This window comes from Vibrio sp. ABH4_348 (assembly GCF_056159765.1).
In genome coordinates this window covers 804,596-919,938 of the sequence record NZ_JBSWVW010000002.1, presented here as the reverse complement: position 1 = coordinate 919,938, position 115,343 = coordinate 804,596, and the positions used below count along the sequence as shown (strand labels likewise).

Genomic DNA, 115,343 nt, shown 5'->3' with positions numbered 1-115,343 from the left:
TGTTACTCGTCATCCAATTTTGGGGCAATTTTCTTCTTAGGAATAAACACCGCATCGCCCGCTGGCACGTTCTTTAAGAAACTCTTATCAACGCGCTTTGATGATTTCTTTTGTGTGCTACTGCGTTTATTCGCTGGGCGTTTGTTTTTAGGCACTGGTCGCTTGGTGTTTCGCTTGTCTCGGAAACCTTTAAACTTGCCAACCATGCCTTCAATTTTGTCAAAGCTGATGTCTTGTTGTAAGAAACTCTCAACTCGTTTGAAGCTCTGCCAATCTTTTGGTCCTACCAAAGAAACGGCAAAACCGCGATTACCCGCTCGACCAGTTCTGCCGACCCTGTGAACGTATTCTTCCGTATGTTTCGGCATGTCAAAGTTAATCACGTGGGTCACATTGGCGATATCGAGCCCACGTGACGCAACATCAGTGGTCACCAAAATTTTGAATACCGCACGCTCAAACTGACTCATGATGGTATTGCGCTGGTTTTGATTTAAATTGCCGCTCAAGGCAACTGCTTTCAAATTCGACTCATTGAGCTTTTTGGTAAGACGTTCAGTATCGTCACGCGTTGCTGTGAAAATGATAACCTGTTTGTACTCGGCATCTGTCAGTACTCGCGAAAGTAAAGCTTCCTTGTGATCTAGGTGATCGCACAAATAAAAAGTTTGTTCGATATCAGAGTGCTGTGATGCGCCTGAGCCCACTGCAATGCGCTTAGGGGCTTCTAGCATTTCAATCGCAATATCGTTCACTTCCGCGTGCTCAAGCGTTGCCGAAAACATTAAGGTTTGGCGACGTCTGTGTTTTGCTGCGTTGTGAATACGACGTAGTTCAGGTGCAAAACCGAGATCCAACATTCTGTCAGCTTCATCTAACACCAAGGTTTCCAAACCATCTAAGAATAGAGAACGATGTTCTAGGTGATCCGCCAAGCGTCCCGGAGTGGCAACAATAAACCTAGGATAACGACGTAACGCTTTCACCTGATCGTTAAAGTTTTCACCACCCACAATGAGAGTCGCCGTGTAAGACAAACCGCCCAACATGGATTTAAGCTCACCATATACCTGCTTTGCCAACTCTCGAGTTGGTGCCAAGATTACTCCGCGTGGATCTTTTGCTGAAAATGCTTTGTTTTTTAAAGCCTTATGAAGCATAGGTAACACAAACGCAAGTGTCTTACCTGAGCCGGTTTTAGATGACGCCAACAAATCCTTACCAGCAATCGCTACTGGGATCGCTTTTTGTTGAATTTCGGTTGGTTTTTTAAACGCGTAATGATTCACGTTTTTCAATAGGCGATTATCTAAACCTAAGTCTTTAAACTGCAAAGTCTTCTCCACTATTTAGTCAAAGTTCTAGTTGCAAGTTCTGCAACACAAAAAAGGCGCGCTATCATATCGCACTCTTTGGCAATAAGCATAACACTTCTGGTACTACTTACCGTCTATTGTGCTGATCGCACTTATCATCCAGTCAATGCATTACTTAGCTTCGCGATTCAATGAATAAACTTATGCACCTGCCCTTCCCCAAACCCCTCTCCAAAGGTATGAATTTACTCGATTAGACTTGTTCCCATTTGATTTGACCATTAGAGTCTAGCTCTATGAATTATCGTCAAATCATTCAAGTTGACATGAAATGGTGTCACAATAGACAAAATGCTACGTTTGGCAGATTTTTGTCTAATTGAGCAAATAGTTAAGAATGACACTATAGTCTATGAGTGGTCAGAACAAACCTAACAGGAGTTCAACATGAACAAAGCTTTCCTAGCAACCACTATTGTTTCAGCCATTGCGCTAACAGGCTGTGCCAACGATTCAGCGCTATCTGCAAAGATAGATGAGTTATCAGCTCAGGTTGACCAACTGTCGACCCAAGTGAATTCAATGCAAAGCAACTTATCTTCTGATGTAAAGATGGCGGGTGAGTCGGCAATGGACGCCAAAAACGCAGCAATGGCAGCTCAAGAAGAAGCCGAACGCGCGAACGACAGAATCGATAACATCGCACAATCGTATAAAAAGTAATTGTTACTTACTTCTGAAAGCCGCCACAGTTAAACTCTGGCGGCTTTCTTATAGCCTGTTATCGGTCGTCATTTCCCCGATACAGCTCTACTGGCAGTCCATTTTGAGCAGCAATCGCAGCTTTAGCTTTGCTAGGCTCCACACTGAATGCTTCCATCCACCAGCCTAATTCTTGCGGTAAGGTTAATGGCTCTCGTTTGCCATCACTTCTTGTCAAAGGCTCGTGTGCTTCAATGAAAAGCGTTCGGTCAGCTTCAAGTGCAACCTTGATTGGCTGGTTAATCACTTGAACTGGCGTACCAATTGAAACCTGTTGAAACAACCATTCGATATCGCTGGGGTTCATTCGAATACAGCCTGAACTCACTCTAAGCCCAATGCCAAAATCTTTGTTGGTGCCATGAATCAGGTACTCTCCAACGCCATAAGACAATCTAAGCGCATACTCACCCAGCGGATTGTCTGGTCCTGCGGGCACAACTTTAGGTAATTCGATTCCTTTGGCCAAATACTCTTTACGAATCGTCTGAGTTGGTGTCCAAGTCGGCTGTTCTCGTTTTTGGCTAATTTTGGTGTTCATGACTGGTGTATCACGACCAATTCTGCCAATACCCACTGGAAACACATGAACGAGATTACTCTTCGGCGGATAGTAATACAGCCTAAGTTCGGCAAGATTGACAACAATGCCCTCTCTGGGAACTTGAGGTAATACGACTCGAGTCGGCAAGGTCAACACATAATCGGTTGGTGGTAAAAAAGGGTCAACACCGCGATTGGCCGCCATTAATGCAAGCAGGCCAATACCATATTGATCTGCAATGTCGGCCATGCTCTGACCCTTTTCAACCACGTGATAAGTGGTCCTGCCCACAATGTTACTGCCAAGTTCCGGTAGCGCGTAGGAATTTGCATAACTGAATGTGGTGCTGAATAACAGAAGTAGGCTACTCGCTTTCCACCAGCTGGTTTTTCGCTTTTTTGTACCGCTCAAGCGTCTTTTCTCTCGCCAATTTGTGGTCAACTATAGGTGAAGGATACTCCAAAAACTTCGCGTTTGGCGACTTCCATGGTTGGTGAACGAACTTATCAGCAACTTGCTTAAGTTCCGGAATCCATTTTCGAACAAAACGGCCATCCGCATCAAACTTTTCCCCTTGCGAGGTTGGATTAAAAATTCGAAAGTATGGCTGCCCATCGCATCCTGTTGATGCACACCATTGCCAGCCTCCGTTGTTGGCGGCATAGTCTCCGTCAGTCAACTTGCTCATGAAATAGTCTTCGCCTAACCGCCAGTCGAGTTGCAAGTCTTTAACCAAAAAGCTGGCTGTAATCATCCTCAAGCGATTGTGCATCCAACCAGTTTGATTCAGTTGTCGCATTGCCGCATCGACTATCGGGTAACCCGTATTGCCCTGGCACCAACGTTCAAACAATGACGAATTTGTCTCCCATGCTAGGTGACGTCCCCAACTGGCAAAACTCTCTCCGCGACTTAGTTTGGGCTCAAAGTGCAGCAAGTGTTGATAAAAGTCTCGCCACACCAATTCGGATAACCAAACGCTGCGACCACTGGACAGTTCCACATGATCTACGTGTAACCTTGATACGCATTGGCGAACCGACAGTGCACCAATAGCTAAGTAAGAAGACAAACCACTGGTGCCATCAATACTTGGGAAATCACGGTCATCGTCGTAACGGTCGACTCTATCTCGACAAAAAGTTCTCAACGCACCTAAGATATCCGCAGTTTCAACACTCAGTTCCGACTTAACTGAAGTTGGATAACTGAACACTGAATTTTCAGTAAGCAACCAATCTCTAGGAACGTTTTCGTTCAACGCGTTGTCTAGTTTAGGCAGTTTTTGAGCCCAAGTTGGGCTTTGATAAAACTGCTTCAAATAGGCATTTTTGAAAGGAGTGAAAACCTTAAAATACTGCCCTTGTTTGTTTACCACAGAACCCGGAGCCAACAGACATTTGTCATCGTATTCCAAGCATTGAACCCCGCGCTCATGTAAACGATTGACGATTAGGCGGTCACGATTAACTTCGTTAAGTTCATACTCTTTGTTGAAGTGCAACGCCTCAACAGACAAAGTGGACACAAGTGTGTCAATGACGTTTACCGCATCGTTAAAACATTCACATTCGCGATAAAGCAACGGGATATTGTGCTTTTCCAACTCCTGAGCAATCACCCGCAAACGTCGCCATATTAGCTCTGCTTGCGATTCAGACATATGGTGTTGCTTCCACTGTTCAGGTGTTGCAACAAACACCGCGCACAGAGGTTGTCCGGTTCGATTACTCTCTTCCACTGCTTTGATAAGAGCGGTGTTGTCTTCCAGTCTCAAGTCGCGTCTCAACCAAACTAGCTGCATACGTTAGGCTCCCATCCTTGCTTGTAGCACACGTCAGCCCAAAGTTGCTGAGTCTCTTGATCCAATGGTGTCGGTGAATACAGATAAGCGAATGTATAACGACCCGATTCACGTATGGAAAGCCACGATGATAGATCTACTACTTCTTCGACAATTGTGACCCTGTAACCCAACTCTGTTAGCCGTAACGCCTCAAACCAACATAAAATGTCACCACGCTTGCTCTTTGAGGTAAGGAGAATCTGCTCTTTGGAAGCCGATTTCAGCTCAGCATCAATAATCTTGGCTATTCGACTGACTAAAATTGACTCCAGCAAGCTGCGCTGCACAACCGATACGGCGCGTTTTAACTGACTAAGTGTTTCAAGCAATGGTAACAGAAACTGAGTCTTTACAATTTCAGTGGGATACTCTTTAAAGGTAGAGCTAATTACCTGATCCGCCTTCGAACGATTTAAATTAGCTAGGTGATCAAGCACTACAGATACCGACTCTAGTTGTGAAGTACTGTCATCACTCATACTCAGCTCGGTGTTTCCTTGTTCTAATAACGCAGCAACTTTACCAATGGATACGCCTTTAGCCAGCCAGCCTTGGATGTGACGAATCACTTCAATGTGTTCGTCACTGTATAACCGGTGGCCTTTGCTGGTTCGTTCCGGTTCTACTAGTCCATAGCGTCGTTGCCACGCTCTCAGCGTGACCGGCTTAACTCCGGTAAGGTCAGACACTTCTCTAATTGCATACATCTTTCTAGAGTGCATAACGTAAACGTAACTCCCGTGGGTAAGGTTCTAAGTATCTTTGCTGGCTAATGTAATCGTCTGGAAACGTAGACAAGTAGTGATTGATCAGCGTCAGTGGGGCCATCAGAGGAATCAGCCCTACACGATAATCATCAATTACTTGTCGTAATTCCGCTTTTTGCTCCTTGTTCAAGCTGCGCTTAAAGTAGCCTTGTATGTGCATCAAGGTATTGGTGTTGTTTTTACGACTTGCTCGATTGGTGATCGATGTCATTAGGCGATTACGGTAAAGCACAAAGAATTCTTCGATATCGTAGTTAGCAATGTCCGCCACCAGTTTGCCCAGCTCTTTGTAGCCGATAGGATCGTGTGCCATCAGCATCAGTTTGTAACGCGAGTGGAACTTGATAATGTCACCACGAGTCGGCTCTGTACCAACCGATTGGTACAAGTCATTGAGCGTGTACACTCGGGTAACAAAGTTTTCTTTGAGTACCGGATCGTTCAGTCGACCGTCTTCTTCAATTGGAAGCCAAGGCATTTCTCTCATCAACACTTGGGTGTACAAACCCGTTGCTGCCTTTTCGGCACTCTGAGTCTTGTAAACTTTGACTCGTTCCATGCCACAAGTGGGTGATTTTGCACAAACAATGTAGCCGCACAGTTGTTCGGTTTTTAGCTGCGCAACTTTCTGTTCACTGTATGCGACCATCGCATCGGTATAATCTTTGTCAGGGTTCTTCGTCTCAACCAGGCGAATACGTTCTTCGTCTGAAATCAAGCGAATCGTCGGTCTAGGTACTGGCATTCCCATCCCTACTTCTGGACAAACCGGTACAAATTCCATGTGTGGCGAGAGTTCTTTGGTGACAAAAGCGCTGATCTTATGACCTGAATCAAACCGTACTTTTTCACCCAGAACACATGAGCTGATGCCAATTTTTATTGTTTGTTCCATGTTTTGCCTCCACAGACATGCCACATTGCAAATGTTATACAATTTTAATTGTTGTACAACTATTACGGCGATGCCAGTAATCGGATCAATGATTCAAAAAACATTTTTGCGTCGCCTAATCGATTGCGTACCGATTACCAACATAAAAAGTGAACAAGCGGCACTTTGTGTTCTATGTTAAATATTATTGTGATCAACATCTCATGATGTAACAGGAGGCAAGACTATGATTTTTGCCAAGCAACATACAACACTGTTCAACTGGAGCTAGATTATGCCAACACCTCATATTAACGCCCAAATGGGTGATTTTGCTGAAACAGTCCTAATGCCGGGCGATCCGCTTAGAGCCAAGTTCATTGCAGATACCTACCTAGAAGACGTTAAGCAAGTATGCGATGTGCGAAACATGTTCGGATTTACGGGAACTTATAAAGGCACTCGAGTTTCGGTTATGGGACATGGCATGGGTATTCCGTCTGCCTGTATTTATGTTCATGAATTGATCGCTGAGTATGGTGTAAAAAATATCATTCGAATCGGTAGCTGTGGTGCAGTACGCGACGACGTTAACTTGATGGACGTTGTGATTGGTATGGGAGCCTCGACCGATTCTAAGACCAACAGAATCCGTTTCGCTAACCACGACTTTGCGGCAATTGCCGATTACGGACTGTTAGAAACCGCAGTAATAAAAGCACGAGAGCAAAATGTTGATGTCAAGGTCGGCAACGTTTTCTCTGCGGACCTCTTCTACACCCCTGAAGCTGATATCTTCGAGAAAATGAGCAAGCTCGGCATTCTGGGTGTTGATATGGAAGCTGCTGGTATCTACGGTGTGGCTGCTGAACTTGGTGCAAAAGCGCTAACGATTTTGACCGTGTCTGACCACATCATCCGTGGAGAAAAACTAAGCTCTGAAGATCGTCAAAAGTCATTTAACGAAATGATGCAGGTTGCGTTAGAAACGGCCGTCAACGTTTAACAAAATTTTATACCCACGTAATCGTAGGATAGTCGTTTTAACGAGAGTCGCGTGGGTATGCAATTCTGGGGAGAGAGGGTGCCTAGCGAACAGCTACCTCTAGCCGCCGACGGTTTGCAGCTCAACTTCTGTAAAACATTGGCGTGTGACAACTTTGGATTGAGCGATCCGAAGCACTATATAGTGCAAAGTACTAACCCACTGCGGCCTATGATGGTATGTCGAGAGTGCGGTGCCTTTCCTCCCTTGCTTAATAATCATTCCGTTCAAACAGAGTTCCGCAGACTGCAATTCGAACAGTTTGTCGGACTTCCCGCTTGTCATAACACAAACTGTCAAAACCTAGGTATATCTGTCTATCAGCGACACAACCTTTACCAATCGTATGGGTTCAGCGGGGATAAACAGCGTTACCAGTGCAAACAATGTAAAGCGACCTTTGTTGATAAGTGGTCTGGGGTAAACAAGCAACTCAAGATTCAACTCGATATCCTCGAATTGCTATTTCTGAACACACCGATTCGACAAATATGTCGTGAACTCGGACTTTATCCAAAATCTTTTTATGATCAATTGTCTCAAATCGCACAACGTTGTCGTCGTCAATCGAGTATTTATGACGCTCGATGGTTAACTCACCACTCAAAATTTTCGCTAGCGACCTGTTACCAAACCTTGCAAAAACAGGCCAATAACGGAGTATTTTGGTTTGCAACTGGCGAGTGCCAATCTGGTTATATTGCGACCCAACACACCAACTACGCGAGAAATCCGATTAATGCCGGACACGTTACCCATAACCCTTATCTTGACCACGCTGAAATCGTTTCAAAGCACTATCAGCCCTTGGTCATCGACTCAAACTCAGTTTATCAAACAGATTTGCTGCAAAGGATCGAACAAAAATACCAATGGATATTGAGCAGAGGTAACGTGGAAGACCCACTTTCCACCTTACCTGAACTTAACTACCCAAACAGCGGTGCACTAATACGACCACCTTATTCGTCCTATGCGCACTTTCTTTCGTTGTTCAGCCAAATTGAGAATGACAAGCCCGTAACTATTTTTATGCCACAAGATCCGGTGTTAAGGTCTGCGGCAATGAGTGTCGCATTGCCTAAAATTCGCCGTCAAAATATCGACTTATACTATGTTGCAGAAGATAAAGGTTGGAGTGCGACCGCCTTTGATGACAAATTTGACATTAGCTACATGGGGTGGTGGCGGGACAAATGGTTGTTCAACCGACAAGGCAAAGTAGCAAAAGGAATTTGCCACCTAGTCGGAAAGAAAAACAAATACAATCAAATATTTAAAATGGGTAGCACCCAAGAAATCATTAAGTATCAGCAAGGTTTTTCAGAAACTTTTTATCAATATACCGACGACAAGCGTCGTTATCGAAACCCCGCTAGCCTGTTGCCACTGTTAGATATTTATCGTGCTTGGCACAATCTATGCTTAGAAGATGAAACGGGTGAGACGCCAGCTCAGAAGCTCGGTGTGGCGGAATCTTCGTTAACATTTGTCGATTTGTTAACCTAGTGGCACATAATTGTGACAAGTGCCAGTAAAACGTCGCTGTTAACGCACTTTTACTAGAGAGATTTCGTACTCTTTTTATAATGCATATGCACTAAAATATAAATTCAGGTGTAATAAAGGTAGCTTGCATTGGACAAAAACCAGATTTTACTCGATACCGAGCTGGAACAGCTGAAGAACCAGATCGAAGCTGAGCCAGAAAAAGTATTGTCTAGTGCTGAACAATGCGTAACACGTGCACGTCAGATAATGTACCCAGAAGGGGTGATTCGAGCACTCGTTATCGTATCTCGCTGCCATTGGTGCTTAATGGATTACCGCCGTGGACTGGCGACAATAAAGGACGCACACAATCGGTTGGCCACCATGGACACCGATGACTTCTTACCCGAAATTTTACATATCCACGCTCTACAGTACTATGGCCAAGCCAAATACTACTCTGCCCAGCAGTACTGGATTAACGCGCTTGAACAGTCAGCACTCGTTGATGAGCAAGAGGTGCAACTTGAGGCGCTTATCGGTATCGGTAATATTTGGCGTATTACCCAAGAATACCAACTGTCAAAAAGCACTCATGAGCTAGCGGTTACTGTTGCTAATAATTTAAGAATCAATTGGTTGGAAGGTAAAGCCCGTATCCTGTTGGCTTGGGACCTCTATCTCCTCAACAACTATGTCGAAATGCTCACCGTGCTAGATGCAGCTTCTGAAGTATTAGCTGATCACGACGATCAGACCTGGCATGCTGAGATCTGGGATTTTCGAGGTTTAGCACTATTGGGCTTGGAAAGGCTTGAAGATGCAGAAATCGCAACGCAAAAAGCCCACGAACTGGCAGTTCAACACAACCTTACTTGGATGAAGTCGCATTCTTATATCAGTCGCGCAAGACTAGAATTACTGCGTAAGAACCCAAGTAAAGCCGCCGAGTTACTGGTGTTGGCTGAACGATCTGCCGCCTCTTTTGACAACGGTGAACTGCTTTCGCAAATCTGTTTCCAACAATCACGGGTTGCTGAAGAAAGTGGCGACATGTATGCGGCGCTGACTTCATTCAAGAAGTTCCGTAAGTATTCTATCGACATGCTTCGTGAGCAAAATGCGCGTGTTAGCAACGATAAAGCACGGTCTTCTAAGCGCCAACTCGAACAAAGAGCGCGTAAGTTAATAAACCGGATTCGTCGACAACACGAATACGATCCAGACAAGTTGCTCAATCAAGTGGTTTCAGAAACCTACTGGTGGGAACAACTGGTTTTGTATAAAACAGAATTAAAAGAGTCGAACCATGCCATCATCATGGTTCATCATGACAATCCCGACTTCATCGATGCTTGTTTAGAAATTGCACATACTTTGTGCAATCGACAAGATTTACTGTCCAGACTGAGTGCAGAAAGAGTGGGCATTTTGTTAGCCGACAAAGGTGACGTTTCACAGAACATCCATCAAGTGTTGGCGAAGATGATCGAAATTTACCCGTGGCAGCGCAAAGGGCTCAATGGTGAGCTTCCCAAGGTATCTCATCATGATATTTTGACCTTCCCGTTCACCATCGACCAATTAGAAGACGAAGATTGAGGTAGTTGAGCATGGAAGCCTTAATAAACAAAATTAGCGATGCCGGACTGGATGTTACGTCTGTAACGGGTGAAGAAGCGATCATTTTTTGGAACTACGTAAGACAACACATCGCAACCAACGCTCAAGAAAAAGCGCAGTGTTTTATTATTAGCTCTGAATATAGAAGCCAACTGCATCAAACCGATAACAGCATCGAAGAACTGCGCTCAGCACTTGAGTTGCTGTCACTGCCTGGAGACTCTAAGCTCGTCCTTGAAATCAAATTTAGCTTAAGCGAACAACTGTTAGAGAATGGCCAATATTTGGAAGCCTTGGAAGAATACGTGTCTTCCACCTCCATTGCAGTGGATTGCGGTCGAATCGATGCTTATGTGAATTCTGTCTTAGGCTTAGGTAACTTGTGCGATGCTTATGGCGACTACAACCGCGCGCTGCGCTATTACCAAAAGATCGACACACTTGATCACGCAATAACCAGTCGCTCTCTTCGCTTGCGTTATAAGTTGTACATGCTGGCTGCCTATCTGCAACTTGGCAGACTCAGCGCAGCAGAAGACCTGATTCGAGAATGTGAAGAAATCAGCATTTTGGTCAGCGATAAAATGCTAACTGGCCAGATACTGCTCTATCAAGCAAAATTGTTCCGTTTACAGGGCGAGCAAAAAAAAGCCATACAGGCGCTTGGTAATGTGAAATACACGGCCGGAAATATTCAGTCATCTTGGCTGTCCAATATGATTCGCCTAGAGCTCGCCAATTGTTTGAACGATTTGGGTCGTAAGCATTTAGCAAATTGGACACTGGAAACAGCAAGTCGCCGAATAAAGCCCTATGGCGCGCCATTTATGGCTCTTAAGCTTAGTAACACATTAGCCGAAGTGTACGAAAAGCAACAAAATTATGAACGTGCGCTGGTTCACCAGAAACGCGGTTTTCGAATCGAAAGTGATTTGATGAAGAAAATCCCGATCAGTGAACTGGGTGCGAGCCAGCTGCGACGTCTATCGCGCTTTGAATTGCAGCTCAAGCTAATTCTATCTGAATTGGAAAATCAAGAGCTTAAAGAAACGACGGAAAGCCAAAAAAATGCGGTGGCGCAGCTTCAACAAGATGTGTACACCGACCCACTGACATCACTGCACAATCGTCGTTGGTTGGATATGAAGTTAAAAGACCTGCTACAACACGACAACCCTTTTGCACTGGTTGTAGTTGATATTGACCATTTTAAATCAATTAACGACGAGCTAAGCCACTTAGTAGGCGACAAAGCCATTGTTAATGTCTCACGCGAGCTCGCGGCACATTTCCGCTTCCATGGCGCGTCCTGCGTCCGTTTTGGTGGTGAAGAGTTTTTGGTTATCCTCGAAAACGTCAATGTGGACCAAGCTGAAATGCACGCGCAAAACTATCGACAACGCATTTATCAATTTGACTGGGCCCCTATTCTTGGGGAACGTGGATTGACGGTCAGTATTGGGATTACCATGCATCGAGATGGCGAAAATACCCAGCGTACCTTCTATCGCGCAGACAAAGCGCTCTATCGTGCCAAGGCAAATGGACGAAATCAGGTCTGCGTTGAATAAATTCGGATATTTTGTTCATTGGAGTCGTAATATGTGCACTCTACGACTCCATCAACAACCATTTAAGCCCCTAGATTCTCTTTACCGTTAGTGACTTCCGCCAGAGAAGAAGAATAGCGACACGCCCAATACAGCAATGATCGAGGCAATAACACTGCGTTTGGTAAGGGCCACACCTTTAAACCAGTAGATACACAGCATGAAGATTGGGCTAGTCGCGATTAAGGTTTGCGCTACCGCTGGGTTTGCGTGTTTGACCGCGTACTGTTGAAGCCAGAGAGCGAGAAAAGTGCCAATAAAAATCGCAAAAAACAAACTGATTTTGTCCGCTTTGGGCATTTTTCTTCCCGTTGCCCACATTCGCAACCATACCTGCTTTGTTGAAAACTGTAACCATAGGCCGACCACCAAGACTCCAGCAGACAAACGAAGCAAAGCTCCGACAAGAGGTTCTATATCAGCTGCAACCAAGGCGTAATGTGAAATGATGACCCCTGTCGCTTGGCAAATACTAGCTAGCAAACCAAAACCAATACCTGACCAGGTGAAATTTGGCTGTAGCGCATCTTTCTGCATCACAGCCATCGTCACACCCAATGTCGTAACAATAACCGCAAGCCACGCATAAGGTGACAAAGGCAAGTTCAGGACCAAAAGGGCAAGAATACCCGTCAAAGGTGGAGCCAGTGATTCAAGCAACAAAGTTTTATTGGCGCCAATTCGCTTTAAAGAAGCAAAATAAGCTGAGTCACCAATTGCAATACCAATCACGCCAGACACCGCGAGTATCCAAAAGTATTTAGGATCGATATCTAGGTTCGCAGTAGGCAGCAAGGCTAAAGACACCAGCATTAGACCACTGGCAATCAAACCTTTTAATACATTGAGTTGTAGCGCTGAAAACTCGTGGCTAAAACGACCGTACAACCAAGTTGCTACCGCCCATACAATAGCCGCAAACAGTGCAGATAGCTCACCTAACACGATCAACCCACTTTTAGCATACGTGTTTCATTACCTTGCGCTGGCACGCTTGGAATATTGCGAGACAAAGCCAGAGAAATAAATGCCAATCCTGCGCCGATGTAAAACACGGCAGATGGCGATACCAACCAAATCAAACCAAAGCTAACTGGAATAACAACCGCTGCAATGTGATTAATGGTAAACGCAACGCCTGCGGTAGATGCCATATCCGCGGGGTCTGCAATTTTTTGGAAATAGGTTTTTATGGCTAGGGCCAAAGCGAAAAACAAATGATCTATCACATATAATGCAGCGGCCCACTCAGCAGATTCAACCAATGCATAACCCACAAAAACACCAATTAAACCAATGTATTCAACGGTTAAAGCCGTACGTTCACCAACTTCACCGATAAAGCGACCAATTCGCTTGGCAAACAAAAAGTTAAACAGATAGTTAATCAAGAACAGAGCAGTAATGTCAGCCGCAGAATAGCCAAACTTTTCAACCATTAGAAAGCCAGCAAAGACCACAAAAATCTGTCTTCTCGCTCCACTCATGAAGGTTAACGCGTAGTAAAGCCAATAGCGCTTGCGCAGCACCAGCTTTTTGTTTTGCGGAACTTTGGCTTCAAAGTTGGGAAAAGTAAACGTGACCCAGATCGTCAGACAAACTGCCAGCCCACCAGTCACTAAGTAAACTGTTTGATAGTCCAACGTCAAGATTTCCAACATAAACCACAATGCGCCATAGGTGCACAATGACGATAACGCGCCGACTGAAATGAGCTTTCCTAATACCTCCGGGGCTTCATCTTTAGATAACCACTGCAAAGACAAAGACTGCTTTAACGTCTCGTAATAATGAAAACCCGTGGACATTAAAAATGTCGTCATTAACAAACCAAACAACGACGGATAGAAACCTGTTATCGCTACTCCAATGGTTAACATACCAAGCGATAACAATAGGAATTTTTGCTCTCGAATAAAAACCAGAATGAAGATGGCGGTAAACGCTAAAAAGCCAGGTATTTCTCGAATGCTCTGCAACAAACCAATATCAGCGCCATCGAACGCCGCTTTTTCTATTGCAAAGTTGTTTAATAGTGCCATCCAACTTGAAAACGCGATGGGTACAATAACGGAGACAAAAACTAAAAAATTTTGTGGTGTTTTCCAATGATTAGGCATCTGCACCTCTATACTTCAAATGCTGCCACTGCTGGTGCCGTTTAACAAAATGGTCTACGTAACTGCAGGTGGGTATTATCAAAAGCTTGTTATCTTCCATGAAAGTAAGCAGTTCTTTCATCATATAAGAACCATATCCTTTTCCACGAAGTACCTCTGGTATATGCGTGGAATGAACATCCCATACATCGTTTTCTTGCCGATATCGAATAGTCGCATCCAGGCCATCTTCCAAGTGAACCAGGAGCACAGATTGGTCGGGAATATGTGTGATTTTTGAACTCATATTGATTATTTGTTAACTGGTTCTAAAAACTACCCTACTTTATATTTGAACATTTTAATACCTAAACCTAAAATCATTATTCTTTCCAATTACCTATGGAAGTTAGGGATACCTAATGACAAGCCAAGCAGCTGCTCAACGCGCTCCTATTTCGCCTGAGAAAACAGTCGCGACACTGATTTCAGCTGACGCTCTGGCCATGCTTGAGCATGGTTCTGAAATGACCATTGGTATTACAACTCCCGTAGGCACCACCTTTCGGGCTAAAACGACGCTAATCGGAAGTCATACCGACAACCTAGTGTTGGTCGAAATGCCAAAAATCTCAGATGAAGATAAAGAGTTTTTCTTTCAAGAGGGTTTTTGGTTAAACGTGCGGGCAATATCGCAGCGCGGCGAAGGGGCGATTGTTCAGTTTCGCAGTCAAATCATACACGTGCTAACTGTACCGCTTGCAATGATGGCGATAAGCATACCCAAGACTATGCAAGTTGCCCAATTGCGCAAAGAGCCACGGTATGATGTCAACTTAGCCGCAAGAGCAGTATCACCAAATAGCCGCGTAGAATGCGAAATTAGAGACCTTAGCAAAGGTGGATGCCGCTATGTGACGAGCCCATTAGCCAAAAGCTTAGAGATTTGCGATCCAGTTCAACTCGTGCTGATGGTGAATGGTAAACCGGATACCAGTTTCCCGGTATTAACAGGCAGTATTTGTAACGTTCAGCGCTGTTCATATTACGCCCGTTATGGGATTAAATTTGACGAAAAAGGCGTAATGTCAGCGAAGGCCTTGCTGGGACGATTAAAATTCGATGGAACTAAGTTGGCATTGAGATAAACCCACCCTTTCTATCCCCATTACACCCATTTAGAAAAGCTAAGTACTACAAAGAAAAAAGGCCAACCGATAAATAAATCGATTGGCCGTATAAGTGTGAACAATATCATTCACTAACAACGTCAGTTGGCTAGGTGACCCTCGGCTTAATAAGGGTCGAAAATTATCTTGCAGTTACCGTGCCAGTTTTTTAACCCCAATTTCATTGACACTTATCACATAAATATAACTCAACAACCCACAATCGGTGCATTTTGCATTTGCAAAATGCACAAAAAATCAGAGTGCAATTAATTTCATTTCAAAAATGTAAAAGTTGCATATTGTTCGGATTTCAGGACAATCGCCATACATATTAGAGAAAACGAAATTCAATGAAGTACTTATCAACTTTTTTAAAAGGTATGGCAATGGGAGCTGCAGATGTTGTTCCCGGTGTATCAGGTGGAACAATCGCGTTTATCACTGGTATCTACGATACATTGTTGGAAAGTATCCGGCGTATCAACCCTAGTATTATTGCTGTAATACGTTCTGATGGACTTAAAGCTGCCTTCAATCATATCAACGGATGGTTTTTGCTGTCTTTGTTCGCTGGCATTTTGACCAGCATTGCTGTTTTTGCTAAAGCCATCACCTGGCTTCTTGCCAATCAACCTATCCCGATTTGGTCTTTTTTCTTTGGCCTCATTCTCGTCTCGGTTTTGCACATCCTCAGACAGGTCAGTAACCATGGTGTTGCAAGCTATAGCTTCCTTACTTTAGGTATTGCATTTGCGTATTTTATTACCGTTTTACAACCTCTACATTTAGACCCCAACACATTCACTATTATGCTCTCAGGCGCTATCGCGGTATGCGCAATGATCTTGCCGGGAATTTCAGGTAGCTTTATTTTGTTGCTGCTTGGTATGTACGCTCCTGTATTGTTGGCCGTAAAATCGTTAGATGTCGCCGTTCTAGCGTTGTTCGCATCTGGCTGTATTTTAGGGTTATTGACGTTTTCTCATGTACTTAGCTGGCTATTAAAACAATTTAGAGACTTTACTCTTATGTTTTTGGTGGGGTTGATGATAGGTACACTGCCTAAAATTTGGCCATGGAAACAGACCATTAGCTGGCGAACAAACTCAAAGGGAGAGCAAGTACCATTAGTGCAAGAAAACCTTTCTCCATTTGAATTCGAGACAATAACTCAGCAGCCATCTCAAATGCTTATTGCTGTTGCTCTGATGGTTTTTGCAATTTTATTGGTACTTGGATTGGAAAAGTTTGCTTCGAAAGGCGGCGAATAACTAGTTTTGCCCGAGAAGCGGTCTCGGGCAAACATTTAACCGACAAGACCTAATTTTCCAAGATCTTGTAAACACTGCTCAGGAGTCGAAAATTGGCATGATTGCCATCCTGCTGATTGTGCTCCAGCAACATTGTGTGGCATGTCATCAAAGAAAAGACAACTACTTGGCTCTAAGCCGTACTTGTCCGTTAAAGATTGGTAGATTTCTTGTTGTGGTTTCAACAATCCGACATCTGCAGATACGATATCTCCATCAAACAACTCCCAGAAGTCGTACTCTTGCTTGAGATAGTCGACGATTTCAGTGACATTGTCAGTTAGCGCATAGACTCCGTACCCAAGCTCTTTCAAGGTTTTAGCAATCTGTACTGTTCCCTCAATCAAAGCTTGCGATGACTTGATTTCTGTAAACAATGCGTCAGCTTCCGAAGCGCTAAGTTGATACAGTTTCACAAACTCGTCTTTACATTCAGCTTCGGTAAGCTCACCTCGGTTAATCTGACGCCAAAGTTCACCGCCAAAAATATCAGTCGCAAGAGCGCTGTAATCTTGTGTTTGGGGAAACACAGCTTTGATGATTTTTTCTGGATTCCATACGACAAACACATTGCCAATATCAAATACAATGTTCTGAATAGAGGTTTGAGACATAGATTCCTTCTTTTAAGATAAAAACCGAGAGTGTTTTATACTAAATGCCTATCACTATCTCTAATTAGCTTGTCTTGTTTGACCAATATTGCGCAGAAATTGAATGACAGGAATAAGTAACGAACTTTAACTGTAGCCCAGCAGTTTAAGATTACCGCTCGAATAACGAATAAACTTTAACACTCTGTTTAGTATCTAAAAAATTAACGATCGTTAACTCAAGTTCACCATGGTTAGAAACAAAGTTAAGTTTTGAAAAAATCTCTTTCAAGTCATCGGGGATCAACGAGCTATTCTCCATCAACATTTGGTATTCTTTGTCTCCACCAATGTCGAAATCATACTGCCCAACAAGACGCAAACTTGAGTCGGTATCGAATAGATATAAGTAACCCAATTCATTGATGGATTCTAAGCCAGACTCAAAATACCTCGCGCGCAAAACGATAAGCTCTGTTTTTAAACAATCAGACGTATACTTCTCCAGCGAAATCATTCCTTCACTGTCATCTATCATGCCTTGCTCGGTTTCAAAACGTACACCGCGATTGACTAATACTGTTTTCCTCGATGGGCTTTGAGGAACATAGTAAAGATCAGCATAACCGTAGATACCTTCACTCGCGTCTGATGTAAGTGTATTTGGTACCAGCCTATACTGTTCGATTTCTTTGTTGCACAAGGGAACCAAAGTCTCGGTTGAAGTTTTTGCCAGAGTTCCAGGCGAAACTAGAAGGCCCAAACAAGCAAAAGAAACAGAGAAAAGTCTAGTTACTAGTGTAATTGTCTTTTGCATCATCTTGAGCCTTTTTATCCTCTTCGGTTAGTGTTTCTTCATATTTAGGTTCTATCCACATCATTGGATTACACGCCCGTGAAAATGGCGAATAATCTAAATTTCCGATCGCAAAATGCAGATGAGGATTGCTGGTCTGGATATCCGCACCATTTTTCCCGGAGACACCTGTTTTTCCTATAATATCACCAGCTTTGACAGAATCTCCTTCTTCAACATTAAATTCACTCAAATGCATATAAGTAAGATACAACTGGCTTGAAGAGTCAAAACTATCTGCTTCTAATATTTCACCTTTGTCTGAATAGATTGGCTGGTAGTTTGCGTCTCTATCTTCCCAAAGAGCTTTGCTGTCCGTTACTTTTATTCCAACGGTTTTGCCAGCGAGAGTTGTCGATGTACGCACACGAGTGACTTCACCGTCGGTAGCAGCATATACATCTGTACCAGTAGTTGCGAACAAGTCTACACCAGCATGGTTCGATATATTGTCTCTGATTTTTTTCCCAAAACTGCCATGATGAGGTTTATCGTGCCCACCTTGGGAATAAAGGCATAACATCATGTTGTCCAGAGGGTCATGCCAAGAGAAAGGATCTTTTTTATATTCCCACCCTTCTACAAGTGCTTCATCTAGCCCCAATAATGTTCCTTGTCCTACTATCCCATCCACGTCGCCAACTTCGTAGGACAAATGTGTTTGATTTGTTGCTTTATAGTTTGTTTGAAATAGTTCGACTTGACGTTTAGTCGTTGGGCCAAAATCGCCGTCGGCACCAGCTTCACCCAAGTCGAAGCCAAGGGAAAGCAAAGCTTGTTGTATATATTCAACTTCGTCTCCCTCAGAACCGTCCCGATAGGATTTAGATTCTAGGTTTGCAAGTTTATTAAGTGTGGCAGATTCTTTGAGAATAGATGATTGGAGTATTGATTCATTAGTCGAATCTACCTCAGATTCGTTTACAGACGAATTTGATTTACTACTCGGATTTGCACCAGTTGCTGAATTCGATATAAGGCCACTTGCATCGCTACCTGTTGTTTCTGGGTTCCATGATTCAGGAAGGGTCTTGTCCTCTGCTTCAAACTCGCTACTTGTATTTGCTTCCAAACTTTGCTGCGATGCAGAAACCTCGTTAACCTCCAATTCCTCCACTCTATTTTCATTATTCAATGTACTGGGCAACATTGCCTCTTGCCCGCCATAGCCGCTGCCGCTTCCGGCACTGCCACCTGAATTGAGGCCGACTTTCGCACCTTTCAAATGTACGCCAGCAGGATCCACTTTAACTAGACTGCCACCGGCTTTTACAGTGAGTTCGGTACCCGCTTCGATCACAACTTTTTGACCCGCTTTTATGTGTATTTCATTGCCGGATTCATTGGCCCAAATGGTACCCACTTTTACATGAATATCACCGCTGACTTGCAGGGTAGTATCTTTTGTCACCTTAGTTCTTTGCTCACCATCCACAGTAAGATGTTGGTTGTTTTGGATGTGACTGAACTCGTCGTTATCAACCGTTAGATGTTGGTCGTGCTTAATGTGGCTAATCCGGTCGTTTTTAACTTCGGTGTGCCAGTCTTTTTGCGCGTGCAGGTAGATTTGCTCTTCACCGGATTGGTCTTCAAGGGTGAGTTCGTTATACCCTTCACCTTGATGACTTTCACTGCGCCACGTGGTTTTGGTCTTGTGCTCTGGCAAGGCATAAGGCGGTGTGTTGTTAGCATGGAAGGTGCGGCCTGTGATGATGGGTTGGTCTGGGTCACCGTTTAGAAAGCTGACAATGACTTCGTGGCCGATTCTAGGAATCGCCATCATACCGTATTGCGCCCCGGCCCAACCCTGTGACACTCGAACCCAACACGAGCTGTGCTCGTCAGCATTGGAGTAGCGGTCCCAGAAGAAATGGACTTTGACTCGTCCATGTTCATCGCAATAGATTTCTTCCCCTTCAGGGCCAACAACGACTGCCATCATAGGGCCATCGACTTGCGGCTTGGCTTGCGGGTTGGCCTGCCATGTGCGAGTGGAAGAAATAACGGTGAATTGGTTAGCGTAGGTGGTGGCGCCGTGGTTGCCATGCTCTTCCAAAGCTTGCGGCTGGCTGCCTTGGTGGTTAACTTGTACCACTAGCCACTCTTGGTTGGCCGTCGGGTCTAAATGGTCTTGCAAGGTAAAGGCATAACCCGCTTGCAATGCGGGTTGGTTACTTTTGCCAGTCGCGGTGTGGGTGTCACGGGTTAAATAGTTAAGCCGTATTTGGTTGTAGGCTTGCCCGTTGCCATCGTCTTTGAATCGTCCCGGATAGTCAAAGTGCTCGTAGTCACTGCGCTGATGCTCAATGTATGAGGAGGTTTCGCTTTGGCTTAGCGGCGCAGTGGGCTTTTTGAAGCTGTAGTCTTTCAGCTCACTGTGGCTTGGGGCAATTTTTTTGTGCTGAATGAAGGTCGACACATAAGGCACATGGATAGTGCCCCCTGACATGGCATTGTACGGAATGGGTGTGTCGATTCTGGGCAAGCTGTAGGTTTGGTCAGTGATGACTAATGTGTGTTTACCTTGGTCGTGAACAAAGCTGTAAATCAGTCCTTCTTCCGCGGCTAAGCGATGGAAGAAGTCTAAGTCGCTTTCTCGATACTGGACACAAAATTCCCGTTTGGCGCATTCGCGTTGCACCGCAAAGCCGTAATCAGTAATGCCCATCTCTTGCAGCAGGACGGAAAGAATCTCTGGCACGGTTTGGGTTTGGAAAATGCGGCTGTGGTGGCGAAGACCAAGACGCTCAAGAGACGGCACTAAGGTAAGTTGGTAGAAGGTATGGTGATGACCGGTGTCGCCCTGCTCAAAGGCTTTGACAATACCGTGTACTCGCTGCACCACTTCACCATCGAGAAATACAGTAAGCTCGGCGCCTTTATCGACAATGTCATCGGCCAATAAATCCGACTGACGACTGGCCAGGTCAATCTCATAGCGATAACCAAAACAGAGTTGTCCAGATTGAAGACCTTGGGTTATCAGATGATTGGACAGTGACTCGACCCCATCGTAGCCCCTCACCACTAATGTCTCATCTTCCCTGCCCTCTAATGTCAAGTTGTACTGCAGCTGTGCCATGTGCTCTCCCACCCCACTTATCCCATCCTAAGCGGGTAATCCCTACAATCCATCAAGCAGCGGTTTTTTTAAACAAAGATGCTCTCAACCACCAAAACCTTAAGGCTCTATCGCAGTTTTTGAGTCCGAATAAAGAAGTTCGACTGAATAGAGCACTTAAGGTTTTGACTCTGGCTGATGGAAGACCACCAGCCAGACAATCTAGCGATTTACGCTTCGATAGGCTTACGCCAGTCGTCGGCACCGGAAGTACCCGCGTTGACGTGGTCCCACGTCACTTTACGGTAAGTCAGTGCAACGGTTAGGTTTTGAGTAAAGTCAGAGAACGACGGGTCTTGGCAGTGTGGCATTTCACACACAATGTCGACGATTGACGCGTTTTCTAGCTTAGTGGTGAAAAAGTTTTCTTGTTTGCCTTCAATCGACGTGCGGTACCATTTTAGCTCCACGTTTTTCAGCTTCTCACCCGAAGTCAGTGCGTTGTATAGCAGCGGTACCGCTTTGTTTAAGTTCACGGTGAACTTAAACGGCTTATGAACACGCTGACCTGCAGGTTGGCCCGATTGTGGGTCGGTTGGAACGGTCACAACGTGGTCAAACTGCTGAACCAGCATTTCGTCTTCGTGACCTTCTACGTACGCATCACCAATAGAGTCCGCCGTGCACGCGCCTGCGGTAATCAAGCCTTGAGTTTCTCCTTCAATGGAGATGTAACATGGAGTTGGCATCTTAAATGTCCTTGTCTGTAGCACTCGGCGCGATTCGACCGAGTATCGAGTTCAATATGAGTGAATTGCAATTCGGTAAGGACTAGAGCAAGGGCGATGCCAGAAAAAATAGTCAATAAATTTAGATAGATAGAAAATAATGAGCAAGTTTTTGCTTAGCGTTTCGCAAGGATTTGGTGTGGCGGGTAACAAAAACGAATACCATCAGTGCTTCTTTTAGTTATTCCACGACTAAAACTATATTCAGCGACTTATATTAATTCGGCATTAATATCTGAAATATATGACTAATCTTAATGCAACTAATTGTACCACTCGCAGTTTGAAGGGCGTATAATGCGCGGTTCACCATCCCTTTTCTTTTAATAAGTCCATGCCGATTTCACAGGGCTGTGGATATAGGACTTGATATGTTTAAGAAATTTGAGAGCTTTACTAAGCCCTTTCCCGACGAAGAACCCACTCAACCGCCAAGTGGGATTTTGGCTTTTTGTCGTCACTACACTCGCGGTTATGAAATTCCATTAGTGATTATGTCCATCATGGCGACCATTGTCGCGATTGTGGAAGTATCTCTGTTCGGCGCAATGGGTAGCTTGGTTGACTGGCTAGCACAAAGCAACCCCGAAACATTCTGGCAAGACAACAAAGACCAACTCATTTTTTACGGAAGCTTACTTCTGGTTGTCATGCCTGTTTTAGTCGTGATCTATTCGTTACTGATTCACCAAACACTATTGGGTAACTACCCAATGTCAGTGCGATGGCTAGCACACCGCTATCTCCTAAAACAAAGCGTGAATTTTTATCAAGATGACTACGCGGGTCGCGTCGCGACAAAAGTGATGCAAACATCATTAGCGGTTCGTGAAACCGTAATGAAAACCATGGATGTATTCGTCTATGTTGCAGTGTATTTCACGGCAATGATCTATCTACTATTCCAAGCTGACTGGCGACTTATGCTGCCTATGCTAGTTTGGTTGTGCTGCTACGTGGGTATTCAGATCTATTTTGTACCTAAACTGAAAAAGGTCGCTTCAGAGCAGGCAGATGCACGTTCCACTATGACGGGACGAATTGTTGATAGCTACACCAATATTCAAACGGTTAAGTTGTTCTCACACAGCAAGCGTGAAACCGAATATGCCGAAGAAGGCATGCAAGGATTCCTCAACACGGTTTATCGCCAAATGCGACTCGTCACCGGCTTCGACGTTGCAGTAGAAATTACCAACTACATTTTGGTTTTCTCTGTAGCCGCCATTTCCATCCTACTTTGGATGGACAGTGCCATCTCCATTGGTGCCATCGCGATCGCGATCAGTTTGGCGTTGCGTATCAACGGTATGTCAATGTGGATCATGTGGGAAGTCGGCGCACTGTTTGAAAACATGGGTACAGTTGTCGACGGTATGAAAACCTTGTCTAAGCCAGTCGACATTGAAGATGAACCAAGTGCAAAGCCTTTAGATGTCAAAAAAGGTGCGATTGAGTTTGATAACGTCAGTTTCCACTACGGTGAAAACAAAGGTGTCATTGACAAGCTCAGTCTTAACATCAAACCCGGTGAGAAAGTGGGCCTTGTTGGGCGCTCTGGCGCTGGTAAATCGACCCTAGTGAACTTGTTACTCCGCTTCCATGACGTTGAAGACGGGGAAATTCGAATTGATGGACAACCTATCAAAGCGGTCACTCAAGATTCGTTACGCAGCCAAATTGGTATGGTGACTCAAGATACCTCACTGCTACACCGCTCAATCCGTGAGAACATTTTGTATGGCAAGCCCGACGCATCCGATGACATGCTGTTTGCCGCCACTAAGCAGGCTCAAGCACATGAGTTTATTGAAACTCTGACTGACCCACACGGCAATACAGGCTATGAAGCACAAGTGGGTGAGCGCGGTGTGAAGTTGTCTGGTGGCCAACGTCAACGCATCGCAATATCTCGAGTTTTGTTGAAAGATGCGCCTTTACTAGTGTTAGATGAAGCGACGTCTGCACTCGACTCAGAAGTCGAAGCCGCAATTCAAGAGAGCTTGATTGAGCTGATGGAAGGTAAGACTGTGATTGCCATTGCTCACCGACTTTCAACCATCGCCGCAATGGATCGCTTGATTGTTCTTGACGAAGGCAACATCGTTGAACAAGGTACCCATCAAGAGTTGATTGAAAATAAAGGTATTTACGCTCAGTTATGGTCACACCAAACCGGTGGGTTTATTGCTGACGATATAGAACCAGAAGCGAAATCAGCTTAACACTCTCCTCCAACAAATCTAACGGCTCTCAATGAGCCGTTTTTTTGTGAATTTCATTGCCTTACTCTTGGCAAGCGGTAATCCGTCAGTAAACTAAATAGCCATCTTAACTCGATTTAGTTACATCCAATGAACAAAAGCTTAATCACTAATCTAATTGCTATCGTTTTAATGGCAGTTGGCCATTTGGCTCAATTGCAGTGGCTTTTCTTTGCCGGTCTTTTTGCTTTCTCCGGCGCAGTAACCAACTGGTTAGCCGTTCATATGCTCTTCGAAAAGGTACCCGGTTTATACGGTTCAGGTGTTATCCCAGCGCGATTTGAAGAGTTTAAATCGGCTATCAAGCAGCTGATGATGGAGCAGTTTTTCACAGACCAGAATATTGATCGGTTTTTGAACCAAGAGCTCTCAGGCGGCCAATCTATTGATTTAGCTCCAGTGATTGAGAAAGTGGATTTCGAACCGACCTTTGATTCCCTCGTCGATGTCATCGAGAACTCACCATTTGGCGGTATGTTATCTATGTTCGGTGGCACCGAAGCCTTACAGCCACTTAAGCAACCATTTATCGAAAAGATGCAACAATCAGTAATCGAAATCAGCCACAGCGATACTGTTAAAAACGCATTAAAAGAGCAATTGGAATCGCCAGCAATGCTCGATGAAATCAAGGTAAACATCGAAAACATCATTGATCAGCGATTAAATGAACTCACGCCGCAACTGGTAAAAGAAATGGTACAAACCATGATCAAACAGCATCTGGGCTGGCTAGTCGTTTGGGGTGGTGTTTTTGGTGGTACTATTGGTTTAATTTCAAGCGCTCTGTTGTAACACTCCGATATCTCTCTCATTTTAAATAGAAGCGAGCTCTGTTAAAACGGGCTCGTTTTTTAATTGTGCTCAGCATAGAAAATGCACTGACTTGGGGATTCGTTAACATCCATGTACAATCGCCGAGCCAAATTTGTAACGCTTACTGCCTATCATGACCCAACGCTTGCACTTGTTTCCACAAAGTCACCAAAACTCACCAAGACCTGAGCTTTTTACCTTTCCTTTTTTCTATCAAACTCATCCACTGGCCGAATTCGCGGCTGATCAATTGAAACTGCGTATTGAGCAACACACCGAATGGCAAAAGGCACTAGAAAAAAGTGGCAAGATGTTCGGAGTTCTAGTGGTTGAAGACCATAACAAGCAGTTAGGTTACCTATGGGCTTTTTCTGGCACATTAGCGAGTAAAAACCTTTGGCCGGAGTTTGTTCCTCCAATACTCAACAACCAAGATGAAGCAGGTTTCTTTCAAGCTCAATATCGAAAGATCAATGAATTCATTGAGCAGATTCGAGAGTTAGAAGGCTCTAACGAATGGCAGCTTACAGCTGAGTCTTTAACACAAATGGAGCAAACAGCAGCACAAGAGATCGAGCAATGGCGACTTCAAACCATCGAAAACCGAGCGAATAGAAAGAGCAAACGCCAGCAAATCCAAAACGAACCAGAGTCAGAAACAAAAAAGAAAACTCTCGATGAGCTAGCAAAAGCCAGTGTTTACGATAAGAACTACGCCAAGCATCTCAAACAACAGTGGGAAAATAAACTTCTACCGCTGCGAGAAAAAGTAGCAGTCTTCAGATCTGAGCTGGCTGCTCTAAAAGACAAGAGAAAACAAATCTCATCTAGTCTTTCTAAAAGGTGGTTTGATGACTTCCGGGTGTCGAATGCTTTGGGTGATTCCCTATCGCTAAATACTATATTTGATGAGCATAGTAAGATCGTGCCTCCCGCAGGCTCTGGCGATTGTGCGGCACCAAAATTACTCAACTACGCCTACCAAAACGAATTAAAGCCCTTAGCAATGGCGGAGTTTTGGATGGGATTGTCACCAAAAAATGAAGTGCGTCATCATGGACAATACTATCCATCCTGCCACAGTAAATGCCAGCCAATACTTGGCCACATGCTCAAGGGCTTAAATGTAGAACCCGATCCGCTTCAACACAGTTGGGCTCATGACAAACCAATGAAGATCGTCTATCAAGATGAGTCCATTGTGGTAGTCAATAAGCCAGCTGGCCTGCTCTCGGTCCCAGGAAAAACCATCAAAGATTCGGCCTATTCACGATTAAAAGCACAGTTTTCAGATGCAGATGATGTATTTGTATTACATAGGCTTGATATGGCAACGTCGGGTTTGCTGGTGTTTGGTTTTACAAGCCGAGCCAATAAACATCTACAAAAGCAGTTTATCGCGCGAGAAGTCAAAAAGACCTACGTGGCACTACTAGACGGCGTATTAGAGCAAGAAAAAGGGGACGTGAGGTTACCCTTACGAGGTGACCCAGATGACCGTCCAAGGCAACTGGTGTGCTTAGAACATGGTAAACCAGCGCATTCTAGCTATCAGGTCCTTGAGCGAACCGATACTCACACCAGAGTTGAATTGTCGCCGCATACCGGGCGTACTCACCAGTTGAGGGTACATTGTGCGCACGAACAAGGATTAGCAACGCCAATTCTTGGTGATGGTTTGTATGGGATTCGAGGTGACAGACTGCACCTGCACGCCCAGACACTGGAGTTCACTCACCCAATAACCAAGCAAAGGATGCGCTTTAGCTGCCAGCCCGATTTTTAACAACACGGAAAAAATCGAGCAATTTTGTTCAAGTCTTCCTTTTGGGAAATGCTTAAGCTGATGCTATAGTCGAACAGCAACCAAGCGGGATGCAAAGGGAATTGGCATGAGTAAATCGAACCAGTTTTGTTATAAACAATCCAAAAACTCGTCCAAAGTAACGCTTCTAAAAGCGGGGATGACTGATTTCACTTATCACAAACACTCCCACGAAGAGTACTCGTTTGGTCTAACACTTGAAGGGCAACAAAACTTCTTTAGCCACACCGCCTTTCACAAAAGCCCTCCTGGCGGCGTCATGATTTTCAATCCTGACCAAATCCACGACGGTCACGCCGGTAACCACCAAACGCTTGAGTACGTGATGCTTTACGTTCATCCGGACGAATTGGCACCTCACTTTAAGTCTTTGGGAGTTAAAAATACGGATCAGATGAGACCGGATTCGTGTCTGTACAGAGACAAAATGATGGCACAACAGATTTTGTCATTGTCTCAGTGTGTATCAAGTGGCTCAAATAACGCTATCGAGTTTGACGCGTTACTACATCAACTCGCCTACTCTGTGTTGCGATTGTCTGGTGGGAATATTCAAAGCACTGATACGCTCCATCGGCAGGACACACTGATTCAACGGTCTATCGACTTTATCAAACACAACACGACCGAAAACATCTCCGTTGAACAGATCAGCGATGCGGCCAATATGTCCAAGTTTCACTTTATCCGCGCTTTCAAAAAGCAAATAGGCATTACACCGCATCAGTACGTGATTAACAGTCGCCTTAAACAAGTGAAAAATGCTCTGCAAAAAGGGGGGAGTATTTCTCAGGTATCGGCCGAGTATAACTTTGCAGATGCCAGCCATCTAAACAGACGTTTTAAGTCAGTATTTGGAATGACACCCAAGCATTACCAACAGCAAATTTTAGCAAGCTAAACCGCGTCAGAAACCGCCCAGATATTTGAGTTGTTGAACTTTTTATAGGTTTACAGCTTTAGTCCTCATTCATCGGGAAACACTATGATAGAAATGTTCGCCTATGCACTAGGAGTGATGTACACGCCTGGTCCAGTCAACTCCATTGCGTTCACCGGAACCATTGGCAAAAAGCCAAATCATTATGTTGCGTTCTCTGTCGGTGTAGGGCTAGCCATGTTTTTACTTTGTTCCGTATTGGGATACCTTGGAGACATAGCGATAAGCCCAAAATTTTTGCCTGCTATCGCTTTTCTGAGCGGCTTGTACATTAGCTATCTCGCCAGCAAAATTTATCGCGCTTCAAGTCAACTGACAGATTCAGCCACGCAATTACCCAGCAAGCTGCACCAAGGCTTCACCATACAATTGCTCAACCCCAAAGCACCAGTTGCACTTTTACCACTCGCCACTTTTTATTTTCCGAGCTTGGGCATAGAAAACACCGAGATATTGATTTGGTCTGTTGTGATCGGAACATGTGCATTTGGTGCACCAGCAAGTTACTCATTATTGGGATGGATGTTGGGCAAGAATCTAAAAAGTACGGCTTGGATTAGATGGTTAAACAAAACGGTCGCTATCGCATTATTTATTGTGGCCGGCAAAATTATGATTAGCCAAGGGCTGGTGCCAATCTGGAACACCTTTCAATAAGATGTCAGAAAAGCAAACGGGTAGCACTTAACTACCCGTTAAACGCTACTAGCCGACTCGTTTATACTTCTCAACCAAATAACCGTCTTTATCGCCAAGTCCCAATCGAACTCTAGGATACTGGCCTTCTTGAACCAACAAATCGTCTTGAATGCTTACTTTGAAGGTTATGGATTGGTCTTCATAGTTCGGGTGCGAGCAATACTCTATTTCTTCCGTATATTGGTCGCCTTTTAGAGTGTACTTACCATATGCTGCACCAAACGAGTTGTATGCATTGAGAATTTCAGCATCCGTCGGCTCTGGGTTAGCAAAGCGAGCACGTTCAATCTGCTTAGAGAAGAAGGAAAACTCGTTCTCTGCAATAATCTTCACCATCTTTGAACCTTCCCCAAGCACCGATAAGGTCTCGCCATCTATGGTGATTTCTGCACTGACGATTTGCCAGTGGCCTTGCAAGTCACTTTTATCTAACATCAGACGCCTCCGTGTCTGTATTTGATTGGAATTTAAACAACTTTTCTCATCATACAAACCTAATAGAAGCTGTCGCAAACTGCTATCACCGAAATGTTAGCTGCCTCACTTGAGGGTTTTTCCATCTAAATCAAAAAGGTGTACGTCTTCAGGCAAGACCGATAAGTAGATCGTTTGACCTTTTTTGTATTGGGCAATACCCGGGATTTTGGCAATCAAAGTCTGTTCAAAGTCATTGCTTTCAATGTGTAACAGGGTGACTTCACCCAAAGATTCGATAAAGACGATTTCCCCCTTCACTTGGCCGTTTTGCTCCGTTGCCACATGCCAATGTTCGGGGCGTACGCCAACTTGTACCGACTGCCCTTTCCATTCCTCTCCCAATTGGTGATTTGCCTTGACCATCAAGCCCTGGGAAGATTGCACTTCAGTTCCAGCGTTGGAAATTTCATCTGAATCACTAGTAGAGCCGGTTGTCGATTCAACCTGAGCATTCAAAATGTTCATGGCTGGAGAACCAATAAACTGGGCAACAAAGACATTGGCAGGATTAGAATACAACTCGAGAGGAGAACCTACTTGCTCTATTTTGCCAGCAGACAAAACTACAATTCGGTCCGCCAGTGTCATGGCTTCGACTTGATCGTGCGTTACATACACCATAGTCGTTTTCGGTAACTGCTCTTTTAAATTGGCGATTTCAATACGGGTTTGAACTCTCAACGCGGCATCAAGGTTAGAAAGGGGTTCATCAAACAGAAAGACTTTGGGCTGTCTTACAATTGCCCGGCCAATTGCCACACGTTGACGCTGTCCGCCCGACAATGCTTTCGGCAATCGGTCTAAATAAGGTTCCAATTGCAGCATTTTAGCAGCGTCCATTACCCTGTCATGAATCTCTTGCTTAGTTGCTTTTGCGATGCGCATGGCAAACGCCATATTGTCGTAAACCGTCATGTGTGGATATAAGGCGTAGGTTTGAAACACCATAGCAATGCCACGCATTGCCGCTGGTACTTGATTAACCTTGGCATTCTCTATCAGCAAGTCGCCCGACGTAATGGTCTCCAAGCCTGCAATCATCCGCAGCAGAGTCGACTTCCCGCAGCCAGATGGTCCAACAAATACCACAAACTCACCCAGTTCAACTTCTAGGTCAACACCATGAATCACTTGGGTATTGCCGTAAGATTTTGTGATATTTTTGAGTGTTAATCCTTTCATACCTCTCCCCTACTTAACTGAGCCAGACAGAAGTCCGCGAACCAAATAACGTTGCAGCGAAAAAAACACCAATAGGGGTACTGCAATCGACACAAACGCTGAAGCGGTCAATATTTCCCAGTTACCGCCTCGAGAGCCCAATAATTCCCTTAACCTCGCCGTTAACACCATATGCTCTTCACCGGTACCCAAAAATACTGTGGCAACGAGCAAGTCATTCCAAACCCATAAGAACTGGAAGATGGCGAATGAAGCTAAAGCCGGGAAAGAAAGCGGCAACACAATTCGAACAAAAATCTCAAAATCGTTAGCACCATCAACCTTTGCTGACTCGATAATCTCTCTGGGTAAGCTCGAGATGTAATTGCGAAGCAAATAGATCGCTAACGGCAAACCAAAGCCTGTGTGTGCCAGCCAAATTCCCACATAGGTTTTTGCACCAACACCAAAAAACGCGCCAATATCGTTATACATTTTGAGCAAAGGGATCAGTGACATCTGCAAAGGTACCACCAATAAGCCAACCACAAGTGCAATTAACCAAGTGCGACCGGGAAGCGTCATCCACGATAAGGCGTAGGCTGCGAACGCCGCAATCAGAATGGGAATAATAGTAGCGGGAATTGTCACCGTTAGAGAGTTGATAAAAGATTGCCCAATCCCTTCAGCTGATAACACTTCTCTATAGTTCTCCGTACCAAATTTCGGTGGAACGGTGGCCGTATAAAAAATCCGTTTGCCTCGCTTACCTTTGAAGGGTTTGGTTGATAACCAATGATAGCGACCATCGGCTAATACAGTAAGTGACTCTCCATCCCGAAACGTGGCAACGTCTCCTGGCAAAAATTCCGTTGGTGACCGAGAGCTATAACCAAAAGCACTAATGGTGACCGCTTCTCCTTCATTAGTAATTACACCGGAGAGGAGATAACCGTTTTCAGTCTGCACTTGTGTATCTGGGTTTTCAGTCCGAGCAACAAGATTCTGCTCAGAAGCGGTCAATGAGGTCCACCAGCCCGATACCGCCAATTGGTCTTTGTCTCGAAAAGATGAAATCAGAATCCCCGCCGTAGGTAAGGTCCACATCACAACGATAATCAAAACTGAAAAGTGCAGAATGAGAGTCAAGGACGAACGCCGCAGTCGACTTAAAGAAAAACGCGCATCAGAAACATCAGACATACTATCGGCCCTCCATTTGCACGCTGGCTTGTCGCATATTCCACACCATCACAGGAATCACCGCGACCATAATGATGACTGCTATCGCCGCACCGCGACCGAAATCGCCACCTCCTCGAAACATCCAATCAAACATCATATTGGCGAGCACTTGCGTGCTCCATTGGCCATTGGTCATCGCCAAAACAATGTCGAAGACTTTAAGCACTAAGATGGTGATGGTGGTCCAGACTACGGCTATCGTTCCCCAGATCTGAGGAATCAAAATTTTGAAAAAAATCTGTACGCCATTTGCGCCATCCAGCACTGCGGCTTCAACCGTTTCCTCAGGAATACCTCGTAGCGCAGCAGATAAAATTACCATGGCAAAACCGGTTTGAATCCAGATCAGAATCGCCATCAAAAAAAAGTTGTTCCAGAAAGGAATCGTAATCCAAGCTTGCGGCGTACCACCAAACACTTCAACTAAAGCATTGAGCAAGCCTATTTGCTCTGAGCCCTCACTTCGGAAATCATAAATAAATTTCCAAATAATTGACGCACCAATAAAAGAAATGGCCATGGGCATAAACACTAAGCTTTTTGCAATATTTCCCCAAGACACTCTATCAGTGAGCGCCGCGATCACTAGCCCTAAAAACGTACTCATCGCGGGTACAACCAACAGCCAAAGTAGATTATTGACAAGAGATTCTTGGAAGTCAGGATTTTGAAACAGCCACTGGTAGTTACTCAGTCCTACAAATTCATCGCCGTGGCGGTTGTGAACAGATAACCACAATGAATCAAAAACCGGATAAATCAGATACACCACTAAAAACAGCAAGGCAGGTCCCAAGAACAACCAAGGACGCACCATGGCGGCGACACGAATGTTTCGCGCCATCACCCGCTGAGAAACATCGCGAATAGGCAACAATCGAGTGAGTAATAAATTACTACCAAAAAAGTAGAGAACACAGGCAAACACCGCAGTGATCACGACCAGTATCGAGGAATAAAGCTGATCCATATAACGATTCCTTATCTGTATTGCCTGTTTCACGTATTGTCATTAGTTGACGAGACCTGCACCCGAAAAAGCAATGGCTTGCCCGATAAAATTTGGGCAAGCCACGTTCAGAGGTAAAAACTACTCGCTACTTGAGCGCGTCCCATGTTTTTTGAACTTCATCAGCCACGTCTTTTGCGGACTTGCCTCCAGTGTAATCCACCATTCCGGTCCAGAATGCACCTGCACCAATTTTACCTGGCATCAAGTCAGAGCCATCAAAACGGAATGTGGTGGCTTGCAGCAAAATGTCACCTTGTTTTTTCAATGTGTCATTTGCGTAAGCATCAACATTGGCTTTCTTATGCGGCGTTAGGAATCCCGATTGCGCCATCCACACTTCGTTAGCCAAAGCAGATTTTAGATAGTCAATAAACGCACGAGTCGCTTTCGAATCTTTGGTAATACTCCACATAGTGCCGGCACCAAGAACTGGTTTTCCTAGGTCTTTAGACTCGTAGGCCGGGAAATAGAAGAAGTCCGCATCAGCGCCAAGTTCCGTACCCTCTGGGAAGAAAGTTGGAATAAACGATGCTTGGCGATGCAGGTAACACTGCGGTGGTGAAGCAAATAGACCTTTTGGTGAATCCCTAAAGTCAGTTGCCGTTACCCCTTTCGCACCGCCCACAACGTAGGCATCGGTTTTGGCGAACCAACCAAACTCTTCAAGCGCAGAAATCACTTTTGGATCGTTAAATTTGAGGTCGTTACTTACCCAGTCGTCATAGTCTTTAGGTGACTGAGTACGAAGCATCATGTCTTCCACCCAATCGGTTGCCGGCCAACCTGTCGCCGCACCTGAACCCAAACCAATACACCATGGTGTTTCGCCGTCTTTGACAATTTGCATGGTCAACGCTTTGAGCTGCTCCATGGTTTCTGGTACTTCATAGCCGGCATCTTCAAAGTTCTCAGGCGAGTACCAAACCAGTGATTTCAAATCCACTTTATAGAAGAAGCCATACAGCTCATCTTTGCCGTCTTTGCCTGCAAATGTTCCAAGGTCAACCCAGGATGAACCCGCAGCATAATTGTCTTTAACCCACATGGCTAAATCATTACCAAGAGGACTGAGGTATCCGCGAGCAGCTAGGTCAGCAGCCAAACCCGGTTGAGGGAAGATAGCCACATTAGGTGGACTACCCGCTTGCACATCAATAACAATCTGTTGCTCAAATGAATCAGACCCCGAATACTCGATGTTTGCGCCCGTGGCGGCTTCAAAGTAAGCCATGACGCTTTCGACCATATCTTTGTCTCCGGTTAACCACGGGCCAAATACCGTGATGGTTTCACCGGAAAAATCCATTTTTTGTAGTTCTTGGTAATCTTGCCAGCTAAATCGACTGTCTTTGCCAGGTTCAAATCTTAAATCTGCAGCGGTTGCGCCGAGAGAAGCTAAACCAAAAGCCGTTGCCATAGCGATAGTGGTAAATTTCATTGATGACACTCCGTGTTGTTTGCCAATCAAGCACAGCTAGATTGGCAGATATCGACATTAGCTCTGAGCCAAATCGACCAAAACGACAATGCGACTTAGTCTGGAGACTTCCAGCCTTCGCATTTACAACATCTAACCCATTGATCTTGCAGCTTTGAGCCTTGTGTTGTTAAGCCTAGAAACCCCACCGTAAATTGCTCATTTTTTGATCTAACTATGTGTTTGAGATCAAGCTTTTGGCGTTTGTTATTTTCTCGGTCTATACCCATTCAGTATGAGTGGCGATTCCACAGTTCTAATTCGGAGATTAGCGAGCGATGAACCAAGGAACTATTCGATGGTGGCACAACAAGGTTGTGTATCAGATTTATCCGCGCAGTTTTTGTGATTCTAATGGTGATGGAATTGGAGACATTCCGGGAATCACCAGCAAACTAAACTACCTGCAACAATTGGGCATCGGGATCATATGGCTTAGTCCCGTTTATCAATCTCCTATGGACGATAATGGCTATGACATCTCTGACTATTACCGTATCGCCCATGAGTTTGGCACCATGCAAGATATGGAAACGTTGATACTGGAAGCAGACAAACGCGGTATCAAAATTGTCATGGACTTGGTGGTTAATCACACCTCTGACGAACACCCTTGGTTTGTCGAATCTCGATCGTCCGTCGATAATCCAAAACGTGACTGGTACATCTGGAAAGATAGCAAAAGTGACGGCAGCGAACCTAACAACTGGCAGTCCTTTTTTAAACCCAAAGCCTGGTCTTGGGATAACCATACCGAGCAGTACTATCTGCACCTATTCAGTAACAAGCAACCCGATCTAAACTGGGCCAATCCAGAGGTGCGTCGCGCCATTTATAAGATGATGCGCTTTTGGCTCGATAAAGGATTAGGCGGTTTTAGAATGGACGTCATCAATAAAATTGCCAAACCTAGCGACTTTCCTGATGCCACCATTATGGACCAAGGGGTAGCGGGCTGGGAACATTGGGCCAATCACTCAGATTGTCATCAGTACTTGAGGGAAATGCACAATGAAGTGCTACAACACTATGACGTGTTAACCGTCGGCGAGACGCCATTTACCACCCCATACGAAGGCCAATTGTTTTCTCACCCGGATCGCCACGAACTGAGCATGATTTTTCAGTTTGAGCACGTCGGTATTGACCGCGAAGAACACAATGCAGTGAAAAAGCCATTTGATTTGGTCAAATACAAAACCATTATGGCCAAGTGGCAAGATGGCTTGCACAACAGAGGATGGAATAGCGTCTATTGGAGTAACCACGACCAACCCCGCCCCGTTTCTCGCTACATGGATGACCACGGAGACAACCGTATTCTCGGCGCCAAGCTCTTAGGGATGGTACTGCACTTAATGAGTGGCACGCCTTACATTTATCAAGGTGAAGAGATAGGTATGACGAATTATCCGTTCACCGATATCAGCCAGTTCAACGATCTTATGGCACATTTTCATTTCGAAAAGATGCTAAAACGGGGACGTACTCCGCAGCAAGCGTTGGACTTTTTGAATGATTTTTCCCGAGATCATGCGCGAGTTCCTATGTTATGGGATGACTCTCAATACGCTGGTTTTAGCCCATCAAAACCTTGGCTGCCGATTAATCCAAACAAAACCACCATTAACGCGACTCAAGCTCAAAACGACCCGGATTCGATATTCCATTTTTACCGCTCATTGATAGAACTGCGCCAAAACAGCGACTTATCATCAACCATTGTCTATGGAGAACATCAGCTTTTGGACACAGAAGATAAATCGGTTTATGCCTATTTGCGCTTCTCTGAACAAAAGAAGCTTTTGGTCATCGCCAATTTTTCTGCAAACACGGTGACTCGTCATTACGAAGGCAAAATCAAACGCTGTGTCTTATCCAACTACAACTCGCCACCGACTCAGCTACAACGAGTTGAGTTACCAAAATACTTTTGCGGACTGTTCGATATAAGTGAATAAATGAAGTTTTGAGAGGGAAATAAATAGTTGTATTTCCCTCATTACCAAATTGTTAATGAATGAATTTAGTTTTATACTGGCGTATACCAAGCTTAGCAAAAAAGACCTTGAGTTTACCTAAATCATCCCCTTCTACATAGAAGTAAGAACCTCCGCTTTTCTCACTGCAGGACTTGTATGCTGAAAGCTCTTGATTAGAAACACCCTGATCAAAAATAATTGGTGTAAAGCTAATGTTATCACTTATAAAGTGTTCACAAATATTAGCTAAAAACGATGGAAATTCCTCTTTTTCAACACCCTTATTATTTTCGCCGTCAGTAAAAACAATCATTTGCTTTTTAGGATTCACTAAATCGTACTTTGGATCTTTCCAAATAACAGACTGCCAACTATCTAATAATAAACGCCATCCCCAAATAATACCTTCACTACCTCCTGTAGTATGTGTAGCGTGATATCTCGCTGCTTCTGATCTAAGAGAACTTTGATCAGCCGAAACCTCATGTAGTCGCATAGGTGGACAAGCTGTGGGAGTCCTCACATACTTTAAAGGGTTATCCGGGTCGACCTGAATAACTGGCAAAAAATCTAACGGTATTCCGTTTGGGTTTCTGTCTTTTAAATCCTCCGTTGAAACAAAAACTTCTCTTCCATCCACTTTAATATCATAGCGATCAACCACCAAATCATACCCCTGCAAGTTAGAAGTAGGAATTTTGGAAAGCTCTGAAACATTATCGATAGTTACATTGGTATAATCAACACAAGCTCCCTTTCTCGAGCGCTCCACACCAAAATTATGAAGAAAATCATGTTGATAATTGTACATCGTTCGTAGAAAGTCGAAATTCGGTGGTATAGCGCGCGAACTTGGTTTTATAAGCCGATTAGCATATTTCTCTCCCAAGTTTACGTATGCTGAATATGGTACAAAACCAATATGGTGATCTTTTGAAATGTCTTGTTCACCCATTAAAGATTCAACAAAGTTTTGTAAAATACCTGGCATCTGCTCACTTGGGCTCTGAACCCCACCTTTAGTAGATGACATTGAAGCAGACAAATCTAATACCAAAGCGGTTTCCGTAGTCGGATAAAACCTCGCTATTTTTCTTTCCACACTTGAGACAAAGCTAGGTAAGTGAGGCAGAAACTGCTTTGCGCTTTGGTTAACCTTTAGAGTAATTGTATCCTCGTAACCTAACGATGAAAGAGACAATTCCACTTGGCTAGTTCGTCGCAAATCACCACTCCGAACCCCCATGGGCAAATTGTAAATAATAAATGTCTTCGCTAAGTAATTTGCTTCTAAATCAGAAATACCGACACCTTCTCGGGCAACAATGGTAAGCGCATTTTCTGCACCGTGATTTAAACGTGTTTGCAGTGTCACGTGTCTCTGTGCTGTTATCGAAACCAAAAATACAATTACCGCCAAAAGCAACATTGCCAAAGAGAAAAGTAAAACCCCACCTTGTTGATATTTTGAAGAGACATTAGTTTTCAATACGATCCCCCTGGTACCAGTATCGACGTAAACTTATTGCATCAGCGAATAATGGATTGTCAAATTTTTGCGCAAGCCTACTGGATAAATTGATACTATCCAAACAGATAGCAACATAGACAAATTGGTTATCAGCTCGATTTTTTACATTGGCACCACTTGATGAGTACTTATCGGTCAAATATCGAGATATGTGTACGGGGCCTGGTACATCAGGAGTTAAACTGCAACTTGCCCCTCCCAGTTGGCTTGTTTTAGCTAACTCAAACTCTATTGAATCTTTGCCGTTTATGTACACTATCTGCATTCTCATCTGGTTTGTTGAAGCTAATCCAACTGTTCGACGAGCAATTTCAAGCAAGCCATCTATAACCGTAGAGTGTGGACAATCATCAAAGCGACTTTTCGCAGATTCAGGGCCACAAAGTAGATTGACAAACTTTCGATTTTGCTCATTCTGGGGTGGTAGATCTGCGGCCAGTTGACTGACACTGGATACGGCAAGATTAAGTTTGTCTTGTACATTCAAAAAACGAATAACATCTACCATTATCCAAACTAAGGAAATGATGAGTGTGCAGGCGGCAATTAATTCAACTACCGCAGCACCTCTTTGTTTTTGTCTGCTTACCATTTGCTAGATTCCATACTGGGCTCGTTCCAAACAACGAATATACTGTAATGTTCCCAACCATGATTAGTCGCGATTTCTAGCCCAGGTAAAATTGGCCTAAATCGATATTCCATACTAAATTCAACTAAATTCTGGGGGCCACCAGTACCAGAAGCACAACTTTGAGAGACATAAAACTCGACAGTTTCACAATACTTTGCTTTTATAGTGATATCTTTTTTATCAATGAACCTTTGATTGTTAAAATACTTAGCAACTAAACTAGAAACTGATTGCGTAGGGTTCACTCTACTATCGTAAACTAATTCACGAAATCTTAGTTCAGCGACACTTCTTGAAAGAGAAAATCGGCCTATCTCTACTATTAGAAATAAGAAAAATAAAACCAAAATAAAAGAGCTAACAAATTCTACAGAATAAGCGCCAGTGTTTTTCCTAATTTGAAATATTCTATTTTCTTTTAATTTTTGATTATTAATCATTGTTCTATCGATGAAAGAAGTTGAGAAAGCTTTTGTATTTCTGGACGTGTCAAGAATTTATTCAGACCATCCAAATCTTTATCATCACCCGATAACAAGTAATCTATGGTTGATGTTAGCATTTCTGACTGTTTATTTTTCCCAGTAATCTCGGCTAGCTCATTCAGCTCAGACCTAGCCAACCTATACTGAGCACTGAGGATATAAGAATAAATCAAGTTTCTTTTAACAGAAATATTTACTGGTTCTTTCTCCAATATTCCAGAATAAATCCTCTGTGCTTTACTATGCATTTGTAGGTAATCCAAGCTCACGCCTTGAATTACCTTCCATTTTGTAGAAACTGCATCCGAAGGCACTAATGCTATTGCTTTTTGTGGTTCCAATAATTTAAGGTATGTACGTGCCTTCCAGAAAATCACTTCAGATGAATTTTCATAAATAGGTGTTACCTGCTCAAGATGAAATAGTGCTTTCTTCCATATGTCTTGTTTAAAGTACAATCTACCTAGAGCAAAATTCACTTCATCCCGGTCTTGTTCAAAAATCAATTTTTCACTTTCTATTAACCTTTCATATATATTAAAAGCAGCGTCTAGCTGGCCATTCTCTTCAGATAATCGGGCAATCGATAGTTGTGTCTTTATATTAGAGCTTTCAATCTCAATCTGTTTTTCTGTTTGAGCGCAGCCTATAAGAAAGACTAAACAAGAAATCGAAATTAATAGTATCTTATTCATATATTTAATTACCGGATAAAGCACTAACAAGACTAATCACTGCAGGAGCTGCGATTAAAAACAGAGTGGGAAACAAAATCAACCCAATGAGCGGCAAGCTCATCTTAGCTGGAACCTTTGCAGCATGCTCTTCCATTTTCAAGAGACGTTTTTGACGTGTATCGTCGGCAACAATACGTAAGGTTTTTGACAGTGAAGAACCATAGGTCATAGATTGATTAAGCGTGGTGGCCATGATTCGGATCTCTTCAGATTTTGTTCTTGTTGCTAGATTTTTGAGAGCCTTAGACCTGTCAGGAAGTACCTTCAATTCGTGTACCAATTGAATAAGTTCTTCTTTAAGTTCGGAGCTAACCGGTTCTATTTTTCTCGATACTCGCTCTAACGCATCATCTATACTGAGCCCAGATTCAGCACATATAACCAACATGTCCATCATGTCAGGACAATATTGGCTGATTCGGAGTTGACGTTTTGTTGCGCGAGATTCAATGTTTGTCTCTATTAAGACTCCTACTCCAAAAACCATCGATAATGCTACGACCAAACTTTTTGCGTTAAAAATTTCTGGATTTAAAAGGAAAAATAGCAATGTAACAAAGAACAAAATTAAAATTGATCCAAACTTTGTTGCAACATAAATTCGCACGGCGTTATGATGAAAGTAACCTGCCCTGAGCATTAAGTCTTCTATTGGCTTGATATCACGCTTAGGAATAATTCGCCTTATAAGTAAGTCACCAAATAATACAAAAATACCACCGATTTGATTGATATATGATTTATTCTTAATTGACTTATCAAGGTAGATATTGAGTCGATCTGAAAATCGCTTTTTGCGTCGTTTTTCTTCTAACATAAGCAACGCTATCGCCAGACTAGCAATAAAAATAACCAAAAATGACATTAAATTACCTTTGTTAGACGACGTATAATAACTAAACCAAACACAATACTAGCTACAGATAAGCCGAATATTTGTTGGCCAACCTGCGTATTAAAAAAGAAATCCAACTGGTCAGGCTGTTTAGCAAACTGTATTCCTAGCAACACAAGTGGAATGCCCGTGACTACTCGAGCAGCAGTTCTTGGTTCGGCAGTCAACGCCGCTAACTTACGTTTTAGTTTTTCTCGTTCTCGAAGGCTTATTGCGAGGTTCGATAGAACCTCAACCATTGAGCCACCACTCTCAGTGTTTAGACTCAAGATGGAGGCAAAGTACCGAAAGCTCTCACTCTCTACTCGTGACGCTGAATCTTGAAGTACTGTTTGCATAGGTAGTCCAAGCGATAGTGAATCATGAATTCTGCCAAATTCTTCACTTATAGGTCCCTCAAATGAAACATGAACATTTTGGATTGAACGTTCTACCGGAACTCCAGCCGCGATAGCCCGAGCAAAAACATCAAGTGCTTCAGGTAGAGATTTCTCTAGTTGTTCAACTTCTAATGCTCGCTTTCTCTTTTTCATAACGAAAATTGCCGCTGGAAAACTAGCTAGCCAGACTAAGAGCGAAACCAAAAAGTTCTGCGTGACGGAATAACCTAAATACGCGATTCCAGCTGAAACAGCGAAGGCTTTTATGCGAAGATTGCTGTCGCCCTCGCTCCATCTCTTTTTATTTTCTGAGATATTTTTTAAATTTTCTGTTTCAACTTCTGCAAAGTAAATTCCCATCGTCGATGCTTTACGTTTCTGCCAACGAGTATCTTCCTTGCGATTTTTTCGGAATTGAGAGAATAAAATCAATAGAGCAACTGAAGAGAAAAGAACAACATAAATATTCATTATTCGCTTTCCTCAAATACAGCTGCCTGTACTTTGCTCCACAGGCCAGCGCGAAGCCATTTGTCTTTTTTTCTCGATTCTTTTGCTACAAAACGGTAATCGCCCTGAATTAAATCAGTATCAACATCTTGCTCCAAATAGGAAAATTCAGCGACCGATGTCATTGACTCGTAAAGCGTCTCGGACGGGTTAGTTTCAACTATCTTGGATATTCTACGTACCCCATCCCGACTGCGCTCGATTTGTACAATAACGTCTATCGACTTAGTAATTTGCTTTAAGCTCGCGCTCTCTGAGAGTTGAGCCTTACTCAAACTCAACATGTTTTGTAAACGAACAACTGCATCTTCTGGTGTGTTGGCATGCACTGTAGACAAAGAGCCATCATGACCTGTATTCATAGCTTGAAGCATGTCATAGACTTCTTCGCCTCGAACTTCCCCTAGCAAGATTCTGTCTGGTCTCATACGAAGAGCGTTTTTCACCAATTCAGTTTGGTTTATTGCACCCGTTCCTTCAATACTTGCAGCCCTAGTCTCAAGCCCAATGACATGTGGTTGATGCAACTGTAACTCTGCTGCATCTTCGATTGTTACAACTCTGTCTGTTTCAGATATATGAGCCGAAAGAGCATTGAGCAAAGTTGTCTTGCCGGCTCCAGTCCCACCTGAAACCAAGATGTTCATTTTAGCTTTAACGTACATTTGAAGAAGTAAAGCCATTTTTGCAGACATGTTTCCCTGTTCTGACATCATTGTTAGGGAGCGTTTAAACTTGCTGAACTTTCGAATTGAAATCACGGTTCCAACAAGAGAAAGAGGCGGTGCAATTATATTAACTCGGCTGCCATCGGCCAATCGGGCATCAACCATTGGGGACGATTCATCGACTCTTCGTCCTACAGAACTCGCTATTTTTTGCGCTATGTTATGAACATGATTTTGGTCGCGAAACTTTATGTCTGTAAGCTCAACTTTACCCTCTCGTTCCACATATACCCTTTCGGCCCCATTGACCATAATGTCATTTATCGTTTCATCATTGACTAGCACTTCAATTGGACCTAGCCCAAGAATGTCGTCGACTATTTCTTTCGTGAGCCCTTGTTGCTCTTTTAAGCTCATGGTTATTTTTTGTTCAACTGCTAGCGTGCTTATTTTTTCAAACAAGGTCAGCTCAAGTTCTTTTTTGGTCAAACTCAATGCTTCAGTAGCATCAATTTCATCAATTAGCGTACTACGCAATTGCTCCTGTCTTTCCGACATAGAACGAACATTCTTCATCTATTTTTACCGACTCAAAATTCTACTGAAGACACCATACTCACGATTTTTTTTTGCGTACCCTAAACAGTCATCTGCAAGATAAGCAATTTTCCTAGCCCATTTTGTCTTTCCGTTTGCTAACACCCCTCCTTTCTCCTGAGCACGAACAAAATCAGATAATGCGCAGTCAAATTCTATCGAAACGTCCATTCCAACTGCTTTTTCTAGTTCCTGACGGGTCATAAGCACACTTGATTTCTTCTGAACATTGCTTACGACCAGCAAAGGCCGAATTTTTTCAAATTCTTTCAAGAAACTTAGTGCTTTAGCTGCAGACCGAGCTCCTGAAAGCGACAAATCAGTGCACAGTACGACCACCTTAATTTGGTCTAAAATTCCAGAGAAATCCGATGCTCTGAGGCTTGTCAGGTCCCAAATATGATTAGAGAAACTGTTATCTAAATATTCCGACAAAGCCACTATAGAGTCACTATTTAAAGAGCTAACTTGGTTGCAGTCTAGGGAATCATTTAGACAAACAAGATTGTTAGATACTTCAATCAAACTTCTTTTTACAACTAGATCATCAATGTCATTAAAATAAGTAAGAATTGAAGAAAGCTGGCCAAAGTTTTGATTATCAATAGCGAAAGCCGATGTACCCATATGCATATCTGTATCAACCAAAGCTACTTTGCGATTCTTTCGCTCAGCAATATACCAAGCCGTATTGGCTGCGATGGTACTAGTACCAACGCCACCTTTAACTCCCCAAAATGCAATCCCATTGCGTGGAAATTGTCGCTTTAAGTCTTCTTGCGCTATTTCGAGAATTGTTTGACGCAAAACATCATGGTCTATTGGCCTAAAGAGATAGTCTTCAACACCCAAACGTATTAGTGAGCGGTATGTATTTACATCTATATTTTCACCAATTAGTACCAAACGTACACTTGGCCCAAAAGCCGCGAGTAGCCGTTTGACTTCACCAATTATTGAATCCGAGCTTTTTATTTCAATTACAGCTATATCTGGCGCTTTATTAACAAGTTCAATTAGGCCTTTATCTCCTTTCAGAGAGTAAGCTTCTGGATTTAATTCAGTGTTTTTAAACTGAGATTCAAAGCGTAGTTTGTCGTCATTATCCAAGAAGTTGATAACTATTTTATTTCTAGATAAATGATTCTGCAGATCCATAAATTACCCTCCTGCCCCTAAATTAGCTTCTTGTAGGGGCATTACACTACCCTTGTTGTATTTCTGAATGGCGCTTGTGGATTGGACAGCCGAATCACGGTTTAAAACGCTCTGTCCGATAAGGTCTCTTGGATCTGAAACTGACATAACTAAATTTTGTAAAGTTGAACATTCTAGACCTGCTGAAAACCCCGTTTTCCCATCGCGTAGTTCAGTATTACGGTATTGCGATTCACAACCTTTCAATATTGCATTAGCGTAGTAATGAGTTACTCTGAGGTTATCTTTGGACTCAAAGTTGAAATCAACATTGATTGGTACACTTGGCCTCAAGTCTTTGTATCTAGAAATCAGCGCCATATAAACATCGGCTTGTGTTTTGCTGACTGACAAATTTATGCTCATAGTAGCTGGGGTAGACAAGTGTTTTACGACTGCGTCAGCTGCGTTTGAGTGAGGAATCGTAATTTCAGATTTCCCGACACCTACTAGAATATGAGGTGACTCGTAGGGTTCAGATAGATTCAATTTCTTATCTGTAATACCAATTAGGGAGTGCTCTAGCTGCGTGCAGCCTACTAGAGAGTTCAGTATAAATGCTGTGATAATTAGTTTGTTATATGCCATTACAGACCTTTAAAATTCGAACCCAAGAAAGGCTTCGTCAGCGATTGACTTAGGTGGGCGTTGATAATCTTCAAGCGGTTTCAAAGAACGACCAAAAACCAAACGTTCAAATGGACTTGCTAGGTGCACTCGATCCGTTGGAAGATCTAGGGGTGAAGAAGCAGGGTCAACAAGATATGCCGTGGCGATAATAACGAGTTCTGTCTCGTTGTTTTTAAACTTAGAAGATTCAAAAAGGCGACCCAGAACTGGCAATTGATTTACCCAAGGAAGATTTTCCAGTTCGTCTGTAACATCTCTTTTGACCAATCCGGCGAGAGCAAAGCTTTGTCCAGACGCTAATTCTACAGAAGTTTCCGCTCGTCTAACGCTAAAACCTTTGTATTGACCTACTGCATTTGCTGCCGAAACATCACTAATTTCCGTTTTGACTTTGAGAGCAATTCGATTTTGTGACATAACTGTAGGTGTTACAGAGAGAAGAACCCCAAAAGGCTTGTATTCGACCGTCGCTGCCTGTTCGTCATTGCCACCAATCACCTGAGGTACTTCTCCACCAGCTAGGAACGAAGCAGTTTCACCGCTGGTCGCTGTCAAATTTGGTTCAGCTAATACAGAAACTAGATTTTCACTAGCAAGTATGTCCACCATACCTACCGCATCAGCACCTGTGGAACCGAAATCTCCGACTATTGAGTTACCTGAAGCCCAATTAATCTTTTTTGTGAATCCAAATGTCACGCTATTTAAGGCATCTTTTACGCTCTCACCCGCGTAGTTCCATTGAAATCCAAAGTTCTCTTTAACCTGTTTACTCACTTCGGCAATTCGGACTCGTATGTTGACTTGGGTTGGTGCTAAGACTGTTAAGCGATTTACCACCTGACCCATTTCTAAACCTGAAATGCCTCGTCCTTGACCAACACTTCCTGCTCCACTTTCTCCTCCAGCAGAATCACTGCTTACTGCACCCGAAGACTCTGCATTACCGCTAGCAGATTTTAGTAACTTTGAATTCAGGATAGCATTTGCCATGCCGACCGCTTGATTAGCGATACTCGGGCTTGGAACATAACCAGTCAACATAACCGTATTGCCATACGGTTTAGCAATAATATTGGAGTTAGGAAATTCTCTGGTCAACGTCGGTTGCAATTCAGAAAGATCGTAACCCACCTCGACATTTGCCGAAAAGATATCGTTACCCTCATCGTCTAATACATATAGACTTGTGGAGCCAGGTTGCCGAGCGAAAAGTAAAATAGTTGATGCATTAGGAGCTTGGAAACTCGCTACTTTCGGGTCTGCAATAAAAACTGTATTTACTCTACTATCAAAAGTTAATTTGTTAGCTTGTCCAACATACATCTGAACAACCGAATTGGTGCTTTCTAAATTGGCAGCAATCGATGCAACAGGTGCAGCTATAGTGATAATTGCGATTAGCAAATACCAAATACTGGATAGTGTTTTGAATAGTGTTCTATTTTTCATGTTTAAACCTGACATTTTTATTCAGCTAAGACTTCTACATTACTACCAGCAACACTGAGGTTTCGACGTTTTACGCCATGCATTAGAATGATGTCTGGGTTGTTAATCGGTTGATTGAAATGTTCAACAACTTCTTGAGCCGTGGTGGATGTTACCTGTGTGGATGTTAGTTCATCAGTAAATTCACTTCTCAAACTAAGGGACAACTCACCTAGTCTTCGAGCAACAGTTAATAACTCAGCTTGCTCTGGAGAAGCTTCTAATGTTGCCGTGCCATGCCTGGTAACATCAAATGCAGCTACACGGCTTAAATTGTTTACACTTTGATTAATTGCGAGCACTCGCACATCACGCAAGATCGTTTTTGCTATTAAACCAGAACGCTCTTTACCCGAGAGACCGTCACCATCTAGATTAGTAGTCAAAATCACGTCGACCGAATTTCCTGGTTTTATCAAGCCAGAACTTCCAGAAATTACGTCTATTGGGATACTTAATGCTCTTTTTCCGGGTTGAAGAACAGCAGAAAGATAATTGTGTTCACCGGGCCTTATAAACATTGCAGTTTTTAGAATCTCACCCTGTTGAATAGCGCTACGAACTACATATCCATCCAAACTGGACTTTTCGGTTAGGCCAAAAACAAAATACTGATCGAGATTGCCTACTAACTCACCTTTTTCCTGCCATTGAAAATCATTTTCTGACACTAAAGTGCCTTTGATTAGTGGCCTAACAGCTACTAGGTATTTGGGCATTGTTTGTTTTGTTTCTGGCAACTCAGCCGCGCTTTTTGCGCCAGAATCTAACTCTGGCAAGTGCACCTGGGAGCTTTGGGACTGTGAATACTTCCATAGAACACCCACAACTACAGCAGCAAAAAGACTGTAAATTAACACTCTACTTATCATCGAAATTGGTACTTATTTTAGAAAGGAGGCACTAAATTTTTAATGCCCTGTTTTTAAAGATGAATTACATTAAATCCATGGAATAACTGAACAGAGAATATCCATTGAAGTTACGTCAAATCAAAGCACTGTAACTACTGATTTAGAGAACGATTAATTGCCCTCAGACCCGCCTGCGGTAGAAGAATCGATAGAACTCGCGATAGTTTCAAATGCACCATTTAGCGCCTCTTTAAATGCGCCGTCATCGCCTAATATGAGGGCAATCACACCAGCTAATCCCGCTGCAAGAACACCATATTCTATAGACGTTACTCCTCGTTGCTTAGACTTTAGCACGACCTTTTTAGCATTAACCTTCATCTTTTATCCTTGAACAGATATCACAAAAAAATTATTCATTGATAATACTTATCATTATCATTATCATTCGATTTCAAAATTATCACTTAGATTATCGTGATGTTCAAGGACTATTTTCCAGATCAAAGGATTGCCAGAACTAATTTAGGCAGTCAGATAACCTAAACAATATGAAATCCTGAATAATTCATACAAACGTAACAAAGAGAAAAACCATGAGAATTAAAGTTTCAGCAGCTTCAATCGCTATTGCTGCAGCCCTATCCGGTTGTGGTGGTGGAGGTGGAGGTGAATCAAATCCATCTAGTGCCATTAGTCCACAAACTGGTGTGTTTACCGACAGTGAAGTTGCAAACGTCAAGTATAAAACCGCGACCCAAGAAGGTTTCACCAATGAAAAAGGAGAATTCACTTTTTTACCGGGTGAAAAAGTAACTTTTTCTATCGGAAAAATCAGCTTAGGTGAAGCAGTCGCAACTAGCGTAGTTACGCCAATTGACCTACCTGCCCCAATTAAAGTAGCGCGCTTTCTTCAATCGCTTGATTCGGATGGTGAAGGTAGTGTAGATACCCCGATTGTGATCTCGCCAAAAACTCACCGAGCTCTTGAAGACGTGTTGGGTCTAGTTAATCAGAATGGAAACGATATTGACTTGGATGATATTGATGATGCTCAATTTGACGCCAAGCTCGCGGATGTTATTACGGACGTTCAGGCTGAAGCTGATGACATTGAACCAGCCATCAAGGATACTCTCGTCGTTGTCACTAAAACGAGAGCAAAACAACACCTTAACAACAATCCGCATATTCAAAGAAAAGGTGGGTTAAAAAAAGGCCTACTATCCCGAATTGAAAAGTTCGAAGAGCAACAACTTAGTAATGAAGTACTAATCGAACTACTCGAAGATACCGGCATGTTTGACGGAGATGAATTCAATAATTTCGATTTTCAAGAATACTTCAACTTCAAAAATGCGATAGTCTTCGATCAAGATGGCGCGATTGATGAAGATAAAACGATTGAAAACCTTTTGGCAAAAGATCACGCTGTAACAATTCTCGAATCCTTTTATGAGAATAGTGAAGGCATAGATTTAAATTCTTTGAATGACGCTTTAAATCTATTCACTAAATATCCAGTACAAATTCAACAATTCTTGCCGTCTTTAGAAGAGCAGCGCACTTTTTTCTCAAATTTAGAAAATGGACAGGCTAGTGCGGCAGAAGCAAAAACCGTCGTTCGTCGCTTTAATGCACTTTCGATTCTGTCTCACCTCGAAAACAATCCTAGACAAGTCGAAGACCAAGAATTAAATCATTTATTTAATCAATCCCTACTTGGCTTGGGTTTCGACGTGCCTATTGACTTTACAGAGGCAAAGGTCTTCAAACAAAATGGCGACCTAGATATTGATGAATCGCACAAGCGTGCGCTTAAGTTAGTTGAGCTATACGTTGAGCTACATTGGAACAAAGAACGTACTCAAGAAGAACTCAATTTAATATTCGATAAATTTGACTTACTTGCGAATACAGTCACACCAATATCGATGAGAAATTCAGATTTTTATCAAGTCTTGGTTAGCAGAGTAATTGAATCTGGCATCTCAAGTACTAAGAAAGTAATACAAGAAACTGACCGTTTGGCGAAGTCAAAATCTGGTATCGGTCCCGTCATGAGCAGAGCGGAGATTAAAAAATCCATCCAGCAATTGTATAGCATCGACATCTTTGATATCGATTATTCAGGCGACATTGTACTTGATGAAAACGATAATATGGATTGGGGAGCAACTCTAACCAAAGTAGCAACGCGAAATAGCCGCGTTGCTGCTACTTTTAAATTTTTGGAGTCGAACCCAACCTACGTGCCAATGGGTTTGCGAATGCTAGGCTTTACTAACATTGAAGATAATGACTACCAATGGAGCAAAGTTCTAAAAGATACTTCATTTAAGTTTGATGAAGTGCAAAGTCTTATTGATGGTACTAACAAAATCACTAAATACGCAAGATCTCAAAGCGAAGGGCCATGGCCTGACCGTGATGATTTTCCAACCAACGGTGCCAAAGATTTTGATCTAACAAATAATGAGTTGAAAGAAGCGATAAATAACGCTCATTTCGCTGATTTATCGGGCTTACCAAATAATGCTTCTCTCAAAAAGATGTTGGTGCTGACTAATAAAAACACCGTAAACCGCTCAGCGCTGCAAAAAAACATTGAAATCACAAGGCCACATCCTGGTGTTCGCTCGATAGACAATCAAGTTAACAATGGCTCAAACCAATCGGTAATACTGAACGATGGAAGTATACTCACGTGGGAAAAGGAAAACTTCGAAGTTTTCAACATTTCTCAGAGCCCAGCTACTCAGTTATTTACCAATACGCATATGACTGCGGCTATTCGTGCAGATGGTTCTGTTGTTTATTGGAAAAACAACGGTCTAACTGACTTCACAGTGCTAGATGTGGACGCAAGAACTATCGTTTCAACTCATGAGGCTATGGCTGTCGTATTAAACAACGGTTCAATTACAACATTCAGTAATTATATTGGATACAACGGAAGAATACCTCAAGAGCTAGATTTCTCAGCGTACCAACAAGATTTAGAGCAACACAAGGTTGTATCTGTCGTTGCATCTGACAGTGCGTTTGCAGCAATACTTGAAAATGGTCAAATTATTTCTTGGGGTAAAAATGTCTCTGAGTCCGATCAGCAAAAACTGCAAGTTATTGTACCAGGAGCAGATCCTCAGAGACCCGACGACAGTCCAAGGTCTATGGCAAAAGCTATATACGCTAATAGTCAATCCTTTAGTGCAATACTATACAACGGCGGAGTGGTATCTTGGGGTAATCCATCCGCTGGTGGGTCAACAGAATTGGTCGAGCAAGAATTGGTTGGGGAATTAATCTACAACAACGAAGAATCTAAACCTGGTGTTATTTCTATAGCCTCAACGAAAACAGCATTTGCAGCATTACGAGAAGATGGAAAAGTTGTAGTTTGGGGAGAAGGCTCTAAAGGTGGTTTGTTCTCTATACCAGACTCTCTTTTAGTTTGGCCAGATCACTTTTTTGTTGATAATGAAAGAAGTAAAGGCCTAAAAGAATTTTTCTTAGATGAAGAAGGAAAGCCCAAAAAAGAGCTACTTCAACAATTCGAATTTAGTGGAGTTAACTTCCCAAGTGTCGAGGAAATAGCTGAGCTAGATAGTGGAGTTAAGGCTATTTATGCTTCTGACTCGTCATTCACCGCAATTAAAGATAATGGTAAATCTGTAATGTGGGGTGGAGAAGACACCAATAAATTATCAGAAGAAAACAAAGTTGCATTAAATACAGAAATTGAGAAGATTGTTTCCAGTGAAGACGTATTTATCGCCATATTTTCTGATGGTTCGGCTACACAATGGGGAGCACCATTCGGTACAGTAGATTCATGGGGAGATCAATATGGTACCGGACCACAGCTAGAGAAAATAAACGGTTCTAACCCTATTAAAGATGCCAAGATCTCGTCTAATACAGTCGCAGTTTTATATGAAGACGGTAGCGTTTACCAATGGGGTATAAGAGGATTAAACCTAGTTAGATTCTACAAATGGAACGAAGAACCTAATCATGTTGAATATCCCGTAGAATGGTTTACCCCTACTACTGAATCACAAAAATTTGTCAGTCTAGAGAACAGTGATAACGGCTTTGTTGGTCTCAGAGCTGACGGCAGCATTGTAAGCTGGGGAGGTATCTTTAATGCCAATTCATTTATTGCAAAAAGACATACTGGTCCAAATGAATCAGGCAATAATTTTTCGGGTATCCATGACTTAGATGGTGACGGAATCATGTCTGATATAGAAATTCAAGATGGTTCTTCTCCATTCCTCAGTGATACCGATGGTGATGGTGTGTTAGACCATCACGAGAAAGTACTTGGTACTAGTCCTACTACACATCGATTGACCAAGTTACTTAATGGTGCTCCATTCCCAGATGACAAACTGAGAATGTTAGACGGAGAAACCGTGCCCGCAAGTTGGTACAGATACTAGAATATTTAGTAGAGTCAGGCCCGGCAATTTTGCTGGGCTTTTTCTGTATATTCTGACATGGTAATGTTTGTTTTCTTTCAGGTTCTAGTTTGATGAACTTTCAGGATCCGTTAAGCGTTTTTATTCAACACCTTTCCCCAAAAGTCGAAGTTTTTGCTCAAGTCAACTTACGTGAACCTTGGGGTATTAGTGAGCCCCAAATTTCCAATGGAGCATTTAGTTATGTCCGCAAAGGGCAATGTTTAGTCGAAATCGAAGGACAACCATCGATTCATTTAAAAGCAGGGCAAATGCTGCTTTTGCCCTATGGCTGTGCACACCGATTAAAGAGCGATGTTGATGTTGTCTGTCTTGATGCCGACCACCTATTTAGCAACAAGTCTGTTCAGCAAATCCAATCCATGACCATTGGTGGCGGCGGCGAAGTGTGTGAAATGGTATGCGGAACCATTCAGTTTTCTTTGGTACAGCACTGGGGCAATGATGCCAACTTTGGTGGCTTACCCAGCGTAATGTTGGTGGATATTGACCATAGCCCTAAGCTGTCTTCCTATATTGAGTGGATATACCAAGAAAACCTAACTTTAGCGGCAGGACATGAACTCGCCGTCCGTCATCTTCTGGACTTATTTTTCCTAGAAATGCTGCGAGGGCTGAATGCATTTGAGCTCTACCCAAGTTGGTTACAAGCGTTAAACGATAAGTATCTCGCCAAAACTATCTTGGCCATTCAGCACAACTACCAAGATGACTGGACCTTAGAGCAACTGGCACAGCATTCTGCATTGTCTCGCTCAGCATTCGCAGATCGCTTTAAAAAGATCACAGGGTCTACACCGCTGCTATTTGTCCGACAATGGCGCTGCTTCGTTGCCGCCGAGTTGTTAGTAAATAGTCAGCAAAGTATTCAAGCCATCGCCGATCAAATTGGCTTTCAATCGGCCGACGTGTTCATTCGCAATTTTAAGCAGTTCCACTCTGTCACCCCAAAACAATATCGCCTGAAAAAAACCAAAATCGATAAAAAGTCCAAGCTCATCGACGAAACGTGTTAATCGCGAGCATAACTATTTTAACTGGTTTTCAAAAACTTATAGTAGCTCCAAGTTAAATAGTTGGAGCTCGACGTCTTATGAAAAAATCCGTTTTACTCACGAGTGCTACCGGGAATGTTGGTTCTTTTATCGCACAAGAAATGCAAAATCATGGCTATCAGATTTTTGCTTTATGTCACTCAGAAGAAAACCGGCAACTTGCTCTAAAATCTGGCTACAACATTATCGATGGGGATTTAACCAAACCCGAACTTTGGGTTGAAGCCATTGATCAGGTCGACGGTATTATCCATACCGCTTGCACTTTTCAAGAAGATATGGGGCAGACTGATTTCAAATTTATTCAATCAGTAGTTGGTCGCTTAGGTGAGATGCAACGAAATAATCTAGTCTTTGTTTATACCATCGGCTGCTGGGTACATGGCGACCATCAAGCGGTTATTGATGAAACGACACCAGAAGTTCCAGTCGATGATTTTTCATGGATGAAAGACAATCGAGATTGGCTGTTTAAGCAAAGCAACCTTAAAGCCTGCGCGGTAAGCCCTGCCAACGTCGTCAACCCAAAACACAACTATGTACCTGATATCTTGCATTTGGACTTTCAGGCTCATGGTGTTTTACGTTTACCAAAAGATCGTGATACCAACATTTCATTAGTGTCCGTTGAAGCGCTAGCTTCCCTATATAGATTGGCGTTTGAACATGCCAAACACGGCGAGACCTACATTGGCGTTACCGATCCACAAGTGTCTTACCAGTCGTTTGCGCCACGCTTAACCGATACTCCGGATCAAATAGAGTTCAAATCCAATTGCATTGACCATTGGATTAATGATTACGGAACCTGGACTGAAGGCTATGGGCTCAATCAAATCTTCACAAGCCAAAAAGCAATCAAAGAGCTCGGTTGGTGTCCTACTCCTGTTTATACCAACGATACAACGGACTAAAAGGAACGAACCCATGAATCATTCAGACCTTGCTGATAAGTACGTTGAGCTGGCGATGAAATACTCGGATGAACAGTTTGTCGAATGTGGATTTGCGAAGGCCACTCAACGTCAACAAGCACTGATCGAACGAATCAGAACGAACAAGGTAACCAGTCAAGACTTAGCAAACCTTGAACCGGTATTTGCTTTAGAAAACATTGATGTTCACAAACATCTTAGCGCTCATAAACCTTGGTACCAATTCTGGTAATGGTTCTGGCCATGATACTGATAGTCACGGAATCGAGTTTTAACTGTCTTTCCAAGGCGAGTGTGCGATCATAACGGCTAATTTCAAATTAGATCGTGAACATCATGAAATCGTACTCTGCAGCCATCTTCGATATGGATGGCTTATTGCTCGATACCGAACGAGTTTGTAAACGTATTTTTAAAGCCGCTTGTGAGACTCACAATGAGCCGTTCTACGAGGACATTTATCATTCCATCATAGGTCGCAATAGCGCTGGAATAGATAAGATTCTGCGTGATGCCTATGGCGCAAAGTTAGATGTGATACATGCCGAATGGCGCAAAAACTACAACGACGTGGTGTTGCATCAAGCCAATCCAATCAAAGAGGGAGTGATTGAGTTATTAAAGTTTTTGCAAGCAAATGACGTCAAACTTGCGGTAGCAACTTCGACTGAAAAGTCGGTCGCGAAAACCAAGTTGCAGCTGGCAAAGCTTGATCAATATTTTGACGTTGTAACAACAGGCTGTGAAGTCACTCATGGCAAACCCGCACCTGATATTTACCTTCTCGCGGCTCGTCGATTGGCGCTACCAGCTGAGCAGTGCCTTGCTTTTGAAGACTCAAATAATGGGGTAAGAGCCGCCGTTGCGGCCAATATGATCACATATCAGATACCGGATTTGGTTCAACCAGATACGGAAACACTAACACTCGGTCACCAAGTTCGACCAAGCCTTTTAAGCGTACTGGAGGACTTGCAAGCCGTGTAACTTAACCGGAAAGAGAAATGACAACACCACTGATTATCATCGCTTTATTAATCTCACCACTGTTGATTGCGTGGTTGTTAGGTAAACGCACACCGTATAACAAACATGTTTACGGCACTTTAGGCTTATCTATCGCGTTTTTCTTTTTTGCTCTTGGGCATTTTATCGCTACCGAAGGCATGGTTGAAATGCTCCCACCTTGGGTTCCTTATCGACTGGAGTTGGTTTACCTCACTGGAATTCTTGAGCTTGGGATTGCGATTAGCTTACTACTACCCCGTTATCGCGTTTTAGTCGCCAAGCTCGCGATTATTGTTTTTGTACTGTTCTTTCCAGCAAATATTTACGCCGCTTGGCACAGTGTTGGCCTTGGTGGACATACCTGGGGACTCGTCTACTTGTTCATACGTTTACCGCTACAAATTCTATTGATTGGCTGGACGTACTACTTCTCTGTGCGACTTGGCGAAAACACGTTTTCTAATTAAACGACAAAGAGCGACACAAAGAATTTGGATCTTTTTATCTAATTACAAAACCAAACCTGCCTCAACTTAAAATTAGGGTTGCCAAAAGGTTTAGTAATGATAATAATTATCATTACTAAACCTAGGAGCCATCGATGAGTCAAGCCGCGCTGTATAACGCCTTTTTCAAATCTCAGGATAGATTTCTACAACCAGATTCACACTTAGGCTTTGAGCCAGACATCATTGGCGACTACATTCACAATTCGATGAATTTGGCTTCATGGTACGAGGCCGATTCGCAGAATGAAAATATGCTGTTAGCGGAATGGACTTTGAAACAAGTCTACTTCAATTTGTTAGACGCTATTCAAGATCCTAAACGCAGTCGAATCTTCCGACGTGTCTGTCTTGACTCCATCCACACTCCTCTTATTGCGTTAAAGCGACATTTCTCACGTATCGAAGACGGAGATATCGAGTTTTTGCGCCTGAAGCAAAACCTTAGGTTTATTCATAGCCCCTACGATTAATTAAAACGATATAAATTCAAAAGGATATCCAATGACTCAACAATTTCGCGTAGAAAAGGACAGCATGGGTGACGTGCACGTCCCAACTAATGCACTTTACCAAGCCCAGACCCAACGCGCAGTCGACAACTTTAAAATTAGCGACCTCACTATGCCTCATGGTTTTATTCAGGCTTTGGCATTAATCAAACAGTCAGCGGCCATTACCAACGCCAATTTAGGTCTATTGGAAGGTGATATTGCCGAAGCAATTTCAGATAACGCGCAGCTTATTTTAGATGGTGAACATCTGGATCAGTTCCCAGTTGATGTATTCCAAACGGGTTCCGGCACCAGCTCTAACATGAACGCCAACGAAGTAATTGCGACACTCGCCAGCCAACAATTGGGCGATTCAGTAAACCCGAACGATCATGTCAATATGGGTCAAAGCAGTAACGATGTGATTCCAACAGCGATACAAGTTAGTGCCTCTGTCGCAATCCACAAAACCTTAGTTCCTGCCCTACAACATTTACTAGAAACACTTGAAACGAAACAAGCTCAGGTCGGTCATCACGTTAAAACCGGTCGTACCCACCTAATGGACGCAATGCCGGTTACTTTTAAACAAGAACTAGGTGGTTGGAAACACCAAGTTGAGCAAGCGCTAGAGGGCATTAAATCCTCACTTCCTGCAGTTCAAGCCTTAGCGCAAGGCGGTACTGCTGTAGGTACAGGTATCAACGCAGATCCAAGGTTTGCCGAAAAATTTGCTGATAATCTAGCTCAATCGACTCGCATTCCTTTTACAGCAAGTCCAAATTTCTTCTATAACTTGAGTAGCCAAGATGCGTTGGTTGCACTATCAGGTCAGTTAAAAACCTTAGCCGTAGCATTTTTGAAAATCGCTAACGATCTACGTTGGATGAACTCTGGGCCACTCGCTGGCTTAGGCGAAATTGAGCTGCAAGCACTACAGCCAGGCTCTTCAATCATGCCAGGAAAAGTAAACCCGGTGATTCCTGAAGCAGCAGCGATGGCGGCAGCTCAAGTAATTGGTAATGACAGTACCATCACTATCGCGGGTCAGTCAGGTAACTTCCAGCTAAACGTCATGCTGCCTGTAGTTGCTTATAACGTACTGCAGAGTATTGAAATCTTAGCTAACAGTGCTCAGGCTCTTGCCGACAAAGCGATTGGTACCTTTGTCGTGCGACAAGATAACCTCGACCTTGCATTAGCCAAAAACCCAATTTTAGTGACCGCGCTCAATCCGGTAATTGGTTACTTAAAAGCGGCCGAAATTGCCAAACTGGCTTATAAAGAAGGGCGACCAATCATAGATGTAGCACTAGAGAATACCGATTTGGATAAAGCAACATTAGAACGACTGCTCGATCCTACTAAACTCACTCAAGGTGGCGTCGCGGAATAATCCACCTTTCCACTTGCTTCACATCTCTATCTAATTCGATAATAAAAAGCGCTGACTCAAAAGTCAGCGCTTTTTGATATGAATTTTTGTCGTGCCCTACGTGGGAATCTCCTAGAGCACCCGATACATAATGTAGGTATCCACGTATCCCATCTGACTATGCTTATATCCCTTGGGAATAGTACCCACTATCTCAAAACCCATACTTTCCCAGAGATTCACCGCATGCCAATTGGTTGAAATGACTGAGTTGAACTGCATCGCTCGATACCCTAGACTCCTCGCTCTTGTCATAGCGTGTTCCGCGAGTTTTCTAGCAACGCCTTGACCTCGTGCCTCTTCGTCAACCATAAAGCCGGCGTTTGAAATATGCCCGCTAGGTCCCATTCCATTGGCCTTGACGTAGTAGGTGCCGACAATTTTGTCATCGATTAGATAGCCGTAAGCTTCATCTGATTGCTCCATCCAAATGTTCGATGCTTGTTCCGCCGTCATATTTGGATCATAAGCATACGATTGTTGTGCTTTAACTATCTTTTCAAATTCTGGCCAAAATAGAGCAAACAATTCTTCTGTCATCGGTACAATCATTTAACACACGCCCAAATTCAGTCTTACTTTTAGGACGTAATTATACGGATAACTAACGTTTCTCGCGTTAACAAAGGTTAAGTACCAAATCCATTTCGGGGCACTTATGTTTCAAACTCATACGGCCTGGGCTAGTTTGACCACCTTCTTAACCCACTTGTCGTGTTTGTCTGGTTTGGAATTCATTACCGGGCCAAGGTACGTGGTTTTTTTCAACTTAATTCCGCAAAATTCCAAGATGGTTTTTTTGAGTTGATGATAGATTGGCTTGCATTGATACCATTTGTACCAGACTGTTGGCGTGTCTAGCGTAATCACCAGTTCAGATGTTCTCCCAGTCAGCAGTTTTTTCGGAATCATCTTCCCTTTGACATATTTAAAAGAGAAGCCGGACAAAAATGCACGGTCAAACAATCCTTTTAGCTTAGCGGGCATTGAACCCCACCATACTGGAGACACGATAACGATATGCTCTGCCCAGCTGATATTTTTCTGGAAAGTGACAAGGTCAGGCTCAAGTTCTTGTATGGAATCGTAGCCGTTGTCCAGACTAGGATTAAAGTCCATTTCACCGATGTGCATCACTCGAACTTCATTCTTAGGAGTCGAAGCGTTGAGGTATTCGTCTGTGATCATTCTGCACAGACTAGTTGGCTTTGGGTTACCATTTATGACTAATATTCTTTTCATAGATTTATCTCCGTTAATGACGAACACAAATCCATCCTAAACCCTGACCCTAGAGTTAGAGTCAAGCAAAACTATTGGTTGTTAATCTTAATTATCAAAACAGCTTTCTATCTCAGATTGGCATTCTAGAATTTTTTGTTTATGCCCTTGTAAGCGCATAATTTCTATCTCTACTTCATGCTGCTTCACTTTGAGTAAATCATGCACTTTGCGCCAATCAATATTGCCTGCACTGTTTTTCAAAGCTGTTATCTCAGATAGTTTAATTCCGAGCTCTTGAGCATCTCGAATTAGTCTGACAAATTCAATATCTCTGGGAGTATAAATTCGATATTTTCCGCTACGCGCAATCGACATTAAACCAAGCGATTCGTAAAGACGTATCGCACGCTCTGTCGCCCCAGTTTGTTTCACTACTTCTCCGATATAAACCGAAGTCATAACACCTCCGTGTGTTGCTTAACGTCTTTTGAAAGGCCGATGGTCTAAAGCTCGGATAGATGGTTGAGTGGCGCCCATCCTAGTACATCAGGTTCGCTAGTCTTATAACCCCAGATCCAACCATTAAGCTCGGTTAGAGCAACGAGTTGAAGGTCAACCTCAAGGTTGTGCTCTCGAGCGGTATAGTCTTCCAACACGGTGACCAAATCACCTTCAATTTTCAATATTTGCTTAGGAACCCAACCTTGCTTCTCAGTCCCCTTACAATGAACCCAGTTAGGCCAATTTCCTTGGTGATTGGATTGTTCGATTGCAGTTAACAGTTCACCCTTTGTTATCGTAATCGGATTTTCTGGTGCATCGTGATAAGACTTAGTGACGACGTAATTCTTCATACGTTTTTACTTCTGATTGGAATATTAGTTAGTCATAGTAAGTAAAAAGGAGAATAAAAATGATTGAATCACATCAAATTTAAACACTTTTTCTTGTTTTAGTAGGCTTGTTAGGACTCGAAGTGAACTTGCTCAAAATGTGGGTTGGCTGTTATCGCTATCATGGAAACGATGTTATCTAAAACGACCGATACAATAGCGTTTTCTTTTTCAAGCAACATACACTCTTGTTTATCTTTGTTTCGCGCGGTGTCTTGTGCAATACCTGATATGATTTCACCGTTAACTAGAGTTAACTTAATCTCCAAATTAAACAAACAAGCGATTTCAATGTAGTCGTATTGTTGGCAGCTAATCAAAAAAATCTCCTTTGGCTTCAAAGAAATGATGCTTCTTTAGCTAAGACCGCGGAAGATAATATTTTACTTTCATCCAAACGCAAAAAAGGAGAGCCGAGGCTCTCCTTTGAAAACTAGTCACTGCTTAATTAAAGAGCAGCTTTTGCTTTTTCAACAAGTACAGTGAAAGCTGCTTTGTCGAATACTGCGATGTCTGCAAGGATCTTACGATCGATCTCGATAGATGCTTTCTTAAGACCGTTGATGAAACGGCTGTAAGATAGACCATTTTGACGAGAAGCCGCGTTGATACGAGCAATCCATAGTTGACGGAATTGACGCTTCTTGTTGCGACGGTCGCGGTATGCGTATTGACCAGCTTTAGTTACTGCTTGGAACGCTACACGATAGATACGTGAACGAGCACCGTAGTAACCTTTAGCTTGCTTTAGAACTTTCTTATGACGTGCACGAGCTTGTACACCACGTTTTACGCGAGGCATTATGACTCTCCTAAACTAAATATTGTAATCAGACTAAAAAATTAAGCGTATGGGATCATACGAGCTACTGCTGCAACTTCACACTTAGGAAGTAGAGCGTTAGGACGTAGTTGACGCTTGTTCTTAGTTGTACGCTTAGTCAGGATGTGACGCTTAGTCGCACGCTTGAACTTGAAACCACCAGCAGTTTTCTTGAAACGCTTAGCAGCACCTTTGTTGGTTTTCATCTTAGGCATGATGAAGAACTCCGCATTGTTAAGTTTAAAACACGTAATTAGGGCGAATAAAGCCCAGCCACTCATCTCTAGTCGAGGGAAGCGGCTAGGTTTAATTACTTGTAAAGCCGTTAATTACTTCTTTTTAGGGGCTAGCACCATGATCATCTGACGACCTTCAATGCGCTTAGGGAAAGATTCAACAAGAGCAAGCTCTTCCGTATCTACCTTTAGACGATTAAGAACGTCGACACCGATCTCTTGGTGTGCCATCTCTCGGCCACGGAAGCGAATTGTTACCTTCACTTTGTTGCCTTCTTCTAGGAAACGCGTCAGGTTGCGTAGTTTTACCTGATAGTCTCCAATATCAGTTCCAGGACGGAATTTTACTTCCTTAATCTGGACCTGTTTTTGCTTCTTCTTCTGCTCTTTAGCAGCTTTGCTCTTCTCGAAGAGGAACTTGCCATAGTCCATCACACGACAGACAGGTGGCTCGGCGTTAGGGCTGATTTCTACCAAATCCATTCCTGCTTCTTCTGCAGCAGCAACAGCTTCTTGGATAGATACAACACCTACTGACTCACCATCGGCGCCGGTTAGTCGGACTTCACGAACGCCACGAATTTCACCGTTTAAACGATGTAGGTTTTGCTTGGCCGGTTGTTGGCCACGTCTTCCGCCTTTAATAGCTTATTCCTCCAGATTGAGCTTACGGCTAGCGATCTCGTCTTGGATGTAATTCACAAAGTCATCCACTTTAAATTTACCGAGATCTTTACCTTTGCGCGTACGTACTGCAATTTCTCCGGCTTCCATCTCTTGGTCACCACAAACGAGCATGTACGGAATGCGCTTCAAAGTATGTTCGCGGATTTTAAAGCCAATCTTCTCATTTCTCAAGTCTGCTTTGGCTCGAATTCCACATTTTTGCAGTTTCTGAACGACTTCGTTAACGTAATCAGACTGTTTATCCGTGATATTGAGAATAACAACCTGCTCTGGCGCCAACCAAGTTGGGAAGAAACCTGCGTACTCTTCGATAAGAATACCGATGAATCGTTCCAATGAACCCAATATAGCACGGTGAATCATAACCGGCACTTGACGCTCATTGTTTTCATCTACATATGTCGCACCTAAACGATTAGGCAAGTTAAAGTCTAGCTGCACCGTGCCACACTGCCACGCACGGTCTAGACAGTCATACAACGTGAATTCAATTTTTGGTCCGTAGAACGCACCTTCGCCTTCTTGAATCTCATAAGCAATATCGAGAGCTTCGAGCGACTGTTTCAATGCTTCTTCAGAACGGTCCCAAATTTCATCACTACCAACACGCTTTTCTGGGCGAGTTGACAATTTAACGACGATATTTTCAAAGCCAAATGTGTTGTACGTATCGTAAACCATGCGGATACATTCAGTGACTTCTTCTTGAATTTGGCTATCAGTACAGAAAATATGCGCATCATCTTGTGTAAATCCACGAACACGCATGATGCCGTGCAGTGCACCAGATGGCTCATTACGATGACAAGAACCAAATTCAGCCATACGCAACGGTAAGTCACGGTAAGATTTCAAACCTTGGTTAAAGATCTGTACGTGACCCGGACAGTTCATCGGCTTGATCGCGTAGTCACGGTTTTCTGAGGAAGTAGTAAACATCGCATCAGAGTATTTATCCCAGTGACCAGAACGCTCCCACATAACTCGGTCCATCATTAGAGGAGTCTTCACCTCTTGATAACCGTATTCAGTCAGCTTCTGACGGATAAAGATTTCCAAATCACGGAATACTGACCAACCATTGTGGTGCCAGAACACCATACCAGGTGCTTCTTGTTGCATGTGGAACAAATCAAGCTGCTTACCAATCTTACGGTGGTCACGTTTTGCTGCTTCTTCCAAGCGAGTCAGATGCGCTTTCAGTGCTTTTTTGTCGTGGAACGCCGTACCGTAGATACGCTGCAACATTTTGTTGTCGCTGTTACCACGCCAGTATGCACCCGCAACACTTAATAAAGTGAAGTGTTGGCAGAAACCCATATGTGGAACGTGTGGACCGCGACACATGTCGATGTATTCTTCGTGATGGTAAAGGCCTGGACGATCGTCGCGCGATACGTTTTCATCCAAGATTTCCACTTTGTATGGTTCGCCGCGTGATTCAAAGGTATCACGAGCTTCCTGCCAGCTAACTTTTTTCTTAACAACTTGATACTTGGTTTTTGCTAGCTCTTTCATGCGCTTTTCGATTTTGTCTAAATCGTCTTGCGTTAGAGACTCATCGAGATCGATATCGTAGTAAAAACCACTATCAATCGTCGGTCCAATTGCCATTTTAGCGTTTGGATAAAGCTGCTTGAGCGCATGGCCCAACAAGTGAGCACATGAGTGGCGAACTATCTCTAAACCATCAACTTCATCTTTGGCTGTGATGATCTCAAGGCTCGCGTCAGCTTCGATCAAATCGCAAGCATCAACACGTTGACCATCTACACGACCAGCAATGGTCGCTTTCGCAAGACCGGGACCGATAGATTGAGCGACGTCTAGAGTAGAAACAGGGTTATCAAATTGACGTTGGCTACCGTCAGGAAGAGTAATTACAGGCATTGTATGTCCTTAACAGTGGTGTCACCTACCAAGTAACACTTGATTAAAAGTTTATTGAGCTCATCAACTTTACCCTCAAGTATCTTGTAACAAATCAAGATAGGCTCCTGCTGGTAAAGCGAGAGTCGGTCATTCTAACCAATTCGTTACAAATTGAAAGTGAAACCTTTTTGTCAAATTTAGTTGTACTTTAGCTCAACCTGAATAAGCATCAGATAGCGTCAGCTTTTCGGCAACGGCGGGAGTGACCAAGTGCCTGATAGGTTTTGACTGAGCAAGCGCTTCGCGAATCTGAGTACTGCGAACCGGCAGAACTTCAGGACAAGTTAATACAGACCAGCGGCTTAAAATCTCGTCAGCTTTGTAGAATTTAGCAAAGTTCAACAAGTTGTCTGGCCCCATGACAAATGTAAATTGGCAGTCGGCGTGTTTAGCCTGTAGGTGGCTCAACAAATCAAACGTGGTAACTGAGTTGTCTCCGTCAAACAATCTCTGCTCTTCTGTACACAAACGAATATCTGGATTGGCAAGATCATTAATGAAAGCCTCGACTAGCTGACAACGGAAATCAAAATCGAGCATTTGCTTACCCCACGCGTGTGAAATACTCGGCACCAACCAAATTTGATCAAAGTGTTGCAGCGAATCAATGACACTCTTGTGCCCTAAACTCGGTGGATTAAACGCGCTACCAAATATGGCAATTCGACTCATGATGTCTCCGTGCACTACTCAAACATAACTTAGGTAAGGTATGATACTGAAAATTGTCTAAGCAGCATAAAGGAAATGCAATGGAACAACAGATCAGAGACGAGATGCGCGTTCTGCCTTCAATTGATGCGGACTTTGAAGTTCAACGTCGCGTTAAATTCATTAAACAGACTCTACAAGCATCTGGCACTCGATTCTTGGTTCTTGGTATTAGTGGTGGTGTCGATTCCACAACTTGTGGCCGTCTCGCTCAACTTGCAGTCAATCAACTCAATGAAGAAACTGGCTCCAGCGACTATCAATTTATTGCTGTTCGATTACCCTATGGCGAACAAAAAGACGAAGACGAAGCGCAGCTCGCACTTTCTTTTATAAAGGCCAGTCAATCTGTTTCAGTTAACGTTAAAGATGGTGTTGACGGTATACACGCATCGACTCTATCTGCTCTTGAGAATACAGGTTTAATCCCAACTGATGCTGCAAAAGTAGACTTTGTTAAAGGTAACGTGAAAGCTCGTGCCCGTATGGTGGCTCAATACGAAATTGCTGGACTTGTTGGCGGACTAGTGTTGGGAACTGACCATTCAGCAGAAAACATCACTGGTTTTTACACCAAATACGGTGATGGAGCTTGTGATTTGGCCCCTTTGTTTGGCCTAAGTAAACGTCAAGTCAGGCAAATTGCAGCTCATCTCGGAGCGCCGGAACAGTTGGTAAATAAAGTCCCGACCGCTGATCTGGAAGAGCTTGATCCTCAAAAAGCGGATGAAGATGCGCTGAACCTAAGCTACGAGCAAATTGATGATTTCTTGGAAGGTAAGCCTGTATCACAAGCGGTTACCGAGCGCTTAGTGAAAATCTATCAGGTGACCCAACACAAGCGTCAACCTATCCCAACGATTTACGATTAAGTAACGTTTGCCAAAAATCAAAAAGGGAAGCAAATCGCTTCCCTTTCTTTCCCCCGATATACATCGTTTGAACAATAGTTTTCAAAAGCTTGTTTAAATTCGCTCTTCAATACCGATATTATTATTTGCCCATAACAGGGCTTGTAGACGGTTTTTAGCGTTAATCTTTTTGAAAATATTGTGTAAGTGAGTTTTCACTGTATTTTCACTAACAAAAAGCTCTTCAGCAATTTTCATATTGGACGCACCTTGTCCAAGTAATTGCATGATCTCTTTTTCTCGGCGAGTTAGGTTGGCGTATGCTTGTGACGTAGTCACCGTATTGGCGCCCCGATAGTGCTCGATATAGTCTTGAGCAACCTTGCGTGACAACCACATTTCGTCTTCCATGATCTTTTGCATGCCTTTCAGCAGCAAATCAATATCATCATCGACATAAAACACCCCCACGAGATTACGCCATTTAAACAACTGACTTGAAGGGACATCCTTCGGGCAGTTGATAATGATCTCTTTGACGGCACTGTTTAATGTGGCTTTAGCTTGCGAATATATTTCAAATTTGTTGTCTGATAGATAGTTAAAATCTATAAGAATGTAGTCACCCAAAGTTGGGCGAGCCCCTCCATCCTGTGTCAGTTCAGCAACCGAAACAATATTTACACTAAGCTGGATGCCTTTTTCTAATGAGTCCTTGAACAATTTACTTTGCATACTGACATCAGACAGCAATGTAACTTGGTGAACACTATTTTCCATCATGGTTTACCTCTCCAGCAGTTAAACGATGTATAACTTAAAACTATCGTTTAGTTGGAATTCGTCAACCTCATGAAATGTGATATAGAACGACCGACGGTATTATTTTATTAAGATTCAATCACTTAAAATATTTCTCAAATATGAGATAACCACAATTTGACCAAGATTTTACAAAGTGTGTCTAAGACCATCTAAAACTAAAGTGCATCTAGTTTCTGTGCAACATTTTACGAGACAGTAAAACAAATCCAAACAACGCCAACCAAATTAGTGACACACTTCCACCGCTACTTGATTCAGAAGTCACGCATAAGGCTGTCGAATTTGCTGTAGTATTTCTGGCGACAGTTCGACCTCCACCATTATCAATCACTTCAGCCTTTGGCGTAACACACCCTCGCTTCACCCAGTTAATCCAGCTGAGATAATCGCGTACTTCTGTAAATACTGAGGTCACTTTCGATTGCGTAGTGTCGCCACACGTATTTGCACCAAAACTGGTAATGCCGATCTGCTTTATCTCGCCACCAACATCCATATAGATAGGCCCACCGGAATCCCCTTTACACGTAGAACCCAAGTGGGCAACAAGATCTTTATCTTCGGTACCAGTGAAACAAATCTGGCTACTATTGATACCACCGTATACGCTGCGGCAAGTTGAGCTCTCAACAAAATTTAGGTCCACTTGCTGCAAGCGATTTGTCGGGTTGTCAATATTTCCCGCGATCTGTCCGTGCCCAATTGCTGTATATGTTTTGGTATTTGGGTATGTATTGTTAAACCCTTGGATAAGGTAAGAAGCTAGTGTGGAAGATGACTGGACGTTTAGTGTATTTTCCAGTTCCAAAATTGCAATATCATTAGGATACAGGCCGCCGTTTTGATAATTATCTGGATAGTAAATTTTCGAAATTCTAGAGTTGACTGCACTATCGATGTTAGCTGCAGATAATGTCTCTACACCATGAGCGATTTTTGTATTCAGTATATCGTTGTCAGAATTACCAAAAACGCAATGCGCTGCTGTCATCGCATACTTTTGATCAATTAGCGTCGCACCACACTTAAACGTTTTGGTAACCCCATCATCCGTATAAAAGATTGAGAATGATTGATAGTTAGCAATGGATGCATCAGATCCATTAACGATATACGGAGTTACAGTTTGCGCTTGAACGAACGTAGGAATCGCGCAGGTAAAAAATATACTTAACGCATAGCTCACGTTTGAGAATTGGGATAACTTGGATTTGATTCGGTTCACTGCGGCTAGCCGTTCGGATTTTTTAACCATTATCAACATTTTACTGACTGGATAAAGGCAAAGTTATCGCTGATTTACAATGTGTGACTGTTACCGAAAATCACCGTGCTCGTTTGCGTAAACCGACAGCAACCAGGCCAAATAACCACCACCAGGTTGCGCTACCGCCACTTGACTGTTCGCTGGTATTCACCGTTGAAATGGTATTTCCTGACACTGTGGTTGCGTTGTAGTTACTAGTAAAGGTTCTAACACTTGCAACGTTCTGAACCGTATATTTTGGAGTCTGGCCACCACTAATTACACTCGTAATCCAAGGATAATAATCGGACACTTCCGTAAATACAGAGGTCACAGGTTGGTTTGGATCACCACACGTTGAGGGGCCAAAACTCGTTAAGCCTATCTGTATATACTGGGCACCGTTGTAGCGATAAACAGGACCACCAGAGTCCCCACCGCAAGTCGAATTTTTAAGTACTGAACCGGCATCAAAATCACCGTCGAAACAGATCTGGTTTGTAGTTAACGCCGACCCGTAGTAAGCCCTACACGATGAGTAGCTGACGAAATTTAATGTGGTCGCTCTTAACACGTCTCCATCTGCTCCACCTTCCTCGTAACCGTGACCTATCGCAACGAAAGTATCTGATCCAGGATATGTATCATCATAAGTTGAGCTTAATAAACTGGTTTGATCACCGACGCTGATTGGCGTTTCCAATTTTAATATGGCGATATCATCAGGCCACAAAAAGAAGCTTGATTGGATGTAACCATCTGGGAAGTAGACCTCTGAGATTCTCGACTTTTGCAGGACGGCAAAATCAGATTCCAAACGCGCCTGCGGAACAATATAGGTGTAGAGCACTCGAAAAGACGACTCGTAAATGCAATGAGCTGCGGTTAACGCATAGTTATCATTGATCATGGTAGCCCCACAATACTGGGAACCAGAGGTTGTATTGAAACCAATATACAAGGCGGCAAATGAGGGATAAGGCGCCATATTGGTGACATCACTGCCATTGATGATGTATGGCGTCACTGATTGGGCTCGAACTTGGGGTGCAAAAAACAATGCTGCATGAAAAACAATCAGCAGTGTCAGGTACTTCAGTGAAAGAAGAGAAAACCGCTCAGTTCGCATCTAGGACTCCGGTTTCGACTAACACTATTAAGTGTAGTCACCGAAGTTGAGATGTGCGTCGCAATATTCCTTATTTAGGAATTAGCTGTTCAAGTAATGGAAGGTTAAAAACGGCTCGAAGTCACTACTTCAAGCCATGTAACCCGGCTTTTTCAATTAGTCAGTCAGCGTGAGCTTAATTGGATAATTACGACCATTATTGTCTTGGTAGCCGCCAACAATCACATTGCCATCCGATGAAATATTGGAAACCCAAACACGGTTCATAATGCGATTACCCCGTTGCTCGCGAATGATATTATCCAAAAAATAAATAGTGTTGTTGTCCCAAAGAATCGGCTTTTTCACCGTTTCGTAATCGTTACCTTCAAATCTAGTACTGCCCAAAAAACGCTTTCCATCTCCCGACATCGCGGTGATCATGGTGCTCTTCGCGCCATCTGGCATAGGCAAAAACACATACCCTTGTGACTCATTCCAAATTACGGGCATGTCTACACTGCATCGCCCAGCTATGGTTGTCCCATCATGCGATACGTCTTCGGCAATAAAGCTGCAGCCCTGTGGGTCTTTCAAAGCTACGAAGCCAGCATCTTCACTCCATTTGTAGACATCTTTACCGGTGCTACCAACGATAACACTCGCGTCTTGTGAAACAAAAGTAGCGCTGCGCCAACTCAGCTTGTCTTTACCAGTGCCAATTTCAGACAGCTTGCCATTACCGGTTTGCCAGCGAAATGCGGCCATATCATCGCCCCAACCCGCATAACCGACAACCGTTTCACCGTCTGCAGACATCGAAATTGCAGTTGAAATATAGTTGCTTTTTAAACGCGGTATTTCCTGCATTTTGTTTTGCTTTTCGCTGCTTTGTTTAGTCCAGAAGAAACTTTGTCCGCCGTTATGACCCACCACTTTTTTTCCATCGTCCGAGATGTCCATGGCAACCAATACGTTGCGGTTGTTTAACAGTCCTAGATGGGAGAAACCTTGCTGCGCATTCCAATGATACGCGAGTGGGATTTTACCTTTGCCACCGTCGTTGGGTTTAGACCCTACAAACACAAAATCAGAGCCATCGGCATCCACCAGTTTGGCACTGGTGCCTTTGGGCGCTTCTGGCGGGTTGGGCAAAACTTCTAGTGTGATGTTAAGCGCTGCCATTGAAGGCGCTGCCGCCAAAAAAGTTAATAAACCCGCCATTATCCTAATAGACTTCTTCATTCCCAAACTCCGTTTTGTTTTTTAAGTTGAAATCGGTAACTCTCACGGTTACCTCGCTGACTTTTTGAGCACAAGATTATGTCTGAGCCGGTAACTTAATTCATTGGATTGAGTGGTTTACGTGAAATAGCTCGTAACTATCTCAAACTTTAGTTATTTGAAACTGAGTCAAATTGGCAGGAATAGAAACAAAAAACGGCCCTGAAAAGGACCGTTTAAACTCAATAACTTATCTCAACAATTAAGATTAGCCGCGGTAGTAGCGCTGTGGAACGAACGGCATTTTCTCTACCGTCATTGCCAACTTCTTACCACGAACTTCGGCAAATACTTCGGTTCCGACAGGAGCAAACTCAGTTGCCACGTAACCCATAGATACCGGCTTACCCGCATTTGGTCCAGCGGTTCCACTGGTTACTATACCAATCTTGTTGCCTTCTGCATCAAACAACTCCGCACCTTCACGTACTGGAGCCTTAGTTTGGCCAACCAAGCCAACACGCTTACGGGCAACGTCTTTGGTTTCGATTTGCTTAAGAATAATGTCCGCACCTGGGAAACCACCTTCGCGATCACCACCAGTACGACGCACTTTCTGAATACCCCAAAGTAGTGACGCTTCAACTGGTGTGGTTGTGGTGTCCAAATCGTGGCCGTATAGACACAAACCACACTCAAGGCGCAGCGAGTCACGAGCACCAAGACCAATCCATTCTACTTCATCTTCAGAGGTAAGTTTGTTTGCTAGCGCCACCGCCTGATCGGCAGGAACGGAAATTTCATAACCGTCTTCACCCGTGTAGCCACTGCGGCTCACAATGCACTCAACGCCATCGATATCAATTTTTTGGATATCCATGAACAGCATATCGGCAACCGCTGGTTGGAAGCGCGCTAGAACTGCTGACGCTTTAGGACCTTGAAGCGCAAGTAGCGCGCGGTCTTCAATCACTTCCAGTTCAACATCTGCTGGCAGGTTGGCACGTAGGTGCGCGATGTCTTGCTCTTTACACGCCGCGTTTACCACAACAAATAGATGATCGCCTAAGTTCGCCACCATCAAGTCATCCATGATGCCGCCTTGCTCATTAGTAAAGAACGCATAACGCTGTTTACCTGATTCAAGGTCAACAATATCAACAGGAACCAAAGACTCTAAAAATGCAGCAGCGCCTTCGCCAATTAGACGAAGTTGCCCCATGTGCGATACATCAAACAAACCTGCGTTATCACGCGTGTGCAAGTGCTCTTTTTTTACACCTAGTTTGTATTGCACTGGCATATCAAAACCAGCAAAAGGAACCATTTTTGCGCCCGCTTCAACATGAACCGCGTGCAAAGGTGTAGTTAGTAATTCTTGAGTCATGGTTATCTCCGTTGAACTCGACCCGCTACAGGCAGCAATCCTAGTGTTCAAATCACTGAAATTTCTCGCTGCATATAAGAAGAAGCTGTATGTAAAGAACCTGAAGGGCGATCAATCGCGCACTTCATGTTTCCTATAGTAAACAAACTAACAGATTTATTTCACGCTTGTCTCACAACACATACGCAAAAATGTGACTTTTAACAGGTTGTTTACATCTCTAACAAACGCAATTTCTTTACAAATCCCGTTACGCTCGTCACAAAACGCCGCGAGTTTAGCGCAGTTCACCGCAAAAGCAAACGTTTGCTTTCACTATAGGAAACTTAACTGTTTGCGGTTTATTTCGCCGTCACCCATAAAATATGTGCATCTTCTTCACTGGTAGACACCAACATATGTCCCATGTTGGCATCGTAATAAACCGTATCACCTTCGTTCATTTCTACGGGTTCATAGAACTCACTGTAGAACATCACTGACCCGTCTAGGATAAGCAAAAACTCTTCGCCGTCATGGCGCACCCAATCACTGTATTCTTCGAAGGCCCTAGCGCGTACTCGGCTTTTGAATGGCATCATCTTTTTGTTAGATAATTGGGTAGCTAAAAGCTCGTGCTCATAGGTTTGGGTCGGGTGGGTTTTGCCCTCGTTTTTACGGGTTAAATCTCTACGCCCTGTTGCCACTTTTTTTCTTGGTGGTTCAAACAGTTGTGGCATTTCAATCTCTAGGCCAGTCGCCAGTTTTTGCATGGCCTGAAAGGTAGGTGAAATCTGCTCATTTTCAATTTTGCTCAGGGTGGAGCGAGCAAGGCCAGTACGTTGGCTAGCTTCTTCTAACGTCAGCCCAAGTTTCGAGCGAATTTCTTTAATTCTTTGCCCCAATTTTAGCGGTTCGATTGCCTGCTCTTGTTGCTCTTTCGCCAAGGTCAACGATGGGTATTCGTCGTAAATATCTTCAGACATAGAGGGGCCTCATTCTCTTTATTTTTGTTCTGTTTGTTTCCTCTTGTTTTCAAAACTGAGGAAACACTTCCTTGTCTTTTCATTGTGCATCATGCAACCAAGTGATGAAAGAAGCAGCATCAGAATAAAGGGTGCGCTAGTTAGCAAAAATAGAAACCATGTTTCCAATAGGAAATTTCTGGTTGAAACTTATCGTCTGTAGGGTTATGTTACCGATTTGTTAGATGGCGCAAACGTTTTCTTGCACGCAAGACCACCAAAATGCACATAAAAAGGTCTGCTTGAACAATGAATGCACAATCGCACTGACAAAGCGTTGTAAATCAGCAACAAGCGGATTCTTCTATCAAGTAAACCACGTGATAAAAGAGCCGTGCTGAAGCGTTTTAGAAGTGAAACAAGGTAGCAAGAGAAAACTCTACCCTACATAAACAGACTTGCTACGCGAAACATAAGGTCAGCGAATTATGAGTAACACATACCAAAACCATCGCTTAGATAACTTCTTTTCTACTAACTTGTCTGCGACAGACGATGCGGTCTTCGCTGGTATTCAGCAAGAGTTCACGCGTCAAAATGAACAGATCGAGCTCATCGCATCTGAAAACATCGTGTCTAAGGCAGTTATGCAAGCACAGGGCACTTGTTTAACCAACAAGTACGCAGAAGGCTATCCAGGTCGTCGCTACTACGGCGGCTGTGAGCATGTTGATACGGTAGAAGCACTCGCAATTGAACGTGCAAAAATGCTATTCAAGTGTGAGTACGCCAACGTTCAACCTCACTCTGGGGCGCAAGCCAATGGTGCAGTTAAACTAGCACTACTGCAGCCGGGTGATACGATTTTGGGTATGTCCCTCGATGCCGGTGGCCACCTTACGCATGGTGCACGCCCTGCGCTTTCAGGTAAATGGTTCAATGCAGTTCAGTACGGTGTTGATCGTGACACCCTAGAAATCGACTACGACCAAGTGCGTGAGCTTGCTGTCGAGCACAAACCAAAGATGATCATCGCTGGCGGCAGTGCGATTCCTCGCGTCATTGATTTTGCCAAGTTCCGTGAAATTGCCGATGAAGTAGGCGCTCTTTTAATGGTTGATATGGCGCACATCGCTGGCTTAATTGCCACAGGTGCTCACCCTAGCCCACTGCCGCATGCTCATGTTGTAACGACCACAACACACAAAACACTGCGTGGACCTCGTGGCGGTATGATCTTGACCAACCACGAAGACATCATCAAAAAAATCAACTCAGCAGTATTCCCTGGCCTTCAAGGTGGACCACTAATGCACGTTATCGCGGCAAAAGCAGTGGCATTTGGTGAAGCGCTAGGTCCAGATTTTAGCGCTTACATCGACAGCGTTATTGAAAACGCGCGCGCAATGGCGGCGGTATTGAAAGAACGCGGTTGTGACATAGTGACGGGTGGCACTGACACCCACCTAATGTTGGTTGATTTGCGACCAAAAGGCCTGAAAGGCAACCAGACCGAAGAAGCCCTAGAGCGTGCAGGGATCACATGTAATAAAAACGGCATTCCATTCGACACAGAAAAGCCTATGATTACGTCGGGAATTCGTTTGGGAACTCCTGCAGGCACAAGCCGCGGTTTTGGTATTGAAGAATTCAAACAAATCGGTAATTGGATTGGCGACGTATTAGATGGGTTAGTGGATAACCCAGAAGGCAACGCCGAAGTGGAGCAGCGCGTTCGCAAACAAGTGAAAGAGCTGTGCCGCCGATTCCCGCTTTACCAGTAAAAAAATTTAGATCCGTTCAAGTATTTGGAGATTATGCAATGGACACTACACTGAAGTTTGCCGAAAGCCACGAGTGGGTTCGTGACAATGGTGATGGCACTGTCACTATCGGTATTTCTGAGCATGCACAAGAAATGTTGGGTGACGTTGTTTTTGTTGACCTACCAGAAGTGGAAGACGAGATTGAAGCTGGTGATAGCTTTTCTCTTGTTGAGTCAGTAAAAGCTGCTTCAGACATCTACGCACCAATCACTGGTGAAATCGTAGAAATCAACGAAGAGCTAGAAGACAGCCCAGAGTTGATTAACGAAGAACCATACGAAGGTGGTTGGATTGTTAAAGTGAAATTGTCTGATGCAGGTGAGCTAGACAACCTAAAATCAGCTGAAGAATATCAAGAGCTTATCGACGAAGAGTAATAAGCCCAAATGTTGTAACCTGCCCACTTCTAACCCGAGTGGGCAGTTTTTCTTAGTACGCTACCAAAACCCGTACTAATGAGAAGGTAAAGGAACCATGACAGAATTACTTCAAAGCCCATTGCTAGAAAGCTTAGGCACTCAAAACGAATTTGTTGGTCGCCACAACGGTCCAAACGCCGCTGAGCAACTAAAAATGCTTCAGGCCATCAATGCTCAAAACCTAGATACACTGATCGACGAAACTGTTCCAGCGCAAATTCGCGTGCTTGAAGACATGAAGATTGCTGACGCGAAAAGCGAAGCAGACATGTTAGTTGCCATGCGCGAGTTCGCCGACAAAAACCAACTTAAGCGCACGTTCATCGGCCAAGGTTACTACAACACCTTCACGCCAAACGTCATCTTGCGCAACGTGTTGGAAAACCCAGGCTGGTACACAGCGTACACGCCATACCAACCAGAAATTTCTCAAGGTCGTCTTGAATCATTGCTGAACTTCCAGCAAATGGTTATGGACCTAACAGGCATGGACATCGCTAACGCATCACTACTTGATGAAGCGACAGCCGCCGCTGAAGCCATGACGCTATGTAAGCGTTCAGGCAAGAGCAAGAGCAATGTGTTCTTCGTGGCCGACGATGTTCACCCTCAAACTATCGCAGTAGTAAAAACCCGTGCTGAGTTCATCGGTTTTGAAGTAGTAGTAGCAAAAACAGATAGCCTGCCTGAGCACGATGTATTCGGTGCCCTACTTCAATACCCAACTACAACTGGTGAAGTTCGCGATCTAACTGACGTTATCGCGGCAGCTCAGAAGAACAAAACTCTAGTTGCTGTTGCTACTGACCTATTGGCATCAACGCTTATCAAACCAGCTGGCGAGATGGGTGCAGATGTAGTGATTGGTTCTGCGCAGCGTTTCGGCGTACCAATGGGTTACGGTGGTCCACACGCGGCATTCATGGCTACTCGTGAAAAGCACAAGCGTACTATGCCTGGCCGTGTTATCGGTGTTTCTATTGATGCCAAAGGCAAGCAAGCGCTTCGCATGGCAATGCAAACTCGTGAGCAGCACATCCGCCGCGAGAAAGCGACGTCAAACATCTGTACTGCTCAAGCACTGCTCGCAAACATGGCGTCTTTCTTTGCCGTATTCCACGGCCCAGAAGGTTTGCGCACTATTGCTCGTCGTACGCACCACTACACAGCGATCTTGGCGTCTGGCCTAACTAAATCAGGTTTCGAACTGGCGCACACTGGTTTCTTCGACACCATCACGCTAAACACTGGCGACAACACAGATTCGCTATACCAAAAAGCGCAAGCTGCAGACATCAACCTGCGCAAGCTTGATGGCCAAATCGGTATCAGCTTAGATGAAACAACGACAACGGCTGACGTAGAAGCACTATTTACAGTATTCGGCGTAGAGGCAGACGTAGCGACACTTTCTGCTGAAATTGGCGCTGACGAATTTGCTGCGATTCCAGCAGATGTTCGTCGTAGCACTGAGTTCTTGACTCACCCTGTTTTCAACACGCACCACAGCGAAACGCAAATGATGCGTTACCTGAAAAAGCTTGAAAACAAAGACTTCTCACTGACTCACGGCATGATCCCACTAGGTTCATGTACCATGAAGCTAAACGCAGCAGCTGAGATGATTCCTGTGACTTGGCCTGAATTTGGTGGCATTCACCCATTCGCGCCAATCGAGCAAGCAGCGGGCTACTCAGCACTAGCGGAAGACCTTAAGCAAAAGCTATGTGAAATCACAGGCTATGATGCATTCTCACTACAGCCAAACTCAGGCGCATCGGGTGAATACGCAGGTCTTATCGCGATTCAACGCTACCATACAAGCCGTGGCGAAGGTCACCGTAACGTATGTTTGATTCCAAGCTCTGCACACGGTACTAACCCAGCAACTGCTTCAATGGTTTCAATGAAAGTTGTGGTGGTGAAGTGTGATGATGACGGTAACATCGACATCGAAGACCTAGCAGCTAAGATCGAGAAGCACAGAGACAACCTATCAAGCATCATGATCACTTACCCGTCTACTCACGGTGTATTTGAAGAGCACGTGAAAGAAGTGTGCGACATGGTACATGGTGCGGGCGGTCAGGTTTACCTAGACGGTGCGAACATGAACGCACAGGTTGGTCTAACTTCTCCTGGCTTCATCGGTTCAGACGTTTCTCACTTGAACCTACACAAAACGTTCTGTATCCCACACGGTGGTGGCGGTCCAGGTATGGGTCCTATTGGTGTTAAATCTCACCTAGCACCTTTCCTACCGGGTCACGTTGAAAACGGTGTAGAAGGTGACGACCACGCCGTTGCAGCAGCAGATTTAGGCAGTGCCTCTATCTTACCTATTTCATGGGCATACATTGCCATGATGGGTAACAAAGGCCTAACTGACGCCACTAAAGTTGCAATTCTGAACGCTAACTACGTGATGGAACGCCTGCGTCCACACTACCCTGTGCTGTACCGCGGTACTAATGGCCGTGTTGCACACGAGTGCATCATCGATATCCGTCCGCTAAAAGAAGAAAGTGGTATTAGCGATGAAGACATTGCAAAGCGTTTGATGGACTACGGTTTCCACGCGCCAACTATGTCGTTCCCGGTTGCGGGTACGCTAATGGTTGAGCCAACGGAATCAGAAGACCTTGCTGAGCTAGATCGCTTCTGTGACGCGATGATCGCGATTCGCGAAGAGATCAACAAGGTACAAGCTGGCGAGTGGTCACTAGAAGATAACCCACTAGTTAATGCACCACACACGCAAGCTGATCTTTCTGCTGAAGAATGGGCACACCCATACTCACGTGAAGTAGCGTGTTTCCCATCAGCTCAAGCGAAAGACGCGAAGTACTGGCCAACGGTTAACCGCGTAGACAACGTTTACGGCGACCGTAACCTGATCTGTTCTTGCCCAAGTGTAGAAAACTACGAAGACTAATTAACAATTAGTGTTTGAAATGAAAGGCGAACCGTTTGGTTCGCCTTTTTGTTGAACACCACTGTTTAAACTTTTACTTAGGAGCTTGATCAAGCTGAGTAAACGTTTTTAGAGGGTCAAACGGAGTTTGGAATTTATCCAAACCTTTCAGGCGGGAAATCTCTTCGAACTCTATTCCATCAAGAACACTCATACTTTCCTTGTCAAGCTGTGAGTATCGTTTTAGGGCAATATACTCTTCAAGTGCCTTAGTTCGATTGGCAACGGCTAGTTCAAACAGCGTCCTAACATATGCATCTTCTTCTGTTTTTGAGCAAAGATGGTCAGCATTAGTTGAGAGCTCAAACAAAACTAATTTTTGTACATTTGTAGTCTGAGTTAATAACCAAGAGTCTGTGACTCGGGGAGCATTCAACTTTTTCTTCGCTAAACACCCTGAAATTTTACTATTCAATAACTCGTAAGCTTTTGTATGTTCAATTTGCAGCACGCTAACTTTTTGCGCTTCATAATTTCCCTGAGCGCTGCTTGGAAATAAAAGGCTTACAACAAAAAAACTAAAGAGAGTTATAAACACATGACCAAAATTCATAGTCTTTCCCTCTTGCAACTAAAGCCTCACGCTGCGCAATTTTTTCTAAAGCATTACGCTTAATTTGGGGTATTGCCACCATTGCCTCGTTGAATAACTTCCAATCGTAGACTGTTGCATTCCAACCTGCGGCGGTAATCGCGACACCAGTATATGTTTTCCTACCAGCAAATATATGGTAGAAGGGAATAAGCCCTACAATATCTTCCAAATACCCACTCATCTGAATAACATCATTCATTTCTTGTATAGCAGTAAATGTCCTTTGAGATGGTTTGAATCCATCAATCCTACAGAAGTTGCCTTTCATACTACTTCCTAATTTGCCACTCGACATGAAGCCAGTCTAAGCAATCGCTTTTTGGATCGTTTAATTGGCATTACCATATTTGGAATCAAATCACTTATTTGCAAGTTCTTGCCTGATAAGCACTTCTATTTTCAGCTCAATAACCAAATCCTATAGGAAAGCTAATGAAGGCTGGCTATTTAAGATTTAAATTATCCAAACAAATAATACTAATAAAAAGCTAAATGAGCTTAATAGATTCCAGCCCTAAAGCTTCTTCTTTGCCGTTTTGGCAATCTCTCCACCGTCTAACAAGTAGTGCCACACATGGGTTACCAGCAAGTTGGTTGGAGCGAACCCAGTCAACATCAATTAATGAGGTAAGTAGCTCAGTATTCATTTCTCCTTGGAGTGCGTGCCATTGGCGAATACTTGGTTGTCTGGTTAGTTGTAATTTAGGCGGCGCTAAGCTTCCTACAATGTAATAGCCTTGCTCTGGGTCATGCCATAACCTTTGAATACCAGGAATGTCTCTTAACCAGGCTCGAATGTCTTGCAATGGAATACCAAATACTCTTGAAGCAACTTTGGCCCAAGAACCGCTGAGGCTTGAACTTACAATTTTTTTGGGCATTTCACCTTCAGGCAACTTATTGTTCATCACACCTAACAGTGCTTTAAATGCATGTTGCTTTAGTTCTTTGTATTCAATAGATGATCGGTTTTCCTGCCATAAAGTACCTAGTGCTTCATGCCAACATGTTTTAATATCATCAAGCTGCATAAGTAAGGTATTTGCACTTTTCTCTGATAGCTCACCTTCTTCCTTCAATTCATTAATATGCTCTTCTAACACGTCTCTTTCAGGTAACTGCCACTGTTTTAATGGCATAGAGATATTCTGTGATTGGAGTTCTTGCAGTGTTTCTGCAAGGTGGTTCGGAAGCATATGAGGCGTATCGTACTTGGGGTCTTGGTAGTAGATAGAAACAGATTCCGTTTTATGTATAACGATCGTCTGCCTGCGAGCAAATCTAGCATACTTTTCTGCATCACTACCAAAACCTTGCATTACCACCTGTGGTTGGTAGCTGTATGGCCATTCTCTACTCAACAATGCAAACAGCTGCTTTACTGAGGTATTAAATTTACCCAAAACTAAATCACAATTTTTTTCATGCTCTGATATGGTTGGATTAAAGGGGATGAGTACTGGTCTGTTATTTAGAACTGTAAACAGGTAACCGTCGGTTATAACAACAAGCTCTTCAGTTAGAACGTCGCGCTCTTCAGGAAGTATTGAGCTTAATTTGACCTGATCATCATGCAGCAAATGCTTGATACTTAATTCTTTGATGACTATTTCTAAATTGCGTTTCAGTGCCTCCATCCTGCTATCTGTCTCAAACATAGATAGAGCATAGTTATAGTATTCGTCTTCAGGTACTAAGTATGTTTCATCACTCTCTTCGTCGCTAATTTCATTAATAAGCTTGGCTTCGATGGAGTCACCGTCTAAGTCATATGGGTTTACATTGATATGCTGGCAAGCGACCTTAGTGCGAAGTTTAGTTGTGAGAGGGTAATGGTCTTCAATAACTCCAGGATATTGATCTAAAAGAACTAAAATTGAATCAGACTTACTGAATTCAAGGCTATCAATATTTTGAGGGGCGCAATCAGGTAAAAGATTAAGTTGCGTGTTAATACTTTTTTCAGATAGCGCTTGATTAAGTGGCAACAACATTTGCTCAGCCGATATGTTCTTTGAGAACCGTAAGTCGAGCACAAGAATTTTTTCTAGCAATGCTACACTAGGCATTGTATTTCGAGTTTTTGGACCTTGCTTATATTTAGTCTTGAGAGGTAATGGTTTGAGGTTTAAGATTTTAGGCTTTAGGTTAAAACCATATGCTTGGGCTTTATCAATCAATTCATCTTGAATAGGTTTAAGCAAGCATGGCCAGCTGCCCTTGAAGGCATCTACATTAGAAAGATCAATAAATGCGCGTTGCTTTCGTTTGTTCTTATTTTTACGTATTTCTGAATACACAGGCCCGGAAGGTTTTTCACCTTTTTTAGGTATCCAGCGCACTAAAACGTTGTTCTTATCATATACCCACATAGAATTGCGGTGTTCTGCGTTGGCTTTTGCGCTGTCTAATACACGAAGTGGTACATTCTCATGAAAGAGAACTACTTCGGTCGTATTCCTATCCCTGCGTTGTTGAGTTCTACAATCTAAACTGATTGCATTGACGCCTGTACTTTTTTTAGTGTTCCAAGTATCTATTTTAAGAAGAGGCCTACCTAATGTATGACTTCCTTTGCAATGAGTCCCAAATGCAGATACTTTGCGCATTATCAAACGTATCCAGATGGGGTTCATTTCAGCGGAGTATTGGACTTTCTCGGGGCGAATATCCATTCCATCTTTATTGAGAATAACTGGTGGCTTAGTTGTTTCAGAATCCACAGCTACAAACAAGCCAAATTGCCCTTTGTAGCTGCGCATCAAATATGGGTAGTAACGATTAGAAAGCTCTGTGTCTAAGTGTTCTTGCCACTCCTTCCATCGATATGATTTGTTCAATGGATAATGGTAAACCACTAGTTTCTTTGCTTTTTCAGCGTCGATTTCACTGTCTAAGTAAATTGTGTGAGAAAGGGGCAATTCTCTTACTATTTGATTGTTATTGCTCACCTTTTAGTCCTCTTTCTTGTTTTGTTGTTCAGAAACCAAATCCACAAAGTGGTTGAAGCCAGTGGTTACAGTATCTTTAGCATCATGACCTATGCAGCCATTAAGTACGATAATGTCCGCCTCAGTAACAGGCACTTGCTTTAATTGTTCGTTAAATCCTACAAGTGAAGCATCATGCTCAGTACAGACAAAGTTGAGTATGGCTAGTTTTGTTTCAGAGCCTTCCGCATTTCGAATTGCTTGTAGTTTACTAATTAATCCAAGTGGGGCTTTGTCAGGTTGAGCACCATTTATTAGCCATTCTTGGTATTGCTCATCAGTTTTATCGAGGCTGTCACTTCCCCAAAACTTTGCATCAACTCTAAAATCAGTTTTTGAGACTGTAAAATCATAAAGCTCAAGTACACTTTGGCTATTTAAGGTTGTGTGAGTGGCCACGTTTTGCGAATGCAATAAAGCTCGTATTGCCTCTTCACCCAACCTCCCTTGTAAAATTCTCTGGGTGATGCGAGGGTGGAGAACATATGTCTCCTCTAATTCACAAGCGATAGGATACATTGAGGTCCTGTAGCCCTTTTTGTTGAACCAATCTATGATGGCGCTGTGTGACTGAATGTAGCTGTATAGTCTGTCTGGACGATAGGGGATGCGGCCCTTACCTGGTTCACTGAAAAACTGCCATGTTTCAGGATCGTACCAGATCTCTGTGAATGAACTGCTGTGAGATGGCTTTTCAATACAAGCCCAATCTTTTAATGGTGTATGAATGCCATAAACAAAGCTTTTGGGGTTCCAAGCATAATCTAGTTGCAGCACGGCACGCCCCAATTGTGTCCAAAGTTTGGCTATGTCATCCGTAATTTCTGGATACTCGCGTGACTTTCGAATTGCTGGAATTAGCTTATCATCAATAATACTGACAGCGTTTTCACCAGTCTGACTCGGCGTAAACATCGCACTGAAAAAATCGTTAGAAGATTCATCATCAATGGAAGTTAGCCTATCGAGAAGTTTTTGGTTTAAGTCACTCAGTATCTGTCTATGGTTAGTATAAGAAGGCAAGGCTGTAAATTTAATTAGGTCTTGAGCCAGCTGATGCGAAACGTATATTTCAACGTTACCAATATGATCCCAAACTCGTTCCAAACGACCAACTTGTTGCTGTATGTCTGCCGCCGTATTTTTTATGTAGTCCGAGCCTTTTTTATAAACAGAATTATTTAGCTGAGATATTTGGTAACCAGTTCCATCCATTACTGCTGAAATATATTTCCTATGCTCCTTTCTAGAAATTTCACCGTACCTTCGAAGTTTATCTAAATTTCGCATTTGATAACCCGCATGTGCCATTTTGTCTAAATTTTCATCGCTGTTATCCTGCGGTGAAAAATAGTAGTGACGAGACTCAAGTATGTATACACATGTAAGGTCCATGCTTTTATCATTGCTCAGTTTAAAGTCTAAGTTGATGCCGTTGGTTGCTGAAGCCGTTTGGGTAATAATTAGAACAGGATATTCTTCATCAAATGCAGCTTGGTAAGCTTCTTTAAATCCAGGACGTTTTTGGCATTCAGCGTTTAGTAGGCAGATAGTGATGTCTTGTTCGTTTACGCTAATTGGAATGAAAACATCTTTGAATAGAGCCAATAGCTTGTTTTGGTTGAATTCTTTGGCAACTTTTTCGTTTGTACATAGCCACTGAATGCTGTTGCGGCTAGCTTTTGCTTCATCTTCTATTAACCATTTACGAAAATATTTCGTTGAATTTACATAAGCGAGCTGGCCCTTATGTTTTTCTTTCGTGCCAGCTACTGCAACTACATTGATAAGTTTTAATAGTGTGCTTTCTCTATGTTCCTTTGCGCTGGTGGAAATACTGCTATCGGAGTCCTGAAAAAATTCGGGAACTAAATTAGAAAGAACGTCGATTTTCTCCTGTTGGGATAACTGGTCGTCAAAACCAGAAACAGTTACTTCTAGGTCGGTTTGTCGTAGTGTTGCCTTTTTATCACTCAGGTAGGCGATCATATTATTTTGACGTTGTATATCAGCGTCTGATTGGCAGTAAGGTATAGGTCTTTTACTCCAGTCTTTTGGTTTATCTTTGAACTCATATCCTAAGTAGCTTTTCTGGATATCAGGCGTTCGGCATTCTGCAATGTAACGCAATGCAGAGTTGAGCCAACGAATATCGAAATGACCAAGGGCTCTTTCAATATACGATGTTGCAGATAAGCCAAATACTAAATTTCGGCTGGCTAATGAAAGTAATAATCCTTCGGGAGTTGTCGGTAAGAAAGCTCTTCGGATCTGAATACGCAAGCGGTCTAAATCATTTTTTTGATCATTTTGCTTCAGTTGCCAATTAGTAAGTCCAAATATGTTTGCATGAGTATTGGGTAGGATATTGCTCTTTCGAAGACTGTTAAGCTCTGGCAAACTAGTTTGTGGTAAAGAGAACAATGACATGCTTGGTAAAGCGCTGCTGTAGTGAGATGGGCGATAGTCATTAGCTGCGTCAAACAGTAAACTACTCAATTCTCTTAATAAATCTTGTTCCTCACCATCTGAAGAAGAAAAGTCTGACAGCATTAAACTAAACTGGCGTATATATTTTTCCATTAGTCGAAGGAATTTATCGATATCGATTTCGTCAGCTGTCAGTTTGTCTCCGTAATGCCTTTCTTTTACTGCGAATCCATGTGAGGCTTGAGTCATCGAAAGTTGGCTGCTAGTTACCAGGTGGTCAGCTCGAAATAAATATTGAGACTTAAATGATTTTCCTTCTAGATGGTCCTCTGCTGGTATAACTAGAGCCCTGTCTTCTTTCAAATTAATGTTGTTTTCTTTCAATTCATCTTCGAGATCATCTAATAATTTGGTAAGCCTTTCTCTGATCTCGGGAACTCTGCCATCTTCGTCAAATAGCATCCTTTTTAGTAATCTTCGACCACCATCAAGTAGCTGTCCTAGGCACTCAGGCGGCTCATGTACCAGTTGAGACTGGGAAAGTAATTGCTGAAGCACATCAGATTGATAATCAAATTCATCAACAAATATAACGTGGTCTTTTAGGTCGTTACTCGATATACGTACTTTTTGTGCGCCATCGTAAAAGGAAGAAAATAGTTTCTGCGTTGTCATGATTAACAGGTGTTGCTTATCATCATGCCATGCAATGCCCGGGAATATTCGGCGAATCCAGTCGTTACTTCTAAAGGCATGGAGTTTACTTTTCACTACCTCTGTTAATTTAGCGTCATCACCATATTTTTCTTTTGCCTTCTTAGCTTCATTTTCAAGAAGTTTCATGTTTTTCAACAGCATAAATTCAAGTTGGCCACAAGATCGTTGTAAATCTTTTTTCATCAGGCGCGAATATTTACCTAACGGAGCTGAAGACTGAAAGCTGTTTTTCTCCAATATACTTGCTTCACGCATTATTTTACGGGCGGTTTTTTGTATGGCTGAATATCCCCATTTGTCATGGGGTAGCAACCCCTTGCCATTCAAGGTAATTAAAGTATTTTGAGGATCTGGTAAATCTTGTGATTTGACATCTACTTCATGAGGAAGAGGCTTTCTCAGTAGGGCTGAGATGATGTTTTCATCCTGGGCGTAAATAACACTTGCCGTAAGGGCGGATCCTGTAGAATCCTTGCTCTTTATGACATTAGCGTAAACGTCATGAAGAATATTCCATCTATGGGTGACAAAAATGGACTGGTGCTTTGTTGAACTTATTTGTTCGAGTGCGGGTGGTAGCCCATCGTCATTACCATGTCGGTATAGGGCACTGCTTTTGCCGCCTCCGGTAGGACCTTGTAGCATGCAGAAACCTGCGATACCGCGTCTACCTGTTTTACGAGATTTTGGGGATTGTAATCCTAAACGGATCGCTTGGGTGAGAGTATCTTCAATAATCGCATTATAGGAACGCGCAGACACACTAGTTGTCATATTACACCTCATTCAGTTCAGGTTATCGAGGGTGATTAAAAAACACTTATTAGGTGTTGTACCAAATTGTAGTTGGTTAAAAAAACAACATCGTCCAAATTACACACCATTTATGTTTATTTCAAGCTCTCCAAAGATAATAGATATGCGTCTATTTTAATAACATGATCCGGTACCCTTTTCGGTGCGGTTTTGACTCGTGAAGATATGAATATTGGAAAACCCAATCCAGAGTTTTTTTAAAGTGCGCTAACATACTTTGCGTGCCGATAGACCAGCGCATAGTTTTTGAGGAATCGACTAGTGGTATATAGGCCGCTTAAGCCAGCTTTGCCGATTGCGTTGTTATGTAGTGTCTGATGCCGATGGAAAACAAAAGCCGATTTTAAAACAACTCCTTAATTTCATTGAGCTTAGTCAGTTTGCATTTAAACAGATTTGGATGAGATCTCACCCCATCCGGCTTCCCCTTCAAGGGGAAGAGCTGTTACGTCAATCGCTACAAGGTTTGCGTGATAACAGAACGTATTTTGAGCTAGTTGATTGAACAATTCGCCGCTTAAACTCAGATCTTTCCGACTGTCGTAAAGGCAAGGCGCTACGACTTGTATAGTTTCATAGCTTCAACAGCCCTTTCTTTTACAAAGGGCTTTTGTTATGCGGGTAGAACGTTGGCTGTTAAGAGTGTTTGCTTATCTTATTGGGCATGCCAAGTGTTGTTTACCCAGGTGCTTAAACGCAATGTATAGGCTTGTTGATCTGGGTGGACAGTTTTGATGTAATCAAACGCCTTACTATCGTACGCAACCATATGAGCCATAGCGTAAACAGTGCCAGCTGGTTGGTATGGTTTGTTGGCATCACCACGTTTCAAGTCGGGCTTCCAGCCTGTATTTACAAACTCGATATGTACATTATTTATTGGGTCTGTAAAGTAAGGTACCCAAAACTGGTAGGCATCGGCAATGCTACCATGGGTGTTGTCTTTGTATGCAAACAACTGATCAGCGGATTGTTTTCCTTTATACGCCGTCACCGCTTTCAAGATTCGAGCATAATATTGTTGATTGTAAGCGTGGTAAGTTACGGCATCACGATTGGTAAAATCATTCGTTTTACCATCTGGCTCAATATTCACTTTCGTGAATCGTTTCAGCGCATCGACACTGTATTGATAGAGTTCAGTGTCATCGAGAATCATTGCTAAGTTAAACAAAATAGCCAACCGTACGTTTTCCCAGTTGTTTTTGATTAAGGTTCCCGTAAGTTTGTAGTGACGGAAGTAGTCGGCTTGTCGAGTCAGCCATTGATCAATCACTTCCACTGACTCTCTGTTCATGGCCGGCTTGATTAGAGAATAGGCTTCATATACATCAAGCAAAATTGATTCATTTGGGGTATGGGGGCTAGGACTAATGTTCCTTGCGAGGTTCACCATCAACTCCGTTGCTTTTTCCAAATAGCGCTCGGCCTCTTCCGCGTTTTCGGTCAGGTTCCATGCAAGTGCAAGTGCGTAAATACCCGTCGTGTGGGATTTTAGCGTTTTTCGCTCATAGCCAACATGTGGGAAATGACTGAGTTCAAGCGCAAGCGCCTCTTGAGCCGGCGCCTTAATCCACGCTTTATATGACTCGCGAGCAGCAGGAATTTCGGTAATTTGATTGTGCATCTGCTGGGCGCCAGCACGAGGAACAATAAGATTGTCATGCTCAGCTAGAAACGCGAAGGAATGGCTCGATATGAGTGCTGAAACGAGTCCAGCCACTGCAGTTAAAGTTAAGTTCTTATTCATTTTTGTCTCGTATTTTGTAGGTTACACATTTGCTATCAATCAGCGACACAAAACTACGTCAAGACAATAAGACAAAATGAAATGACATTTCAATTTGTGATATTCACTGTATCTCTATGAGATACGGCGTAAAAACTGTGACCTGCTTATAAGCTCATTTTGCCCGAAATCGCCAAAATTCGTTGTATTCGGGCATGAAGAACAAATTGCGAGGACAGCCACTCGAGTGGTTCTTAAAAACTACTCATTCATCCTCGCTAACACAAACTCTACAAAATTCCGTCTTGCGATATTGTCTTTCTCTTCATTCCAGATAAGCCCTACATCCCAGCTTGAGTACTTATCAGTAAGTGGAATGAATCGGATGTTAGTGCGGCTTATTTCTTTGGCGCTTGCCGGTAAAATCGTGTAGCCCAAATTCGCCGAAACTAGTGCCAATAGAGTCAAAATATCATCGGCTTGTTGCGTAGCTTCAAGGTCACGCTTGTGATGAATGAGGTATTGGGTGATATGGCGGTGAAGTCCTTTGCCCCTTTCGGGGTTAAGTTGAAGATAATTCAGTCGACTGAGCGAGCGCCAAAGGTTTGCTTCGTCAATCTGTTCATCTTCATGGACTGCTATCACTAGGTTGTCCGTAAAAAGCTTTATCGAGCGTAATGGAGGCGCTAGGTTTTCTAGCCGATTGAAACTTAAATGAAGCTCACCAGTTAGCAGCTTTTCTTGCTGCAGCGACGATGGCATGTCGTTAAGGCTAATATCAATATCTGGGTAGTTCTGCTTAAATCGTGCTGTGATTTCAGGTGCAGTAAGATAAGTCGAAATACCAAAGCCAATATTGAGATTACCTTGCCTTCCCTCCGCTAACTGTTTAGTAAAACGACTAAACTGAGCAAAACCATTGAGTAGCCTTTGTGCCTCTGGAAGCAAGTCTTGCCCCGATTGAGTCAGCACCGCACCATAACGTCCTCTTTCAAACAGCTGCAAATTGATTTCACTTTCTAATCGACGAATCTTCTTGGTGAGTGCTGATTGAGTGATAAATAAATGTTCGGCGGCGACTCTAAAATTGCTGTCTTTGGCGAGTTGGCAAAATGCTTTAAGCGCATCGATTTCCATTCCAATTACTCATTAATTAAGGAATATTGTTCATTATATGGAATCATACTATTTGGTTAAAGTGGTGACACCTCGCAATTGAATATCTGATCGAAGTTCTAAGTAAAGGAGTGAATCACCATGAAACAGCGATACATTTTTATCAATATGAATGGATTAGTCGTGCCGCAGTCACTGGAAGGCGATGACGCTGGAGCAGTATTGCAAAGCGTTCTAAAACAGAATGCCATTGTGCTGCCCGTTGTTTGCAATGCTAAAGATAACCAAGATGCGCTGGCGATTTATAAAGACAAGATCGCTGGCAACCTCGAAATGCTAGAAGTCTCTTCAAAAAAAGAGGCACTGTATGTCCAATAAGTATTCCGCAGTTATTTTTGACATGGACGGCACCCTGATTGATTCAAGGAAAGTCATCGAACAGGCATGGAGACATGGCGCTAGTTTGGTTGGCTTGGCGATCTCTGAGCAAGATATGGAGGCCCATGTACATGGCCGCAGTGCTGAGCACACACTAAAGTACTTTTTTGGTCATCTCGACCAAACAAAAGTTGCTGAAATTAAAGACGCAGTTAATCGCTATGAAGAGCATGCAACATCAGAGCTTATTGAAGGCGCTAAAGCGTTTCTTCAAGAGTTAAAGCTCAATCATGTAAAAATTGGCCTGTGCACAGGCAGTTGGCGTGAACGAGTAAATTTTGTGTTTGCAGAACATGAACTGGCCCCTTTTTTCGATGCGGTTGTGACTCGTGAAGATGTGAATGTGGGCAAACCCAACCCAGAGGGCTTTTTAAAGTGCGCCAACGTACTTGGCGTGCCGATAGATCAATGCCTAATTTTTGAGGACTCAACCAGCGGTATACAAGCCGCTCACGCCAGTGGCACGGATTGCGTTGTTATAGGATCTAATATCGATGTTAAACAAAAGCCGATTTTAAAACAGGCCCCTAATTTCATTGGGCTTAGCTTAGCCAGTTTGTTGTGATAAATGTTGAGTTAAGAAGCAGAGGAGCTGAGTTTACTCCTCTGACTGCCACTGCTCGCCTTCTTCTCAATGTCTAAAACCTGAGCTATGAAGGTATGAGGAGGGCTCAGAGACATCCATAAAAGCAAACGTTTAACGCATATAAAATCCACCCAAGCCGCAGTTTAACTATTGAATTTTAAAGCCAAACTATGCACCAGGTACTCCACAGAGCATTAGAAACCATGCTTTGCGGCTTAAAAGTGGAACAAAGCGTGACTTTTGTTCTCTATTTTGGTGGTTTAAGTCCCGGTATTCTTTTTGAAAAACAACACAAAGAGAATTTCAGATGAACCAAAAAACACTTCGCTGGGGAATCGCGGGTTTAGGAAACATTTCCCATCGATTCGCAGAAGCCATTTCAAGCCAATGCCAAATTGGAATACTGACCGGAGTAGCGGCTCGCGATGAAAAACGTGCTGTACTTTACGCCAAACAGTACGGAGTACCGAGAGTATTTGATTGTTATCAGTCAATGGCAGAATCGGACGAGATTGATGCGGTCTACATTGCCACTGTGCACCCGTTTCACAAGCCTTTGGCAAAATTGTTTCTTGAACATGGCAAGCACGTCCTTGTGGAAAAGCCGGCCTTTACTAACTTAGCCGATTGGCTAGAAATGAAAGCTCTCGCGATAAGTAACAATTGCCTACTACTAGAAGCAATGAAGACCGTGACCTACCCTGCGTATCAGCAGCTTAAACAGTACCTCAGAGAAAATCGCGTTGAGCTAACTGAGATGCGCGCCCATTTTGGCTACCAAATGGACTATGACCCTGAGTGTTTTGTTTTCAATCCTGAGCTTTCAGGTGGTGCTACGCTTGATGTTGGGGTATATGGCTTATGGCTTTACTGCGATTTATGTGACTGGCAAAACCAAGTCAGAGTGCACCCCAGCGTGAAAATGGATCGCTCAGTTCCAAACGTCGACATCGATACTAATACCTCATTCATTTTTGGTGGTGCAATCAAAGGGGATATACGCGGAGCGATTACTGAAAAGATGGCACACACTGCCACGCTAAAGGGCACGCTTCCACTGGCAAACGGTAAGCGAGAAACGGTTGTAATCTCAATCGGTCATACTTGGTGGAATCCGGAACTCATTACCATTCAATCAGACAGTATCCACAAGGTGATTGAGATTGAAGCTCAAGGCAATGGGTTTGAATTTCAAATCGACCATTTCTCAGAGTATGCATTGGCAGGTAAACTAGATTCAGAAGTGCTAAGCCACAAAACAACTGAAGCAGTTTTAGCTATTATGGACGACGGGCTAAACAGCAATGGTTTTTCTCACATAACCTTAGGTCGTTAAAGGCAGTGACAATTCAATCAAATTAGAAAAACTATATGGGGACAAAGTAACAAGATGGCCAAATTGAAACGAAAGCTAGAGCTGTATGAAGAGCTTTTCAAAACGTTTGGCCCGGGAGAGTCGAAAACGCAGCTAAACGATCTCTCAGAACTTTGGCATGTCAGTACACGCCACACGTCTACTTTGTTACAACAATTCACGGACCTCAATTGGCTAACTTGGACAGCAGAGCGAGGACGTAGCAAACAGGCGACACTCGTCCTTTTTCTCGAACCCATTGACGCATGTTACAGCCAGTTGGGGCCTTTTGTTGAAAGTGGCGACGTTGACCAATTACTCGATGTTCTAAGCTTCGGTCAGCGTGACGCTCAATCCCAGCTCCAGCAGTATTTGGCGACCGAAAACTCCAGGAAGCGTCCTAAAGTTTACATCCCATTTCATCGAACCATTAGTACGCTTAATGTGTTGGAATCAAAACGAAGAACCGAGCGCTTTTTAATTACACAGGTTTACCAAAGGTTGACTCGAGTCGTCACTCGCAATGATTCCACTGTTTCAAGCGAAGTCACTGGTGACCTGGCTTATCACTGGACGTCATCAAGTGATGCGACGCTTTGGCGATTTCAGTTACGAAATCAGGTTCTATTTCATCATGGACAAAACCTTACCGCCAATGACGTTTGTATTTGTTTAAATGCACTCGTAACCCACCCTTACTGGCGCCGCAGTTATAATCATATTCAAAATGCTAAAGCGCTAACAAATGACGTAATTGAAGTCACGTTAACGAGACCTGATTGGCACTTACCGAGATTATTTGCACGACCAGAGGCCTCTATCTATCAGTTCAGCCACACAACTAAATGCAAGCTTTGGCCTATTGGTAGTGGTCCTTTTTCGCTCGAAGTGGCTTCTCAGCGTATTCTCAGACTGAAACGCAACCCGAATTACTGTCACCAAACGAGTATTGTCGACCAAGTAGAATTATGGGTGCACCCCGGTTGGCAAGAAAGCAAAGCTTGCTCTGCCAATCAATTATGCCTTCGTCTTCCAGAAGCAACTCGGTCCATACCTTGTGTCGGCAGTGCGGAGTTTTACCTGATAACCAACCCGCAAAATACTAATCTCCCGTTGTTTTATGAGGATACGAGCGAATCAAAACAATTGAGCCTTGCTCAGGAGCGCAATCACTCTTCGGCTACGCAGATTGAGTATGCGCACTACCACGACGGCCAAGGCGCACAAGTTGTGAGTTTGATTGATGAAAATGACCCATTTGGTGTGTGGCTGAACTTTCTGTGGCAATTCCCATTTAGTAACCTTGCTTTGGGATCTGCCTTCATCTCAAAAATAAATGACTCGCTTCAAGAAATTCAAAGCGAACCCGACTTTGAGCAAGCCGTTGCTATGCTGCGCGCACTAAAACAAGACTTGGTTGATCAACGCATTCTGAGGCCATTAAAAACAGAATCGTTCGAGTTAAACATTTCAACCCGATTAAACGGGGTTGTAACCAATGGGTATGGATGGGCAGAACTCGCCAACCTTTGGATAGAAGATAGCCAAGCCGCAATTAAGTAGACCTCTTAAGCTTGGACACTATGGGTCATGACCAATAACTTTGAACTTTTAGATCGGACCCGCTTCTAACTTGTTCGAATGACAGAGATTTTTCCCGTGAGGTCACCAGTGCTCAACTACGTTGCTCGATTCATAAAACAAAACCGTTCAACCATTATTTTCTTTGTGCTAATGGGCGTTTTTCGAAGCTCCATTGCAGACTGGAATCATGTACCCACAGGATCCATGCAGCCCACGGTAGAAATTGGAGACCGAATTTGGGTGAACAAATTGGCTTACGATGTACGGCTACCGCTGTTCGGAACTCAACTTATGAGTCACGCGGATCCAAAGCGTGGCGACATCATTATCTTTGATTCTAAAGCGATGGATATTCGCTATGTTAAGCGTGTGGTTGGCTTGCCCGGTGATAAAATCGAGATGAAAAACAATCTAGTAATTATCAACGGCGAGGCGTTAAGTTATCAATATCAAGCCGACGCGATGCATCAAATTCAGTACTTGGAATCTTTACCAGGTAAACCGCATCAAATTTTACTCAATCGGACCGCGAGTCACGCAGCTACTTTTCCTGAGGTCACAGTCCCAGCCGGTCACTATTTGGCCCTAGGAGACAATCGAGATAACAGTGCCGACTCACGCTTCATCGGATTTGTGCCAAGGGATGAAATTATTGGTAGAGCCAATAGCGTGGTAATCTCATTTGATTACGATAACTACTACCTCCCAAGAACGGATCGTTTTTTACAACCACTAGATAGTTAGCGAGCTCAATCCGTCCAAGCATTTCAGTTCTAAAAAAGGCCCTAAGCGAACTAAGGGCCTTTTTAATTTAAGGTTTGCCGCATTTTAACTGCGCGGTTTTAGATCCAACACATGCAATAGTCGCTCTGGCGTACCTTCCCAAATCATTGGGCGACCTTTCGGGTTGTCTTTATTCCACCAGCCGGTAAAGCGCTTAGTATTGTACTGGTAGAAGTTAGGCCCAGATAACACAGGTACCGTCACTTGGTTTTCAGCAATGATGGCCTGAATACCATGACCAATTTTTTTCTGCTCTTGAACATCTGCGGTTTTATAGAAGCTGTCGAGCAAAGAATCTAACTTGTCGTTTTTCCAGTGGTGCATGGCAAAGCGAGGCATGCCTTTTGAAGCTTGCAAGCGCGAGTGATAGCCGCTGTCCCAGTACTTATGAGGTGTGGAACCGTGGAAGTAGTTGGTGTAGGCAATGTCATAATCTGCTGAGATCATTCCTTGATTGTACATCGAGAAGTCGAGCGTTCGCGCTTTGGCATTGATTCCGACTTCTTGCAATTGCTCAACGGCTAACATCACTGTGTTGTTAAAATCTGTCCAACCCTGCGGTGATTGAATCACCAGCTCAAAGTCTTTGCCATCGGGCGACTCCACAAACCCATCTTTGTTTGTGTCTTTGTAACCCGCTTTCGCCAACAAGGCTTTGGCCTTCTCCGGCGAATAGGTCATAAACGGTTTGTACTTATTGTGAGTCGCTTCGTCTGACCAAGCTTCAAACGCATAACCAAGACCCGATGCAAAATCATTCAACACCGCGTTGCCATAGTTGGCAATGTCTATCAAGGTTTGACGGTCAAGCGCCATTGAGAATGCTCGGCGGAACTGGATATCATTTAATACCTGCTGTTTAACTTCGTCTTTGGAAGCGAAGTTGAATACAAAAGCTTGAGTTCCCGCTGGTGGATACCAGTAGCCATGATCATTGGATGCTTTCAGGTAAGTTTGGTCAATATCAGGAATAAATGATCCTGCCCAGTCGATAGAGGACTCCATCAATTCAGCTAGCACTTGGTCATTGTGATTCATTTGAGGTACGCGCAAGCAATCCACATCTAGGTTTGCTTGGTCCCAATAGTTAGGGTTACGACACTGCAGGAACAAGGTACTAGTAAACTGAGGCAGTTCGGTAAACGGACCCGTGCCGATTGGGTTGGGGTTCATAAAGGCCGCAGGATCTTCCACATCTTTCCATTGATGCTCTGGCACAATGGGTACTTGGACAATCTCATAACTGATGTTGGTATTCACTTCATTCAAGTAGAAACGCACTTGATGGTCGTTGAGTTTTTCGACCGACTTGATTTTGCTGCTGATTCCTCGATCGTCGATATTGTCATGCGCTTTAACTAGTTCAAATGTGAAAACCACATCATCTGCATTAAAAGCCTCGCCGTCTGACCATGTCACGCCGTCACGGAGATCAAAAGTAATACTGAGTAAATCTTCACTTAAAGAATACCCCGTCGCCAAACGGTACTCAGGGACATTACCTTTCAACTCATTGAAGATCACCAATGGTTCATAAATAAAGTCGCGAGCAGTGTGTAATCGTGATACTGCATATGGGTTGAAGTTGCGAACTAGCGTTGCATTGTGATTTGGAATAATCGTCAGCTTCGAAAATTCTGAGACATCAGTACTTGCTGAAGATGCAGAACTTACAGAGAGTGCGGTTAGGATGGCAGTGCATAGCAATGTGTTTTTCATGGCGGTCCCTTATCGATGTAAAGTCACAACATAGCCAACGGTAAAGAGACCAGCAAGTTATGAAAATATTAAATAAAACATATATTTGTTAGTTATATTAATACTAAAAGCCATTTATTCTTTAGACAACGTACCTCGATATCAAACCATCAGAAATATGGGGAGCAACTCAATATTTGTCGGGGGAATTGGTGTAAGTAAACAACATGAGAGCTCGTTGGGAAGCTCGCCACTCTGTTGTTAAATTGCGACTCAGTTAAAACTGAAACCTCTATCCAAAGCCATGAACAATTGGACTGAGTAAAAAAGCGAGATTTGGTCACCCCAGTTTGCTTTCCTTCAAGAATTGTAAGTTCGTACCCTTCCTACGCTGCTTTGTCGTAATCCGCTCGTGCTTGATTGATCTTATCTTGATGAATCTCTGCCCATTGGACTAGCTGATACAGGGGCTTAACCAAGTCTTTGCCCATTTCCGTTAATTCATACTCTACCCTGACTGGCACCTCAGGGTATACAGTTCGATTCACATAGCCATCTCGCTCTAAATCCCGCACCGTTTGAGTCAACATGCGTTGGGAAATGCCCTCGATTCTGGATTTCAGTGCGTTAAAACGCTCCGGGCCGTCAACTAATGCAAAAAGAATTAGCAGTGACCATTTGTCTCCAATTTGGGCAACTACATTTCTCACTGGACACGCTTCAGTATTGAAAAATATACGTTTTTCTTGTTTTTGCTCAGATGCCATCGTCAATCCCCTTCTTCAAATGTTCGCCAACAGTTACCAAAAGGTAACTACCCAACTTTTCGGTGCCTTCTTGTTATGTAGGTTACTATTAATTACCATGGTTATCAATGTGAACTTACACACAGAATTAACTTAGGAGTTGACCATGTTTAAACTACTCGTTTCTATCGTTCTTTTAACCGTTAGTACGTTTTCTGCAGCACAAGCAAAAAACCCAATCGAAATCGATCTTGATGCATTACAAAAATCTAGTTGGTCAGAGCAAGAAATCAGAAATGCAGAGATCATTACTGATTTTGTTCAGCATTTAATGAACAACCACGACTTTGACTACGTTCTTAAACACTACAATGACAGTGCCTACATCCAACATAACCGCAACCTACCAGATAAAGTAACCGGGCTTGTTGGTTTCTTAAAAGAGTTTGTCGCGGACTACCCAGACTACACCTATGACGTGAAACACGTTTATGTTGATGGCGATTACGTTATCTTCCATTCCCATGCCACACTTAATATTGAAGACAGAGGCAACGATGAAAAAGGCATGAATATTATTGATAAATGGCGCCTAGAAGACGGACGAATTGTCGAACACTGGGATTCGATCCAGGCACTCGACTTTTCTATGCGCCTTTACTCTTTGATTAGCGGCGGAGACATAGCAAACGAAAATGGTGTGTTTTAAACCGTCTCTATACTTTAAGGGATAATCAAACAAGCCCGAACAAACGTTCGGGCTTATCGAATTTTTAGATACTTCGATTTGTCTTTTCCCATATGGGCACACCACCAAATTTCAAAAAATCGCCATCCTTCATTTCTGGGTTGTATCGGCTTTTAGACAGCTCTAAGTTCCATTTGGGTGCGCTTGGCGTGCCTTTTTCTTTCCAGAGTTTTACATCAACATATCGTACATCCGTTGGTTAAATATTCTTAATGTAGTATTGATAATCACTCTCGTTTATATACAATCCGACCGCATTGTTATGTTATAAGGTAACAATTAATAAAAGTCAGTTGGAGAGAAAAATGAAGAGTAAGTTATTAAAATTATTAGGCTTAGGTGCAATAACACTTGCAAGTATTACCAACGCCTACGCTGATATCCAATTCAAAGATGTCATAGGACGAGACATAAAGTTAGAAAAACCAGCCGAGAGAATATTCTTGGGTTTTTATTTTGAAGACTATCTGGCCATTGCGGGCCCAGATGCTTACCAAAAAGTCGCTATTTTCCCAAGACATTCATGGAAGGACTATCGTCAATCTCAGTGGGCGACTTACAGCAAAATTATTCCTGAACTAGAAACCATCGTCGACTCGGGCTCAATTTATATGGGTACGTTCGACTTTGAAAAGCTACTGGCGACCAAACCAGATGTTGCTTTGGTTGCTGCGTGGCAATTTAAGTCTCTCGGCGACAAGGTCGCGATTTTAGAAAAGAGTGGTATCAAGGTAGTGGTGGTCGACTTTAATGCTCAAACACTTGAAAAGCATGTGGCGAGTACTCGAGTTATCGGCAAGGTAATGGGGACAGAGCAACGTGCCGAAGCCATTGCCACAGAGTACGAAAACACTGTGAATGACGTGAAACAGCGAGTCGCTGCTCACCTGAAAAATCATGATGCACGACGCGTATATGTTGAAATCGGAAACACTGGTCCTAACGAATATGGTAAATCGTACACTACGACCATGTGGGGCAATATTCTCAATATGGCTGGCGCCGATAATATTGCGACAGGTAAATTCAAAGGCTCTTCACACCTAACTCCTGAATATGTTCTTAGCAAAGATCCAGAAGTAATTTTTGTTTCCGGAGCCCATTGGGTTAAACATGGCGACAGCGCGCTACTTGGTTATGGTACAACACTCAAAGAAGCCCAGACTCGATACATGCCTTATCTAAACCGCGCCGGTTGGAAACAGCTAACCGCAGTGAAAAATGGCGATGTCTATGGCATGTATCACTCAGGTACGCGCACTATTTATGACCACGTGTTCTTACAATATTTGGCAAAGTCTGTTTATCCAGAAGCTTTTAAAGATATTGATCCTAAACAGTCACACCGCAACTTCTTCAAGAACTATATGCCTCAAGAACTAGACGGTACGTTCATGATCAAAGTGGAAGGATAAGCCATGAATACCTCGGTCAAGGAAGGGTTGACTGCGACACCTGTTACATCATCAGGCAGTCTCTACCAACAAATGCAGCGGCAACGCACAAGAGTTTTACTGCTCAGTTTAGTGTTGGTATGCGTCTCGGTTCTGTTTGATATTGGTACCGGCTCTTCTTGGATCGGGGTCAATCAAGTTCTTGAAGCTTTGATCAATGGACCTTCGGGAGACAGTCTAGCAACAACCATCGTTTGGGATCTGCGACTGCCAGTGACGTTAACTTGCCTAGTAGTCGGTGCCTCTCTTGGTTTAGCGGGCGGTTTAATGCAAACGCTACTTGCCAATCCACTTGCCAGTCCATACACACTCGGCATATCGGCCGCCGCTGGTTTTGGTGCTTCGGTCGCGTTGTTATCGGGCTTCTCTCTTTTTGGGCTTTCTTGGCTCGGAGTTCCTGCAGCGGCGTTTGTCACTTCTGGGCTTGCCAGCATGGCAATTTACGCCATAGGCCGCAGCCGTAATATGGATGCGAAAGTCTTAATCCTAGCTGGAATTGTGGTGCTGTTTTTCTTCCAAGCGTTGCAATCACTCGCTCAATATTTAGCGTCACCAGAAGTACTGCAACAAATCGTGTTTTGGCTGTTTGGCAGCTTACTAAAAGCCAGTTGGTTGTCGTTTTTTGTATCCGGCGTGATTTTACTGGTTGGCTTATCGTTCGCTTTACCTAAAGTATGGGCACTCACAGCCTTGTCATCTGGCGAGGAGCGGGCTCAAGCTCTTGGGATCAATACCAGTCGATTGAGACTACAGATGTTTCTACTGTGCTCATTGTTAACCGCCGGCGCGGTTTCGTTTGTCGGAACCATTGGATTCATCGGCTTAGTTGCTCCTCACTTTGCCAGAATGTTAGTCGGGGAAGATCAACGCTTTTATTTGCCTTTGGCTGGCTTAATGGGGGCTTTGTTACTGTGTGCGTCCTCACTCGTCGCCAAACTGATTATTCCGGGCACCATTATTCCAATTGGTATAGTGACCTCATTGGTTGGCGTACCGTTTCTTTTGTATTTACTCGTAAGCCGCAGGTTTAACTGATGAAATCCCTCACAATAAAAAATTTAGCGGTTAGCCTTCGCGGTAAAACCATTCTTAGCAATGTGGAGGCGCGTTTTGTTGGTGGCGAGTTTTCCGCAATATTAGGCCCAAACGGAGCCGGAAAAACCACGCTGCTTAAATCCATCATGGGCATATTGCCTTGCCAAGGTGAAGTAATCAGTGAAGGAGAAGACGGTTTAATCATTCCCACCAAAGATTTTTCCTATCTTTGTCAGTTAAACAAATCATCGAGCCAATTGAAGGTGATTGAGTTTGTGTTGCTGGGTTTGGTCCATCAACTCAGCTGGAATATCAGCGCTGAACAAGAGCAAAAAGCGATCTCAATTCTTACAGAGTTGGGATTGATGCACCTCGCTACTCGTCAATTTTCGCAACTCAGTGGCGGTCAGCAACAGCTGGTTTCTTTAGCACAAGCACTGGTATCCAAACCCAAAGTGCTTTTATTGGATGAGCCCACCAGTGCGCTGGATTTAAAACACCAAGTTGAAGTCCTTGAACTCGCCCGCCAATACACCAAACAACACGGCACCATTACTATTGCGGTATTGCACGACCTATCGCTTGCGGCGCGCTACTGCGAGCACTTATTGCTTTTAGATGAAGGAATGATTCAGTACAGCGGACACCCTGATGAAGTTCTGGACTCTGAAAAACTATCGAAGATCTATCAAGTCCATGTAGACGTAGGGTGCTGTATTCACGGACACACCCATGTTACCCCAGTCAGAGCACTTTCCAGTGAGTGACAACAACAGGTAGTAAACTATGAATAATGGAGTGGCACTTGCCATTTTTTCGGCCTTTATTTTTAGTGTGATGAACGCACTAATCAAGGCGGCCAGTCTGACGATACCCAGTGCGGAGATCGTCTTTTTCAGAAGTGCGATTGGTAGTGTACTTATTTTGGCTTTGATGTGGCACGGGAATGTTCGCTTCTCAACCAAAGGGATTCCACTGCTGGTTGTACGTGGGCTATTTGGATCAGCCTATTTGTTGGCATTTGTGTATACCATCGCCCATATTCCTTTAGCCGACGCAGCCATTTTGGTGTATCTATCACCCTTCTTTGTGCTGATACTTTCTAGTTTGGTGTTAGGGGAAAAACTCCCCAAAAAAGCGATGTTACTGCTTCCTGTGGTGTTAGGCGGAGTGACCTTAGTCGTCAATCCATTCAGTTACGACTCGTTTAACCTATATGCCCTTGCTGGTGTAGCAAGCGCATTCTTTGCCGCTGCCGCTTCTATTACCATCCGCCACCTTAGTAAAAAGCACCATACCTATGAAATTGTTTTCTATTTTCTGTTTATCGCAATGTTGGTATCGGCGTATTTAATGAAGGATGATTTTGTCATTCCACAACAAATCGAATGGGTATGTTTAGTGGGTATTGGCGTTGTTTCTTTAGTCGGACAGATTTTCTTAACCAAGGCTTTTACTCACGAAAATGCGGCCGTGGTCGCGGTCACGCGCTATATTGGCTTGGCATTTAATATCTTATGGGGTGTCATTTTTTGGCACGAGCTGCCCGATTGGGTCACGTTACTAGGCGGTGCAGTGATTGTTGTTGCTTGTATTGCGTTGTCGTGGAAAGGACAAGCAAAGCCATCGTCACTCCCTAAAGAGCAATCAGCCAATTCTTAATTGCGACTCTGAATTCCAAGTTAAAAAGCCCGAACAAACGTTTGGGCTTTGCTTTTTTTGGTTGATTCGATTTCAGACTAGAGCAAAATCAAATAGCTTAGGAAAATCGCACCAAGAAGGTAAATAATTGGATGTACCTCTTTACCTTTACCCGCTACTACCATTGAAAACGCGTAGCTGATAAAGCCCATCGCCATACCGTTTGCTGGCGAGAAGCTCAAGACAGTAAACATAATGGTGAAGAACGCCGCAATGCGTGATTCTTTTCTATCCCACTGGATTTGACCAAGACGGCCAATCATATAAATGCCCACAACCACCATGGCTGGCGCCACCATCGCTGCCGAGAAAATGGAAAACAGAGGATATAAGAACAAAGAGACTAGGAACAAACCGGCAACTACAACAGCGGCTAGACCCGTTTTAGCACCTTGAGACGAGGCAATGCCAGACTCAGAGAACGCAGTAATCGAAGTTGTGCCCAACACGGAACCAATAACTGTGCCACCAGCATCTGCAACGAGTGCTGAGCGTGCATTAGGCACCTTGCCATCTCTATCGATAATACCGGCATCACGTCCTACACCAACTATGGTGCTCATACCGTCGAAAAAGTCGACGATTAGGAAGATCACCACAATAAATAGTAAGTCGAACATTTTCTCAGCCGTTAAGCCTGATAAGTCGAAAATAGCGCCAAATGTCCCTGCCATACTCGGTGGTGTAGAAACAAACTGCTCTGGCAATGGTGCGTTGCTGGTGCCGAATACTGCGTCTGCCGCAACCGTTAACACAATAGCTGACAGGAATGAAATAAAGGTCGCTAACTTGATATCGCGAATCATACAACCAAGAGCAATGAAGATACTGATATAAGCAATAATGACTTGCGGATCAGCGATATTGCCCATGCCGACCAACACAAACTTGTTATCAACAATAATGCCAGCGTTTTTTAATCCCAAAAACGCTATGAATAACCCAAGAGACACGGTAATGGCGTTCTTGAGATCTTCTGGAATCGATTCAATCAGAGACTTACGGATATTGGTCAGTGAAAGCAACAAATACAGCACGCCTGATAAAAAGATACCAAACAATGCCTCGTTCCATACCAACGCGACGGAACCACTGAGCAGCATACCTTTGAAAAAGCCGTTCATACTCATGCCCGGAGCAAGCATCACAGGGTAATTGCCCCAAATGCCCATGATCAAGGTTGCCGCTGCAGCTGCTAATGCGGTGGCAGTAAAGATGGCACCCTTATCCATACCTGGAATGCCACCCAAAATGGCAGGGTTGACCGCCAGAATGTAACTCATGGCTAAGAAGGTAATAAAACCGGCATAAAGCTCTGTACTTACGGTGGTTTTACGCTCTGAAATTTTAAATCTAGATTCGAGAATACTCGAGTGATTTTGGGGTTTTACAGCAGTGTCGACACTCACGAAGAAACCTTTGATGATAAATTTGTAAAGATACGTAGAAAGTGAAATAAATCGAAACCAAATGCTGATCGCTCTAGCGGTGCACGAGTATTGGTAGTTAACCACAACCACAAAGTGGAGCTCCATGGCACAAGAACTAAGTCTAATTGATTAGAATTATTCAGCACTTAATCGTTTGCGCGGCATTGTACGTCCCTTCATTCAAAACTCAACGGCTTTACCTAAGATACGCAGAAAAAAGCAAACGTTTGCCAGCATTCCATGATTTTTATCAAGTTAAAATGCGAATCTGTCAGAACAACACCCAACACGTACCAGAATGGATAGCTTTTTATTTGGCAATTTCACGAAAACAGCCGACAAAGTTAGTGAAAAGTCGGTGAGCAAATTCCATTTGTTGCATATAAAATTTGATTTCACTCGCACCCCAAACCACAAACGGTACATCATTCGGAATCTGCATATTCCTTAAGATAGTCACATGTTGAGATTTACAAATTATTAACATTAGGGTGGTGTTATTTGTATGGAGTACAGTAGAACTAAATTGAAAAAGCTGTCCTTGGTGGTTTTTTTCTTTCTATTACCGAACCTTGCAAACAGTCATAGCGCAAGCTCTCAAGATGGCTACTCCCCACGAATAATCGGAGGTAAAACAGCGCTTTCAAATTCCTACCATTACATGGCCGCCATTAAAGACGTGCTGTTCGACGGCCCAAGCTGCGCTGCAACCTTGATCGATGAGAAATATCTGCTGACAGCGGCACATTGTGTCGATGATAAAAATCCGGAATTTCTAGAAGCCAATATTGGTCTATACGATCTCAGTGAATGGGAAACCAGTGGCGAAAAACGCGGTATAACCAATATCTACATTCACCAAGATTACGGAAACCCCAGAATTTACAACAAAGATGTGGCCGTCCTCGAACTATCAGAGCCTGTCAGCGAGCAGGTAATCGCAAAAATCCCGCTAGTTGAACGTGAGCCAATTACTGCAAACGAATACGCCACAGTCATAGGTTGGGGCGATACAGATGTAAGACCAGAATGGCAAGAGTTCCCATACCAACTGCAGGAAGTAGATGTTCCCTTGGTAGAGCGTAGCGTTTGCAACAACTCTACTGGCTTAACCAATGACAACTACCGTTTTGTTAGTGAAACTGAGATTTGTGCTGGATACGCAGACGGTGGTAAAGATGCTTGCCAAGGCGACAGCGGTGGGCCATTACTCAAGCTAGTTGAAGGAAAAATAACGCAGATAGGGGTAGTTAGTTGGGGTGATGGCTGCGCCATGCCAAAACAATATGGTGTTTACGCCAACATCGCGGCGCTTAAGCCTTGGATCGACAATCAGATGAATCGGATTAGTTATCCTCAATACGTCCATCTTGGATTCAAAACCGCCAAATCTAAACACTTGCGTACTCTTACTTATACCAATCACCATCAAAACAATATCAAGATATTGAATATCGAAGCCGGCACTGCCGGGTTAAGAGTCGCTAACCAATCCTGCTATGCGGGCCTCACTCTCGAAAAAGGAGAGCATTGCACAATCCAAATTGAGATTGAAATTCCAGAGAGCCGCACGATTTTCAATAACCAGCAAGTTCTGGTTGTCACCACAGATCACAGAGAGACACCAATACTTACCACGACTTTCAATTCTTATGGCTTGACGGACTACGGAGACACGATGTCGATGTCTCAGCACACTAGTGCAAATAACAACCAAACTTACGTCAAACGCGACTGGAAAACGTTTGGTACCGGTGTTTACTCAGCCGAGCCTAAACATGGGGAAAAAGCGTATTTAATGTTTCCTGATTTACCAAGTGGTCAGCTCCATTTTGATTCACAAGTGTTTATGAGGCCAGATAGTGGGCAACTCTCGTTCTATTTGAATGGAAGACGAATATACAACCTCAGTGAAACCGGCTCAGCCTCGATACCCAAGCCTATGAATATCACAATTAATATGACCGAGCCCAAAAACACGGTCACCCTCGTTTACTTTAGATATCATGAAAATGAGAATGAAAAAAACGTAATTAGGGTTAAAAATATCACGCTCGATTCGGTGAGAAACTGGATAAGTCGCCCTTCCGTTATCTATGTATCTACCCCTTCTCAAAGCAATCTGTCCGAAAGGACTTACAGCGAAAGCGGCGGCAGTACATCTATCTTATGGTTTGCCTTTTTTTCGGTTATCGCTAGCTTACGGAATCGTAAGCAAATCAAAAATCACTTCAACGATTCAACAGGCAAATGAAACAACGCGCATACTTAGTTGCATTTAAGTAATTGTGTTTAATTGATTTCTGGATCTAGCCACTACTGATAAATATATCAATTATTGATAGAATGAGTCCTTTTTAGGTCAAACATATTTCTTGTCACTCCAATGATAAATCATATATCGTCAGATGATGCGCTGGCCTATACAAGGCAGTCGGCCCATAGGCAGCGATCGTACACACAAATCACCCCGGGTAAGATCGATTTTAGTTACTCTGAGTACCTATTTGGTGGGCTTCAACTACTTCGAGAAAAGGTCAGTAACGGTTGTCGTATTGATGGCGCCGCACCTGAAGCTGCGATGCCCTTTGCTATGATGGTTAATCCACATACTGAAGGTCGGTTTCTAGGAGACAAAGATATCTCATCTAAGTTGTTACAAGCTTCTGGCCCTCAATGGGATATTAGCTTTGTTAATGAAATGGAATCTGCTTGTGTCATTTTCAGTAAAGAGCAGTTTCGAGAACGTGTTTTGCATTTGCGTCATTATGATATGCCTAATCACTGGCTCGATAGTCGAGCTCTCGCTACGGACCCTGTTGCATTAAGAAATTTGCGAGAGCTAATCTGCTCGGTCACTCAGTATTTAAATACAGAGTCGGCTTTACTAACTAAACCTGCACTAGTTAAACAATTGTCCAATCACATTTTTACTCTTGCTCATAAAGCCCTTGAGCCCACGCTAAAAAGTAAGCCGACTCAATCGCCGCAAAAAAGCCGTGTTACTAGAGTAAAAAAAGCAATGGAGTACATGGAAGCTTTCGCCTATCAAGTACCTGCATCCCATGAGCTGTGTGCAGTTTCTGGTCTAAATGAACGAAACCTCCAGTATGCTTTTCGCGATTATCTGGGTATGTCGGCTAAGCAGTATTTAAAGCTAATTCGATTGAATCGCGTTCGAGCTGAATTGAAACTGGCCTGCCCACAAACTACCAAGATATCTGATATAGCCACAAACTGGGGATTCTTTGAATTAGGTAGGTTTTCTGGAGAATACAAGAAAATGTTTGATGAACTGCCATCGCAAACATTGAGAGCGAAATAAACCAGTCGATACTGTTGGCCTGATTTAGGCAATTGTTTTTCCTTCGCAAAATCAAACCGCAAATATCAATTGAATGACACCTAAGCCGCAGTTAGAATCGAGTTTTTACAAGGCTACCTCATGCTCTTTCTTAAGCTTTTTCTGGTTCCCAGTTTTATGCTGTTGATCTCTCTTGTCGGCAAATGGCGAGGAGCCGGTGCCGCAGGGATGCTATCTGGATTTCCAATTATCGCTGGAGCTATCCTTTGGTTTATATATCAAGAGAACGGCGCTGAGTTTGGCACCAATGCAGCGGTAGCTTCATTATCTGGTGTCGCTGCATTATCGACGTTTTGCTTCGCCTACGCTTGGGTATGCCAGAAGTTTTCTTGGTACATTTCCATCGCTCTATCTTTGATGGTGTATACCATTTCAGTATTCGCACTAGCGCAGTTAAATCTCAGTGCTGAGGTTGCTGCATTGGTAGCATGTACACTGCTGGTAATGCAGTTGGCTCTGTCTCCCCAGATCACCAAGCCAGTGAACTCTATTGGTGCTTCTAATACTGAGATGATCTGCAGAATGGTTGTATCCGTGGTGTTGGTATTTACCGTTACTGGTTTGGCTCATCTTATCGGAGAGGTCTACAGCGGCATTCTTGCATCTTTTCCAATCGCCGGTTCGACCGTAGCTATTTTCACTCATTCAAAATATTCGGCAGAGCAAGCATCGCATTCCCTAAAAGCAATGATTCAGGGTCTGTTCAGTATGCTCTGTTTCTTCTACCTAATCGTGTTGTCTTTTGAGCAATTAGGCTTAGTTCAATCCTTTGCCTTGGCGAGCCTGGGGGCAATTTTGATTCAGTTGTTTATTCGAATGTTGAAAAAGACCGTCACTCGCTCAATGCGAGCTCTGATCACTTAACCGAATTTTGTAATTCACCGTTGAAGTGATAGATAAGTTACCAGTTTGTTTATCAACTGTTAATTCAATAATTTCAACACGTTAACTATGTTCACAAAGGTGAACATGTGATTGACAAACTGAATGGCTAAGCATAAATTAGCGGCTTAACTTCCTTCTTGCCCGCTCATCATTTGATGACTGCTAATCTATCGGAGACTGACAGTGGAACAACATTGGACCGACTTTTTCCCCTACGCGGCTATGGCATTCAAAATCATCGCGTTGTGTATTGGCGGGTTTTTCGCTATTAAATGGCACTACGACAAAGATAAAGAATTAAAGGCCAAGCAAAGGGAAGAAAAACTCAAACAAAATGTCTAAACTTCCTTTTTCTAGACTCCAAGCCACTGCAGCCGTCGCGAGCAGTGGCACAAGCTTACTTACAGACTAACCGCTCTTTGAGAGACTATGCTTAACCACCTTCTGGTATCAACTGTTTTTGCTTTGATAGTAGGACCAAAGTAAGTCGTCTTTATGTTTTTGATCCCAGAAAAATCCAAGATGCAGGTTTTCAACTGCTTGTAAATGGCATTGCCTTTGACGTATTGCCACGATATCAATACGTGTCGACCTACTAGAATTTTGTATGCTTTTCCGTCAATTTCTTGATCAACTGACACCGTTCTCTTCAAAGTGCTTGGTTATCTTTCTTATGGTTTCTAAAGTGGTTTCTAGCTCTTGACGGCTGATCGTCTCAACTGCTTTTGCTGCCCAAATTTCCTGTTTGTCGTCTAAGATATCGTAAATTCGCTTACCCTCTTGTGTTAACACCACATGCTTGGCCCTTTTGTGGCTTGGATTTTCGATAAAGTTTACTAAGCCATCTTTAGCCATTACATCAACAATACGTTGGCTAGCTTGACGGCTTTGCCCCATAGCTCGACCAATTTCTGGCACGGTGAGTTTTTCCGGCGATTTTTCTATCGCACCCATTATTTTCCAACGCGCGCTGCTTAGTCCAAATTCTTCAGACATGTGGTCGCCTTCCGCATTGAATAATCCGCTGACCTTAAAAGTCGCCAGCACGATTTTGGTGAATATTTCCCCATTTGTATCCATAAAACTCCCCACGAAATATTGACAACATGTTGTCATTTAATCTAGATTGACAATATGTTGTCAAATATACTTGATAGGACTTCAATATGAAACCACTAATCGCAGTTCACCGAGCTGCATCGATCACAGCCACTATCTGTGTCGCCACTTTCTTTTTTTCTACGTTAGCGGTAGAGATGCTCGGCTCGGCTAATAACGTCAAGCATTTGAAATCACTCATCGTCTTTCCAGGGCTTTTCATTTTGATTCCCGCCATTGCCATGGCTGGGTCAACCGGTTTTATGATCAGTAAAAAAAGACGAGGAAATCTTGTCGAACGTAAAAGAAAGCGCATGCCTCTCATTGCGCTCAACGGATTGTTCATACTTTTGCCAGCGGCAATCGCACTCAACTCTTGGGCAATGTCAGGGAACTTCGATATCAAATTCTATTTAGTTCAAGCCATCGAACTAGTCGCTGGCGCCATCAATTTATTTCTCATGGTGAAAAGTATTGTCGATGGCCGCCGTTTTACGCCCAAAAGAAAGGTATTAGCATGAAAACTGTAATTATAAATAGAGCAAAATTCGCCGTATTGAGTATTTCACTGTTAACGATAAGTCTCGCTGCACAATCTGGCTCGGTGCCGCATCCTACTTATGAAAAAGTGTGTTCAGAGTGTCACTCCGGTGGGTTTAAAGGTTTAGTGACTGGTGCTCCCAATACGTCAAACATTAATGATTGGAAAATGTTCCACGAAAAACATAACCGCGAGCAGATGCGAGAAATTGTTTTGAAAGGGCTAAATGACCACAAAGTAAAAGGTGGATGCAGAAGGTGCTTAGACAAAGACATTATCGCCGCTGTCGACTACATGGTTGACGCAACAAAGCCCTCAAAATAACAAAAACTTAATCCAGCGAAAATGGAAGCAAAAATATGACACACTACCCTCCAATTTTGATTGTTCTTCATTGGCTATTAGCCTTATTTATCTTAGTTGCTCTCTTTATGGGACAAGACATCGCCAACCTATCAAACGACCTAGACCTAAAGGTAGATCGATTAAAGGTTCATGCGATTGCCGGAGTCTTAATTGGGCTAGCGTTTATTGGGAGATTAGCAGTAAGAGTAAGACAACAAAAACACCACAGAGAGAAAACCAACGAAACTGCAAACCAGCGACTGGCTAAAATCTATCACACGTTTCTCTACTCGTTAGTATTGGCTGTAGTCTTCAGTGGTATAGCAGTAGCCGCTGAAACTGACTTTTTGAAAATTGCGATTAGTGGCGACACACTCCCTAACAACTTAGTAAACCTCGCGTCTAGAAAAGCACATGGATTTTTGACCAAGCTTCTGTCTATCGCCATTGCTTTGCATGTTATCGCAGCGCTTTACCATCAATGGATTTTAAAAGATAAGCTGTTCAGCAAAATGTGGTTTCGAAAGCCTCATCTATCAAAGCCCAAGCAATAATCTATAATTGACGGATAGACTAAAAGACACCTACCCGATACTAAACCTGTACCCGTCTTAACTATCTATCCGTTGTTCACTTAGTCATAGTATTAAATCTATATACCGCTTTTTGTCACTCAAAGAGCCAATACAATGATATGAACCTGTGTCTTTCAGCGTTAAACAAATAATTCAATGAAATAGCAGAGTAATACAAACTCTATCAATGAAACCTACTGGTATTTTCCATTCAATTCTAGACTCAACGACTCGGCATAGACCGACTAACTGCTCAAAAGGTGTGCTCATATCAGGCGCTATTGATAAAAATAGTGATAACTCGCAGTTATGAGACTAGGTGGTATTCACCTAGTGACAAAGAAATCAACCACCCCTAAAATGTGGCTTTCATTCCATATGTTCGGATAAAAAGTTGATTTTTTTGTTGTTTAGGCCGTTGGCATTACCTAACACATTGTATTTGTGTAAGTTATTGACAAAATCTGTGTTGGTTTTCGGGCTAATATTTTCCAGTCAACTCTTTGCCGAGCAAACTCGAAAAACGGTCACCTATTGTATTGATCCGAATTGGTTGCCATTCGAAGCTATCGTGGATGGGCAACACATTGGGATCTCAGCTGACTACCTAACGGAGCTAAGTAGAGTTTCAAACTTAGATTTTGAATTGGTCCCAACGTCTACCTGGGCGCAGTCGGTCGAATTCCAACAGGATGGACGCTGCCAAATCTTGGCTATGCTAAATAAGACGGAGCATAGGTCAACGTTTCTCGATTTTTCATCGGTTTACTTCAAAAGCCCTGAGGTTTTTCTCACCCAGAAAAGCATTATGTTTATTGATGGTGTCAATGGTCTAAAAGGCTTAAAGGTCGCATTGGTACCAGAGTATTGGTATCAAGAAATATTGCTAGACCCTGCGTTAGGCATTGAAACTATCTACGCCTCATCGCTTGAGCAAGCAATATTGATGGTTTCTAAAGGCCAAGCGGATGTTGTTTCTACTTCTCTAATAACCGCTATACGCGTAATCAACACACATGAACTCAATAATATCCATGTCGCTGGGAGTATTGGCTTTAACAACGAGCTGAGAATTGGCGTAAATAAGCTCGACCATCAATTGCTATCAGAGATAAATCGCGGCTTGAAGAAAATATCATCCGAAACGAAACAAAGAATTTTCGACAACTGGGCATCGGTGAGTCTAGTCAACCAGCCAAACTATCGATTCTTTTACGGGTCGGCCGCGCTTTTTATCCTGATCTCTACTATTTTACTGACCCGAACCTTTACCTTACGCCGCTACAATCAAGAACTCGAAAGAAAGAACACTGTATTATCCAGTCTACAAAATGAGCTAGAACAGAAAAACACCTCACTCAAACTCCTTGCCCATACCGATGCCTTAACAGGGACTTACAATCGCCATTATCTTGATAGTCAGATAAAACACAGTTTCGCCTTGTCTAGGCGACATGGTAGTGCCCTTACCATGATCATGTTGGACATCGACCACTTTAAAAAGATCAACGACAATTATGGGCATGATGTGGGTGACCAAGTATTAAAACACCTAGTCAAAACTATCGAATCGGTCTCAAGACAATCTGACATACTCGCCCGTTGGGGTGGAGAAGAATTTGTTATCATCTGCTCAGAAACAGACCTTTCTGACGCTGAACAATTAGCTAATCACATATTTCATTCACTGCAGGTAAACCCTTTCCATCAAGCAAACTATACGATAAGCGCAGGGGTTGCGAGCTATAAAAGCAGCGAGTCAAAGGAAGAATGGTTTAAGCGAGCAGACCAAGCACTGTATAGAGCCAAAGAGCTTGGTCGCAACCGAATTGAGACAGAAAGTTAACTTAAACCAAAGTCGCCTTTTTCACTTTGCGCGCATTGAATAAGAACAACAACATCACAATAACGACAAATGGGGCGGTATATAGATTGAGCGCTTGCCAACCAATCGTCGCCTCAAGCCAACCTGACAACATGGCCGTGATGGCCACACAACTAAACACGATAAATTCATTAAACGCTTGAGCTTTCGCTTTGTTCCTTGGTTCATAGGACTGGCTGAACAATCCTGTCGCGGCAATGAACATAAAGTTCCATCCTACACCTAGCAGGATTAGAGCAACGGTAAAATGCCAAATGGATTCACCGTGCACGTTAATCGCGACGCAACCAATAAACAACATCGCACCTGACACAATCATGGCTCGCGAACCAAAGCGTTCTATCAATCGGCCCGTAAAAAACGCTGGTACAAACATTCCCAATACATGCCACTCGATTACGCCTGCGGCCTTGGTAAAGTCAAAACCACACCCTAACATGGCCAATGGTGTCGCTGTCATCAAGAGGTTCATCACCGCGTAAGACACCGTGGCAGCAAACACAGCGACCATAAAATTTGGTCTACTAATAATGTCTCGTAAACTATCAGGGTTTAAATCTTGCTCTTCGGGTTGTTTATTTGGAAATGAGATTGTCTGCAAAATAATAAGCGCCAACACATTGAGCCCCAACACAGAGGCAAAAGCCCCCATATACAAGCCATCTGGGATGATGGTTTGTGATGCGACCGCCAGGTTAGGCCCAAGTACTGCGGCTAGAACACCACCAGCCATTGAAATAGATATTGCACGATGCCGAGCATTAGCAGCACTCACTTCGATTGCAGCAAAGCGATACAAGGTGCCAAAACCAATACCTATACCCAATAGAAAGGTGGCAACGCAGAACAAATCAAAGTGCTGAATGCTCAATGCGTAAGTGGCTAGTGATGCACCAGTAATACCAAACAAGTTACCAAGGCTAAAACCTTTTTTTCGCCCTAACTTACCCATGATAAGCGAAGCGGGAATAGTCGCTATCATCAACCCAAGAAACTGTAAGCCGACTGGCAATGTAATTAGCGCGGAAGATGGCGCAATTTCTTGTCCTATCAGACCAATTACTGAAATCAGCACAATGTTTCCGGTCATTAAGAGCGCCTGACACAGTGATAGCAACCATACATTTTTATTCATTGAATTTTGTCCTTAAGAACTGGTTCATTCTTCCAAGAAAGCGTTTTTTACCGCCACCGAATTGGGCTGGAACTGAGCACGATAGGTTTTTGGATTGACACCAAAATGTCGAAGAAACACATTTCTTAAATTATCAGCACTCGCTAATCCAGATTGTTCGGCCACCTGTGACATGGACAGCTCTGTGTTGGTCAACAAGTCGGTTGCAAGTTTAAGTCTACTTTGCAGTAAATAGTGACTTGGACTGACCGCAAGCTCTTGCTGAAAAACACGTGTTAGCTGACGCGAACTTAAACCTACGCTTTCAGCGATATCCTCAGTATTGATATCTTTGTTCAGTGAGCTTTGAATGAACCGAATCGCACCGGCGACTCGTTTGTCTCCTGCTTTACGGGCTTGATGTAAAGAACGAAACTGAGCTTGCCCGCCGGGTCTTTGGTAAAACACCAAGAGTTCTTGAGCAACTTCTACTGAGATGGCATAGCCTAGGTCTTGCTCGACTAAAGACAGACACAAATCCAGTCCAGCCGTAACACCGGCCGAGGTAGACACCTTGCCTTGGTGCAAATAAATGGCATCAGCTTGTACATCAACTTTTGGATATTGATTCGCTAGACGATCGCAATGGCGCCAATGTGTCGTGGCTTTTTTACCATTTAAAAGCCCAGCTTGCGCAAGCCAAAACGCTCCAGTACAAACGGAAACTATGCGACGACATTGACCGAATCGTTCGCAAATCCAGTCAGAAATATCAGTGCGTTCAAGGTAGCGACGACTGCCTTTCCCGCCGGGAATAATAAGAGTATCGAGTGCTCCAATCTCGTGCCAATCGCACTCAGCAACCAATGAAAACCCACCATCGGTTTTCACAGCACCTTTTTCAAACGAAAACAGGGTAATCTCGTAATGCGAAGAATCATCGCATTCATTGGTGCTGGCAAAAACCTGTGCAGGGCCAACCACGTCCATACTCTGGCAACCAGGGTAGATAAAAATTCCAATTTTTTTCATTCAAACTCAACTACCACTCCTCTCCCGACTGATAGTGAGTATGCGTTGCAAAGCGCATGTCCGCAATGACATAAAACCGATTATTTCAGACAAATTGGGATCCAGTTGTAATCAGTCGAGGTCTACTGAATACGGCAACTTGGTAAAACCTGCAATTTCTTTCACCAAATGGTTCGCTATTTTTCTATGCTTTGTAGTTGCTAGAGTTAACTGCTTGCCGTCGCGACACATCATAACCACAGCGTAAGGTCGGCTGCGCGCTCCGAGGGAAACGGCTCGAAATCCTTTCACATCCTGTAGCCGGTATTGACGGTGAAATATCGGATAAATCGACGACGCTTTTTGCGTAATGATCCGCCGTCCCAAATCAAAATCGACTTTATATCCGGCAAAGCTCAAATGCCATGCCAATGTTGTGATTAAGCCAATCACCCATAGAGGTAACGCTTTTTCACCACCAGCAAAATAAATATTAAGCAAGCCAACAAACAGGAAAAACAGCCCTAGCATGGATTTCAAAATCTTAGAAAAACCGTCGATTTGATACGTCGCGCGTTCTGGTGATTTCACTTTAAAGTTCATGATAGAACTCCATACTTAAACAAGGCTGCAAGCCCAATGAAAATTGGAATTGGAATTGCCAAACGCCACAACGCTGCTTTTGTCCAGATAGGTGTTAAACGGCCTTGTATTAATTCTGGTAGTCCGTCGTTTTCTGTTGTCTGATTTAGCTTTTCTTCATCAAGTGTAGAATCTCTTGGTGCTGTATTTTCAGAACTGAGCCCACCAGAGGGCAATTCGGTAGATTTTTGGTTCGAAGGAGAGTCAACGACTGTATTTCTAGCTCCAAAAATTTTTCGGTCTTCTCGCCAAGGCTTTTTATTGGGCCAATCGCTAACTTGCTCTAACACCTTGGCTTCTGTATTGGCCATCAAGAAATCCATCACCGCATGCGCATCATTGGTATTGGAAAATTCATAGGTTTGCTCGCAAAGAGTAACTATGCGTTTACTTGGCTCATTACCCCGTTTTAACAGTACTTCAAGATGACTTGCTGGTTGTGAATCAAAGGACACGGGAGAGCGCCACAGTGTCGAACGTTGAAAGAAGACGTCACCTTGTTCGATATCCAAAACTAGTCGCTGCGATTTGCTGAACAGATAGATTCCGACTGGCAGAGTGACGAACAACAAGGCGGTGTAGAAAACTTTATCTCGACCATCAAGAACAAATGCCAAAAACAAACTTTGACAAGCGAGAAAGAGAATGACAACGCCAAAGAATTTAGTCAGAAATCCTTTTTTGGTGTGTAAGCTAAATTGATTAGGCTGCTTGCCTACTCGAAACAGCTTTTGGAGATGTGGGGGTAGCTCACGATGTTCCATGTGAAAGTGTCAGTCAAAAGCAAAAACCACAATCTACATGAAACACCGCGCTTATTTATTCATCGCTGGTTTTGTTATGCCAAGAGTGCAATCAATATCACATTATCTCTGTGCCACATGTTGTTTTAACTAGCCGCATCACTGCGAGTGTTCAAGCATTCACGAAAGCTTGCCAATTAACAAGACACAACTGCATTGCGACCGTCATTTTTTGCCTTGTACAAGTTATCATCTGCCATTCTATTTAACGCGTCGATCGAGGAGGCGTCATCAGATTGAGCCACCCCAATGCTTACCGTGACATTGAGGATTTTTTGACGAAAACTGACTCGCATTTTGTCTACTGAAACTCGAATGTTGTCGGCGATTGTCACCGCTTGGAACTTGGAGCAGTCTTCTAATACGATACAAAATTCTTCGCCCCCGTGACGATAAACGTTGTCTTTACCCACTACTGACTCGAGCAGCTGGGTCAAGGACTTTAGAACCAAATCGCCCGCATCGTGCCCGTAGTCATCATTGATCGATTTGAAATGATCAATATCGAGCATCATTAAGTGGAAAGGTTTAGAACGACCTTCCAACTCCGCAAAACGATGTTGGAGGGCTAAGCGATTGTTCGTTTGAGTTAAGGGATCTATAGTGGCGAGCTTTGTAAGCTTTTGCTCCGAATTGTGGCGATTAGATTCATAAACATGGGCGATCGCTGCGATACTAATGTAGCTAAATCCTAAATTGACCATCAGCGGAAGTTGATAGAAATATTGGTCTTGGTTAAATTGGAAATCGACGTTAACTAACTGAACCACGAATAACATTACGGTCGCGATAAGACCGGCTTTTCGACCCAATAACAAATAATAAACAATGGGTAAAACTAGCGTCCAAATAAACAATCCATGATTGGTTACGCGTATCCACGTTCCGCCAACCACTAACAACGTTAGAAAGGCGCTAATAAAGTATTTATGGCTGGGGTGAAGGGTTCTATTTTTAATTTGCAGATACAAGTATAAGGAGTACAGCGCGTACAGTGCCTGTAAAATAGGGAATATATAATTGTCCGTATTGAGTGCATTCCCCACTGCCAACACCGCAGACAAGCTTCCGATTCCTATACTAATGCCCTTAAGCACCTTTAGGCGTAATTCTGAGCTTCCATCTAGCTCGTAGTCTTGCATTCAGCTCTTCCTTTTTGCTGCTATTCAACTTCAAATTATATGATAGCCTGTAAATGTCAAATTATTGATATAAGGGATATTAAAGTAATGTGTACACGAATTTTTAATCATTTAAACGAGCAGTACCCCATTACAGCACGCAACATGGATTGGGGCGGACCTGTCGATACCTATTTTTATGCTTTCCCCAAAGGACTTGAAAGACGCGGTATCCCCTCAAGTTTAGCCCAAGAAAAACACCTTAATCCTCATCAGATAAAATCTTGGACATCTCGTTACGCCAGCCTGGTTGCTATGATGGGTAACGACAAACAAGGTTTTGCCTCTGTTGATGGCCTAAACGAACATGGTCTGGTTGCCAATGGTTTGTACGACAGCGATACAAGCTACCAAGCGAACACTACAATTTCATGTTGTGAACGAGACTCTCGCCAATACCTAAGCGCGAATTATTGGGTGCAATTTGCATTGGACAGATTCAAGACAGCACACGACGTCGCTAAGTATTTTGAAAAGCAAAAAATTCAGTTAATGTCAGACGCTCTACCGGGGTTTACACCACCAGCCGGAATTGAATCTGTCCCCGCTAACTTACACTTGAGTGTTTCAGATGCTTCCGGGCATTCAGCGGTAATAGAGGTGAGAAAAGGTAAGTTTGTTGTTTACTATGATAAAAAATACGATGTTGTCACCAATCAGCCTTCCTTTGAAACTCAGAGAAAATTGACCGATTACTGGCGGTTTATTTGGGGAATAGACACTGACGCGCCCGTACAAGCTCCGGTCTACTCGGCGCCGGGTGGTAATACACCATCTCAACGCTTCGAGCGAGCTAGCTACTATTTGGCCTTTTCCAGCGCACCGAAAAACCGACACGAAGCGCTTTATCAAGCTCGTTCTCTAGTCGCAAGCTGTTCAGTGCCGGTGAACTTCAAAACACCCGATCATCCTGTCTCGTCCTATACAATTTGGACTAACCTAGCCGATCACACCAAAAAGCGTTACTACCTAACTAGCACCGTCTCGATGAATACGGTGTGGATGGATTTTCCAAAAGAGCTGAACCAGTCAAAACGGCTGTTTTTGCAACATCAAGGCTTTACTAAATCTGAAAACAATTCATTAGCAGGCAACGTCACAAGCTTGCTGGAAGATTGCCAAAACCCTTACGTCTGAAATTAACAAAACGAATATTTAGAGAAAGTGCTTAATCGCACTTTCTCTATGATGAACTTTACACAAACTTAAACGCTTTACACTCAAACGGCCACCACTAGGTTTCGTCCATAACTTTTTGCTTTGTAGAGGTTCTCGTCAGCAGCTCGGTTTATAGCTTCAACCGATAGTTTTTCACTAGAGTGCGCCACTCCAATGCTCACAGTGACATTAAAACTTTTATTCTGAAAACTAACCTTCATGTTATCAACGGCAGTTCGGATTTTGTCGGCCATGACAATAGCGTCAGACTGAGCGCAATTCTCGAGCACGATGCAAAACTCCTCGCCCCCTTGTCGGTAAACATTTTCTTCGCCAACATGAGATATCAATAACTGCGTCGTCAATTGCAAAACCATATCACCCGCATCATGCCCATATTTATCGTTGATTGATTTAAAATGATCTATGTCGAGTACCATCAGGTGGAAAGGTTTAGTCAGTTTATCTAGTTTCGCAAAACGGCGTTTGAGCGCTAGACGATTATTCGCCTGGGTTAGTGGGTCTACCAAAGCCAACTTGGTCAATTTTAACTCAGTGTTGTAACGATTGGATTCATAAACATGAGCGATTGCCGCAATACTTAGATAACTAAAACCGAGGTTAATCATCAGATCAAGATGCATGAAGTGAGGCTCTAGCTCGAATAAGTAATGGATATTCACCAACTGAACCAATAACAGCAATATGGTGGCAACCACTCCAATTTTTCGCCCCAGTAGTAAGTAGTAAATAATCGGCATCACAAGCGTCCAAGCAAACGCTGCAGAATGAAGTAAATTAATTGTTGTGCCAAACACCACCATGAAGGTGACAAAGCCCGTGACGATATATTTATGCAAGTGATGTAATGTATTGGCTTTAATTTGCCGATATACATACCAGGAATAGATGGCGTAACCGGCTTCCATTAATGCCAGCGAATACAAACTGAGAAAATAAATATTGGCCACAGCCAAAATTGCCGCCAATGAGCCGAGGCCGATACTCATGCCTTTGAGTACTTTTTGACGTAAATGGGAGCTTCCTTCTAGCTCACTCTCTACCATTTGGCTTTCCTTTCAACACTTATCAACCGTCAATTATATGCTAACCTGTGCCAGCAAACTATTGATAAAAAGGAAATTTGTAAGATGTGTACCCGTATCTTTAACCACCTAAATGATCAATTCCCAATGACCGCTAGGAATGTGGACTGGTTTTCAACGATTGACACCTACTTTTACGCTTTTGCAGGCGGAAGCCATAATACAGGTCTCAAACCTAAACTGGCGAAAAA

At 43.3% G+C, this 115,343-nt stretch carries 107 protein-coding genes (1 of these 107 cut by a window edge); 45 read left to right on the top strand and 62 right to left on the bottom strand.

Going from position 1 to position 115,343, the window contains the following annotated elements:
* Positions 1 to 2: 2 nt before the first annotated feature.
* On the bottom strand, positions 3 to 1,346 hold the full coding sequence (locus tag ACXAFJ_RS18005) for a DEAD/DEAH box helicase (protein ID WP_475325336.1): 1,344 nt from the start codon (positions 1,344 to 1,346) through the stop codon (positions 3 to 5).
* Positions 1,347 to 1,763: 417 nt separating this feature from the next.
* Here ACXAFJ_RS18005 and ACXAFJ_RS18000 point away from each other — a divergent pair, with 417 nt between their 5' ends.
* A complete protein-coding gene (locus ACXAFJ_RS18000; protein ID WP_475325334.1) occupies positions 1,764 to 2,039 on the top strand; it encodes an Lpp/OprI family alanine-zipper lipoprotein in 276 nt (91 codons plus the stop codon).
* A gap of 58 nt (positions 2,040 to 2,097) precedes the next feature.
* Here the strand turns inward: ACXAFJ_RS18000 and ACXAFJ_RS17995 are convergent, their stop codons facing one another.
* The 4 genes from ACXAFJ_RS17995 to ACXAFJ_RS17980 form a co-directional block, all read right to left on the bottom strand.
* On the bottom strand, positions 2,098 to 2,916 hold the full coding sequence (locus ACXAFJ_RS17995) for a L,D-transpeptidase family protein (protein ID WP_475325789.1): 819 nt from the start codon (positions 2,914 to 2,916) through the stop codon (positions 2,098 to 2,100).
* A gap of 70 nt (positions 2,917 to 2,986) precedes the next feature.
* Positions 2,987 to 4,426, bottom strand: coding sequence for a deoxyribodipyrimidine photo-lyase (gene phrB / locus ACXAFJ_RS17990; RefSeq protein WP_475325332.1), 1,440 nt, complete (start codon positions 4,424 to 4,426; stop codon positions 2,987 to 2,989).
* Positions 4,417 to 5,190: a MerR family transcriptional regulator gene (locus ACXAFJ_RS17985; RefSeq protein ID WP_475325331.1), complete on the bottom strand. Its 774-nt coding sequence runs from the start codon at positions 5,188 to 5,190 to the stop codon at positions 4,417 to 4,419. Before ACXAFJ_RS17985 ends, phrB begins: the two co-directional genes overlap by 10 nt.
* Entirely contained in the window at positions 5,180 to 6,130 is a 951-nt protein-coding gene (locus tag ACXAFJ_RS17980) for a YbgA family protein (protein ID WP_475325329.1), read from the bottom strand. The genes ACXAFJ_RS17985 and ACXAFJ_RS17980 overlap by 11 nt, the downstream gene beginning before the upstream one ends.
* Positions 6,131 to 6,404: 274 nt before the next feature.
* On the opposite strand from ACXAFJ_RS17980, the gene deoD reads away from it, so the two are divergent.
* The 4 genes from deoD (at position 6,405) to ACXAFJ_RS17960 (ending at position 11,839) form a co-directional block, all read left to right on the top strand.
* Positions 6,405 to 7,115: a purine-nucleoside phosphorylase gene (gene deoD, locus ACXAFJ_RS17975; protein ID WP_475325328.1), complete on the top strand. Its 711-nt coding sequence runs from the start codon at positions 6,405 to 6,407 to the stop codon at positions 7,113 to 7,115.
* Positions 7,116 to 7,193: 78 nt separating this feature from the next.
* Complete coding sequence (locus ACXAFJ_RS17970; RefSeq protein WP_475325326.1) at positions 7,194 to 8,663, top strand: transposase; 1,470 nt, start codon at positions 7,194 to 7,196, stop codon at positions 8,661 to 8,663.
* A 129-nt stretch (positions 8,664 to 8,792) separates the two neighbouring features.
* Complete coding sequence (locus ACXAFJ_RS17965) at positions 8,793 to 10,247, top strand: hypothetical protein (protein WP_475325325.1); 1,455 nt, start codon at positions 8,793 to 8,795, stop codon at positions 10,245 to 10,247.
* An 11-nt stretch (positions 10,248 to 10,258) separates the two neighbouring features.
* A complete protein-coding gene (locus tag ACXAFJ_RS17960; RefSeq protein ID WP_475325323.1) occupies positions 10,259 to 11,839 on the top strand; it encodes a GGDEF domain-containing protein in 1,581 nt (526 codons plus the stop codon).
* An 87-nt stretch (positions 11,840 to 11,926) separates the two neighbouring features.
* On the opposite strand, the gene ACXAFJ_RS17955 is transcribed toward ACXAFJ_RS17960, so the two are convergent.
* Genes ACXAFJ_RS17955 through ACXAFJ_RS17945 form a run of 3 tightly spaced genes read right to left on the bottom strand, consistent with a single transcriptional unit; the run spans position 11,927 to position 14,284 of the window.
* Positions 11,927 to 12,826 carry a DMT family transporter gene (locus tag ACXAFJ_RS17955; protein WP_475325787.1) on the bottom strand — a complete coding sequence of 300 codons (900 nt, stop codon included), beginning with the start codon at positions 12,824 to 12,826 and terminating at the stop codon, positions 11,927 to 11,929.
* Positions 12,826 to 13,998, bottom strand: a complete 1,173-nt coding sequence (locus ACXAFJ_RS17950; RefSeq protein WP_475325321.1) for an MFS transporter — start codon at positions 13,996 to 13,998, stop codon at positions 12,826 to 12,828. The genes ACXAFJ_RS17955 and ACXAFJ_RS17950 overlap by 1 nt, the downstream gene beginning before the upstream one ends.
* The gene (locus ACXAFJ_RS17945) at positions 13,991 to 14,284 is read right to left on the bottom strand and encodes a GNAT family N-acetyltransferase (protein WP_475325319.1); all 294 of its coding nucleotides are present in this window, start codon (positions 14,282 to 14,284) and stop codon (positions 13,991 to 13,993) included. The genes ACXAFJ_RS17950 and ACXAFJ_RS17945 overlap by 8 nt, the downstream gene beginning before the upstream one ends.
* A 115-nt stretch (positions 14,285 to 14,399) precedes the next feature.
* Between ACXAFJ_RS17945 and ACXAFJ_RS17940 the strand changes: the two genes are divergently transcribed.
* Entirely contained in the window at positions 14,400 to 15,125 is a 726-nt protein-coding gene (locus tag ACXAFJ_RS17940; RefSeq protein WP_475325318.1) for a PilZ domain-containing protein, read from the top strand.
* A gap of 374 nt (positions 15,126 to 15,499) precedes the next feature.
* Positions 15,500 to 16,420 (top strand): polyprenyl-phosphate transporter, encoded by a 921-nt coding sequence (locus tag ACXAFJ_RS17935; protein ID WP_475325316.1) that lies wholly within the window; start codon positions 15,500 to 15,502, stop codon positions 16,418 to 16,420.
* 35 nt (positions 16,421 to 16,455) lie between these two features.
* Here the strand turns inward: ACXAFJ_RS17935 and ACXAFJ_RS17930 are convergent, their stop codons facing one another.
* From ACXAFJ_RS17930 to ACXAFJ_RS17915, 4 genes are all read right to left on the bottom strand, one after another.
* A complete protein-coding gene (locus ACXAFJ_RS17930; protein WP_475325315.1) occupies positions 16,456 to 17,073 on the bottom strand; it encodes an HAD family hydrolase in 618 nt (205 codons plus the stop codon).
* Positions 17,074 to 17,224: 151 nt separating this feature from the next.
* The gene (locus tag ACXAFJ_RS17925; protein WP_475325313.1) at positions 17,225 to 17,869 is read right to left on the bottom strand and encodes a hypothetical protein; all 645 of its coding nucleotides are present in this window, start codon (positions 17,867 to 17,869) and stop codon (positions 17,225 to 17,227) included.
* A complete protein-coding gene (gene tssI, locus ACXAFJ_RS17920) occupies positions 17,841 to 20,990 on the bottom strand; it encodes a type VI secretion system tip protein TssI/VgrG (protein ID WP_475325311.1) in 3,150 nt (1,049 codons plus the stop codon). Before tssI ends, ACXAFJ_RS17925 begins: the two co-directional genes overlap by 29 nt.
* 209 nt (positions 20,991 to 21,199) lie before the next feature.
* Positions 21,200 to 21,718, bottom strand: coding sequence for an Hcp family type VI secretion system effector (locus tag ACXAFJ_RS17915; protein WP_475322272.1), 519 nt, complete (start codon positions 21,716 to 21,718; stop codon positions 21,200 to 21,202).
* A gap of 410 nt (positions 21,719 to 22,128) precedes the next feature.
* Between ACXAFJ_RS17915 and ACXAFJ_RS17910 the strand changes: the two genes are divergently transcribed.
* From ACXAFJ_RS17910 to ACXAFJ_RS17890, 5 genes are all read left to right on the top strand, one after another.
* Positions 22,129 to 23,982, top strand: a complete 1,854-nt coding sequence (locus ACXAFJ_RS17910; protein ID WP_475325310.1) for an ABC transporter ATP-binding protein — start codon at positions 22,129 to 22,131, stop codon at positions 23,980 to 23,982.
* A gap of 129 nt (positions 23,983 to 24,111) precedes the next feature.
* A complete protein-coding gene (locus tag ACXAFJ_RS17905; RefSeq protein ID WP_475325309.1) occupies positions 24,112 to 24,816 on the top strand; it encodes a DUF445 domain-containing protein in 705 nt (234 codons plus the stop codon).
* Positions 24,817 to 24,970: 154 nt separating this feature from the next.
* On the top strand, positions 24,971 to 26,623 hold the full coding sequence (locus tag ACXAFJ_RS17900) for an RluA family pseudouridine synthase (protein WP_475325307.1): 1,653 nt from the start codon (positions 24,971 to 24,973) through the stop codon (positions 26,621 to 26,623).
* Between the two features lie 106 nt (positions 26,624 to 26,729).
* Complete coding sequence (locus ACXAFJ_RS17895; protein WP_475325305.1) at positions 26,730 to 27,563, top strand: AraC family transcriptional regulator; 834 nt, start codon at positions 26,730 to 26,732, stop codon at positions 27,561 to 27,563.
* Positions 27,564 to 27,647: 84 nt separating this feature from the next.
* On the top strand, positions 27,648 to 28,259 hold the full coding sequence (locus ACXAFJ_RS17890) for a LysE family translocator (protein ID WP_475325303.1): 612 nt from the start codon (positions 27,648 to 27,650) through the stop codon (positions 28,257 to 28,259).
* Between the two features lie 48 nt (positions 28,260 to 28,307).
* On the opposite strand, the gene ACXAFJ_RS17885 is transcribed toward ACXAFJ_RS17890, so the two are convergent.
* The 5 genes from ACXAFJ_RS17885 to ACXAFJ_RS17865 form a co-directional block, all read right to left on the bottom strand.
* Positions 28,308 to 28,736, bottom strand: a complete 429-nt coding sequence (locus ACXAFJ_RS17885) for a lipocalin-like domain-containing protein (protein ID WP_475325302.1) — start codon at positions 28,734 to 28,736, stop codon at positions 28,308 to 28,310.
* Between the two features lie 105 nt (positions 28,737 to 28,841).
* Complete coding sequence (locus ACXAFJ_RS17880) at positions 28,842 to 29,960, bottom strand: ABC transporter ATP-binding protein (protein ID WP_475325301.1); 1,119 nt, start codon at positions 29,958 to 29,960, stop codon at positions 28,842 to 28,844.
* Between the two features lie 9 nt (positions 29,961 to 29,969).
* Positions 29,970 to 31,142, bottom strand: a complete 1,173-nt coding sequence (locus tag ACXAFJ_RS17875; protein ID WP_475325299.1) for a carbohydrate ABC transporter permease — start codon at positions 31,140 to 31,142, stop codon at positions 29,970 to 29,972.
* A gap of 1 nt (position 31,143) precedes the next feature.
* Positions 31,144 to 32,154 carry a carbohydrate ABC transporter permease gene (locus tag ACXAFJ_RS17870; protein ID WP_475325298.1) on the bottom strand — a complete coding sequence of 337 codons (1,011 nt, stop codon included), beginning with the start codon at positions 32,152 to 32,154 and terminating at the stop codon, positions 31,144 to 31,146.
* Between the two features lie 127 nt (positions 32,155 to 32,281).
* Entirely contained in the window at positions 32,282 to 33,634 is a 1,353-nt protein-coding gene (locus ACXAFJ_RS17865) for an ABC transporter substrate-binding protein (protein WP_475325296.1), read from the bottom strand.
* A gap of 317 nt (positions 33,635 to 33,951) precedes the next feature.
* Between ACXAFJ_RS17865 and ACXAFJ_RS17860 the strand changes: the two genes are divergently transcribed.
* Positions 33,952 to 35,634: a glycoside hydrolase family 13 protein gene (locus tag ACXAFJ_RS17860; RefSeq protein ID WP_475325295.1), complete on the top strand. Its 1,683-nt coding sequence runs from the start codon at positions 33,952 to 33,954 to the stop codon at positions 35,632 to 35,634.
* A 52-nt stretch (positions 35,635 to 35,686) separates the two neighbouring features.
* Here ACXAFJ_RS17860 and ACXAFJ_RS17855 read toward each other — a convergent pair whose 3' ends face one another.
* The 12 genes from ACXAFJ_RS17855 to ACXAFJ_RS17800 form a co-directional block, all read right to left on the bottom strand.
* A complete protein-coding gene (locus tag ACXAFJ_RS17855; protein WP_475325294.1) occupies positions 35,687 to 37,144 on the bottom strand; it encodes a hypothetical protein in 1,458 nt (485 codons plus the stop codon).
* On the bottom strand, positions 37,134 to 37,778 hold the full coding sequence (locus ACXAFJ_RS17850) for a TadE/TadG family type IV pilus assembly protein (RefSeq protein WP_475325292.1): 645 nt from the start codon (positions 37,776 to 37,778) through the stop codon (positions 37,134 to 37,136). The genes ACXAFJ_RS17855 and ACXAFJ_RS17850 overlap by 11 nt, the downstream gene beginning before the upstream one ends.
* Complete coding sequence (locus tag ACXAFJ_RS17845; protein ID WP_475325291.1) at positions 37,772 to 38,260, bottom strand: hypothetical protein; 489 nt, start codon at positions 38,258 to 38,260, stop codon at positions 37,772 to 37,774. Before ACXAFJ_RS17845 ends, ACXAFJ_RS17850 begins: the two co-directional genes overlap by 7 nt.
* Positions 38,257 to 39,000 (bottom strand): tetratricopeptide repeat protein, encoded by a 744-nt coding sequence (locus ACXAFJ_RS17840; protein ID WP_475325289.1) that lies wholly within the window; start codon positions 38,998 to 39,000, stop codon positions 38,257 to 38,259. The genes ACXAFJ_RS17845 and ACXAFJ_RS17840 overlap by 4 nt, the downstream gene beginning before the upstream one ends.
* A gap of 4 nt (positions 39,001 to 39,004) precedes the next feature.
* Positions 39,005 to 39,907 carry a type II secretion system F family protein gene (locus tag ACXAFJ_RS17835; protein ID WP_475325288.1) on the bottom strand — a complete coding sequence of 301 codons (903 nt, stop codon included), beginning with the start codon at positions 39,905 to 39,907 and terminating at the stop codon, positions 39,005 to 39,007.
* Entirely contained in the window at positions 39,907 to 40,788 is an 882-nt protein-coding gene (locus ACXAFJ_RS17830; RefSeq protein WP_475325286.1) for a type II secretion system F family protein, read from the bottom strand. Before ACXAFJ_RS17830 ends, ACXAFJ_RS17835 begins: the two co-directional genes overlap by 1 nt.
* Positions 40,788 to 42,071, bottom strand: coding sequence for a CpaF family protein (locus ACXAFJ_RS17825; protein WP_475325285.1), 1,284 nt, complete (start codon positions 42,069 to 42,071; stop codon positions 40,788 to 40,790). The genes ACXAFJ_RS17830 and ACXAFJ_RS17825 overlap by 1 nt, the downstream gene beginning before the upstream one ends.
* Positions 42,072 to 42,077: 6 nt before the next feature.
* Positions 42,078 to 43,250 carry a CpaE/TadZ family protein gene (locus ACXAFJ_RS17820; protein WP_475325284.1) on the bottom strand — a complete coding sequence of 391 codons (1,173 nt, stop codon included), beginning with the start codon at positions 43,248 to 43,250 and terminating at the stop codon, positions 42,078 to 42,080.
* 3 nt (positions 43,251 to 43,253) lie between these two features.
* Complete coding sequence (locus ACXAFJ_RS17815; protein WP_475325282.1) at positions 43,254 to 43,877, bottom strand: hypothetical protein; 624 nt, start codon at positions 43,875 to 43,877, stop codon at positions 43,254 to 43,256.
* A 9-nt stretch (positions 43,878 to 43,886) separates the two neighbouring features.
* A complete protein-coding gene (locus ACXAFJ_RS17810; protein WP_475325281.1) occupies positions 43,887 to 45,371 on the bottom strand; it encodes a type II and III secretion system protein family protein in 1,485 nt (494 codons plus the stop codon).
* A 17-nt stretch (positions 45,372 to 45,388) separates the two neighbouring features.
* On the bottom strand, positions 45,389 to 46,270 hold the full coding sequence (cpaB, locus tag ACXAFJ_RS17805; RefSeq protein ID WP_475325280.1) for a Flp pilus assembly protein CpaB: 882 nt from the start codon (positions 46,268 to 46,270) through the stop codon (positions 45,389 to 45,391).
* A 165-nt stretch (positions 46,271 to 46,435) separates the two neighbouring features.
* Complete coding sequence (locus tag ACXAFJ_RS17800) at positions 46,436 to 46,645, bottom strand: Flp family type IVb pilin (protein ID WP_475325278.1); 210 nt, start codon at positions 46,643 to 46,645, stop codon at positions 46,436 to 46,438.
* Between the two features lie 215 nt (positions 46,646 to 46,860).
* Here ACXAFJ_RS17800 and ACXAFJ_RS17795 point away from each other — a divergent pair, with 215 nt between their 5' ends.
* The 8 genes from ACXAFJ_RS17795 (at position 46,861) to ACXAFJ_RS17760 (ending at position 56,145) form a co-directional block, all read left to right on the top strand.
* Positions 46,861 to 50,712 (top strand): RCC1 domain-containing protein, encoded by a 3,852-nt coding sequence (locus ACXAFJ_RS17795; RefSeq protein ID WP_475325277.1) that lies wholly within the window; start codon positions 46,861 to 46,863, stop codon positions 50,710 to 50,712.
* A gap of 92 nt (positions 50,713 to 50,804) precedes the next feature.
* Positions 50,805 to 51,767, top strand: coding sequence for an AraC family transcriptional regulator (locus tag ACXAFJ_RS17790; RefSeq protein ID WP_475325276.1), 963 nt, complete (start codon positions 50,805 to 50,807; stop codon positions 51,765 to 51,767).
* A 77-nt stretch (positions 51,768 to 51,844) separates the two neighbouring features.
* Entirely contained in the window at positions 51,845 to 52,720 is an 876-nt protein-coding gene (locus ACXAFJ_RS17785; protein WP_475325274.1) for an NAD-dependent epimerase/dehydratase family protein, read from the top strand.
* Between the two features lie 13 nt (positions 52,721 to 52,733).
* Entirely contained in the window at positions 52,734 to 52,973 is a 240-nt protein-coding gene (locus ACXAFJ_RS17780) for a hypothetical protein (RefSeq protein WP_475325272.1), read from the top strand.
* A gap of 104 nt (positions 52,974 to 53,077) precedes the next feature.
* Positions 53,078 to 53,728, top strand: a complete 651-nt coding sequence (locus tag ACXAFJ_RS17775; protein WP_475325270.1) for an HAD family hydrolase — start codon at positions 53,078 to 53,080, stop codon at positions 53,726 to 53,728.
* Positions 53,729 to 53,745: 17 nt separating this feature from the next.
* Positions 53,746 to 54,216, top strand: coding sequence for a DoxX family protein (locus ACXAFJ_RS17770; protein WP_475325269.1), 471 nt, complete (start codon positions 53,746 to 53,748; stop codon positions 54,214 to 54,216).
* Positions 54,217 to 54,350: 134 nt separating this feature from the next.
* On the top strand, positions 54,351 to 54,728 hold the full coding sequence (locus ACXAFJ_RS17765) for a hypothetical protein (protein WP_475325267.1): 378 nt from the start codon (positions 54,351 to 54,353) through the stop codon (positions 54,726 to 54,728).
* 31 nt (positions 54,729 to 54,759) lie between these two features.
* Positions 54,760 to 56,145, top strand: coding sequence for a class II fumarate hydratase (locus ACXAFJ_RS17760; protein WP_475325266.1), 1,386 nt, complete (start codon positions 54,760 to 54,762; stop codon positions 56,143 to 56,145).
* A 111-nt stretch (positions 56,146 to 56,256) separates the two neighbouring features.
* Here the strand turns inward: ACXAFJ_RS17760 and ACXAFJ_RS17755 are convergent, their stop codons facing one another.
* The 10 genes from ACXAFJ_RS17755 to ACXAFJ_RS17710 all read right to left on the bottom strand — a co-directional run bounded on the left by ACXAFJ_RS17755 (position 56,257) and on the right by ACXAFJ_RS17710 (position 62,651).
* Positions 56,257 to 56,724, bottom strand: a complete 468-nt coding sequence (locus ACXAFJ_RS17755) for an N-acetyltransferase family protein (RefSeq protein WP_475325265.1) — start codon at positions 56,722 to 56,724, stop codon at positions 56,257 to 56,259.
* 129 nt (positions 56,725 to 56,853) lie between these two features.
* Positions 56,854 to 57,426, bottom strand: coding sequence for an NAD(P)H-dependent oxidoreductase (locus tag ACXAFJ_RS17750; protein WP_475325263.1), 573 nt, complete (start codon positions 57,424 to 57,426; stop codon positions 56,854 to 56,856).
* 87 nt (positions 57,427 to 57,513) lie between these two features.
* A complete protein-coding gene (locus tag ACXAFJ_RS17745; protein ID WP_475325262.1) occupies positions 57,514 to 57,867 on the bottom strand; it encodes a MerR family transcriptional regulator in 354 nt (117 codons plus the stop codon).
* Between the two features lie 44 nt (positions 57,868 to 57,911).
* The gene (locus ACXAFJ_RS17740) at positions 57,912 to 58,262 is read right to left on the bottom strand and encodes an SH3 domain-containing protein (protein ID WP_475325261.1); all 351 of its coding nucleotides are present in this window, start codon (positions 58,260 to 58,262) and stop codon (positions 57,912 to 57,914) included.
* A 110-nt stretch (positions 58,263 to 58,372) separates the two neighbouring features.
* Positions 58,373 to 58,621, bottom strand: coding sequence for a Rho-binding antiterminator (locus ACXAFJ_RS17735; protein WP_475325259.1), 249 nt, complete (start codon positions 58,619 to 58,621; stop codon positions 58,373 to 58,375).
* Positions 58,622 to 58,749: 128 nt separating this feature from the next.
* Positions 58,750 to 59,103 (bottom strand): 50S ribosomal protein L20, encoded by a 354-nt coding sequence (rplT, locus tag ACXAFJ_RS17730; protein ID WP_475325258.1) that lies wholly within the window; start codon positions 59,101 to 59,103, stop codon positions 58,750 to 58,752.
* 41 nt (positions 59,104 to 59,144) lie between these two features.
* Positions 59,145 to 59,339 (bottom strand): 50S ribosomal protein L35, encoded by a 195-nt coding sequence (gene rpmI, locus ACXAFJ_RS17725; protein ID WP_475325256.1) that lies wholly within the window; start codon positions 59,337 to 59,339, stop codon positions 59,145 to 59,147.
* Between the two features lie 114 nt (positions 59,340 to 59,453).
* Positions 59,454 to 60,005, bottom strand: coding sequence for a translation initiation factor IF-3 (gene infC, locus ACXAFJ_RS17720; RefSeq protein WP_475325786.1), 552 nt, complete (start codon positions 60,003 to 60,005; stop codon positions 59,454 to 59,456).
* Between the two features lie 3 nt (positions 60,006 to 60,008).
* Positions 60,009 to 61,937: a threonine--tRNA ligase gene (thrS, locus tag ACXAFJ_RS17715; protein WP_475325255.1), complete on the bottom strand. Its 1,929-nt coding sequence runs from the start codon at positions 61,935 to 61,937 to the stop codon at positions 60,009 to 60,011.
* Between the two features lie 195 nt (positions 61,938 to 62,132).
* Positions 62,133 to 62,651, bottom strand: a complete 519-nt coding sequence (locus ACXAFJ_RS17710) for a nicotinate-nicotinamide nucleotide adenylyltransferase (protein ID WP_475325254.1) — start codon at positions 62,649 to 62,651, stop codon at positions 62,133 to 62,135.
* A gap of 80 nt (positions 62,652 to 62,731) precedes the next feature.
* Between ACXAFJ_RS17710 and nadE the strand changes: the two genes are divergently transcribed.
* On the top strand, positions 62,732 to 63,562 hold the full coding sequence (gene nadE / locus ACXAFJ_RS17705; RefSeq protein ID WP_475325253.1) for an ammonia-dependent NAD(+) synthetase: 831 nt from the start codon (positions 62,732 to 62,734) through the stop codon (positions 63,560 to 63,562).
* A gap of 93 nt (positions 63,563 to 63,655) precedes the next feature.
* On the opposite strand, the gene ACXAFJ_RS17700 is transcribed toward nadE, so the two are convergent.
* From ACXAFJ_RS17700 to ACXAFJ_RS17675, 6 genes are all read right to left on the bottom strand, one after another.
* Positions 63,656 to 64,324 (bottom strand): LuxR C-terminal-related transcriptional regulator, encoded by a 669-nt coding sequence (locus ACXAFJ_RS17700; protein ID WP_475325251.1) that lies wholly within the window; start codon positions 64,322 to 64,324, stop codon positions 63,656 to 63,658.
* A 208-nt stretch (positions 64,325 to 64,532) separates the two neighbouring features.
* Entirely contained in the window at positions 64,533 to 65,621 is a 1,089-nt protein-coding gene (locus ACXAFJ_RS17695) for a S1 family peptidase (protein WP_475325250.1), read from the bottom strand.
* A gap of 70 nt (positions 65,622 to 65,691) precedes the next feature.
* Positions 65,692 to 66,741, bottom strand: coding sequence for a trypsin-like serine protease (locus ACXAFJ_RS17690; protein ID WP_475325249.1), 1,050 nt, complete (start codon positions 66,739 to 66,741; stop codon positions 65,692 to 65,694).
* 156 nt (positions 66,742 to 66,897) lie between these two features.
* On the bottom strand, positions 66,898 to 67,965 hold the full coding sequence (locus tag ACXAFJ_RS17685) for a hypothetical protein (protein ID WP_475325247.1): 1,068 nt from the start codon (positions 67,963 to 67,965) through the stop codon (positions 66,898 to 66,900).
* Between the two features lie 247 nt (positions 67,966 to 68,212).
* Positions 68,213 to 69,331: a glycine cleavage system aminomethyltransferase GcvT gene (gene gcvT / locus ACXAFJ_RS17680; protein ID WP_475325246.1), complete on the bottom strand. Its 1,119-nt coding sequence runs from the start codon at positions 69,329 to 69,331 to the stop codon at positions 68,213 to 68,215.
* 341 nt (positions 69,332 to 69,672) lie between these two features.
* The gene (locus ACXAFJ_RS17675; protein WP_475325245.1) at positions 69,673 to 70,296 is read right to left on the bottom strand and encodes a helix-turn-helix domain-containing protein; all 624 of its coding nucleotides are present in this window, start codon (positions 70,294 to 70,296) and stop codon (positions 69,673 to 69,675) included.
* 467 nt (positions 70,297 to 70,763) lie between these two features.
* Here ACXAFJ_RS17675 and ACXAFJ_RS17670 point away from each other — a divergent pair, with 467 nt between their 5' ends.
* The 3 genes from ACXAFJ_RS17670 (at position 70,764) to gcvP (ending at position 75,455) form a co-directional block, all read left to right on the top strand.
* Entirely contained in the window at positions 70,764 to 72,059 is a 1,296-nt protein-coding gene (locus tag ACXAFJ_RS17670) for a serine hydroxymethyltransferase (RefSeq protein ID WP_475325243.1), read from the top strand.
* Between the two features lie 38 nt (positions 72,060 to 72,097).
* The gene (gcvH, locus tag ACXAFJ_RS17665) at positions 72,098 to 72,478 is read left to right on the top strand and encodes a glycine cleavage system protein GcvH (RefSeq protein ID WP_475325242.1); all 381 of its coding nucleotides are present in this window, start codon (positions 72,098 to 72,100) and stop codon (positions 72,476 to 72,478) included.
* A gap of 97 nt (positions 72,479 to 72,575) precedes the next feature.
* Positions 72,576 to 75,455 (top strand): aminomethyl-transferring glycine dehydrogenase, encoded by a 2,880-nt coding sequence (gene gcvP / locus ACXAFJ_RS17660; RefSeq protein WP_475325241.1) that lies wholly within the window; start codon positions 72,576 to 72,578, stop codon positions 75,453 to 75,455.
* 73 nt (positions 75,456 to 75,528) lie between these two features.
* On the opposite strand, the gene ACXAFJ_RS17655 is transcribed toward gcvP, so the two are convergent.
* From ACXAFJ_RS17655 to ACXAFJ_RS17630, 6 genes are all read right to left on the bottom strand, one after another.
* Positions 75,529 to 76,047, bottom strand: coding sequence for a hypothetical protein (locus ACXAFJ_RS17655; RefSeq protein ID WP_475325239.1), 519 nt, complete (start codon positions 76,045 to 76,047; stop codon positions 75,529 to 75,531).
* The gene (locus ACXAFJ_RS17650; RefSeq protein WP_475325238.1) at positions 76,013 to 76,357 is read right to left on the bottom strand and encodes a hypothetical protein; all 345 of its coding nucleotides are present in this window, start codon (positions 76,355 to 76,357) and stop codon (positions 76,013 to 76,015) included. Before ACXAFJ_RS17650 ends, ACXAFJ_RS17655 begins: the two co-directional genes overlap by 35 nt.
* 220 nt (positions 76,358 to 76,577) lie before the next feature.
* Positions 76,578 to 79,040, bottom strand: coding sequence for a hypothetical protein (locus tag ACXAFJ_RS17645; protein ID WP_475325237.1), 2,463 nt, complete (start codon positions 79,038 to 79,040; stop codon positions 76,578 to 76,580).
* A 3-nt stretch (positions 79,041 to 79,043) separates the two neighbouring features.
* Positions 79,044 to 83,000, bottom strand: a complete 3,957-nt coding sequence (locus ACXAFJ_RS17640) for a hypothetical protein (RefSeq protein WP_475325235.1) — start codon at positions 82,998 to 83,000, stop codon at positions 79,044 to 79,046.
* Between the two features lie 697 nt (positions 83,001 to 83,697).
* Positions 83,698 to 84,792: an alginate lyase family protein gene (locus ACXAFJ_RS17635; RefSeq protein WP_475325233.1), complete on the bottom strand. Its 1,095-nt coding sequence runs from the start codon at positions 84,790 to 84,792 to the stop codon at positions 83,698 to 83,700.
* 240 nt (positions 84,793 to 85,032) lie between these two features.
* Positions 85,033 to 85,908, bottom strand: a complete 876-nt coding sequence (locus ACXAFJ_RS17630) for a LysR family transcriptional regulator (protein WP_475325232.1) — start codon at positions 85,906 to 85,908, stop codon at positions 85,033 to 85,035.
* A 120-nt stretch (positions 85,909 to 86,028) separates the two neighbouring features.
* Here ACXAFJ_RS17630 and ACXAFJ_RS17625 point away from each other — a divergent pair, with 120 nt between their 5' ends.
* The 5 genes from ACXAFJ_RS17625 to lepB all read left to right on the top strand — a co-directional run bounded on the left by ACXAFJ_RS17625 (position 86,029) and on the right by lepB (position 90,593).
* On the top strand, positions 86,029 to 86,265 hold the full coding sequence (locus tag ACXAFJ_RS17625) for a hypothetical protein (protein ID WP_475325230.1): 237 nt from the start codon (positions 86,029 to 86,031) through the stop codon (positions 86,263 to 86,265).
* Positions 86,255 to 86,890: an HAD family hydrolase gene (locus ACXAFJ_RS17620; protein ID WP_475325229.1), complete on the top strand. Its 636-nt coding sequence runs from the start codon at positions 86,255 to 86,257 to the stop codon at positions 86,888 to 86,890. The genes ACXAFJ_RS17625 and ACXAFJ_RS17620 overlap by 11 nt, the downstream gene beginning before the upstream one ends.
* A 328-nt stretch (positions 86,891 to 87,218) precedes the next feature.
* Complete coding sequence (locus tag ACXAFJ_RS17615; protein WP_475325228.1) at positions 87,219 to 88,247, top strand: Gfo/Idh/MocA family protein; 1,029 nt, start codon at positions 87,219 to 87,221, stop codon at positions 88,245 to 88,247.
* A 54-nt stretch (positions 88,248 to 88,301) separates the two neighbouring features.
* The gene (locus ACXAFJ_RS17610; RefSeq protein WP_475325226.1) at positions 88,302 to 89,828 is read left to right on the top strand and encodes an ABC transporter substrate-binding protein; all 1,527 of its coding nucleotides are present in this window, start codon (positions 88,302 to 88,304) and stop codon (positions 89,826 to 89,828) included.
* A 78-nt stretch (positions 89,829 to 89,906) separates the two neighbouring features.
* Positions 89,907 to 90,593, top strand: coding sequence for a signal peptidase I (lepB, locus tag ACXAFJ_RS17605; protein WP_475325225.1), 687 nt, complete (start codon positions 89,907 to 89,909; stop codon positions 90,591 to 90,593).
* A gap of 84 nt (positions 90,594 to 90,677) precedes the next feature.
* Here the strand turns inward: lepB and ACXAFJ_RS17600 are convergent, their stop codons facing one another.
* Positions 90,678 to 92,351: an ABC transporter substrate-binding protein gene (locus tag ACXAFJ_RS17600; RefSeq protein WP_475325224.1), complete on the bottom strand. Its 1,674-nt coding sequence runs from the start codon at positions 92,349 to 92,351 to the stop codon at positions 90,678 to 90,680.
* Between the two features lie 365 nt (positions 92,352 to 92,716).
* Entirely contained in the window at positions 92,717 to 93,097 is a 381-nt protein-coding gene (locus ACXAFJ_RS17595; RefSeq protein ID WP_475325221.1) for a winged helix-turn-helix transcriptional regulator, read from the bottom strand.
* Between the two features lie 145 nt (positions 93,098 to 93,242).
* Here ACXAFJ_RS17595 and ACXAFJ_RS17590 point away from each other — a divergent pair, with 145 nt between their 5' ends.
* The 5 genes from ACXAFJ_RS17590 (at position 93,243) to ACXAFJ_RS17570 (ending at position 97,975) form a co-directional block, all read left to right on the top strand.
* Positions 93,243 to 93,785 (top strand): nuclear transport factor 2 family protein, encoded by a 543-nt coding sequence (locus ACXAFJ_RS17590; RefSeq protein WP_475325219.1) that lies wholly within the window; start codon positions 93,243 to 93,245, stop codon positions 93,783 to 93,785.
* A 344-nt stretch (positions 93,786 to 94,129) separates the two neighbouring features.
* Positions 94,130 to 95,239: an ABC transporter substrate-binding protein gene (locus ACXAFJ_RS17585; protein ID WP_475325218.1), complete on the top strand. Its 1,110-nt coding sequence runs from the start codon at positions 94,130 to 94,132 to the stop codon at positions 95,237 to 95,239.
* Between the two features lie 3 nt (positions 95,240 to 95,242).
* Positions 95,243 to 96,313, top strand: coding sequence for a FecCD family ABC transporter permease (locus ACXAFJ_RS17580; RefSeq protein ID WP_475325216.1), 1,071 nt, complete (start codon positions 95,243 to 95,245; stop codon positions 96,311 to 96,313).
* The gene (locus ACXAFJ_RS17575) at positions 96,313 to 97,080 is read left to right on the top strand and encodes an ABC transporter ATP-binding protein (RefSeq protein ID WP_475325215.1); all 768 of its coding nucleotides are present in this window, start codon (positions 96,313 to 96,315) and stop codon (positions 97,078 to 97,080) included. The genes ACXAFJ_RS17580 and ACXAFJ_RS17575 overlap by 1 nt, the downstream gene beginning before the upstream one ends.
* A 19-nt stretch (positions 97,081 to 97,099) precedes the next feature.
* A complete protein-coding gene (locus tag ACXAFJ_RS17570; protein WP_475325214.1) occupies positions 97,100 to 97,975 on the top strand; it encodes a DMT family transporter in 876 nt (291 codons plus the stop codon).
* 77 nt (positions 97,976 to 98,052) lie between these two features.
* Here the strand turns inward: ACXAFJ_RS17570 and ACXAFJ_RS17565 are convergent, their stop codons facing one another.
* Entirely contained in the window at positions 98,053 to 99,423 is a 1,371-nt protein-coding gene (locus ACXAFJ_RS17565; RefSeq protein ID WP_475325212.1) for an NCS2 family permease, read from the bottom strand.
* Positions 99,424 to 99,949: 526 nt separating this feature from the next.
* On the opposite strand from ACXAFJ_RS17565, the gene ACXAFJ_RS17560 reads away from it, so the two are divergent.
* The 4 genes from ACXAFJ_RS17560 to ACXAFJ_RS17545 all read left to right on the top strand — a co-directional run bounded on the left by ACXAFJ_RS17560 (position 99,950) and on the right by ACXAFJ_RS17545 (position 104,035).
* The gene (locus ACXAFJ_RS17560; protein WP_475325211.1) at positions 99,950 to 101,698 is read left to right on the top strand and encodes a S1 family peptidase; all 1,749 of its coding nucleotides are present in this window, start codon (positions 99,950 to 99,952) and stop codon (positions 101,696 to 101,698) included.
* A gap of 132 nt (positions 101,699 to 101,830) precedes the next feature.
* Positions 101,831 to 102,769 carry a helix-turn-helix domain-containing protein gene (locus tag ACXAFJ_RS17555; protein WP_475325209.1) on the top strand — a complete coding sequence of 313 codons (939 nt, stop codon included), beginning with the start codon at positions 101,831 to 101,833 and terminating at the stop codon, positions 102,767 to 102,769.
* 120 nt (positions 102,770 to 102,889) lie between these two features.
* A complete protein-coding gene (locus ACXAFJ_RS17550; RefSeq protein ID WP_475325208.1) occupies positions 102,890 to 103,672 on the top strand; it encodes a hypothetical protein in 783 nt (260 codons plus the stop codon).
* Between the two features lie 204 nt (positions 103,673 to 103,876).
* Complete coding sequence (locus tag ACXAFJ_RS17545; RefSeq protein WP_475325207.1) at positions 103,877 to 104,035, top strand: hypothetical protein; 159 nt, start codon at positions 103,877 to 103,879, stop codon at positions 104,033 to 104,035.
* 59 nt (positions 104,036 to 104,094) lie between these two features.
* Here the strand turns inward: ACXAFJ_RS17545 and ACXAFJ_RS17540 are convergent, their stop codons facing one another.
* Positions 104,095 to 104,334: a hypothetical protein gene (locus ACXAFJ_RS17540; RefSeq protein WP_475325206.1), complete on the bottom strand. Its 240-nt coding sequence runs from the start codon at positions 104,332 to 104,334 to the stop codon at positions 104,095 to 104,097.
* The gene (locus ACXAFJ_RS17535) at positions 104,324 to 104,773 is read right to left on the bottom strand and encodes a MarR family winged helix-turn-helix transcriptional regulator (protein WP_475325204.1); all 450 of its coding nucleotides are present in this window, start codon (positions 104,771 to 104,773) and stop codon (positions 104,324 to 104,326) included. The genes ACXAFJ_RS17540 and ACXAFJ_RS17535 overlap by 11 nt, the downstream gene beginning before the upstream one ends.
* Positions 104,774 to 104,859: 86 nt before the next feature.
* Between ACXAFJ_RS17535 and ACXAFJ_RS17530 the strand changes: the two genes are divergently transcribed.
* The 4 genes from ACXAFJ_RS17530 (at position 104,860) to ACXAFJ_RS17515 (ending at position 108,098) form a co-directional block, all read left to right on the top strand.
* A complete protein-coding gene (locus tag ACXAFJ_RS17530; protein WP_475325203.1) occupies positions 104,860 to 105,312 on the top strand; it encodes a hypothetical protein in 453 nt (150 codons plus the stop codon).
* A complete protein-coding gene (locus ACXAFJ_RS17525) occupies positions 105,309 to 105,656 on the top strand; it encodes a hypothetical protein (protein ID WP_475325201.1) in 348 nt (115 codons plus the stop codon). The genes ACXAFJ_RS17530 and ACXAFJ_RS17525 overlap by 4 nt, the downstream gene beginning before the upstream one ends.
* A gap of 35 nt (positions 105,657 to 105,691) precedes the next feature.
* Positions 105,692 to 106,231, top strand: coding sequence for a cytochrome b (locus tag ACXAFJ_RS17520; protein WP_475325200.1), 540 nt, complete (start codon positions 105,692 to 105,694; stop codon positions 106,229 to 106,231).
* Positions 106,232 to 106,718: 487 nt separating this feature from the next.
* Positions 106,719 to 108,098, top strand: coding sequence for a transporter substrate-binding domain-containing diguanylate cyclase (locus ACXAFJ_RS17515; RefSeq protein ID WP_475325198.1), 1,380 nt, complete (start codon positions 106,719 to 106,721; stop codon positions 108,096 to 108,098).
* Between the two features lies 1 nt (position 108,099).
* Here ACXAFJ_RS17515 and ACXAFJ_RS17510 read toward each other — a convergent pair whose 3' ends face one another.
* The 5 genes from ACXAFJ_RS17510 to ACXAFJ_RS17490 form a co-directional block, all read right to left on the bottom strand.
* Positions 108,100 to 109,272, bottom strand: a complete 1,173-nt coding sequence (locus ACXAFJ_RS17510; protein ID WP_475325196.1) for an MFS transporter — start codon at positions 109,270 to 109,272, stop codon at positions 108,100 to 108,102.
* A 24-nt stretch (positions 109,273 to 109,296) separates the two neighbouring features.
* Entirely contained in the window at positions 109,297 to 110,283 is a 987-nt protein-coding gene (locus ACXAFJ_RS17505; protein ID WP_475325195.1) for a GlxA family transcriptional regulator, read from the bottom strand.
* Positions 110,284 to 110,394: 111 nt separating this feature from the next.
* A complete protein-coding gene (locus tag ACXAFJ_RS17500) occupies positions 110,395 to 110,865 on the bottom strand; it encodes a hypothetical protein (protein WP_475325193.1) in 471 nt (156 codons plus the stop codon).
* Positions 110,862 to 111,668: a hypothetical protein gene (locus tag ACXAFJ_RS17495; RefSeq protein ID WP_475325192.1), complete on the bottom strand. Its 807-nt coding sequence runs from the start codon at positions 111,666 to 111,668 to the stop codon at positions 110,862 to 110,864. The genes ACXAFJ_RS17500 and ACXAFJ_RS17495 overlap by 4 nt, the downstream gene beginning before the upstream one ends.
* 176 nt (positions 111,669 to 111,844) lie before the next feature.
* A complete protein-coding gene (locus ACXAFJ_RS17490; protein ID WP_475325190.1) occupies positions 111,845 to 112,849 on the bottom strand; it encodes a GGDEF domain-containing protein in 1,005 nt (334 codons plus the stop codon).
* 87 nt (positions 112,850 to 112,936) lie between these two features.
* Here ACXAFJ_RS17490 and ACXAFJ_RS17485 point away from each other — a divergent pair, with 87 nt between their 5' ends.
* The gene (locus ACXAFJ_RS17485) at positions 112,937 to 114,025 is read left to right on the top strand and encodes a linear amide C-N hydrolase (RefSeq protein ID WP_475325188.1); all 1,089 of its coding nucleotides are present in this window, start codon (positions 112,937 to 112,939) and stop codon (positions 114,023 to 114,025) included.
* An 83-nt stretch (positions 114,026 to 114,108) separates the two neighbouring features.
* Here the strand turns inward: ACXAFJ_RS17485 and ACXAFJ_RS17480 are convergent, their stop codons facing one another.
* Complete coding sequence (locus ACXAFJ_RS17480) at positions 114,109 to 115,113, bottom strand: GGDEF domain-containing protein (protein WP_475325187.1); 1,005 nt, start codon at positions 115,111 to 115,113, stop codon at positions 114,109 to 114,111.
* Positions 115,114 to 115,197: 84 nt separating this feature from the next.
* Here ACXAFJ_RS17480 and ACXAFJ_RS17475 point away from each other — a divergent pair, with 84 nt between their 5' ends.
* Positions 115,198 to 115,343: the 5' end (the start) of a linear amide C-N hydrolase gene (locus ACXAFJ_RS17475; protein ID WP_475325185.1), read on the top strand. It continues 967 nt past the right edge of the window; 146 of the gene's 1,113 nt are visible here — the first part of the coding sequence; its start codon is at positions 115,198 to 115,200; the stop codon falls past the right edge of the window.

Excerpts from the sequence above, each read along its gene's own strand:
- ACXAFJ_RS18000 (WP_475325334.1), top strand. The coding sequence starts at position 1,764 with ATGAACAAAGCTTTCCTAGCAACCACTATTGTTTCAGCCATTGCGCTA.
- phrB (WP_475325332.1), bottom strand. The coding sequence starts at position 4,426 with ATGCAGCTAGTTTGGTTGAGACGCGACTTGAGACTGGAAGACAACACC.
- ACXAFJ_RS17985 (WP_475325331.1), bottom strand. The coding sequence starts at position 5,190 with ATGCACTCTAGAAAGATGTATGCAATTAGAGAAGTGTCTGACCTTACC.
- ACXAFJ_RS17980 (WP_475325329.1), bottom strand. The coding sequence starts at position 6,130 with ATGGAACAAACAATAAAAATTGGCATCAGCTCATGTGTTCTGGGTGAA.
- deoD (WP_475325328.1), top strand. The coding sequence starts at position 6,405 with ATGCCAACACCTCATATTAACGCCCAAATGGGTGATTTTGCTGAAACA.
- ACXAFJ_RS17960 (WP_475325323.1), top strand. The coding sequence starts at position 10,259 with ATGGAAGCCTTAATAAACAAAATTAGCGATGCCGGACTGGATGTTACG.
- ACXAFJ_RS17950 (WP_475325321.1), bottom strand. The coding sequence starts at position 13,998 with ATGCCTAATCATTGGAAAACACCACAAAATTTTTTAGTTTTTGTCTCC.
- ACXAFJ_RS17945 (WP_475325319.1), bottom strand. The coding sequence starts at position 14,284 with ATGAGTTCAAAAATCACACATATTCCCGACCAATCTGTGCTCCTGGTT.
- ACXAFJ_RS17940 (WP_475325318.1), top strand. The coding sequence starts at position 14,400 with ATGACAAGCCAAGCAGCTGCTCAACGCGCTCCTATTTCGCCTGAGAAA.
- ACXAFJ_RS17935 (WP_475325316.1), top strand. The coding sequence starts at position 15,500 with ATGAAGTACTTATCAACTTTTTTAAAAGGTATGGCAATGGGAGCTGCA.
- ACXAFJ_RS17930 (WP_475325315.1), bottom strand. The coding sequence starts at position 17,073 with ATGTCTCAAACCTCTATTCAGAACATTGTATTTGATATTGGCAATGTG.
- ACXAFJ_RS17925 (WP_475325313.1), bottom strand. The coding sequence starts at position 17,869 with ATGCAAAAGACAATTACACTAGTAACTAGACTTTTCTCTGTTTCTTTT.
- tssI (WP_475325311.1), bottom strand. The coding sequence starts at position 20,990 with ATGGCACAGCTGCAGTACAACTTGACATTAGAGGGCAGGGAAGATGAG.
- ACXAFJ_RS17915 (WP_475322272.1), bottom strand. The coding sequence starts at position 21,718 with ATGCCAACTCCATGTTACATCTCCATTGAAGGAGAAACTCAAGGCTTG.
- ACXAFJ_RS17910 (WP_475325310.1), top strand. The coding sequence starts at position 22,129 with ATGTTTAAGAAATTTGAGAGCTTTACTAAGCCCTTTCCCGACGAAGAA.
- ACXAFJ_RS17905 (WP_475325309.1), top strand. The coding sequence starts at position 24,112 with ATGAACAAAAGCTTAATCACTAATCTAATTGCTATCGTTTTAATGGCA.
- ACXAFJ_RS17900 (WP_475325307.1), top strand. The coding sequence starts at position 24,971 with ATGACCCAACGCTTGCACTTGTTTCCACAAAGTCACCAAAACTCACCA.
- ACXAFJ_RS17895 (WP_475325305.1), top strand. The coding sequence starts at position 26,730 with ATGAGTAAATCGAACCAGTTTTGTTATAAACAATCCAAAAACTCGTCC.
- ACXAFJ_RS17890 (WP_475325303.1), top strand. The coding sequence starts at position 27,648 with ATGATAGAAATGTTCGCCTATGCACTAGGAGTGATGTACACGCCTGGT.
- ACXAFJ_RS17885 (WP_475325302.1), bottom strand. The coding sequence starts at position 28,736 with ATGTTAGATAAAAGTGACTTGCAAGGCCACTGGCAAATCGTCAGTGCA.
- ACXAFJ_RS17880 (WP_475325301.1), bottom strand. The coding sequence starts at position 29,960 with ATGAAAGGATTAACACTCAAAAATATCACAAAATCTTACGGCAATACC.
- ACXAFJ_RS17875 (WP_475325299.1), bottom strand. The coding sequence starts at position 31,142 with ATGTCTGATGTTTCTGATGCGCGTTTTTCTTTAAGTCGACTGCGGCGT.
- ACXAFJ_RS17870 (WP_475325298.1), bottom strand. The coding sequence starts at position 32,154 with ATGGATCAGCTTTATTCCTCGATACTGGTCGTGATCACTGCGGTGTTT.
- ACXAFJ_RS17865 (WP_475325296.1), bottom strand. The coding sequence starts at position 33,634 with ATGAAATTTACCACTATCGCTATGGCAACGGCTTTTGGTTTAGCTTCT.
- ACXAFJ_RS17860 (WP_475325295.1), top strand. The coding sequence starts at position 33,952 with ATGAACCAAGGAACTATTCGATGGTGGCACAACAAGGTTGTGTATCAG.
- ACXAFJ_RS17850 (WP_475325292.1), bottom strand. The coding sequence starts at position 37,778 with ATGGTAAGCAGACAAAAACAAAGAGGTGCTGCGGTAGTTGAATTAATT.
- ACXAFJ_RS17845 (WP_475325291.1), bottom strand. The coding sequence starts at position 38,260 with ATGATTAATAATCAAAAATTAAAAGAAAATAGAATATTTCAAATTAGG.
- ACXAFJ_RS17840 (WP_475325289.1), bottom strand. The coding sequence starts at position 39,000 with ATGAATAAGATACTATTAATTTCGATTTCTTGTTTAGTCTTTCTTATA.
- ACXAFJ_RS17835 (WP_475325288.1), bottom strand. The coding sequence starts at position 39,907 with ATGTCATTTTTGGTTATTTTTATTGCTAGTCTGGCGATAGCGTTGCTT.
- ACXAFJ_RS17830 (WP_475325286.1), bottom strand. The coding sequence starts at position 40,788 with ATGAATATTTATGTTGTTCTTTTCTCTTCAGTTGCTCTATTGATTTTA.
- ACXAFJ_RS17825 (WP_475325285.1), bottom strand. The coding sequence starts at position 42,071 with ATGAAGAATGTTCGTTCTATGTCGGAAAGACAGGAGCAATTGCGTAGT.
- ACXAFJ_RS17820 (WP_475325284.1), bottom strand. The coding sequence starts at position 43,250 with ATGGATCTGCAGAATCATTTATCTAGAAATAAAATAGTTATCAACTTC.
- ACXAFJ_RS17815 (WP_475325282.1), bottom strand. The coding sequence starts at position 43,877 with ATGGCATATAACAAACTAATTATCACAGCATTTATACTGAACTCTCTA.
- ACXAFJ_RS17810 (WP_475325281.1), bottom strand. The coding sequence starts at position 45,371 with ATGAAAAATAGAACACTATTCAAAACACTATCCAGTATTTGGTATTTG.
- ACXAFJ_RS17800 (WP_475325278.1), bottom strand. The coding sequence starts at position 46,645 with ATGAAGGTTAATGCTAAAAAGGTCGTGCTAAAGTCTAAGCAACGAGGA.
- ACXAFJ_RS17795 (WP_475325277.1), top strand. The coding sequence starts at position 46,861 with ATGAGAATTAAAGTTTCAGCAGCTTCAATCGCTATTGCTGCAGCCCTA.
- ACXAFJ_RS17790 (WP_475325276.1), top strand. The coding sequence starts at position 50,805 with ATGAACTTTCAGGATCCGTTAAGCGTTTTTATTCAACACCTTTCCCCA.
- ACXAFJ_RS17785 (WP_475325274.1), top strand. The coding sequence starts at position 51,845 with ATGAAAAAATCCGTTTTACTCACGAGTGCTACCGGGAATGTTGGTTCT.
- ACXAFJ_RS17780 (WP_475325272.1), top strand. The coding sequence starts at position 52,734 with ATGAATCATTCAGACCTTGCTGATAAGTACGTTGAGCTGGCGATGAAA.
- ACXAFJ_RS17775 (WP_475325270.1), top strand. The coding sequence starts at position 53,078 with ATGAAATCGTACTCTGCAGCCATCTTCGATATGGATGGCTTATTGCTC.
- ACXAFJ_RS17770 (WP_475325269.1), top strand. The coding sequence starts at position 53,746 with ATGACAACACCACTGATTATCATCGCTTTATTAATCTCACCACTGTTG.
- ACXAFJ_RS17765 (WP_475325267.1), top strand. The coding sequence starts at position 54,351 with ATGAGTCAAGCCGCGCTGTATAACGCCTTTTTCAAATCTCAGGATAGA.
- ACXAFJ_RS17760 (WP_475325266.1), top strand. The coding sequence starts at position 54,760 with ATGACTCAACAATTTCGCGTAGAAAAGGACAGCATGGGTGACGTGCAC.
- ACXAFJ_RS17755 (WP_475325265.1), bottom strand. The coding sequence starts at position 56,724 with ATGACAGAAGAATTGTTTGCTCTATTTTGGCCAGAATTTGAAAAGATA.
- ACXAFJ_RS17750 (WP_475325263.1), bottom strand. The coding sequence starts at position 57,426 with ATGAAAAGAATATTAGTCATAAATGGTAACCCAAAGCCAACTAGTCTG.
- ACXAFJ_RS17745 (WP_475325262.1), bottom strand. The coding sequence starts at position 57,867 with ATGACTTCGGTTTATATCGGAGAAGTAGTGAAACAAACTGGGGCGACA.
- ACXAFJ_RS17740 (WP_475325261.1), bottom strand. The coding sequence starts at position 58,262 with ATGAAGAATTACGTCGTCACTAAGTCTTATCACGATGCACCAGAAAAT.
- rplT (WP_475325258.1), bottom strand. The coding sequence starts at position 59,103 with ATGCCTCGCGTAAAACGTGGTGTACAAGCTCGTGCACGTCATAAGAAA.
- rpmI (WP_475325256.1), bottom strand. The coding sequence starts at position 59,339 with ATGCCTAAGATGAAAACCAACAAAGGTGCTGCTAAGCGTTTCAAGAAA.
- thrS (WP_475325255.1), bottom strand. The coding sequence starts at position 61,937 with ATGCCTGTAATTACTCTTCCTGACGGTAGCCAACGTCAATTTGATAAC.
- ACXAFJ_RS17710 (WP_475325254.1), bottom strand. The coding sequence starts at position 62,651 with ATGAGTCGAATTGCCATATTTGGTAGCGCGTTTAATCCACCGAGTTTA.
- nadE (WP_475325253.1), top strand. The coding sequence starts at position 62,732 with ATGGAACAACAGATCAGAGACGAGATGCGCGTTCTGCCTTCAATTGAT.
- ACXAFJ_RS17700 (WP_475325251.1), bottom strand. The coding sequence starts at position 64,324 with ATGATGGAAAATAGTGTTCACCAAGTTACATTGCTGTCTGATGTCAGT.
- ACXAFJ_RS17695 (WP_475325250.1), bottom strand. The coding sequence starts at position 65,621 with ATGGTTAAAAAATCCGAACGGCTAGCCGCAGTGAACCGAATCAAATCC.
- ACXAFJ_RS17690 (WP_475325249.1), bottom strand. The coding sequence starts at position 66,741 with ATGCGAACTGAGCGGTTTTCTCTTCTTTCACTGAAGTACCTGACACTG.
- ACXAFJ_RS17685 (WP_475325247.1), bottom strand. The coding sequence starts at position 67,965 with ATGAAGAAGTCTATTAGGATAATGGCGGGTTTATTAACTTTTTTGGCG.
- gcvT (WP_475325246.1), bottom strand. The coding sequence starts at position 69,331 with ATGACTCAAGAATTACTAACTACACCTTTGCACGCGGTTCATGTTGAA.
- ACXAFJ_RS17675 (WP_475325245.1), bottom strand. The coding sequence starts at position 70,296 with ATGTCTGAAGATATTTACGACGAATACCCATCGTTGACCTTGGCGAAA.
- ACXAFJ_RS17670 (WP_475325243.1), top strand. The coding sequence starts at position 70,764 with ATGAGTAACACATACCAAAACCATCGCTTAGATAACTTCTTTTCTACT.
- gcvH (WP_475325242.1), top strand. The coding sequence starts at position 72,098 with ATGGACACTACACTGAAGTTTGCCGAAAGCCACGAGTGGGTTCGTGAC.
- gcvP (WP_475325241.1), top strand. The coding sequence starts at position 72,576 with ATGACAGAATTACTTCAAAGCCCATTGCTAGAAAGCTTAGGCACTCAA.
- ACXAFJ_RS17655 (WP_475325239.1), bottom strand. The coding sequence starts at position 76,047 with ATGAATTTTGGTCATGTGTTTATAACTCTCTTTAGTTTTTTTGTTGTA.
- ACXAFJ_RS17650 (WP_475325238.1), bottom strand. The coding sequence starts at position 76,357 with ATGAAAGGCAACTTCTGTAGGATTGATGGATTCAAACCATCTCAAAGG.
- ACXAFJ_RS17640 (WP_475325235.1), bottom strand. The coding sequence starts at position 83,000 with ATGACAACTAGTGTGTCTGCGCGTTCCTATAATGCGATTATTGAAGAT.
- ACXAFJ_RS17635 (WP_475325233.1), bottom strand. The coding sequence starts at position 84,792 with ATGAATAAGAACTTAACTTTAACTGCAGTGGCTGGACTCGTTTCAGCA.
- ACXAFJ_RS17630 (WP_475325232.1), bottom strand. The coding sequence starts at position 85,908 with ATGGAAATCGATGCGCTTAAAGCATTTTGCCAACTCGCCAAAGACAGC.
- ACXAFJ_RS17625 (WP_475325230.1), top strand. The coding sequence starts at position 86,029 with ATGAAACAGCGATACATTTTTATCAATATGAATGGATTAGTCGTGCCG.
- ACXAFJ_RS17620 (WP_475325229.1), top strand. The coding sequence starts at position 86,255 with ATGTCCAATAAGTATTCCGCAGTTATTTTTGACATGGACGGCACCCTG.
- ACXAFJ_RS17615 (WP_475325228.1), top strand. The coding sequence starts at position 87,219 with ATGAACCAAAAAACACTTCGCTGGGGAATCGCGGGTTTAGGAAACATT.
- ACXAFJ_RS17610 (WP_475325226.1), top strand. The coding sequence starts at position 88,302 with ATGGCCAAATTGAAACGAAAGCTAGAGCTGTATGAAGAGCTTTTCAAA.
- lepB (WP_475325225.1), top strand. The coding sequence starts at position 89,907 with ATGACAGAGATTTTTCCCGTGAGGTCACCAGTGCTCAACTACGTTGCT.
- ACXAFJ_RS17600 (WP_475325224.1), bottom strand. The coding sequence starts at position 92,351 with ATGAAAAACACATTGCTATGCACTGCCATCCTAACCGCACTCTCTGTA.
- ACXAFJ_RS17595 (WP_475325221.1), bottom strand. The coding sequence starts at position 93,097 with ATGGCATCTGAGCAAAAACAAGAAAAACGTATATTTTTCAATACTGAA.
- ACXAFJ_RS17590 (WP_475325219.1), top strand. The coding sequence starts at position 93,243 with ATGTTTAAACTACTCGTTTCTATCGTTCTTTTAACCGTTAGTACGTTT.
- ACXAFJ_RS17585 (WP_475325218.1), top strand. The coding sequence starts at position 94,130 with ATGAAGAGTAAGTTATTAAAATTATTAGGCTTAGGTGCAATAACACTT.
- ACXAFJ_RS17580 (WP_475325216.1), top strand. The coding sequence starts at position 95,243 with ATGAATACCTCGGTCAAGGAAGGGTTGACTGCGACACCTGTTACATCA.
- ACXAFJ_RS17575 (WP_475325215.1), top strand. The coding sequence starts at position 96,313 with ATGAAATCCCTCACAATAAAAAATTTAGCGGTTAGCCTTCGCGGTAAA.
- ACXAFJ_RS17570 (WP_475325214.1), top strand. The coding sequence starts at position 97,100 with ATGAATAATGGAGTGGCACTTGCCATTTTTTCGGCCTTTATTTTTAGT.
- ACXAFJ_RS17560 (WP_475325211.1), top strand. The coding sequence starts at position 99,950 with ATGGAGTACAGTAGAACTAAATTGAAAAAGCTGTCCTTGGTGGTTTTT.
- ACXAFJ_RS17555 (WP_475325209.1), top strand. The coding sequence starts at position 101,831 with ATGATAAATCATATATCGTCAGATGATGCGCTGGCCTATACAAGGCAG.
- ACXAFJ_RS17550 (WP_475325208.1), top strand. The coding sequence starts at position 102,890 with ATGCTCTTTCTTAAGCTTTTTCTGGTTCCCAGTTTTATGCTGTTGATC.
- ACXAFJ_RS17535 (WP_475325204.1), bottom strand. The coding sequence starts at position 104,773 with ATGGATACAAATGGGGAAATATTCACCAAAATCGTGCTGGCGACTTTT.
- ACXAFJ_RS17530 (WP_475325203.1), top strand. The coding sequence starts at position 104,860 with ATGAAACCACTAATCGCAGTTCACCGAGCTGCATCGATCACAGCCACT.
- ACXAFJ_RS17525 (WP_475325201.1), top strand. The coding sequence starts at position 105,309 with ATGAAAACTGTAATTATAAATAGAGCAAAATTCGCCGTATTGAGTATT.
- ACXAFJ_RS17520 (WP_475325200.1), top strand. The coding sequence starts at position 105,692 with ATGACACACTACCCTCCAATTTTGATTGTTCTTCATTGGCTATTAGCC.
- ACXAFJ_RS17510 (WP_475325196.1), bottom strand. The coding sequence starts at position 109,272 with ATGAATAAAAATGTATGGTTGCTATCACTGTGTCAGGCGCTCTTAATG.
- ACXAFJ_RS17505 (WP_475325195.1), bottom strand. The coding sequence starts at position 110,283 with ATGAAAAAAATTGGAATTTTTATCTACCCTGGTTGCCAGAGTATGGAC.
- ACXAFJ_RS17500 (WP_475325193.1), bottom strand. The coding sequence starts at position 110,865 with ATGAACTTTAAAGTGAAATCACCAGAACGCGCGACGTATCAAATCGAC.
- ACXAFJ_RS17495 (WP_475325192.1), bottom strand. The coding sequence starts at position 111,668 with ATGGAACATCGTGAGCTACCCCCACATCTCCAAAAGCTGTTTCGAGTA.
- ACXAFJ_RS17490 (WP_475325190.1), bottom strand. The coding sequence starts at position 112,849 with ATGCAAGACTACGAGCTAGATGGAAGCTCAGAATTACGCCTAAAGGTG.
- ACXAFJ_RS17485 (WP_475325188.1), top strand. The coding sequence starts at position 112,937 with ATGTGTACACGAATTTTTAATCATTTAAACGAGCAGTACCCCATTACA.
- ACXAFJ_RS17480 (WP_475325187.1), bottom strand. The coding sequence starts at position 115,113 with ATGGTAGAGAGTGAGCTAGAAGGAAGCTCCCATTTACGTCAAAAAGTA.